The organism is Desulfosarcina widdelii, from assembly GCF_009688965.1.
GTDB classification, from domain to species: Bacteria; Desulfobacterota; Desulfobacteria; order Desulfobacterales; family Desulfosarcinaceae; genus Desulfosarcina; species Desulfosarcina widdelii.
In genome coordinates, this window is the sequence record NZ_AP021875.1 from 4378520 (window position 1) to 4493117 (window position 114598).

Below are 114598 nucleotides of genomic sequence, written 5' to 3' on the forward strand. Positions count from 1 at the left end.
GAAACCGGCGAAGCCCGCGAAATCCACCATATCTGCTGCCTGCTGGGCTATGGGGCCGGGGCCGTGGTGCCCTGGCTGGCACTGGACACCATCGCCGACCTGGCCCACGACAACCGCCTGGACGGCATCGACGCGGCCACGGCCCAATCGCTTTACTTTGCGGCCATCGACAAGGGCATCCTCAAGGTCCTGTCCAAAATGGGGATCTCCACCCTGCAAAGCTACCACGGCGCCCAGATCTTCGAATGCGTCGGCCTCGACCCGTCGGTGACCCGGCGCTGGTTCGGCGACACCGTGTCGCGCATCGGCGGTGCGAACATGGATACCCTGGCCAGGGAAATTGCAGCCCGTTGCGCACCTGCCGACAGGCCAACGGACAACCCGCTGCTTGCAGTCGGGGGCCGCTACAAGTGGCGCCGGGGCGGCGAGGTCCACCAATACAACCCGGAGACCATCCCCTTGATTCAACAGGCCGTGCGCCGGGATGACGCCGATGCCTGGCAGCGCTATTGCCGGGCGGTGCAAGGCCTCAACCGGGAGGAAGGGCTGATCCGTGGCCGCTTCGAATTCACCGACACCGACACGCCCCTGCCCCTGGAAGCAGTGGAACCCTGGACCGAGATCGTCAAGCGCTTCAAAACCGGCGCCATGTCCTACGGCTCCATCAGCAAAGAGGCCCACGAGACCCAGGCCATCGCCATGAACCGCATCGGCGGACGAAGCAACAGCGGCGAGGGCGGTGAGGACGCCGACCGCTTCACCCGCGATCCCAACGGCAACTGGCGCAACAGCGCCATCAAGCAGATCGCCTCGGGCCGCTTCGGTGTTACCATCGCCTACCTGGCCAGCGCCGGGGAGCTGCAGATCAAGATGGCCCAGGGAGCCAAGCCGGGCGAGGGGGGCCAGCTGCCCGGCGAAAAGGTCTATCCCTGGATCGCCAAGACCCGCCACAGCACACCATGGGTGGGCCTGATCTCGCCGCCGCCCCACCACGACATTTACTCCATCGAAGACCTGGCTCAGCTGATCTATGACCTCAAATGCGCCAACCCCCGGGCGCGCATCAACGTCAAACTGGTCTCCGAGGTGGGCGTGGGCACGGTGGCCGCCGGGGTGGCCAAAGCCGGCGCCGACGTCATCCTGATCAGCGGCGAGTCAGGCGGCACCGGCGCGGCCCCTTTAACCGCCATCCGTTACGGGGGCCTGCCCTGGGAACTGGGCCTTTCCGAAACCCAGCAGACCCTGATCCAAAACGGCCTGCGAGACCGGGTGGTGCTCGAATGCGACGGCCAGTTGAAAACCGCCCACGACATCGCCGTGGCTTGCCTGCTGGGCGCCCAGGAATTCGGGTTCGGCACCATTTCCCTGGTGGCCCTGGGCTGCGTCATGATGCGGGTGTGCCATCTGAACACCTGCCCGGTGGGCATCGCCACCCAGGACCCCGAGCTGCGAAAGAAATTCACCGGCAAGCCCGAACACCTGGTCCGGCTGATGCGGTTTATTGCCGAAGACCTGCGCGCCATCATGGCCCGGCTGGGATTTCGCAGCATCGACGAAATGAGCGGCCGGGTGGACCGGCTGCGCATCGCCGCGTCCGACGGCCATTGGAAAAGCGCCGGCCTGGATCTCGGCCCCGTGCTGCACCGGCCTGCCGTCCCGCCCCACATCCAGCGCCTGTGCATCCCCAAGGGGCTGATGCAGGCCGGGGACGACCCGCCTGACGCCGACCTGATCGCCCGGGCCGCGCCGGCCCTGGAGCACAAAACCCCGGTGACCATCGATTTGGCCATTTCCAATGTGCGGCGCACCCTGGGTACCCGGCTCAGCTACGAGGTGGCCCGGCGCCACGGACAAATGGGTCTGCCTGACGACTCCATCGTGATCAACGCCGCCGGCAGCGCCGGCCAGAGCTTCATGGCTTTCGGTGCCGCCGGTATCAGCGTGCACGTGCGCGGGGATGCCAACGACTACTTCGGCAAGGGGCTCTCCGGGGCTGTGCTCTCCATTCGACCGCCTGCACGGTCCTCTTTCATCGCCGAGGAAAACATCATTATCGGCAACGTGGCCCTGTACGGGGCCACTTCCGGCCGGACCTTCATTTGCGGCCGGGCCGGCGAACGCTTCGCCGTGCGCAACAGCGGCGCCGTGGCTGTGGTGGAAGGCGTGGGCGACCACGGCTGTGAGTATATGACCGGTGGCCGGGTGGTGGTCCTGGGCCCCACGGGACGCAATTTCGCCGCCGGCATGAGCGGCGGCATCGCCTATGTGCTGGACGACGAAAACGGCTGGTTCCGGCAGTTCGGCTGTAACCGGGACGCGGTTGAATTAGAGGCCCTATACACCGCCGATGCCGAAGACGTGGCCCGTTACCTTGAAGCCCATCTGAAAATGACCGGCAGCGACGTGGCCCGGCGCCTTCTGGAAAACCGGAACGCTTTAGGTGCGGCGTTCGTCAAGGTGATGCCCATCGAATACAAGCGGGCCCTGGCCCGGACGAGCGCTGAGCCGGACAAGAGCTGAGAAAGGAAATAGCGGCCATGGGAAAACCGACCGGATTCAAGGAATACGACCGGCAACTGCCCGAACGACGAACAGTGGAAGAGCGTGTCGGGGATTTCAAGGAAATTTACCGGCCTTTTTCCGAATCAGCCCTGCGCGACCAGGCGGCCCGCTGCATGGACTGCGGCGTGCCCACCTGCCACGCCGGCTGCCCTTTGGGCAACCGCATCCCGGACTGGAACGACGAGGTTTACCGGGACCGCTGGAAAGCCGCCCTGACGCTGCTTTTGTCCACCAACAACTTTCCCGAATTCACCGGTCGCCTCTGCCCGGCTCCCTGCGAGGAGGCCTGCGTTTTGGCCATCGATGCTCCGGCGGTGACCATCGAACAGATCGAAAAAACCATCATCGAACACGCCTTTGACCAGGGCTGGGTCCAGCCCCAACCGCCGACCCGGCGCACAGGCAAGCGCGTGGCCGTGATCGGCTCGGGGCCGGCCGGCCTGGCCTGCGCCGGCCAGCTCAATCGGGCCGGCCACACGGTCACTGTCATCGAACGGGATGCCCGTCCCGGCGGGCTGCTGCGCTACGGCATTCCCGACTTCAAGCTGGAAAAGACCGTGGTGGACCGGCGCATCGCGCTCATGGAAGCCGAAGGCATCCAATTTCAAAACGGTCTTCAGGCCGGCGTGGATATCAGCGCCGATGATCTGTACGCAGATTACGACGCATTGGTGCTCTGCTGCGGTTCCACCCGCCCTCGCGATCTGCCCCTGCCCGGCCGCGACCTGGCCGGCATCCACAACGCCATGGAGTTTCTCACCGGCCAGAACCGGGTCCTGTCCGGCGAAGCCCGGTCGCTGGACATCAGTGCCAAAGGAAAAAAGGCGATCGTCATCGGCGGCGGGGACACGGGAAGCGACTGCATCGGTACCTGCCACCGCCAGGAGGCGTCATCGGTGGTCAATTTCGAGCTGCTGCCCCAGCCTCCCGAAGACCGCCCCGATGCCCAGCCATGGCCGTACTGGCCCGTGCGCCTGCGCACCAGCAGCAGCCACGAGGAGGGTGGCCAGCGCCACTGGAATATCCTCACCAGACAATTCATCGGCGATCGGGGCAGGGTCGTCGCCCTGGAGACGTTAGAAGTGCGCTGGATCGAGGAAAACGGCCGTCCGGTGCGGTTCGAGGAGATAGATGGAACGCAGCGGCGCTGGCCGGCGGATCTGGTATTGCTGGCCCTGGGGTTCGCCGGTCCGGAAGCGGACACCATCGTGGCCCAGTTGGATCTGGCCCTGGACGACCGGGGCAACATCCGCACCGAAGACAATCACATGACCTCGCGCCCCGGCGTTTTTGCCGCCGGCGATGCCCGCCGGGGACAGTCCCTGGTGGTGTGGGCCATTTCCGAAGGTCGGGAGGCGGCCCGAAACGTGGATCGATTTCTTATGGGCCACAGCGACCTGCCGGCCAAGGCCTGCTGCGATCTTCCCAGGGCCTGATCCAGACGGCCTCAATCCCCTCTGACGTGACCGATCACTGACTGCTTGACAACATTTGGCGATCAGCTTAGCGTGGATTAAAGCCCTGCAAACGCCGTTTCTCCTTTAACCGGAACGAACCGAAGGGCAAACCACCGGCGGCACCCACCATCGAAAGGCGATCGCCATGGATTATTTCGACTACCGCGAAAACGAACTGTGGGCCGAAGAGATCCGCGTGAGTGATCTGGCCAGGCAATTCGGCACCCCGTTGTATGTTTATTCCGCCAGGACCTTAAGGCGCCATGTCAACGTCTTCGACGAAGCACTGGCCGGACTGGACCACCTGACCTGCTTCTCGGTCAAAGCCAACGGCAACATCCATATTTTGCGACTACTGGGCAGTATGGGTTCCGGTGTGGACATCGTTTCCGGCGGAGAGCTGTTCCGGGCCATCATGGCCGGCATTCCCCCTGCCAAGATCGTTTACTCGGGGGTGGGCAAGCAGGACCACGAGATTCGCGAAGCCCTGGCGGCGAACATTCTCATGTTCAACGTCGAGTCCGTGGCGGAACTGGAGCGCATCAGCCAGATCGCGACGGAAATGGGCGCCGTGGCCCGCATCAGTCTGCGCATCAACCCCGACGTGGACCCCAAAACCCATCCCTACATCTCCACTGGGCTGAAAAAAAACAAGTTCGGCCTGGACATGCTGGAGGCCACCGGGGCCTACCTGATGGCCAAAAAGCTGCCCGCGGTCTCGCCCATAGGCATGGACTGCCACATCGGCTCCCAGCTCACGCAGATCGATCCGTTTGTGGAAACCCTGGAAAAACTGCTGGCCTTTATCGACCGGTTGAAAACCTCGGGCATCGACATCCGCTACCTGGACTTGGGCGGCGGGTTGGGCATCACCTACGACGAGGAGACGCCGCCCCAGCCGGCAGACTTGGGCCGCGTCGTGGCCGAAGCGGTGCGCGAAAGAGGCCTGACCGTTATTCTGGAGCCGGGCCGCGCCATTGCAGGCAATGCCGGCATTCTCGTCACAAAGGTCCTTTACACCAAGAAAACGCGCGCCAAGAATTTTATCATCGTGGATGCCGCCATGAACGACCTGGTTCGCCCCTCATTGTATGGCGCCTACCACCACATCGGCGAAGTGGCGCCCAAAAAGCGGAAAAAACTAAAGGTTGATGTGGTGGGCCCCATCTGCGAAAGCTCCGATTTTCTGGCCCAGGACCGCCTGCTGCCCGAGGTGGCTTCCGGAGAGCTGCTGGCGATATTCTCAGCCGGAGCCTACGGCTTTGCCATGTCTTCCCAATACAACGCACGCCCCCGCGCCGCAGAGGTGATCGTGGACGCCGAGCAGATTACCCTGGCCCGCAGGCGGGAGACCTATGGGGACCTGGTGGCTCTGGAGGGCTAAGCGCACCTGCGCCCGTTTCCCATGCTCCGAGTACCGCATCTTGCCAAAATCCCCGAAGACCTGTAGATTGTTGCGCCATATTTCGCTCACCGTTGAACAGGAGACGCCATGCCTCGCCCCAAAGTGATCCTTCATCGCTGTGAATCCTACGACGTGGACCGTATCGCCGACATCATCCGAACCTCCATCGAGGAGTTGAACCTGGACATCCGGGGCAAGGTTTTCGTCAAACCCAACATCGTTACGGCCAACCGGCGCTATATCCACAACTCCTTCACCCATCCGGCCGTCGTCGAGGCCATGGTTCGCGTTTTGGGCGGCAAGCCGGTCGAAGACATCTGTATCGGGGAATCCGGCGGATTCGGTATTCCGTCGCGCCTGTTTTTCCGGGAGTCCGGGTTTACGCAGATGGCCAAAAAAATAGGCGTTCGCCTGGTGGATCTCAACGAACACCCCATGGATACCGTCAGCCTGGCAAAGGGAGTCTGGCACAAAAAAATGCTGCTGTCCCGGTATATCCACAACGCCGATTTCAAGGTATGGATGCCCAAGCTCAAGTACCATATCGTGACCTCCATCACCCAGGCCCTCAAACTCAACATCGGTATTCTGTCCCACAAGGAGCGCATGCTCTTTCACGATTATCGGCTCCACGATAAAATCGTGGACATGCTGGAGCCGGGGTTTCCGGGGCTGGTGGTTTCCGATGCCATCGACATCACCTATGGGTTCGAATCCGCCCCCTATCCGGTGCGGCTGGGTCTGCTGCTGATTGCCGACCACCCCCTGGCCGCCGATGCGGTGGCCGCCACGATCATGGGCTACGCCCCCCATGGAATCAAGCATTTGCAAATCGCCGCGGATCGCGGATACGGGACCCTGGATCTGGAAGATTACGACATCGGCGGAGATGTCACCATCGATGAGCTGCGCCAAGTGCCCAAGGGCCAGACGCGTCTGTTCCAGTTTTTGGACGAACTGGACACGCCCATGCAGTTTTACGCCGGCACGGCGCCGGGAACCGACACCATCTGCGACGGAGGGTGCGAATGTGCGATCAAGGGCTGTTTGGGCACCATCGAAAAGCGTACCCCCGGCGCCTTGAAATCGGCCCGTAAAGGGGCTCTGGTAACGGGGATCTACAAGGGCGACGTGATCATGCCCGACGGCCCCGTGGTGCTGATCGGCGACTGCACGCGGGTAGAGGGCCAGCTGACGGCCGCCAAGGTCCACCACATCAAAGGATGCCCCATGGGCGCCCGCGATCTGTTCCTAAAGATTCCCCGAATTTTCAATATGCCCAACCCCATGCTGGACCATCGGGATGCGGGCCTGTTTCTCTATCACACCGCGGCCAAGGGCCTTTGCATTCTTAAAAATCGGCTGTTGCCGGACCGGCACGCATGGTGATCGACGGATAGGGGCAATCGGGCAAATTGACAGCCCCGATTGCGGGTGCTATGTCCAATCCGGAGTTCGTTTCAATTCAATACCTGCTCGGCAGCAGTAGACCGTCCATTTCAAACTGCAAGCGGATTTGAATCCGCATTTCCCCCGCGCATCTCTCCGATCCGGCCGCTCGAGCATTGATCTCACCCAAAAAGGGAAGCCCGTTCATGACCGTTTTTCTCTGGATCGCAATCGCTGTTTTCCTGCTGGCCGCCGGCTGGGGATTGCATCTTTTGCGCCTTCAGAATCGCAAGATTCGAAAGCTCAAACGCTCCCTGCTGGAAGCCCACCACAAAACCCATCAGCAGCAGGAAACCCATACGGAAAGCCTAACCCATTGGGAACAGACCGAAGAAAAACTGCGCGGTTTCCTCCAACTGATGGACACCCTGTTGAACACCATTCCCAATCCCATCTATTACAAGGATTCTCAAGGCGTATACCAGGGCTGCAACAAGGTGTTCGCCAAGCAGGTGTTGGGCCTCACCCGCGATCGCATCATCGGCAAACGCCCCCAGGAGCTGACCGACGCCATGCCGGCCGATCTGGCCGCCGTGTACCAGCGCGAAGAACACATCATGCTCGAAAAAGCCGATTTCCACACCTTCGAGGCTCCGGTGCAGTGTGCCGACGGTCAGCGCCGCGATTTTCTGTTCAGTCTGGCGCCGGTCCTGGACCGTGAGGGACAGGTAGACGGTAGCGTGGCCGTGCTTGCGGATCTGACCGAAAAAAACCGGGCCGCCCGGCACCGCATCCAGAAGGAAAAGCTGGAAGGCGTGCTGGAAACCGCCGGCGCCGTCTGCCACGAATTGAACCAACCCCTGCAGGCCATTTCCGGCTACACGGAGCTGATGGCCATGAAGCTGGACGGCCACGAAGCCCGACCCTATATCGACAAGCTCACCACCCAGATCGAACGCATGCGCGACATTACCGACAAGCTCCAGGGCGTCACCCGCTATGAGACCAAAGACTATGCCGGCAATACCAAAATCATCGATCTCAACAAAGCGTCCACAACTGAAAAAATCATTCGCTGAATCGCCATGATCGCTATCCTGGCAGCCAACTTCGTGGTGCTGGTTCATCTGGCGTTCATTTTGTTCGTCGTCCTGGGCGGTTTTCTTGCACTGCGGTGGCGCAAAATCGCTCTGGTGCATCTTCCCTGCGTTTTGTGGGGCGTGATGATCGAATGGGTCGGGTGGCTGTGCCCGTTGACGCCTTTGGAGTATCGCCTGCGGAGACTGGCCGGGGAAGCCGGATACAGCGGGGGTTTTGTCGATCACTACATCATGCCGCTGGTCTATCCGGCGGGATTGACGCGAAACATGCAGATCGGACTTGGCGTCTTTGTTCTCGGAATGAATCTGCTCGTGTATGGCCGGGTGCTGATGGTTCAACAACAACGCAAAAAGAGGGCCTCAAACAGATAGCGGCCGAATGATTGGATCCATAGGGGGGGTTGCACCCTCCCGCACTCCTAACTGTTATGGAATGTTTTTTATTTGTCTGTATCTGTTTTTTTCAGCCCGTCCACGTTAAAAACGACCAACTCGCTGAAAACCGGTCTGTTATCCAAAGAGGAATCCTTTCATGAGCAATCACAGCCAACAAATTTCGCTTTCCAAAGTTATGGCCGCCCGGCAGATCATCCGGCCGCACCTGTCGCCGACACCCCTGCGGCGATATCCGAGCCTGGACCGTCACATCGGCGCAACGGTATTCGTCAAACACGAAAACCACAATCCCACGGGCACATTCAAAATTCGCGGCGGAATCAATCTCATGCACCACTTGGCAACGAGCGAGACCTCCGGAGTGATCACCTATTCCACGGGCAACCATGGTACATCGGTGGCCACCAGCGCACGCATGGCCGGGTTGAAAGCTGTTGTCGTGGTTCCCAAGGGATCAAACCCGTTGAAAGTGCAGGCCATCAAAGATGCCGGCGCCGAATTGATCGAACATGGTGAAGATTTTGAAGCGGCCGGCCAGAAAGTGGCGCAACTCGTGGAAGAACGGGGGCTTTATTTCGTGCATCCAGCCAATGAACCCCACCTGATCAACGGGGTGGGAACCGAATTTTTCGAAATTCTGGAACATCTGCCGAACCTGGACGTAATGATCGTGCCCATCGGGGCGGGCAGCGAGGTGGCGGCAGCCATCACCGTACTTAAAGGAATCCGACCGGAAGTGGAAATCATCGCCGTTCAGGCCGAGGCCTCCCCGGCGGCCTATCGATCCTGGAAGGCGGGCAAGATCGTGTCCGACTCCAACACCACCTTTGCCGGCGGCGTGGCCACCGGCGTCGCCTATGAGATTCCGTTTGCCCTGTACAAGGACGCCCTGGCGGATTTTGTTCTGCTGACCGAGGCGGAACTATACGAAGGCATCGCCCTGGCCTCTTACCACACGCGCAACCTCACGGAAGGGGCCGGGTCGGCCTGTCTGCGGGCAGCATTCAAGATCCGGAATCGACTGGCGGGAAAAACCGTTGCCATCCAGATGAGCGGCGGCAACGCGTCGGGTACTGAGCTGCAACAGGCCATGTCGCTGCAGTGCTTGCTGGATGGAGCCTGTTAAAGGCAAACTCGATTATCCGAACACATAACGGAGTTGCTCCATGCGCAGGGGAATCTCCGAGAGGGCGTCTTCTTTGATCCGTTCGTCAATTCCCAGATCTTCCATCGCTTGTGCGATCGCTTCCGGCGTTTGCTGTCCCAGGCCGAAACCGGCGGCCTTGGCAAGCATATCGGCCCGTTGAATGATCTGAAGAGCCCTGGGCGTCGTTTCTGGATCATCCATGCGATGGTGCCGCTTAACCAGACTGGCAAAAATTTCCGGGTAGCCCATTTTTTCCAGAATGGCTGCCCCGAGTCGTTCGTGATGGCTTTTCATGGCCGCGTACAGGTCGCCCATGTCCACCTCCTGGGTTCCCTTTTTGCGTTGAACCATTTCACCGGCCACCTGGATCATCAGCAATTTCCCGATGTCATGCAACAGGCCGATGGAAAAGACGTCTTCCTCCACCTTCCATCCGAGTCGTTCAGCCACCCAGTCCGCTGTGTGGGCACAGGCCAGAGAGTGCCACCATAGTGTTTCGACCATCTCCCTGTACGGACGGTGGTTTGTGACAAAATAGCCCTGGCAGCAGATGGACATGACCACTTCACGGGTCCGGTCAAGCCCCAGGCGGCTGGTGGCCTGGGTCAAGTTCGCACTCTTTTTGACGCCGCGGTAGTAGGCCGAATTGGACGCACGGATCAATTTTGTGGCCACTGCCAGGTCCTGCTGGAGCAGATCCACCACTTCCTTGATCTCCGCGTTGCAGTCGATCATCTGCCTTAATTTCATTGCGATTTTCGGCGCCGGCGGTAGACTCGGATCATCCTTTTCGATTTTCCGGTTGATCGTATCCAGAACCGCGGACATCTCTATGATGGTTACGCCGGGGGTGGTGCCTTCCGCTGATGCCGTCCGGCTTTCCAGAAGGCCGTACTTGTTTATCTTGCCGAACAGCACGGTTTTGTCCAAGGGTTTGCCGAGAAATTCGTCGGCACCCCTCATCAGGCAATCCGTTTTCAGTTGCCGTCCGGACAACGCCGTGGTCACAAAGATGCGAACCTTTTTCTCCGATGGTACCGCTAACTGCTCCTCGATCCCCCGCAACGCCGTAAGGATCGAGGTTTCCTGGCTATCAGTCGATTCGATATCGATCAAAAGCAGCTCATACGGCTTGCCGGCCTCAAGCGCTTCGCGGAAGACGGTCTCCGCGGACAAACCATCCTGGGCCTCGTCACAATGACCCATACTTTGCAAAAGCATGGTTGCGTTGGTCTTGCTGGAAGGGTCGCTGTCGATTACCAATATTCGCACAAGCTGCTCCAACGGCTAAAGTTCAAGTCGTTCCACTCCTGCTGACCGGCCGGTAAACCAGGGGCGTGAATTCCGTCAGCAAGAAATGTTTATAATCACTATTTTACCCTCAATTCAAGGCTGCTGGAGGTTTTTCTTATAATCGGTTAGATTGTCAAGGACGCGAATTGATTCCGGATGGGCAAAGATGCAGCTCGGTACGTAAACCTTGACACCATCCATCCGTTTTTGGCAAATACCCCTTTAAAAAAATAAACAGCTGCCTTTTGCCGTGCCCCCGTGCCCGGAATATGGCAAGCCTAAACCCAATCCTGCAAAACCATTGACAGACGAGCTAATAGGAGAATCAACATGTTGAAATTAGGAGAAAAAGGCGCAATTTTGCAGCGGGACAAACAGACCTATGCCATCGCCCCCCACATCCCCTGCGGCGTGGTCACCCCCCAGTTGTTGCGCACCATCGCCGATGTGGCTGAAAAATTCGAAGCCCAGGCCATAAAGATCACCGGTGCCACCCGGGTGGCAATTGTGGGATTGAAGGAAAAAGACATCGATGCGGCCTGGAACGAATTGCAACTGGAAAAAGGTGCCGCCGTAGGCCTGTGCGTACGCAGTGTGCGGGCCTGTCCGGGAACCACATTCTGCCGGCTGGGCAAACAGGATGCCTTGGGCATTGGCATGCAGTTAGACAAAAAATACCACAGCCTGCTGCTGCCGGGAAAATTCAAAATGGCCGTATCCGGCTGCCACTTGAGCTGCGCCGAATCCTGGGTCCGGGACATCGGCCTGATCGGACAAAAAGAGGGCTGGCAGATGGTGATTGGCGGCAACGTCGGGGCGGCACCTCGAATCGCCCAGGAATTGGCGGTGGAACTGGACGATAAGCAAGTTCTGGAGGCCGTGGAAAAAACCGTGCAATGCTACCGCGAGGTGGCCAACAAGGGCGAACGACTGGGGAAGACCATCGACCGGCTGGGGCTGAAGCCCTTCATCGAAGCCCTGTCCTGAAACACCATAGCGGCAAATACCTGGCGACAAGCGCACAAACAAAAAAGGGGAAATCGCATTTGGTTTGCGATTTCCCCTTTTTGTTGGAGGGTTCTTTATGCCGGCAGATCGATGGCGTTTTCTGCCTTGAATTAAAAATAAGTGCTGTGATGGATCAATTCAAGTCGGCAGGCACAATCTTTTTCAAATTCTTCTCAGACTGCTGCCAAAAACCATGAGTCCGGCACCGAAAAGAATCATGGTCACCGGCTCGGAAAGCACGTTTATCGGCAGTGCTCCGGAACCGATAACCTTTGCTTTCCGCCCAATTGACCGCAGGCCGCCATGATGGCCCCACCTTTTTCGCCCCGCTGCCTGACGAAGACTTTCTCCGCCACCAGCCAGGAACGAAACTGCTCAACCGCATCCGGGGAAGGCGCTTGCAGACCGGAATCGGGCGTCGGATTATAAGCGATCAGGTTTAATTTAACGGGAAGCGGCTTCAGGTAGCGGGCCAGGGCACGGGCGTGCTCCGGCCGGTCGTTGATGCCCTGAATTAATACATATTCAATGAAGCATGCGGATTTTTTTCTCAACGGGTACCTGAGCAGAGATGCCTTCAGGGCGGCCATGGGATTGTTCCGGTTAACCGGCATGATCCGGGAACGGACCTCATCGTTGGGGGCGTTGAGCGATATGGCCAGGTTGACCGGTCCGTCATCCAGCCGGGCAAGCCGGTCGATGCCATCGACCACACCGGCCGTGGAAACGGTGATGTATCGCCGGGCGATGTCCATCCCCCGCTGATCCTCGAGCACCCGGATCGCCTGGACCACATTGTCCAGATTGTCCAGCGGCTCTCCCATGCCCATGAAGACCACATTGCGCACGTCAACGCCGAGCCCATGGCGGGCAGTAAATATCTGCTCCACGATTTCTCCCGCATCCAGGTTGCGGATCAGTCCCATCTTGCCGGTGCGGCAGAAACGGCAGCCCATGCGGCAGCCAACCTGGGAGGAAACGCACAAGGTATGGCGTCGATGCATGGGGATGATCACCGACTCGATGTCCAGACCGTCATCCAGCCGGGTGACGAATTTGGCCACCCCGCCGTCGTCGATCCGTTTCACCACCTTGCCCCGCATCGGCCCAAGATCGGCTTCCGTTTGATCGAGCCATTGAGGAATGCGGTCCGCCGAGTCCAGGGCGGATAGGTCCGTTTGACCATTTTTCATGATCTGACGGTAAACCGGGCTGCTGTAATAGGCCTTTTTACCGTACCGATGAAAAGCGGCATCCACGAACTGATCGTGGGTGAGGGAAAAAATGTCCGACAACGGTCGCTGCCGTTTATCGGTGTTCATGCAAGCCTCTCAATATGTTTTTTCTTTCCTGCGAAAATATGATAGACAACCTGCTTTCGAGAAAAGCACCTATTAAATAACAATCTAAAATAAAAAGAGAAAGCGGTGCAACCGTTTATAATATAGCCGACCCGTTTAAAAGAGACAACGGCATCGACGCCGAACTGGAAGACTCCCTGATCCCCTTGCCATACCTGCATGCAGCATATAAAACCAGCCAAAAATCGGCCATCGCCCTGTCCGTTGTCAGCAATTTCGGACTGACAACCGATTGGGAAGACGACCGGGAGAGGCGGTTCATCGATGTCCACCCGCTGGGACGGCACCTGGACGTACAAACTGGGCGTCGCGTCCGCCCTCAATCCGACATGGAGTTTGTTTTCCGGCATCATCTGCGATCCGAGGCCCACTCCAGACGACACCCCGGACCCGCTGGTTCCCGCGGGAGATCGACTTGATTTTACCTTCGGTCTGGGGTTTGATAGGAGGGCTTGGCACATCGACGCGGCCTATCTTCTGGTTACGAGCGAGAACTGCCGCTTCGACAGCACCAATAGCGAGTTCAGCGATTGGGGCATGTCAACGGTTTCCGGGGAACTTGAGGATTTTGTTACCCATGCCTTGGCTATAAGAGTAAATTACCGATTTTAATCAGCGACCATCCGGCCGTTTCCGAATAGGCGCTAAACAAGGGAAAAGTAATGACGGAAAATACAACCACACCGACCGGCAACTTCATCACCGCCATCATCGAAGCGGATCTCGCTGCCAACAAGAACGACGGCAAGGTAGCTACCCGCTTTCCCCCGGAGCCCAATGGCTACCTGCACCTCGGCCATGCCAAGTCCATCTGCCTGAATTTCGGGGTGGCCAGGACCTACAGCGGCACCTGCAACCTGCGCTTCGACGACACCAATCCCACCAAGGAAGATGTCGAGTATGTGGATGCCATCATGGAGGATGTCCGCTGGCTGGGATTCGACTGGGAAGAACGCCTGCATTATGCCTCGGACTATTTCGAACAGCTTTATGAATTCGCCCTGCAGCTCATCCGATCCGGCAAAGCCTATGTGGATGATTTAAACGCCGACGAAATTCGGGAACACCGGGGCACCCTGACCGAACCGGGAAAAGAGAGCCCCTGGCGCGAACGCAGCATCGAAGAGAATATGGACTTGTTCACGCGCATGCGGGCCGGCGAATTCGAGGACGGCTCCCGGGTTCTGCGGGCCAAGATCGACATGGCCCACCCTAACCTGATCATGCGGGACCCCACGTTGTACCGCATCCGCAAGGCCAGTCACCACCGCACCGGCGACAAGTGGTGCATCTACCCCATGTACGACTTCACCCACTGCCTGTCGGACAGTATCGAGGGCATCACCCACAGCCTCTGCACCCTGGAATTCGAGAACAATCGCGCCCTGTACGATTGGGTGCTGGATAACGTCGAGGCGCCCTGCCATCCCCAGCAGATCGAGTTCGCCCGGCTGAACCTGAGCTACACGGTGCTGAGCAAGCGCAAGCTGATCCAACTGGTGGATGAAGGCCATGTCAGCGGATGGGACGATCCGCGCATGCCCACCATCTGCGGCATACGGCGCCGCGGCTTCACGCCGGAGGCCCTGCGCAACTTCTGCGACCGCATCGGCCTGGCCAAGCGCGACAGCGTGGTGGACGTGGCCCTTTTGGAGTTTAGCGTTCGCGAAGATCTGAACAAGCGGGCGCCAAGGGTTATGGGCGTGCTGCGACCGCTCAAGGTGGTCATCGAAAACTACCCCGAAGGCCAGGTGGACGAGCTGGAAGCGATCAACAACCCCGAAGATCCGGACGCCGGCAAACGCAAGGTCCCCTTTTCCCGGGAGATCTACATCGAACGCGACGACTTCATGGAAAACCCACCCAAGAAATTCTTCCGCCTGGGTCCGGGACGTGAAGTGCGCCTGCGCTACGCTTTTTTCGTTACCTGCACCGATGTAATCAAAGATGAAAAAACCGGGGAAGTGGTCGAGCTGCGCTGCACCTACGATCCTGCCACCCGCGGCGGCGACGCTCCGGACGGCCGCAAGGTCAAGGCCACGTTGCACTGGGTCTCGGCCGCCCACGCCGTGGAGGCCGAGGTGCGACTCTACGACCGTCTTTTCGACAAACCCAACCCGGACGAAAAGGTGGAAGGCAAAACCTACAAGGACTTCATCAACCCCGAGGCCCTGGAAATATTAAAGGGCTGCAAGCTGGAGCCCTGCCTGGCCCATGTGGAGCCGGGCTATTTCTGCCAGTTCGAACGCCTGGGGTACTTCTGCGTGGACAGCAGGGATTCGGCGCCCGGCGCCCTGGTGTTCAACCGGACCGTCACCTTGCGCGACGCCTGGGCCAAGCTGCAGAAGAAAGGCAAATAAGCCGCCTAAAGAAGAAAAGAACAGTCATTCGTCTCTCCGTCCAAATCCTCCCCCACCCGGTGTGAGAATGCGGAACCGGTCCCCGGGCTGCGCCAGAATTTCGTTTTTGGCGCCCAGGTACAGTTGCCGGCCGTCTTTGTGGATGAAGATGTTCTCCCCGCGCTGGCCCGGCTGGCCGCCTTCGAGTCCGTAGGGGGCGAAAACCCGGCGTTCGGAAAGGATGGCCATGTTCAGCGGTTCGAGAAATTCCACCTCGCGCACCAGTCCGTCCCCGCCACGGTGACGGCCGTCCCCGCCGGAGCCCTTGCGAATGGAAAATTCGCGCAGCAGCAAGGGATAGCGCCGCTCGAGGATTTCGGGATCGGTAATTCGGGTATTGGTCATGTGGGTGTGAACCCCGCTCTGGCCATGCCAGGTGGGGCCGGCACCGGCACCGCCGCCGATGGTTTCGTAGTAGCCGAAGCGCTCGTTGCCGAAGGTGAAATTGTTCATGCAGCCCTGGGAGGCTGCCGCCACGCCGAACGCCTTGAGAACCACGTCCACAACGCGCTGAGAGGTGAGTACGTTGCCGCCCACCACGGCGGCCTCGGTAGACGGGTCCAGCAGGCTGCCTTTGGGGATGTGGACGGTGATGGGAATCAGGCAGCCGTCGTTAAGGGGCAGGTCTTTTTCGATCAGGCAGCGCAGGCTGTATAGGATGGCAGAGCGAGTGACCGCCGAGGGCGCGTTGCAGTTGCCCCAGATCTCGGGACCCGTACCGGCAAAATCGAATACCGCGCTGCCGTCGCTGCGGTCGATGGTCAAAGAAAGAACGATGGGACTGCCGTCGTCCAGGTAGTCCACGGCGCGCACGGTGTCTTTCTCTTTCAATCCTTTGGCGCGGGAAAGCTCCGTCAACCGATTGCGCACCGCCCCTTCCGCGGCGTCCTGGACGTGGCCCATGTATGCCTGCACCACATCGAGGCCATAGTGGTCGACCATCTCCAGCACCAGTTCGATGCCTTTCTGGTTGGCGGCCACCTGGGCCTTGAGATCCGAAATGGTATCGGCCAGCAAACGGGTGCCGGAGATGGCCGGGCGCCCCGGCTGCGGCTTCAATTTGCCGGGAGCCAGCAGCAGATCGCCGATGCCCTCTTCCTGAAAGATGCCGTCTTCGACCAGCTTGAACGAGGTGATGCAGGCCCCTTCCTCTTCGATGCGCCGGGAGTTGGGAGGCATGGACCCGGGCGAGATACCGCCGATATCGGCATGATGGCCCCGGCTGGCCACCCAGAAAACGATCTCCTGCCCTTTGAACACCGGCGTAATCACGGTGATGTCGGGCAGGTGGCTGCCGCCGGCCGCCGGGTGGTTGGAAACCAGCACGTCGCCGGGTTTCAGCTTGCCGGACTGGCGCCGGATCTGTTCCCTGACCGCGGCGCTCATGGCACCTAAATGGACGGGCAGGTGGGGCGCGTTGGCCACCAGGGAGCCGTCGGGACCGAACATGGCGCAGGAGAAATCCAGCCGCTCCTTGATGTTGGTGGAAATGGCGGTTTTTTGAAGCATGCGGCCCATCTGTTCGGCGATGGACATGAACAGGTTGCTGAAAATGGACAGCTGTACAGGATCCACCCGCGTGTCCAGCCGGTCGGCGGTGCTGTCGCCAACCTGGATTTCGACATCGCCGTGGGCGCTGACGGAAGCCCGGCAGTCCGGCTCCACGACGATGGTGGCCGTGTCCTGAACGATAATGGCCGGTCCCTCGATGGTGTGACCGGCTTTAAGACCGGCCATCGGGTAGATGGCCGTTTCCCGCCAGCCGTCCTCGAAATAGCAGGGCTTGGTATCCACCGGTTTTGCCGGTGCATCGGCACAAGAGATGGGCACCTTGCTCAGCCCCGAGGCTTCACCCTGGGCGCGGACCCGCAGATCGTCCACAAGGATATCGCGCTGCTTCAGGTCGAAGCCGAACTCCCGGCGGTAGATGGCCTTGAATGCTGCGATAAATTCACCGTCCGCCGGCTCGGGGATCATCAGGGCCGTATCGGTTCCCTGGTAGCGCATGTTCAGGTAGCGGGTGGCCCGGATCCGATCGGGTGCGAACCCCTGATTGGCCAGTTCGCTGCGCGCCTCGGCTTCCAGGTTCTCCAGCCGGGCGACCAGGTTGGCGACACCGTCCTGGTGATAGATTTCGGCGGCCGGTTGCTGGCGTTCGGCCACAACTTCGGCCAGGCCGATGCCGTAGGCCGACAGAATGCCGGAAAAGCGGTGGATGAAGATTCTGGAAATGCCCAGGGCCCTGGCAATGGCGCAGGCATGCTGCGCGCCGGCGCCGCCGAAGGTGGCCAGAATATGTTCTTTGATATCGAAGCCACGCATGACCGAAATCTCGCGGATGGGCCGCACCATGGTTTCGTTGGCCACGCGGATAAACCCCATGGCCACCTCTTCCACGGACATGGGAGGCATGCCGGCCTGGCCGTAGTGCTCGTTGATGGCCGCGGTCAATTCCTCCATGGCCGCACGCGCTGCCTTCAGATCCAGCGGCTGGTCTTCGGTGGGCCCGAAAATATGCGGAAAGCAATCGGGCTGCAGCCGCCCCAAAACCAGGTTGGCATCGGTTACGGCCAGGTGGCCGTTTTTGCGGTAGCAGATCGGCCCGGGATGGGCGCCGGCCGACTCCGGCCCCACCATGAACATGCCGCTGTCGAAAAACAGCCGGCTGCCTCCTCCGGCGGCCACGGTTTTGATGTGCAGCTGGGGGGCCTGAATGCGGACGCCGGCGGTTTCGGTTTCGAAAACCAGCTCGTACTCGCCGCCGAAACGCGAGACGTCGGTGGAGGTGCCGCCCATATCGAATCCGATCACCGGCTGGCGCTCTTTCTGGCTGAAGGTGGTCATGGCGTAGCCCACCACCCCGCCGGCCGGTCCGGATAAAATGGCGCGGCTTCCGGTAAAATCATCGGCCCGGGCCAGCCCGCCGTCGGATTGCATGAAGAGCAGGTCGGTATCGACAAGCCCGCCGTCGAAACCCTGGCGGAAGCTGTTCAGATAGGTCTGGATGTGCGGATTGAGGTAGGCGTCGGTCATGGTCGTGTCGCCGCGGGCCACCAGCTTGACCATGGGCATCACCTGTGAGGAAAGGGAAATCTGGGCAAAGCCCATCGCTTCGGCCAGTCGGCCGACGGCCCGTTCGTGTTCCGGCCAGGCATAGGCGTGCATGAACACGACGGCCAGGCTGCGGATGCCCCGGTCCAGAATTTCCTGCAGGCGCGGCCGCAGCGCCTCGGCATCCAGGGGCTTCAGAACGACCATGCGTTCTCCGGTGATGCCTTGCACCACCGGCTGTTGGGGAGGATTTTCCTCATCTCTGAGCATACGCACCCGCTCGTCCACTTCCACCACGGTTTCGTAGAGCAGATCCGGTTTTTTGATTTCCAGATCGAAGATGTCGGGCCGGTCCTGATTGCCGATCTGCAGAATATCGCGGAACCCGTGGGTCACCAGAAGGGCGCAGCGGGCGCCCTTGCGCTCCAGAAGGGCGTTGGTGGCGACCGTGGTGCCCATGCGGATCCATTCGACCATCTCCGCCGGCACGCTGTTTTTGGGGATGTCGATACCGGTGGTTTCGGACAGGATGCGCCGGATGCCCTCGCGGGGGGCGTCGTCATAATTCTGGGGATCTTCCGACAGCAGCTTGACCACCTTAAAGCCAGGCTGGCCGGGCACTTCGGCGTAGATGTCGGTGAAGGTGCCGCCGCGGTCGATAGAAAAGCGGTATTTTTTGAGGTCGGGCATGAGAAACCGATAAATCCTTTTGTGAAAGAAAAGCCTATTGATGGGTGGTTTTCAACGATATTTCAAGGATATTCTTCTATTGTACACCTAATAAATTGAAAATATATCGGTTCTGTGGAATACAAAACCGGATATCATACGGTTCGGCTAATTATCACGACGGCTCAAAGCTGCTGGGCAATTGAAACACGAGACGCATTGGCGGGTCGTTTCAATTTCACGTATGGAAAAGCATATTGGATTCGAAAGTTTTACTCAGGACCCACCCGGGTGCTGGCAGTCCGCAACTTTCAATAAAAGGTTTTAAACTTCGCATATGACTATTGCTTTGATCGCCAACCCCAGTGCCGGCGGACAAAAAGGGACACGGATCATTCCCCGGGTGGAAGCCCTGCTTCGCCGGCATGGCATCGACTACCGGCTCTTTGTCACCCAGTACCATGAACATGCCCTGACGATTGCCGGTAAGCTCCCCCCGCAGCGGTTCGACGGCATCGTCTCCATGGGCGGCGACGGCACCAATTTCCATGTACTCAACGGTCTGCTAAAAAAATACGGCCCGGAGACGCTGCCGCCGTTGGGCATCATCCCCGTGGGCAGCGGCAACTCCTTTGCCCGGGACCTCGGCATCTGCTCCACCATGGATGGTCTCCAGGCGCTGGTACAAGGCGAGACGCGCTCGGTGGATGTATGTTCGTTCAGCCAGCAGGGAGACCTTTGGTATTTCGTTAACCTGGCAGGATTCGGCTTCGTCACCGATGTGGCCCGGACGGCCCACCAGTTGAAGCGTTGCGGCGATTTCAGTTATGTGCTGGGCGTGTTTTATCGTCTGATGGGCCTGCGCTTTCACCACATGGAACTGACCCTTGACGGCCGACGGATCGAAGCGGGCAACTGTTTCGTTGAATTCTGCAACTCCCGTTACACCGGAGGAAAAATGCTCATGGCCCCGGAGGCGAAGATTGACGACGGCTGGTTCGATGTGGTGGTGGTTGAGCCGCTGAGCCGTCTATCCCTGGTGACCACGTTTCCCAAAATTTTCAAAGGAACCCATGGGGAGAATCCGGCAGTGCGGTTCTTTAAAGTAAAAACGGCCGAAGTCGTTACAAATCCGTCCAAAATCCTGCTACCGGACGGTGAAATCTTCGGATCGACGCCGACCCGGATAGACATTCATCCCAAAATGGTGCGATACTTTTCATGAAATCATTGCGCTCGATACTGTTATGGACAGCGGGAACGCTATTTTTCGGATTCACGTTTCTGGTTCTGTCCGTGGGCCTTTTCGTCATGTCAAGGGAGCGGGTGTTCGCTCTGGCCCGCCGTTTTTTTGCTCTTCAAACCCGAATCATGGGCATCCGTCTGCAAGTGACCGGCCGCGAACATATCGATCCCGCCCGGACCTACCTGATCATGGGCAACCACCAGAGCCTGTTCGACCTGTTTGTCATCCCCTCGGCCCTGCCGGGCATCTATACGGCGGTGGAGGCGGCCTACCACTTCTCCATTCCGTTATGGGGCAGCCTGATCACCCGCTGGGGATGCATCCCCATCCATCGCCGGAATCTGGAAAAGGCCAAGGAGAGCCTTACCATCGCCAGAAAGCGCCTGGGGGGGGGTCTTTCTATCATCATCCTGCCCGAAGGCCACCGCACCCGCACCGGCAGGATGGGAGAATTCAAAAAAGGCCCATTTCATCTGGCGCGCCAGGCTGGCGCCGACATCCTGCCTTTCGCCATTCGGGGCCTGTTCGACTATAACGCCAAAGGCGCATTTCACCTGAATCCCAAACCGGTATCGGTCGCTATCGGCCGGCCGCTTCCCTATGAGACCTTTTACGGAATGACACCGGAAGATTTGCGGGATCATGTCCGCGGAGTGATTGCCGAACTGGCGGGGGAGGCATAAAACCAATCAATTACAGCTGATTTTCCTCACGAACCGAAACCCCGCTGCGTGACGGTGCCTGTGAATAGCTTTCTCGCCGGGATGCGCTGACGGCCTTGTTGGCGATATCCTGCACTTTTTCGTAAGCCTTCTCGCTCTTTTGGGAAAGATCGGCAATCTGGGCCGCCTGGGAAACCGCCATCTTTTCCAGGGCCTCGATTTTGCCGGCCAGCACATTCTTCTCACCGTCGAAGCGGGCCTGAATGAGGGCCTTTTCGCTTTCGAAATCACGGGACAACTGTTTGGTGTTATCGGCCACCGCTTTATCAACGGCGGCATCCAGCTGTTTGGGAAACCCATCCACCTCTTTTTGCAATCCATCGATCTCTTTTTCCCGGGCGGCAAGTGCTTCTTCGCGGGCATCGAGGGCCGCTGTGCGCTCCTGAACACTGGCTTCAAAATCGCTGCGCTTGGCGGCGATCTCCTTTTCCAAGGCTGCGAGTTCGTCTTCCAGTGCATTCTTGCGCTGCGCTTTTTCGCGGGCAAAGACATACTCGTACTCTTCCTTTTCCCGCTGGCGCTCTTTTTTCAAGCTTGCCTTCTCCTCTGCGACCTGACGGTCGTGATCGGTTTTCTCCCGCTGCCATTGATTGCGAAGCTCTTCCATTTCGGTCTCGAAGGCGGCTTTTTCTGCGGCCGTTTCCTGGTCGAATTGCTCTTTTTTGGCCCGCTGGGCTTCGATCAGGGCGGCCAGGTCGGAGGCGGCCGTCTCCACTTCGTAGATGGTGTCCAGTTCCGCCTGCTTGGTTTCGATGGCCGACTGGATTTTGCGGTAGGTCTCGATTTCCTTTTCGAAGCGTTCCGCCAGGTCACCGAGTTCCCGGCTGATTGCGCCGCGCAGGTCGTGGAGGCGTTTGATGGGGTCCTGAGCGGTCTGGGTGTCGGCCGTTGCCGTGGCCACCTCTTTTTCCATGCGTTTGCGCGCTTTTTCGGCGTCCAGCAGATCTTTGCTCTGGCTCTCGAAGCGCTTTTTGGCGATCTCGTATGCTTCCAGCAGCTCTTTCTTGGTATTGGCCATGGAGACGGCGGGCAAATCGGCTTGATCGTTCATGATGTTGTCCTCTGTGTTGATGGTTGTAGGATGGAATACGGAACTTTTTCTGTAATTGTAAAACCGGTCATGGCAGCCTTCTTCGTTGAAGTTGAGGCCATTATATTAACGGCGTGTGACAGATACGGTCACACGGAAACCATTTTTTTGTAACTTTGGTATTGTGCAGGAATCCGCAAAACAAAATGGATTGGAATGGCGCACCATGGGCGTTATACGCAGTCAATCCATTGACACAACCCCACGACGGTCCACCTTATGCATGTGATCTTCAGCTGTTTTATAAGATTTCAGAGGAAATCATGCTGGACCTTCTATCACAACTGATGGCGCTTTATGCCGACATCGACAAGGAAGTGGCGGCGTTTCAATTGAAGAGTGGTCTGCGCTGCTCGGCAGGCTGCGGCGATTGCTGCAGGACCGCTGACCTGCAGGTAACTGCCCTCGAAATGCTTCCCGTGGCCCACGCCATGCTTTGCGATGGAACGGCGGCCCAATGGCTGGAGCGACTTTCCGGACCTCACGGTTCCGGCACCTGTGTCCTATACACGGCCCATCCTGAAAAAGATGCCGCCGGGCACTGCGACTACTACCCGTGGCGACCGGGATTGTGCCGCTTGTTCGGCTTTGCCGCGATTCGGGGACGCACCGGCTCCAAGACCCTGGCGGTTTGCCGGCATATCCGCCAAAACGATCCTCACGGCGCCGCGTCCGCCATGGCCCTGGTTGAAGAAGCGCCTTTATTCGTGCATTACGGCACCCGGATCTGCGGCCTGGATCCGGTTCTGGGATCAAAACCGATGCCCGTCAACCTCGCCCTGCGCCAGGCCATCCAGCGCCTGGGACTCAATGCCGCCTATGCGCATCTGGAAAGCTTCCGGGACAACACAGCGGCTTAGATCGCCGCGTCGGTTTCGCCGCTAATACCCTCGAAGCGTATTGCCAACGGCCACACTGTTCATCCATTAAGGAACTGTCGATTCTCTTTTTTATTTAAAAAAGGAATCGGTATGTCCGAAATCGAACCTTCATCACCCCTGTTCGGTTAACATTTCCTTGCAATAAATCACCTTGCCATCGCCCGGTGCATAAAAATCCTTCAGCACTGTTTCCAGGCGGTAGCCACAGCTTTCGTAGAAGGCGCGGGTGCTGGCGTATTGATCGCGCTGTGAGGTATCCACGTAGATGCGATTGCCGCCGGATTTGCGGATCAGGGCCTCGGTTTCCACGATCAATCTGCGGCCCAGCCCCTTTCTGTGGAAATCGGGATGCACGGCAATCCAATACAGATCGAAACTTTTCTGCGTGCAGGGGATCGGACCATAACAGGTGTAGCCCACCAGCCGGCCGTACTGCTCGGCCATCATGAAATGATAGCCGCTGAGATCTCCTTTGGCCAGGCGCTCTTGCACCAATTCCCTGGCCACTTCGACCTCCTCGGGATGAAAGAATCCGGTCAGATCCACCAGGCGCCCGACACGCTCCGGATCCTGCGACGTTACCTCTCGGCGCCATTTTACACCATGCAGGCGTTCTTTGTCCGGCGGATGTTTCGTCTGTGGATGCGCGCCTGTGGCGGCCAATCCCGTAAAGAAACGAAGGGCGTTGCTGCCCAGGGTCCGTACACGATAACCGCCCTCCTGCACCAGCAAGGTGGGAAGCCCCAGCTCCCCGATGCGACGGCCGTTGGCTTCGAAATCCTTGCCAAGCAACTGCCATGTACCGGTGGGGTCCCCTTTGGCCGTATCCAGCCCAAGGGCCACCACCAGGAACTGTGGATTGAACTGGCGAATGCGACGCAAAGCTTTATCCAGATCCTTTAAGTAACAGGCGCCGTCCAATTTTTCCGGCAGGGGCAGATTCATATTGAAACCCTCCCCCTCGCCCTCGCCGCACTCCTCTTCGAATCCGGTGAAATAGGGGTAGGCAAAGGTCGGATGGCCGTGCAGAGAGATGGTGAGTACGTCGCTGCGCCGGTAAAAAATATCCTGCTGGCCATTGCCGTGGTGGTAGTCGATATCCAGGATAGCGACCTTGCCGTGGGCACTCAGATATTGGGCGGCAATCGCATTGTTGTTGAAATAGCAAAACCCGCCGAAGGCCCGGCGTTCTGCATGGTGGCCGGGCGGGCGCACCAGAGCGTAGGCCATTCTGCGGCCGGCCAGTATTTCGGAGGCAGCGGTCAGGATGCAGTTCACCCCTTGCCGGGCGGCCGGATAGGCATTTTTGTTGATCGGAGTGAAGGTGTCGATACAATAGTAGCCGGATAGCACGGAGGGCTCTTTGGGCGGCCGGGTTTTGTTGCGCAGCGGGAAAATGTAGGGATAGAGCGATTTGCCCTCGGGCATCTCTTTGCAGGCCCGGCGCAGGTAGTTTACCAGATCGCTGTCGTGAACCGCGGTGATATATTTTTCGGCAAAAAGGCGGGGGTTGATTCGGGCAAACAGTCCACTGGGCTCCAGCACCTTCAGAATGCTGCGCACCCGCACGGGCGCTTCCACATAGCCGCGCTCGTGTACATGGTGAATGTCGTGATTGGCGTTGACCACAAGGGCGATCTGCTCCAGGGATCGACTTTCAACGGTGGTACGCACAGCATCGGGTTTGACATAACGAAAAGGCCTCAGATTGACCGGGTCGTCCCGAAACGAGGCGACCACCGTTTCCACATAACGGGGGGGGCAGTAGGCGGCGTACTTTCGCTCCAGCACGGCGCGCACCACTTTGCGGGCAAAACGCAGGCGTAAGGGTTCGGTGCGATCCAGGCCATCGTAAACCAGATGGGGCATGCAGGTGTCGCCGGGCTTTACAGGGTTTTCGTAGGCGGTATCGATGATCGGCCGGGCCCCATAGCGTTCATAGAAACGGAGCCTGTCGCGATTTTGCTTGAGGATCGTCGGATCGTCGCAAGCGTCGCGCTCGTCGGGCAGGCACTCGAAAAAAAGGCCCTTGGCACCCAGTCCCACGGCTTCGGCCCGCACGCTGTCGTACAGGGCGCTTCCCAACCCTCCTCCCGTGGAACCTTTGGCCGTGGCAATCCAGTCAAGGTAGCAAAACCCGATCACCGGTTCGTGCAGCAACATGGTAAACCCCTGCACGCGACGGCGCATGGTTTCGGCGATCAGCAGGATGGTACGGAAGCGCTGTTTGAACGGATTGCGCAGCTTTTCACTGATCTGGTCGATCTCTTCCGGCGGCACATCGGAAAAGCGGGTCCGGAGAATCTGCTTGATCTGCTTCAACGCCTCTTGATCCACAGACAGAATGTCGTCGTAAATCCGGCGAATTTTGAGCATGGCTTATTTTCCCGATGTACTCACAATCCTTGCCACGGCGTCGGTCATGGTCATTCCGGCCCGGTGGACGGCGGCGGCAAAACCGGCGTCCGGGGAAAGGCAGGGGTTGGCGTTGATCTCCAGAATCCAGAGCCGCCTGTAAGCGTCCACGCGAAAATCCACTCGGGCATATCCCCGCAGGCCCATCAGTTCCCAGCATTCCAAGGACAGGGTCTTGAGCTGCTCCAGCAGCTCCTCGTCAACCGGATCGAAATCGAACCGACGCGGGGTGTGCCGATATGCGAAGGAATCTTCGTCCCATTTGGCTTTGTAGTCCACGATGCGGGCCTGCCCGGAGGCGTATCCCTCGAAAACGATCTCGGCTGGAGGCAGCACCTGGGGTCCTTCAAGGCTGTCCAGCAAGGAGAGGTTGAACTCCCGTCCATCGATGAAGGCTTCGGCAAAACAGGTGCCGCCCAGCCGGGGTGCACGCTGGGCCATCAGCGTCTCCAACATCCGATCGGATGCGGCTTCAACAATGGCATCGTCGTCGAGCCCGACGGAAGCGTGCTCCCACACGGATTTGATAAACCAGCGGCATGGGTTTTCCCGAGGCCGCCGGAAGCGCCCCGGGTTCCAGGCGTTGGATGGAACGGTCCAGACCGGTGTTGGCAGACCGGCTCCGTCCAGCATCGTTTTTGCGAAAAGCTTGTTGGAAGTCAGGATCATGGCTTCCGCACATGCCCCGGTATACGGCAGCCCCATGGTATCCAACAGCGAAGGGAACAGGTGGATCAACCGGCCTGTGCCGTCCAGAGACTCCACCAGGTTGAAAACCAGACCGGGATCGATGGCGCCAATCTCGTTGCGGACACGGGAGAGGTTCAAATCGCAGCTCAGGCGAACCGGTTTGTGCCCGAGGGTGTGCAGGGCTTCTGTGACGGCATCAGCCTGAACCAGGACATCCTGTTCATCGGCTGCGCTGTCATTCCGTAATGCATTATGAACCACAGCAATACGCATAAGCTTGAATCCTTTGATCGGTTGTTCCGGTGCGAACGCGTTTTTGAGCGGATTCCACGACCCATCCGATCAACTGTTCATAAGTGATGCCCAGTCGAGTGCATAAAATCGGCAGATCGGAATGTTGGGGGTGGAGCCCGGCCAGCGGGTTGACTTCCATAAACTGGGGCACGCCACGGGCGTCACAGCGCACATCGGCGCGTCCACAGTCCCTGCAGCCCAGCACTTGCCAGGCCTTCAGCACAATGGCCTCGGCCTGCCGTACCACCAGGTCCTGGTCCGCATCCACGATCCGGTAGACGACCAACTCTTCGCAGCGTTCCTTGTTGGTGTAAGAATAAACTTCGGCCTCAGCGTTTTCCAAAAGGAGGACTTCCATGGTGCCCAGTATTCTTGCCTCGCGACCCGTTCCCACCAGGCCAACGGTAAACTCACGGCCCGGTAAAAACGACTCCACCAGCACCGGCTGGCGAAAGGCGGTTATCAACTTCAGGCAGGCAGCGTCCAAATCCTTGCGGTTGCGTACGATGGAGTCAGCCGTCACCCCCTTGCCCGTGCCTTCGGCCACGGGCTTGATGAAGTAGGGCGGTCCAAAGCCGACCGCTTGCAGATCCGAGGGCTCGCGCACCACCACGAAATCGGCGGTGGGCACGCCGGCATCGCGCAGTACATGCTTGGTCATGCCCTTGTGCAGGGTCAAGGCCATCACCAGCGGATCGGAAAAGGTGTAGGCAATCCCGTAAACATCCAAAATTGCCGGCACCTGGGCCTCCCGGCCGATGCCGTGCATCCCCTCGGCGATGTTGAACACCAGGTCCCAATCTCGGCCGACAGCCAGTTGTTGGACCAGGCTGCGGGCATGGCCGATCCGCTCGGTGTCATGGCCCAGTCCGGCCAGGGCCTTTTCCAGAGCGTCGATGGTGTCGTCGCGATCGAATTCGGCGGTTTCCTCCTCGCCATACCCGGCCGCCAAATATTCGGAGCGTAAATCATAGGTCAAACCGATTTTCATGAGCACGACCCTCCTATGTTGGTAGTTATGTCGATCATACCGAATCCGGATAGCGATAGGTTTTGCCTTCGTAGTTTCGCAGCACGAGATCGCATCCGTCGCGTCCCTGGCGGTATTCGGGCATCAACGGAATCTTGCCGCCGCCGCCGGGTGCATCGATGACGTAGGTGGGTACGGCGTAGCCGCTGGTAAACCCTCGCAGGCGCTGGATGATCTCCAGCCCCTTGTCCACCGTTGTTCGGAAATGAGATGAGCCGGAAATGGGGTCGCACTGGTACAGGTAGTATGGCCTGACCCGCATGCGCAGCAGGCGGTGAACAAGGCTGTTCATGGTCTCCACCGAATCGTTGATGTTCTTGAGCAGAACCGTCTGAGACCCTAAGGGGATGCCGGCGTCGGCCAACCGCTGGCAGGCCTGCGAGGCCTCGGGCGTACACTCGTCCGGATGGGTAAAGTGCAGACTCATCCACAACGGGTGATGGCGTTTGAGCATGCGCACCAATTGGGACGTCACCCGCTGCGGCAAAACAGCTGGAATTTTGGTGCCGATGCGAATGATTTCCACATGTTTGATTTGCCGCAGCCGGGTCAGCAGCCAATCCAGCCGTGAATCGCCCAAGGTCAGCGGATCCCCGCCGGAAAGCAGAACATCCCGAACCGTGGGCGTGCGGCGAATATATTCCATCGCCTGTTCCAACCGTTTACGATTGAAATGCAGGCGGCCATGCCCCACCACGCGCGAACGGGTACAGTAACGGCAATAGGTGGAACAGAAATCCAGGAGCAGGAACAGCACTCGGTCCGGGTAGCGATGGACCAAACCCGGCACCGGGCTCTGATGATCTTCGTTCAGGGGGTCGTCAGCCTCTTCCGGCATCTGGACAAACTCGTTGATCGTAGGCACCACGGATTTGCGCAGCGGGTAATCCATATCGTGGCCCACCAGCAGGCTGAGATAATAGGGTGTGATCGCCAAAGGCAGCCTGGTTGCCAATCCGGCCATGGCCGCATTTTCTTCGCTGCTCAGGGTCAAAAACCGTTTCAATTGACTTGGCTTGCACACCCGATTGGCGATCTGCCACTGCCAATTGTTCCACTGCCGATCACTGATATCGGGGTAGTAGATTTTCAGAAACTTGCGTCGAAAAGAAACCGGATAATTGGGAACCGGTTTGATGGAGGGACGGTTTGTGAGCGGCCGGGCGGCCGTCAACGGCAAGGCGATTGTGTAATCGATCGCCTGACTGGGAGGCTCCTCTTCGACCTCTGTGTTGACCTCCATGGCATGGGGCCGGCTTCGGCTCGGATTTGATCGGGTTTGGCCACAGCGGTTGAAAAACATCGTTATATATTCTCCTTTATGTTTGTCCGATTTAATCGATAGGAAAACGCCACTGGTTTTCCGTATCGCGGGAACGACAAGCGTATATCAAAACACGTGCCAGCATGATTTTTTAATTCATTTATTATTGGCGATGTCTACCCGATCCGGATCAGGAGTAATGGTAGAAAAAGGAAGCCTCGATTCCGGTTTTCCATCCTGATCGGAAGATCCCCTGGAAGACATTCCCTCCCGCCTGGAAAGCTTGTTTTCAGACATATTAGACCGCGTCGTTTCGGTGGCCCGGGTTATGCAGTTTAAATATGCGGGACGACCCACCCTTGCAGCGGCCGACAAAAGGGAGTCGATGCTTTGGCAAGCATAATCACCCCCCGATGTCCGAGAAACGTGAAAAACAGGACACGCGGATTCCGATTTGGCGCGTACGCCATTTCTTATCCAGAAAGGAAAACGACCCATGTTGCACCGCAAACCCCATATCGAACACCACCTTAAAGCCACTGAAGAGCGGCTTGCCGAACGTATTGAGAGGCTGACCGTCCATGGCGTGGCCACCGAGTTAATCAAAAAAGATCATTTGGTCAGAAAATTGGAAGCAAATATACGGCAGGGAAAAAGACAGTTGGGCGTCATTGCAGCCCAAGAAACCCAATTGGCCGAAAAGGCCGAAGCCCGTATCCGCAAAGAAACGGCTGCCAAGTCGGAGAAAATGCACGGCGAATCGAAAAAAAAGGATAGAGACGCCCCACGGGTCAAAAAGATAAAAAAGAGACGCATCAATCTTGGGGATGAAGCACAGGCAGAATAGAAAAGGCTGCGACCGGTTCAGGCAAGAACGAGGATTCCCTTTTTCAGTTCAACCCAGCGGTCGGCCACCCGCTCGACCTGGGCCGTGTCGTGGGACACCATGACGATAGTGCAGGCCTGCTTGAGACTGACGATCAACGCCTCGATAATCGCAGTAGCTTTGCCATCAAGAGAGGAGGTGGGTTCGTCCAGCAGCAGCACCTCCGGTTCGACCACCAGTGCCCGGGCGATGCACAGGCGCTGCTGCTGGCCGCCGGATAGCCGGCGGGCGTCCTCCCGAAGGCGGTCTTTGACCTCATCCCACAGGAAAGCCTGTTTCAAGGCGGTTTCCACGGCATCCTTTATCTGTGCTTCATTCGAAATTCCAGCCATCTTCAAGGGAAAGGCCACGTTTTTATAGATGCTCATGGGCAGCGGGTTGGGGATCTGAAACACCATGCCCACCTTGCGCCGCAGATCGGGCAGTGAACAGGATGGGTGGTAGATATCCTGATCCGCCCCGCCCAGACGAATATGGACGCTGCCTTGCATGCGGGCCCCGGGGATGTCTTCCCACAGGCGGTTGAACAGGGTTAACAGCGTGGATTTGCCCTGTCCCGAAGGCCCTGTCACCGCCGTGATGGCGCCCTCGTGGACATCCAGGCTTATATCCTGCAAGACCCGGTTGTCGCCGTAGGAAAAAACCAGGTGACGGGCTTTTATCTTTATCTCGTTGTTTGCGGTCATCCTGTTCGTTTCCTCAGCGGGCTCCGTATAGCAGGTGATCGGCCAGCCGATGCCGGATGAAAGCGGTCAGGGCGAAAAGCAGCGCGCAGACAGCCAGCAGGACAATGGCCGCGCCATATCCGCGCATCAGTTCAGCCTGGTCCGCATACTGGGCGGAAACCGTGTAGATATAAAACGGCAGGGCTTCGTACCCCGAAAGCAGCGAGGCGGGGATGCCGGCCGTGGCCACCACGCCGGTCAGCATGATTACGGCTGTGTCTTCCGCGCAGCGGCCGATGGAAAGAATGATGCCGCTGACAATGCCAGACAGGGACTGGGGCAGCAGTACATAGAAAATGGTCTGCAGCTTAGAGGCGCCCAGCGCCGGGGCCGTCATGCGAACGTGGCGGGGCAGATTTTCCAAGGTGGTCTGGCTGGTGCGGATCAGATAGGGCAGCACCAGAAAGGCCAGCGACAGGGCCGATATCAGCAGGCAGGGGGCGATTTGGCCGGAAAAATGGTGGTGGAGAAAAATCGCCATGCTGAAGCCGAAAAGGCCAACCAGAATCGACGGAATGCCGGCCAGAATGTCGAAAAAAAGCCCGAAAACCGCTTTGGTGCGCGGCGCGGCAAATTCGGCCATATAGATGCCGGTAGCGATGCCCACGGGAACGGCCATGCCCACGGCAAGACCGACCAGAAGCAAGGTGCCGACAGTTGCCGGAAAAATGCCTTCGAAGACTTGGCGTTTCATCAGCAGGGCGTCCAAGGGGGCGGTGTCTCCAAAAAAAAGCGCCGGGGAGAGGGTTCCAGCCCCCTTGATCAACAGGAACCCAAGAAGCATGGCGACACTAGCGGTGAGCACCAGTCCGGAAAGCCAGGCCCAGGCGGTCACCAGTTTGTCGCAGCATCTGGCTTTCATGGCACACCGCCTTTGTCGGCAACCATCCGCCGGGTCAGTAGGACGGTCAGGGTGGTAAAGGCATACAAGATGATTCCGCAGGCAAACAGGGTGCGAAACTCCAGACTGTCAAAATCGGCGGCCACCACCAGGGCGATATGTGCGGGCAGCGTTCGAGCGGAAGCCAGCGGCGAACCGGGAAAGGCGGTGGCGTTGCCGGCGATCATCAGGGCGATCAGCGTGTCGCCCACGGCCCGCCCCAGGGCCAGGAGCACGCCGGTGGTCAGCCCCCGCCAGGAGCAGGGAATGACCACACGAACGAACTTCTGGACAGGGGTGGCGCCCAGGGCGTCGGCCGCCGCCAGGTAGCTCTTGGGCACGCCGGCGAAACTGTCGGTGAAAAAAAGAATCATGGTGGGGGCGATCAGAATGGCCAGCAGCATGGATGCAGAGAGAATGCACATACCCGAGCCGCTGCCCGTCCATTCGCGGACGAAGGGAACCAGCAGAAAAATGCCGGCAAAACCATAGACCACGGTGGGGATGCCGGTCATGAACCGAACCAGCCGGTGCAGCAGGGCCGGCACCCGTCCCTTTGCCAGAACAGCGACCAGAGCGGCGCACCCCAGGCTCAGAGGAAAACTGAAGATCATTGCCAGACCGGCGATGAACAGCGATCCGGCCATCATGGGAACGATGCCGTACAGGCCCTCGTTGGGCAGCCAGGAAGAGGTAAAGAGATTGAAGAACGCACCGCTGGTGACCAGCGGGAGGCCCAGAACGATCATGAACCCGAAGATCAGCACCGTAACGGCCACCGAGCCGGCTGCGGCCACAGCCAGCAAGCCCTGTACCAGACCTTGGCTGCGCATCTTTATTATTTTACAGGGATAAATCCCTTGGCGGCGGCGAGGCCCTGGCCGGTTTCGCTGAACAGAAAATCAATGAAGGTTTTCGTCAGTCCGTTCGGATCGCCTTTGGTGTTGCTGTACAGACCCCGGGCAATTTTGTATTCGCCGCGCTTCACGGTCTCCAGGGTCGGCGTAACGCCGTCCAGCGCCACCGGTTGAACGCTTTCGTCCATGTGTCCCACCGAGACATAACCGATCGCATAGGGATCGTTGGCCACGGCCGCTTTCATGGCGCCGTTGGAGACCACCACATTGGCTTTGGCGCTGATCGCACCTTTTCCCAGGGCTTTTTTCCAGAAGACCGATCTCGTTCCGCTGGCCGTGTCGCGGGTGTAAAGGTTGATCGCCTTGTCCGTGCCCCCAAGGGCCTTCCAGTTGTCGATGGTGCCGGCGAAAATGGCTTTGACTTGCGACGTGGTCAACGATGTGACCGGATTTTCCGGATTGACCACCAGTCCGACGCCATCGATGGCCCATTTGAACATTTTCAAGCCGTATTTTGCGATTTCATCATCGGTCGGTTTGCGGCCGGAGTTGCCGATGTCAACCAACCCTTCGCCCACCTGTTTGATGCCCACGCCGGAGCCTCCGCCGGCAATGGTGATCCGAACGTCGGAAAAGCGCTGCATGATCTGCTTGGCCGCCGCCTTCATCACCGGAATATGTGCTGTGCCGCCGGAAATCTTGATCGTCCCGGCCTGGCCCGCAAACGGAGACAAATCGTCCGCCACGGCCGGCGCAACGCCTTTCAGCAAAAGAGTCAGAATAGAGATTGCAACCATGCCGTACAACGACCGCCCGATCCGCGTCATGCTCGACCTCCTTTTTTAACTTGATGATTATCATGTCCAGTTGGAATCGTCGAAGTGATAACAATTTTGACGCTATCATCGGGCCTGTAAAAAGTCTAATAGACAAAAACGATATCGAAGGCGAGACCAATAGTTATTTTCGATAATGACTTTAAGGCAGGGTTTCTATCTTATGTAAAAGTCGGCGGGCGTTTTCGATGTTCTCACGGGCCTTGGCGTGGTCCGGGTCGCAGTCCAGGGCCATTTCCCATTCGGCGATGGCCTTCTTCAGATCTTCGTTGATAAAATGTTTGACGCCATTGCGGTAATGGACCTGGGCCAGTTCCACCAGCCGGGCATGGACGGCCTTCTTCAGAGCAGTCCCGGCTTCATGGCTTTCTTCCATGTTTTCCAACAGAGTTCGGGCCTCCCGGTAGCGCTGGTGATCGAAATACTCCAAGGCCAGCCGATAGCGCGCCTCGGCCGCCAGCCGGGCCGCTTCGCTATTATCAGGCGCACGTTGCATGAGCATTTCAGCCTGGTCGAGGCATTGGCCATAGCGGCCCTGGTTGAAAAGCTGCCGGGCGTTTTTCAGGTCAAGATCAAATTGCCGCTGCTTCAGGGTGAAGTCCAGTTTTTCCGCAAGGGCGGCTTTGCCCTCGAATCCATCGGGAACCGCCGCCAGGGAGGCTTCGGCATCCGCCAGCCGTCCCGCTTCGACCTGTTGGGCCGCCTGTCCGAGCTGGATGGTGTGAATCAGGGCTTGCGCCTTTGTATCCGACGGGTCGGCCTGCCGGACCAGTGCCATAGCCCCTTGGAGATCGCCGTCCGACAGTCTGTCCCGGGCCACGTCCAAGGGGTCGGGTGCTGGTTGCTCCTTGATTTCCGGAGGTTCTGCATCTTCCCATTTGGGCAGGATCAGCAGACTGCCGGGAGGCAATGCCCGGTCTTCGGGCAGGTGGTTGAACCAGGCAACGAGAAAAGCCTTCTTCTCGTCGCCAAAAAATTTCTCGGCCACCGATGCCGGCCGATCACCCGGTACGGTCTGGTAGACGCGAAAGGGAAAGGGAGAGAAACGGGCTCGGATTTGCCGCAGTGCCGGCTGAAAGGTCGGATCCAAACGCAGTGCGGCCAGAAAGTGGTTGCGGGCGTCCGTTGAGCGGCGATCCCTTAACTTCGCCAGGCCCGCCTGGTAGTGGGATCGGACCGCCGCGTCGATCTTCTCTTCGATGCGTTGGATTTCGCGTTCGGCCTCCTTTGAATCGGCGGCGATATCCTCAACCAGACGCCAGTGATCCAGAGCCATGCCCAGTTCACCATGGGCCTCCAGTTCTCGGGCCCGGACGCTGATGGTCTCGATCTGCTCCGCCCGCCACCAGGGTCCGGAGTGCACCAATGTCGAGAGCGAATCCATGCTGCCGGAACAGGCGGCAAGGGCAGCCCAGGCGATGATGGCAATCACTGGCAGCCAGGCGCGCTTCATTTGAGGTCCACTTTGATTGTCGTGGCCAGCAGATCGCTGAAGCGATCCAGATCTGTACGACGATCGACGACGTTTCGATGGATGCCGTAGCGGTCGGCATAAAAAGGCGTGCCTCCCGGCGAGCGTTTGAACGCCGCCGAAAAGCCCAGATTGGCGGCCATGGCGGCAATCAAGTTGTTGCTGCTGCCCTCTGGATAGGCCAGAAACCGGCACGGTTTGCCCAACGCTTCTTCTATCTTTTTTTTGCCTTGCTGCAGTTCGGATTCAACCCACGAGAAATTCTCTTTAAAAGACTGGCCCCGCTTGCGGCGTGTCAGAGATCGGCCGTAGCAGCCCCGGCAGCCGATGGTGAATCCTTCTTTGCTCAGCGTTCGGATCTGGCCCCAGGTCATGGTGCCCTTTTCGCCCACCCGTCCGGGGGCCACGAAGACGGTTGCCGTCATTCCGAAGGCTTTCAGGATGGGCGCCGCGTCCTGGTAAAAAGCCTGAGATTCGGTGTCCGCAGTAATAAGAACAGATCGTCGGGGAAGCTGGGCTGTAAACGCCATGAATTGGACCAGCCGATCCGGCGAAATGGCGGTAAAACCCGATTCGCTCAGCCACCGCATCTGCTCGTGAAAGGCCGACCGGGAAATTTGGGGAACCCGATTGGTCTGCCCGGTTGGTTCGCCGATATCGCTATAGGTTATCACGGGAACGACCTGGATGCCGCCGGGAAACAGCCCCCCCGGTCGAAAGTCGGCCCCGGGAACAACAACGGCCTCTCCCTCGGAAAAAGTATCTTTGCCATTGTATTCGGCGATCATCCATCCCTTGGATGCCGCCTTCAAGTATCGCTGGGCAATCAGTTGCGGCGTGTCTCCCTGCCGGGCACGCACCAACAGCAAAGGCGGTGGCTTCCTGCCTGAAGGCTCTCCGCCCAGGGCGGCCGGGACGATCAGGACCAGGATCAGCACTGCCGCCAGGGTGCACCTGGCGCAGCCGAAAAACCTACTCCACCGATTTGACATGAGGCCTCTGTTTGATGGAAAGCACCCGGAAGGTTGGAACGGGTGCGGTTTTGCCTTTAACGGTGCGGTCTCCGGCGGATTCCACCTGGATCAGAGACCGCAGGGCACAAACCACGGCATCGGTTACCAGTACCTCGCCCGGACGCGCGAGGCTGCTGAGTCGGGATGCCAGGTTAACCGTATCGCCGATCACCGTGTATTCCATTTTGGCCGGCGAGCCAATGTTGCCGGAGACGACGGGGCCGGTGTGAATGCCGATCCCCACGGACGACAAAAGGGGGTTGCCTTGGTTGTTCCGGCTGCGAAGCTGCTCCATGAGGTCCAGCGCGGCCCGCACCGTTCGTTCGACGTGGTCGTTTCTGTATACTGGCACGCCGAAGACGCCCAAAACGCCGTCGCCGATGAACTTGTCCACATATCCTCCGTAATCCAATATGGCCCGGGTGGCAATATCGAAATAGGTATTGAGCATCTCGACGACCCGCTCCGGATCCCGGGATTCCGCATAGGCGGTAAATCCCCGGATGTCGGCGAAAAGGATCGTGGCGTCGTTCTTATGTCCCTTGAGCCACATTTTTTCCGGGTCGGCGATAATCATCTCCAGCACCTCTTCTCCGACGTATTTCCCGAAGGACTGGCGTGTCAACGTGTGCCGTAAAAGCTCTTCGCCCATCTGGTTGAAGGCCGTGGCCAGATTGCCCAGTTCGTCCTGGCGGTTGAGTTCCACCCGATGGCGGTAGTCGCCCTTGCCGATGGCTTCGGTGGCGGCCACCAACTGCGTGATGGGTCGTGAAAAACGAAGCCCCAGATAGACAGCAATGGCCAAACCGATAGTCATCATCACAAGGGTCACATAGATGATGGATCCTTTCTCCCGCGCCACCAGGTGTTCGATAAAATCCAGGGACACGCCCACATGCACCGTGCCTAATATTTTTTCCTGGAATAAGACATCGCGGTACAGATTCAACATCTGTTCGCCGGTCGGGGTTACAAAGGAGTAATAAGAAACTTTTCCGCGGGTTACCGGCGGCTGCGTCGGCGTCGCTGCAGAAAGAGGCGTGCCGATTCGGTTCACGTCGGTGTGGGCCCGGATCAATCCCCGAGTATCTGTGACCACGGCGTAGCGCAGGCCCTCGGTATCGGTGGCTTCCTTGATCAGGGTGTTCAGGCTGAGAATATCGTCATCGATGAGTGGAATGCGGGCATTGTTGGCGAAATAGTTGAGACTTACGGTCCCTACCATCACCGTCTGGTCGAACAGCCGGGCCTTTTGCTTGTTGATGATGATGGTGCTGAAGGAAACGATGGTGACGGCGACAATGAGCAATGCACCGATGCAGAGTTTGAGCCAGATGGGAATGGCCGGCGGGGGCAATCGTTCGGCCAATGGACCGCGCTGGCGAAGAATCAGTTCACGGATATTGTCCGACAGGGAGGCAACCGAAAGCCGGAAATTCTCGTTGATGGCCTCGACCACTGCCTCTTCGGAGGCCAGCGCAAGATCGGCGATCACGTGGCCCAGACGCACGGCCTGACCGGTTTCGATTAGCCGCTTGCGCTGTTCGGCCAGCGCGATCTCCAGTTGCTCCGCGGTGATGATGCCCCGATCAATCAGCACCTGACCCAATTGAACATCGCCCGGGGACCGTCTCCTGAAAAGATGGCGGATTCCTGGAACCAGGTTTTTCGGGGACCACCGCATGGATAGCACCGTTACCGTGAAAGTCAAAATGCGCCTGCGATGCCGTTAAAAAGGCGCCCGGCAGCGCTGAGCAGAACTATACCGGCGGCCATCGGCCGGTGTCAACAAGGACCGTTTCGCACGGTGTTGCGCTAGACGGTAATCTGCCAGCAGCGATGGATGGTTTTGCGCTTGTGAACGTAGTCTTCGGGGATCGTTCGGGAGGTAATCTCCCTGGCATCGGATACCTTGAGACCACCCAGATTGGGTTCAAAGTTCTGGTGGTTGGTGGAGAAAAACAAGGTGGCGCCGGCTTTCAGGACGGAAACCACGTTTTCCAGCAGCAGGGGGTGGTCCTTGACGACGTCAAATGTCAGGTCGCGGGTTTTGGTGGTGGAGTAGGAGGGTGGATCGACCACCGCCAGGTCGAAGCGCATCCCTTTGTTTCTGGCGTTTTTCAGATAGTCGAACGTGTGGCCCTGAACCAGCCGATTGGCGGCCGGGTCGATGCCGTTGAGGGCCATGTTCTCGCGAGCCCACTGGATGGCGCCTTCCGAGCGGTCCACGGAAACGGTGCTGCGGGCGCCACCCAGGGCTGCATAACAGGAAAAGGCTGCCGTATAGCAATACAGATTGAGAAAATCTTTACCGGCAGCCATTTCCCGCACCATCTGCCGGGTATCGCGATGGTCGGAAAACAGTCCGGTATCGACAAAGTCGTAGGGATTGACCAGAAATTTCAAATCCCTTTCCGACAAAACGATTTTTTTATTCGTATGGTCGATGCGTTCATACCGTTGACCATCCTGTTTCCCCGCCCGCCGCACCTTGAGATGAACCTTTTCCATGGGCACATCCAGAACGCCGGCGACCTCCCGGGCCATGGCAGGCAGCCATTTAGGGACGGACTGGCGGCGCAGATACTCTCCGATCACCAGATGACCGCCGTACCAGTCCACCACGGCACGAATCTCAGGAATATCCCAATCGTAAAGACGGAAGACTTCGATCTTCTGCCGCTTGAAACGCCGATGAAGGTGTTTGAAGCGTTTTCTCACCCGGTTGGCCAGCATCCGGGCCTGATGCTGGAATTGTTCGGGGATGGGTTCGTCCGGTTTTACAGCCATGAACGCCAAACACCTCCGGCTTTTTTATCTTTCAGATTCATGTTGAATGGGTAACCGGAAGAAAAATGGCTCCCTCCGGTACCGAACGTTCAATCGGGATCGCCGCGCAATCAGGCCGAACCGCAGACATCGCAGTTGGTGAGGCATCGTTCGTAGCGTTCATCCCGGTTTTTCACCGGCGGATTCGAGCCGGACCAGAACTTGATGATACACTGCCGGATACATTCTTTTTCGTTGGGTACGATTTCTCTATTTTCCATATTCGCCTCCGCTGGTTAACGGGTGTTTTCATCCGGGCATCGGTGCCGTCGGCAATCGATGCCGTCGTTGCTTCGTGCTTACCTTATATTGATAATCACGATTCTGAAAATTTGAACGCCCCGGCAAGAAATTGTGCTCGCCAAGAAGACATGCAAACGGGTCCATAATGGGCTTGCAAAAGCCGCCGTTTTCTGGTGAAGTTGCTGCACATTTCAATGAATTATGGGAGATCGATCATGAATGAAGAATTTGAAAACGCGGCCCCGGATGCGGAGGAGAGTTTTGCCGACCTGTTGGAATCCTACAGTGCCGGCATGAACGAGAACATCCAGGTGGGGGACCAAATCCGGGGACGAATCATTTCCATCGGCGCCAGCAATGTGTTTGTGGATACCGGCACCAAAGTGGACGGCGTGGTTGAAAAAGCCGAACTGCTGGACGAAGAAGGCCAATTGAACGTTGGCGAGGGCGACGAACTGGACCTTTACGTCATCGCAGCAGACGAAAGCGAAATCCGTCTTTCCAAAGCCGTTTCCGGCATCGGCGGCCTGAACATGCTGCAAGACGCCTGGGAACAGCGCATTCCGGTGGAAGGAAAGGTCGTTGCCTCCATCAAGGGCGGATTTCAGGTGGAAGTCGTCAAACGACGGGCCTTTTGCCCCATCAGCCAGATGGACCTGACCTATGTGGAGGACCCGGAAGCCTACGTAGGCCAAATCTTTTCCTTCCTCATCAAACGGTTCGAAGAGCGGGGCCGCAACATCGTGCTTTCAAGGCGCGATATCCTTCAAAAGGAGATGGAGGCCAGTCGCAAGGCATTTATGGATCAACTGGACAAAGATGCCGTATATGAAGGAACCGTGGTCCGCATTCTGCCATTCGGTGCCTTTGTGACGCTGGCACCGGGCGTGGAGGGGCTGGTGCACATCAGCGAACTCAGCTGGTCGCGTCTGGATACCCCAGAACAGGCGGTCAAGGTGGGAGATCGGCTCCAGGTTAAAGTTTTGGGCGTTAAGGAGGGAGAAAAGCCGGGTACCAAAAAGATTTCTCTTTCCGTTAAACAGGCCATGGGCGACCCCTGGCAGGAGGCACCCAATCGCATCCGGGTGGGGGACAAATTGAAGGGCAAGGTAACCCGTTGCGCCAATTTCGGGGCTTTTGTCGAGTTGTTTCCAGGCATCGAGGGGTTGGTGCATATCAGTGAAATGAGTTATACCCGCCGCGTGATGCGTCCCGAAGAGGTGGTCTCTCCCGGTGACGCAGTCGTGGTGACAGTCAAGGAGTTTGATCTCGACCGCAAACGGATATCGCTGAGCATCAAGGATGCCGAGGGCGATCCCTGGGCGGATATCGAGGAAAACTTCAAACCGGGGCAGACGGTCCAGGGTCGGGTGGAAAAAAAGGAAAGCTTCGGCATCTTCGTGAACCTGGCACCGGGCATTACCGGCCTGCTCCCCAAATCCAAAATCGCCGCATCGGAAAAAGCGGCCACGTTCGACAGCCTCAAGCCCGGCGGCACCGTCAGCGTGACCGTTGACAGGATCGATTCAATTGCCCGCAAAATTTCGCTGGGGACCGGTGATGTTGCAGACAACCAGGGCTGGCAGGAATTTGCCGGGGGTTCCGGCGGGTCTCTGGGCTCTTTGGGGGATCAGCTCCAAAAAGCCCTTTCCCGGAAGAAAAAGGGAGAATGATTATGGCAAAGCACGATTTTTACGATCTGGTCATCATCGGCGGCGGTCCGGGCGGTTTGTCGGCCGCGATCTACGCCATGCGTGCGGCCCTCAAGACCGTGCTGGTGGAAAAGGGAGTGCCGGGCGGCCAGGTGACGATGAGCGACGAAGTGGAGAATTATCCGGGCTTCATCCACATCAGTGGAGCGGAATTGTCCATGAAATTCGCCCAGCACGCTGAATCTTACGACCTGGAGACGATTTCACAGGAAGCGACGGCCCTGGATCCGGGCTTGGAATATCACACGGTGACCCTGGCCAACGGCGAGGTCCTGAAATCCCATGCCGTCATCCTGGCCACCGGCGGCAGCCCCCGCAAGCTCGATGTTCCCGGCGAACGGGAATTTTACGGCAAGGGGGTCTCTTACTGCGCCACCTGTGACGGTTTCTTTTTTCGGGGTAAAACCGTCGTCGTAGTTGGCGGCGGAGACAGCGCCGCCGAGGAGGCTCTTTACCTGGCCAAGCTCTGCAAAAAAGTATATATCGCCCACCGCCGCGATGAACTGCGGGCCAGCAAGATTCTCCAGCAGCGGATTTTCGACGACTGCAACATCGAGATGCTGTGGAACACCGTGCTGACGGACATCAAGGCCGGACCCGACGGCGTGGAAGCGGTCGGTCTCCAGGACACGGTAACCAAAGAGACCCGGGGTTTGAGTGTGGACGGAGTGTTCATTTTCATCGGTTTCAACCCCAATAACGAGCTGGTGCCCGCTGGAACCCGCATGAATGCCGACGGCCTGGTGATCACCGACGAGAAATGCGAAACCAAGTCGCCGGGGATTTACGTCATCGGCGATTTGCGCGATAAATTTGCCCGGCAGATCGTCCTTTCCGCCGCCGACGGATGCACCGCGGCCCTGGCCGCCGCCCATTTTGTCGAAGCTAAAAAATCGGCGGGGCCGGACACCTGCGAGTTGCCCGCGGATCTGGATCAATGATCGCATGCCGTGCAAAGATCCGTATCCTGTCCGTTGCGGTTTGCGCGGCACTTTTCCTTCTGGCGGCCTTCGATGAAGGATGCGCCTTCGAAGATCCACCCAGCCGGGGGTTGATCCGGGAATTTCGCTGCGGTGTCGCGGCCCACGATGTCGATGGATTGTGGAGCGGCTCTTCAAAGGAGAAAGGCCCGGACATTCACGCCGAGGCGATTTTCGACCGCCCGCTGTTCCAACTGTTTGCCGCCACCGCTTATCCCGATGTGGGGGCCGACGTGAATACCCGCGGAGATACCAGCAAGATCTTCGGCGGTCTGCTGCTTCAGTGGGAGCCATCGGGGCCCTTTTTTTTTTCAACGGGCGCGGGACTGGCGCTTCACGATGGCAAACTGGATACGGCCGACACGGACCGCAAATCCCTGGGATCGCAGGTGCTGTTCAGGATTCCCGTGGAAATCGGGTATGCGATCACCAACCATCACCGGATCATGATTTTGTTCGATCATGTCTCCAACGCCTATCTGGCTAGTCCCAACGAGGGAATGGATACCCTGGGGATCGTTTATGGATACCGTTTTTGAGTGGAACAGGCGAATTTGACCATGGAATTTGTCAATATTCTTACAGGTGAACGCGCCCATGTTTGAAGTCTTCAGAGAGTGGAAAGATCGACATTTTTCCGATCCCCAGCGGGTGATCCTGGGTTTCATGCTGCTGGTGGGCGCCGGGCTGATCTATTTTATGGGAAACCTGCTGGCCCCGGTGATGATCAGCATCATTATCGCCTATCTGCTCGACGGCCTTGTCAGCCTGTTGAAGCGGTTCCACCTGCCCCGCATCGCTGCGGTCTCCATCGTTTTTGCCGTTTTCATGATCGGCATGCTGGTCATGATTTTGTGGCTTCTGCCCCTGGCCGTCAAACAGGTCGGCCAGCTGGTTCAGCAACTGCCCGGGATGCTGGCTACGGTTCAAACCCGATTGGGTGAACTGCCCACCCGCTACCCGGAGCTGATCTCCGAAAGCCAGGTCCGCGAAATCATCGACTACCTGAACACCAGTCTCACCGCAATGGGCAGGCAGGCGCTGACCCTGTCCCTGGCTTCGGTGGTGGGCCTGATGCATCTGGTTGTCTACCTCGTACTGGTCCCCTTCATGGTTTTCTTCCTGCTCAAGGACAAGGATATGATCCTGGATTGGGCCCGGCGTTTTCTTCCCGACAACATGGATCTGACCGAGTCCGTCTGGCAGGAGGCCAACATTCAGATTACCAACTACATCCGTGGCAAGGGCTGGGAACTGCTGATCATCTGGGGAATCAGCTATGTGGCTTTCAAGGCGCTGGGGCTGCAATTTTCCCTCCTGATCTCCCTTTTTGTGGGTCTGTCGGTGATCATTCCCTACATCGGCGTCACGGTCATGGGTTTTGTCATGGCCCTGGTCGCCTTTATCCAGTGGGGATGGAGCCACGAATTCGCATCCGCCATGGTGGCGTATCTGGTCATCCAGATTTTCGACGGCAACCTGCTGGCCCCCTTGTTGCTCTCCGGCGTGGTCAACCTCCATCCGGTGGCCATCGTCGTGGCGGTACTCCTGTTCGGCGGCCTGTGGGGGTTGTGGGGGCTCTTTTTCGCAATTCCACTTGCCACTTTAGCCAATGCCGTTATCAAAGCCTGGTTCGTCAAGATAGAGCAACAGTCCGACACACCCATTGGAGCCGACCAAAGAAAATAGGCCGGTGGGTAAAGCCGCTTACCATTCCCCGATTCCTTCCGAAACGTTTCTTCGTTGAAAAAAGCTGTTGCCTTCAGGCCAGGTTGGTATAGAATAAAAGGGAATTTCATCCCATTTAGCCGGCGCCGTTCGTTCCGGGGTCGCAGCATACGACGGCGAAACGAGGTCCGTTATGCAGGAAACCGATTTTTTAAGAGGCAACCAGCGGGTTCTGAAGGACATCCGAAAATTCGAAATTTTCGAACCGTTTCAAGAGGATGAACTTCAGCACTTGATGTCCATGAGCAAAATCAGGAAGTACAATGCAGGAGAAACGATCTTTGAACAGGGCAGCTCGGATACCTGGCTTTACTTTGTGGTCTACGGCAAAGTAAGACTGATGAAAGACGAAAAACCCGTGGCGCTGCTCCAGCGTCGGGGCGATATTTTTGGAGAAATGGGCGCTCTCGAATGCGCTCCCCGCAGTGCCGCGGCGGTGGCCGTCGGTGAAACCGTCTGCCTGGCAACGGACATTTACTACATCGAACAGTTGACCGGCACCGATAAACTGGCCTTTGGCTATGTCATCTTTCGGGTGTTTGCCAGCGTGCTGGCCGATCGTCTCCGGGCAACCACGGAACAGCTGATGGAGTTTAAAGGCAGAAGCATTAAAATCTGGTAACACGAACCAGAAAAATGAATCTATACAAGCGCGGGACTGGGCGGCCATTCCCGCGTTTTACGTCCTATCCCAATCCATTCATCCACAAGCAATCGATGGCATCCAGCGCCATGTGAATCAACAGGCCCAGCCCCACCATACGGGTTTTCGGAATCAGGCTGAGAAGCAGATAAGCCGCAACCGCCGGCCAAGTGTGCAGGGGATGAAAGCCAATGCTGCAGCGGTCGGGATCGTAAATCGGGACGGCCAGCAAATGATCGAGGTCGACGATCATGGTCGCCACCATGATCAGCCAGGCCCGCCTCCATCGTTCGGCGAATCCGAACCGGGCCACCACCCCAGGTGCCGTGAAATGCAGGACCAAGTGAATCCAAGAACGCAGCATCAGACTGAAATTACAACTGAATCAATTCATAGGACCGGCTGCCCAATCCCAATTGCTGGGCGTATTCGAGCTGAATTTCCCAGTCCACTTTAGGGTAGATTCCCTTGAATTTGTCCTGGCCCGGCTCCCTGTTGGTTTCCAACTGGCTGCCGGCAAGGGCCGGCTCAGCATTCACCAGATCCACCGATGCCTGATCAATGGCCACCGGATCGGTCGACGCGAGCACTCCGATATTTTTTACGATGGGGGCATCGTTGGTCGGATAGCAATCGCAGGCAGGGGAAACATCGGTAATAAAATTGAGAAAAAGGCACTTTCCCGTCTTATTGGCCAGCACGCCCATGGTGTATTCCACCATATTTTCAAGGAAAATCGGAATGGACTGGTTCCACTGAACAGCGATGGCTTCGTTGGGGCAGATGAGGATGCATTCTCCGCAGCCGATGCACGCCTCCACATCGATCCGAGCCTTTTCGTCCACGATGGAGATCGCGTTCTGGGAACAATGGTCCTGGCATTCTCCGCAGCCGATGCACTGTTCGCCAATGGCCGGAGAGAGGCTGGAATGCTGGGCCAGCTTGCCTTTGCGGGAAGCGCAGCCCATGCCCAGGTTTTTAATGGTGCCGCCAAAACCGGACAGTTCGTGTCCCTTGAAGTGAGCCACGGATATCAATGCGTCGGCTTCCAAAATATCGGTTCCGATATACACCGCCTCGAAGCGCTTCTGATTGATAGGAACTGCGGTTTCGTTCTTTCCGCGCAGTCCGTCGGCAATGATCAGCGGCGCTTCCACGACCGCATAAGCAAAACCGTTATGTACGGCAGTGGTCAAGTGATTGGGCGCGTCGCTGCGCGTACCGGCGTACAGGGTGTTGGCATCGGTAAGGAAGGGGACACCCCCGGCCCGTTTAACGGTGTCGACCACCTTGCGGAGGTATACCGGCCGAATAAACGCCGCGTTGCCAGCCTCCCCGAAATGAAGCTTGATTGCCGTCAGGTCCCTCTTGTCGATCACGGCACCAACACCGGCCGATTCCATCAACCGCTCGATTTTGGCAATGAAACTCTCTTTCATCGTCGCCCGCATGTCGATAAAATACACTTTTTCGGTCATAGCTCCCTCCAGTATTTTATTTTCAATGATCTAACGGCATATTGGCGATTGTCAAGATATTTGCCACCGGGGTTCTGCTGGAAAAAGGCCGATGATTGGGGTATAAAAAAGCTGATAATCAATAAATTTTTAACGTAGGGAAAGAACGCCCATGGATCTTACTGCCAAACTGACCATTCTGGAACGCATGCTCGATATTTATGATCGCTTTGTCGGTGAATTCGAACTTGCGTGCGAGAAATACTGTGCTCATTGCTGCACGGCCAATGTAACCATGACGACCTTGGAAGGCTGCCGGATTTTTGCGGATCTGGAAACATCCGGAAACCTGAAGCACCTGGAAACCATCACCCGATTATCGCACCCGGATCGATTCAGACCAAGGATCTCCATCAACCGCATGGCTGATATTTGCGCTCGCGGCGAGGACCCACCCGAAGAGCACCTGAATCCTGAAGCCAGCCCCTGCCCAGTTTTGGTGGACAACGCCTGCCCCTTATACGGGGTACGGCCCTTTGGCTGCCGATGCATGGTATCTGCCAGAAATTGCGGCCAAACGGGTTTTGCCGACATGGACCCATTCATTTTAACGGTCAACGACGTCTTTTTACAGCACCTGGAACATATCGACGCCCACGGTTATACGGGCAACTTTGCCGATGTGATGCAGTTTTTGGCGAACAGTGAAAATCGAAGACTATACACCTCCGGTCGCCTGGGCCCGCCACCGGAGAGTCTGGTGTCCAACCAGCCCGTGTTTGTCCTCATGATTCCGCCCGACCATCGGGCGCGGATCCAACCGCTGCTGAAAGAAATACGCGGCATCCAGATATAAAAGGAAATTATCATGCAAACCTACCCCATCCCCATGGTTCCCGGTCCAGTGGTGGTACCGGAAAATGTGCGGCAGGCTTACCTGAAGCCTTATGGCTCCGGCGATCTGGAAACGGAGTTCATCGACCTCTACTCGCGCACCCAGCGCCTGTTGAAGGCCATTTTGGACACCAAGGACGACATCGTGATTCAGTCCGGTGAGGGTATGTTGGCCCTGTGGAGTGCCCTGAAAAGCTGCCTGGTTCCCGGAGACCGGGTGTTGACCGTCGCTACGGGCGTATTCGGCTATGGTATCGGCGAGATGGCGCAGTCCATCGGAGCCGATGTCAAAACGGTCGGCTTCGGCTATGACGAAACCATCAACGACATGGCTCGTATCGAAGCCGCCATCGCCGAATTTAAGCCCCGCATGATCACGGCTGTGCATTGCGAAACGCCCTCGGGAACCCTCAATCCGCTGGAGGAGCTGGGCCGCTTGAAGCACGCCTATCGAGTGCCCCTGTTTTACGTTGATGCCGTGGCCGCAGCCGGCGGGGTACCCGTGCTGACCGACGACTGGAACATCGATTTGTGCCTGGGCGGCGCCCAGAAATGCCTCTCGGCACCGCCGGACACCTGCTTTTTATCGGTAAGTGTCAAAGCCTGGGAAATTATCGAAGCGGTAAATTATGTGGGGTACGACGCCCTCAAACCCTTTCACCGGGCGGTGAAAGACCGGTTTTTCCCCTACACGCCGAACTGGCAGGGAGTGGCGGCCCTGCATGCGGCCGCCGAACTGCTTTTGAACGAAGGGCTGGAAAACAGCTACAACCGTCATGATATCGTTGCCCAGATGTGCCGCCGGCACCTGGTCGATATGGGGATCGACCTGTTCCCAACCGCCGACGCCATCCCCTCGCCGACGGTGACCGCCGCCAATATTCCCGAAGGATTCACATGGAAAGCCTGGGACCGAAGACTCCGGCAGTCTGGACTGGTGGTGGCTGGCAGCTACGGGCCGTTGGCCGAAAAAGTGTTTCGCCTGGGGCACATGGGCGCCCAGGCAGATATGGAATTGATGAAAAAAGCCCTGAATGTCATTGCCGAGGCCCTCCGACACCGGTAATCTTTCCTCGGTCTTGTCCTTGCTGCCAATGCAACACCTCCGCACGGAAAATCAAAAATGATTAAAACATATGACCTGACCCCTCGCCAGAAAAAAATCGCCGTGATCGTTGCTGGAATCGTGTTGCTGTATATTCTGTTCGGTTTCATCGGAGCGCCGTTCATTATACGCAACGTTTTGGAAAACAAGGTGGCCGATGCCATCGATCGCCAGGTAACGGTGGAAAGCGTGCGGGTCAATCCCCTTACCCTGTCGCTGACGTTAAGGAATCTATCCGTCCGCGAGAAGGACGGCGCTCCCTTCGTGAATTCGGATGAGGTATATGCCAATCTGCAGACATCGTCCCTTCTCAAATGGGCCCTGGTGCTCAAATCCGTGAGGCTGGTCAATCCGGATATCCACCTGGTTCGCAGCGGGGAAACGACCTTCAATTTCTCGGATATCGGCGGCGGCAACACGCCGGAGGAAAACCCGGCAGAAGCTTCGTCCGATTCAGGCGGATTTGCCCTGGCCGTCTATGACACCTCCATCAGCGGCGGTGCGCTTTCCATCGACGACCGGGTGGTCGGTGTTTCCCATCGCATTGAAAATTTCAGTCTCAGCATTTCCGACTTCTCCTCCCGTCCGTCCGACACGGATGTCTATACCCTTTTCGATCTGGCGGCCCGCGTCAATGGGGCTTCCTTCGCCCTGGAGGGAAAAACCCGTCCCTTCGACCCGCGAAGGGAAACTCGTGCGGAAATCGAAATCGAAGACCTGGCCGTGCCCCATTACCTTCCCTACGTACCGCTGCCTGACAATTTGGAAATCCAATCCCTTTTCGTGAAAACCGACACGGAGATCGAATTCAGGATGCTGGAAGGCAGTCAGCCGGAGCTGGTGGTGGCTGGCGTTACCGAACTCAACGAGTCGCGTTTGACAGACGGAAACGACGAACCGTTCTTCAATTATCCCAACGTCCGGATCGACCTGCTGCCTTCCCGGGTGCTCACCGGAGAAATTCGCCTGGCCGAACTGGAAGTATCGGAGCCGGAGGTTTTCCTCAGACGGTTGGCATCCGGTGACCTGTATCTGCCCTTTCTGGCCGTCAAGGCCCACGACGCCGCGGCAACCCGGGCCGAAGAAGACCCCACCGGCGAATTTCAACCGGTGGTCACCATCGACCGCATCGACCTGAAAAAGGGCGTTGTGCATGTTAGCGACCTGTCCAACAGAGAGGCTTTTAGCACCAAAATCACCGATCTGGGCATAGAGGTGGACAATTTTGGCCTTAACAGCGACCGCACCGCCCGATACCAATTGTCATTGGAAACCGAGGCCAAAGAAACCGTTGCCCTTTCCGGCACAGCCACGCTGTCGCCCCTTCAGGCAACGGGGGAATTGTCCGTAGAAGATATTCAGGCTTCCCGGTATTTGCCCTATTATCAGGACCTTTTTGCGTTCAAAGTTCTTGCCGGCACCCTCTCGCTTGGCGGCAGCTTCCGAGTTCAGCAGGCAGAGAACACGTTTGGCGTGTCCCTGGCTGGCGTTCATTTCGATGTCGAGGCGCTTGAGGTGGTGGACGCGGACGATGATGATCCTTTGCTGGCCCTTAAGCGGCTGGAGGTAACCGACACGACGGCAGACCTTCGGCAGCGTGAGATCACGGTGGGCCGCCTGGCGCTTGCCGACGCCGATCTTTCCGTCCTGCGGGAAAAGGACGGCAGCCTGAACCTGGCAAAGGCCTTTATTCCACGGGAAACGGCGGCTTCCGTCGCGTCGGAGGAGGAAGCGGCGCAAGCCGAGCCCCGGAACGCGCCCGAATCGTCGCCGGCGCCTTTGGTGGTCAACCTCAAGACTGTTGACATTTCCGATGTCGGGGTTGCCGTGGAAGATCGGATGACAGAAACGCCGTTCAAGGTGCGGCTGGATGAAATCTCCCTGTCGGCGAATGATCTTTCCACCGCTCCCGACACGACCGGTAAGACCGATTTGCGCCTGCGGTGGGAACAGGCTGGGCAGATACAGGCAACTGGCGACGTGACCCTCAACCCGCTTGCCCTGGACATGGCTGTCAGGGTCCAAAAGATGGATGTACGCCCACTTCAGCCTTATCTTTCCGAACAGGCAGGGCTCATCATCACGGAGGGCTTTTTTTCGACTTCCGGCCAAATGAAGTTTACGTCCCGGACCGATAGCGACCCGTCGATCACTTATGCGGGCCGGGCCGGGCTAGACCGGTTCGCCTCCATCGACCGTAAAAACGCCGACGATTTTCTCAAATGGAACGCTCTTACTTTTGAAAACCTCGAAGTGAGCGTCAACCCCAGCCGGCTCTCCATCGACCAGATCTCCCTGGCCGACTTTTTCGCCCGTGTGATTGTGGCTCCGGATGGCAGTGTCAACCTGGCGACCATGTTTGCAAGTCAGGAAGTCGCGCAGGAACCATCCGATGTCAAAGGCGACAGTCCGGCGCCGGAAGCTGCCGATACAGAAAAACCACCCATCCGAATCAGCCGGGTTTTGTTGAGCGGCGGGGATGTGGATTTTTCCGATCATTTCATCAAACCCAATTTCAGGGCCAAATTCCACGATCTGGCCGGAAAAGTCTCCGGACTGGAATCCATCGCCGAGAAACGGGCCGATGTGCTGCTGGAGGGCATGTGGTCCAACCACGCCCCGGTAAAAATTACCGGTCAGATCAACCCGTTGATTGCCGAGCCTTATGTGGATCTGAACCTGAACATTTCCGATATCGAGCTGAGCCCCTTTTCGCCCTACTCCGGCAAATATCTGGGCTATGTCCTCGAGAAGGGCAAGCTGACCTTCAACGTTGCCTATCTTATGGAAAACCACCAGCTTGAAGGAAAGAACAGCATCTATGTCGACCAGCTCACCCTGGGGGACACGGTGGACAGTCCGGAGGCGGTAAGCCTGCCCATCAAGCTGGCCGTAGCCCTGCTCAAAGACCGCGAGGGCAACATCGAACTGGACCTGCCGGTAAGCGGCGACCTGGATGATCCCGAGTTCAAGATCGGCAAGGTGATCCTGACCGTTTTAAAGAATCTCATCGTCAAGCTGGTTACCTCGCCCTTTGCCGCCCTGGGCTCCCTGGCCGGGGGCGGCGAGGAGCTGAGCTACCTGGATTTCGATGCAGGCCAGGCGGAAATCGGTCAGGAGAATGCCCAAAAAATGGACAAACTGGCAAAAATCCTGTTCGAACGACCGGGGCTGAAACTCGATATTCAGGGTTCCCTTGAACCCGAGGCGGACCGTGAGGCTTTGCGCGTTCAATCACTGGAAAACCGACTCAAGGCCGAAAAGTTGGAAGAGATGATCAAGGCGGGCGAAAGCGCCGTGCCGTTGGAAGAGATTGTCATGAGCGATGAGGAGCGGCCTGTTCTACTGGAAGCGGTGTTCACCGCCTCCGCCCTCCCTGCGCCCGTGGACGACAGTGGCAAGCCGGTCGAGCTGACTCCGCAGATCATGGAGTCGTTGCTGCTCGAGAATACCGAGGTCACCCCGGATCAGTACCGCGAACTGGCCAACCAGCGGGCCTTTAATGCCAAAAACTACCTGCTGGAAACGGGGCAGGTGGAACGGGATCGGATGTTCATCGTGGAACCCCAAAAAGGGGCTGCGGAAGGTCGTCAGGAAAGTCCGGAAGCCGGACGGGTGATCTTCAGCCTTAAATAGCGCGCATTTGAAGGGCCTGTTTAGCCGGCCTACCCGGCGATGCCGCGTTTCGGGTTCGGCTCCCTTTTTCCCTGTGCGGGATAGCTTCTATTCCGTTGCCGGCGATACGCTCTTTTCGCGATCCAGGTGATACAAGGTTGCCCCCACCGGCGCGAAGCTGAGAAAAAACAGGTTCAGTACGGGAACGAGAAACGGCAGACCGAATCCCAGGTGGAACAAAAGGGTCTTGCCCAGCGACTTGAAGCGTTGGCCGAAGGGAATCAGGTTGCGGGCGGGGATGAGGTCGGTGTTGTCCCAGGCCAGAAAGATCACCGCCGTCAATGGGCCGATGAAGGTCAAAACAGGCCCCAGGGGAGTGAACCAGCCCAGCACCATGATCAGCAGGGTGAGAACAACCGGAACGATATTGCGGGGAACCTCCTGGCGGACCAGAAACCCCATCTGGGTCAAAAGGGTCGCATCGGGCGCCGCCGCAGCCTGGCCGGTGACCATTCGTTCGGTGATGCGGGACATCCAATCCATGATCAGCACGGCAAACAGCACTTGGGCCAGCAGATAGGCCGCAACCGCTGACACGCCCATAAGCAGCAGGGTCAGCAGCCAGGAGGCCAGGTACCAGATCCAGACGATCCACGGGCTTTCGGGCTGCTGCCACAGCAGGGCCAGAATGTCCGCATGCTTGGCCAGAACCACTCCGGACAGGCCAATCGTCAAAACGGCCACGACGACGAAACGCAAAAGCCCCAGCAGCAGTAGCCGAGGACTCCGGACCCCCATCCACAACCCCTTCAGATTGTACTTGATGCCGGAAAAAAAATTCATAGGATCAGCCTTGTTGAAACGCCACCACCTCGGAGGCATGGGTTAAATAGACCGCTTCTTTGAGTTCCGGCAACATCTCCTTCAACACCTTGAGTGTGACCGGATGCGGGTGGGCGATGCCGATGGCATATCCCTGCTTTCGGGCACGCTTGATCAGCAGCTTGAGCTGCTTTCTCACGAATTTTTCGGTCTGGATATGATCGATGAACACATCCCTTTCGGCAAAAGGCAGGTGCAGCAGTTCGGCCGAGGGTCGGCACAGGGTCTCTGCCGTCGTGCGGCTGTCCACAAAAAAGAGCTGGCGCTTTTTCAAAATGGTGAAAATCTGGCGCATCTGGGCGGCTGAGGCCGTCAGCTTGGAACCCATATGGTTGTTCACCCCTTTCACGCCGGGAATACGGGCCAGGTTCTCGTTGAGCTGGGCGATCAGTTCGTCGGGCGTCATGGAGGTCAGAAGCGCACCAGGTCCGGGATTGACGTCGGGGTAGTTGCCCGGTTCCATGGGCTGGTGCAGCATGATCTCGACGTCCTTTTTCAACGACTTGTCGATGATGCTGTGATTAAAGGTCCCCATGGGAAGGACGGAAAATGTCAGGGGCACATCCAGGTCCAGAAAGCCGTCGGCCATTTTGCGGTCATAGCCGATATCGTCGATAATGATGGCCACGGGAATCCCGTTGGTCACCGGCTTGACCCGCTGAATGGGCGGTGGAGGAGGAACCGTCTCCCGGTGAAAGGCTTCGTAATCCGGAACGCTGTGGTGCACCGGCCCGGCTTTGGGCTCACGGATGGGAATCGGTTTGGGTGCCGGCGCCACACTCGGCGCCGGCCGCATGAGCAAACGGTTGGCCAGCAGACCGGCCGCGATCACCAGGCAAACCAGCAGGGTCAGCCCGGCGATGATTTTCATGAACTGAAGCTTGGGACTGAAAGTGGCCTTTCTCTTTTTTTTCGAAGCCCGGGCTTTGGGTTTGGGGCGGCGCTTTTTAGTCATCACTCAGTTTCTTGAAAATATCGTAACTGATCAAAATGTCCAGCGAACGCAGGACCTGATTGTCGCTGAGAAGTGCTTCCCGGTCCAGAGGGCTGTGCTTGGCGCTGAACCGTTTCAGGCTCGGGGGATCCAGTACCGATTCTTCATCGGACTTGCCCGGTTCGGATTCCGATTCTTCCGGTTCCGCGTCGGGTTCGGCATCCAGGTGGTTTTTCAGGTCTTTCTCCTTGAGCATGCGATGTTCGGTGGTGTCGGTATCGGCCAGAATTCGATGTTCGACCACCACGTCCGGCTCCACCCCCTTGGCCTGGATGGAGCGCCCCGACGGCGTATAGTAGCGAGCGATGGTGAATTTAAGGCCGTAACCGTCCCTCAGGGTTTCCACGGTCTGGACGGAGCCCTTGCCGAAAGAGGTCGTTCCAAGGATCAGGGCGCGCTTCTGGTCTTGCAGGGCGCCGGCCACGATCTCGGAAGCACTGGCGCTTCCACCGTTGATCAGCACGACAATGGGATAGTCCCGCTTGACTTCGTCCGCGTGGGCCTTGAACACCTTGGTATTGCGGCCGTCGCGCCCTTTGATGCTGAGGATTTCACCCTCTTCCAAAAAGAGATCGGACACCTCGATGGCCTGATTGAGAATGCCGCCGGGGTTGTCGCGAAGGTCCAGCACAAGACCCTTCATGGGCACATCAGCGCTTTCCAAAGCCTCGAGGGCTTCAATCAGGTCGTCGGTTGTGTTTTCCCTGAAATTGGTGATCCAGACATATCCGTACCCAGGCTTGAGCAGTTCCGCCTTGACGCTGTATATGGGTATCACATCGCGCACCAGAGAAAACTCCAGGGGCTCGGACGCCCCTTGCCGGAGGATTGTGATTTCCACCGTCGTCCCTTTGGGGCCGCGCATACGCTTGACCGCATCGCGCAGATCCTCGGTGGGCGTGCCGTCCACCTTGACGATTTTGTCCCCGGCCTTGATACCCGCACGGTAGGCTGGCGTTCCTTCAATGGGGGAAATGACCGTCACCAGGTTGTTGCGCATGGTCACATGGATGCCGATGCCGGTGAATTCTCCGTGGGTGTCGATCTGGAGCTCCTTCAGCGCATCGGGAGGCAGCAGGGAAGAGTGGGGGTCCAGGCTGTGGACCATCCCCTGGATGGCCGCCTCGATCATTTTCTGGGTGTCCACCTCGTCCACGTAATTTTTCTGGACGAGTTCGATCACATCGGAAAAGAGTTTCAGCCCTTTGTAAGTCTCTTCGTTGTTGGCGGACAAATCCCGGTAAAAGCCATGGCCCAGTACCAACGCTGCCGTCACGAGCACCATGGCCACCCACAATTTCAGGTGGCGGGTTTTTCTGGTTGTCATATAGCGTTCCTCTAACCTTTCTTGATCCATCCCAATGGATTCATCGGTTTTCCATGGTGGCGAACCTCAAAGTGCAAACCGGCGCCGGTAAAGGAACCGGTGTCGCCCACGGTGGCGATCACCTCTCCTGCTTCGACCGGATCTCCCTTGGACTTGAACTGTTCCTCCAAATGGGCGTAAACGGTGTAGTAGTGGTCGCCATGATCGATGATGATCATGTTGCCGAAGCCCTTGAACCACGATGAAAACAGCGTTTTCCCGCTGTACACGGCCCGGATGGGCTCGCCCCTGTCCGCCTGGATATAAATACCGCTCTGAAATTGAGTCACATTGAAGCGGCGATCTTTATATCGACCGAAAAAAGAAATTATTTTACCTTTCACCGGCATCATAAGCAAGCCCTTAAGCGATTCAAAGGGTTTTTCCGCAACCACCACCGGTGCTGCCGCCGCTTCAGGAGAGGCGTTGGAAAAGGATTCCACCGTCCGGTCAAGGGCACTGGCCGAGGCCTTGAGGGATTCGACGGCCGCCATCTGCAAAGACTTCTTGCTGCGAATTTCCTCCAGCAGCGCCTCGCGCCGGGCCTGCTCTCCGATCATGGTTTCGATCCGTGCGCTCAGGTCCGCTGTCGTGGCCTGTTTGTCGTTCTTCTGCGCGACAAGCTCCTGCAACAGGGCCTGCATCCGTTCCTTGTCCCGGGCCAAATCGGCCAAGACCTTTTCGTCGTGGGCCAGAATCTGTTCCAGGGCGCGTTTGTCGGCAAAAAAATCGAACATGGAGTCCGCCGACGCCAACACATGAAACTTGCCCAGCCAACTGAGCTTGTACAGGGCGGCCAACCGGGCGGCCACATAGGACTCATTGGCCTCGGCGTGCTTTTCGACCTTGCGGTATTCTCCTTCGAGTTCCCGGATGCGCGTCTCGATGGCCTTGAGTTCCTTGGAAAGTCGGGCCACTTTTTTGCGAGCGCCATTCAATGCTTTTTCGGTGTCGTCCAGCGCATTGATCACGGACTCTTCCTCTTTGGCAAAGGAGGCCACTTTCTGCCTAGTGGACGCCAGTTCTCGGCTGACCCTCGAATCCCCCTCACTACCCGCCCTTGAAGCGTCGCCGTTTTCTGGCACCGCAGCATCGGGTGTTTCAATGCGCAGATACCGCTCCCGGTTCATGATGAATCCGGTCTGGTCCTTGTAAAGAATCCGCACCCATTCGCCCTCGTAGGAAAGCACGTAGACCTGGTCCCCTTTTTTCAGGGTGGCGATGGGCGGATTGTGGCGCCCTGGCCCGGAACGCATGTTGAGTTCCCGGACCAGAATGGTTCCCGGTTTGGGGTCGCCGGCAGCCATTGTCGATATTGTGGACAGACCGAACAGCACCGCCAGCAAAAGCGGCAGGGATGTCATGAAAAATCGCCCTGGCCCGATCCGATACGCCATTATTGCCTGGTGAACTGTTTAAGGGAAAAAAAACTGCCGAGCAGACCAGTCAGCATGCCGCAAGCGACGATAGCGACGCAGATGCCCGGGGAGAAAAATCGAATTGCCACCATTTCCGCAGCGAGGGCCTGCTCGAACCGGGAGCCGACAGCTGAAAAAGCGGCAAAGAGTACCCCCACGCCGATTAATCCTCCGGAAAGGCCCTGGATGATCCCTTGCAGATAAAAGGGAATCTTGATGAAACTGTCCGTGGCGCCCACCAGCCGCATGATGTGGATTTCTTCCCGCCGGGAATAGAGCACCAGGCGGATGGTGTTTGCGGCAATAAATACCGTGGCCATGAAAAACAGGGTCCCCATGCCGTAGCCGGCCAGTTTGAACAGATTTAAAAAATTCGCGAAGCGCTCGATCCACTGCTGGCCGTACTCCACACCCGAAACCGAAGGAAGGCTTTCGATGCGCTGGGCCAGGAATTCGATCTTTTCGGGGGAGTTGGCTTCCGTGGCCATGGTGACCTCAAAGGCATCGGGCAGCGGATTTTCCCGCAGGTTGTCGAGCAGCGAGGCCTGGCGCTGCATGCGCGTTTTCATCAGGTTCAGAGCGTCTGCCTTGGAAATAAAGCGGATGTTCTGGATCCCGGAGATAGTCTGGAGACGGTAGCGGGTATCGAGGCGCTGGGCCTCCGTGGTTCCCGGCTCCAGGTAAACCATGATGCGCACCCCTTTTTTCCAGGCATCGAACAGTTCCTGGGCATTGAAAAAAAAGAGGCCGAATGAGCTGACAATCAGGACGGAAAGGGCAATGGTGATAATGGTCACCGCGTTGAGAAACCGGTTTTCCAGAATATCCTTGATCGCTCGCTGGGCGTAAAAGGTCATCGGAATATCTCTGCCCCTCAGATGTCCAACGGACGGTCCAGCCGACCCTGCTGGAGGTGGAGAACACGGCCGGTGGCGCTTTCGATGAGGGCTTTGTCGTGGGTGGCGACCACCACGGTAGCCCCCCGATTGTGAAACATGTTTAGTAGTTGAAAAATGATGGCGGCCGAATCGTCATCCAGGCTGCCGGTGGGTTCGTCGGCCAGGATGATTTTAGGGTCTCCGATCACGGCGCGAGCTACGGCCACCCGCTGCTGTTCGCCGCCGGACAGACTGGGCGGAAACGCCGTCAGGCGGTCTTCCATTCGCACCACCCGCAGCACACTCTTGACTTTTTTTTCGATGAGGCTTCGCTTTTTGCCGCGGGCCTCAAGGACCAAGGCCACATTCTCGTAAACCGTGCGGGTGGGAATGAGCTTATAATCCTGGAAAATAATCCCGAATTTCCTGCGCAACATGGGAATGCGGCGCCGGGGAATCCGAGAGAGATTCATCCCGTCCACCAGAATCTGGCCCTCCGAAACCGGTTCGGCCAGGTAAAGGAGTTTGAGCAGCGTGGATTTACCTGCACCGCTGGGACCGCTGATGTATAGAAACTCGTTCTTGGCGATATCCAGGGTGACATCCACCAGGGCCTGTTTGGCGCCGTAGCGTCTATGCACATGAAACATCCGGATGACGGCACTTTTTTCAGCCATGCGGGTCATATCATTGGGCCTCGGCGATGTCGATGCTGGGTTTTCCCATGGCCCGGTCGAGGGCGGCCAGCGCGATTCGAAAGTCATAAAGGGCGTTGTAGTAGCGGGTCATGGTTTCGGAGAGCTGGGTCCGGGCGTCCAGAACATCGGTGGAGGTGGCCATCTGCTCCTTGAACTGCTCCTCGCTGATGCGAAATCCCTCCCGGGCCTGATCGATGGCGGATTGCACCGTAGCGATGTTCTTCTCCGACTCCTCGGCCTTTTGCCAGGCCTGTTTCACCTCCAACTGGATGTCGTCCATCAGCTGGGTGCGGTTGAGACGGACTTCGGCCAGCCGGCTTTTCTTCTCGGCGACGCCGTGACCGGTACGGCCCCACTGCCAGAAATCCCAAGAGGCCTGGGCCTGAACGTCCCAGTAGTTGCTGTCCGAAACCCCTTCGCCGCCGTCCACCTGCCAGTCCGTGCCCTGCCGGTAGTAATTGCCCTGCACCTGCACGCTGGGAAAATAGTCTTTTCTGGCCATGGCGACCTCTTTCTCTCGCATCTGGATGTCGAGATCGGCCACGGCAACCTCCATGCGATCTTTTTCGGCCGTTTCCAGGCAAGTTTCGAGGGTCGGGCCCAGCCGGGGAACCTCCAGCATGTCGGTCACCGCCACCGGGGTGTCGATGGGCCTTCGCAGCAGCAGGTTGAAGTTGGTCCGGGCGATCTCGAGCCGATTTTCGGCGGCAACCAGGTCCTGGCGGGCATTGGCCAGTTCCACCTTGGTTTTCAGCAGGTCGTTGAGGGGCGTCATGCCCACCTCGTGGTAATTGACGGCCACCTCGGTCTGGGCCTCCAGCATGGTTACGGCGTCTTCGGCCACGGCCTTGAGCTTGAGTGCCTTGAGCAGCAGAAAATAGATCCGCTTGGCCTCGTAAACCACATCCCGTCGGACCAGGGTCTCGTTGAGACGCGCCGCATCCAGCCCCATGCGGGCCAGCTTGTACTGATAGGTCAGGGCAAAACCGGTAAACAGCGGCTGGGTAACGCGGGTCACCCAGGTGTACGTCTCTTCGGGCTGCAGCAGTCCCAAGGCAGGAAGCACGTAATAGCGGGGTTCGTCGTTGCGGGTATAGTTATAATGGGTGCTGAAAGTAGGCAAAAATTCCGTGCGCTTAGATTTGACCACGGCCTCGGCGGCTCGGGTCTGCTCACTCGAAATGCGCGCCGATAGGTTGGCCTCCAGGGCCAGAGCCACGGTCTGCTCCAGGTTCAGGGTAGTCGAACTCGGAGATTCCTGGCACAACGCCGGCAGCGCTGCGGCCAGCAGGCAAAAGAGGCAGACCCGGCAGACAATCGAGAGGTGATTAGAAATGGATGTCTGTGGCTGTGTGGCGGATATCTCACCTGGGTTTGGCATTGACCGGCAACCTCGTAGCTGTTAATACACTCGCCAAGCTCAAGGAGTGCTGTTCCCAGTTTTCCTTGCCGAAGCCTCCACTGAATCCCAATGACGGGCTTCTTCCAGTTCGGTGGAGGCTTTTCTATACGAAAAACCCCTTAAAATCAAGTATTTCTTAGAAATTCGACCCACCGGGAGGATGCGCGGTGAAAAAAGAACTGATCACCCTGCTGTGTAAAAAATCTTTCAAATACACCGAAGAACCGACGTTCAAACTGGTCTCGGGCCGCATGAGCCGCTTTTATGTCAACTGCAAGCCGACGACGTTGAGCGCCCGGGGCATGTTTCTTACCGGCCATTTGATGTTCGAAGCCATCCGAGATTGCGATGCTGCCGCCGTAGGCGGCCTTACCTTTGGTGCCGACCCCATCGCCATGGCCACTGCGTTTGCCTCCGAACTCAACGGCCAGCCGGTCAATGCCTTTTCCATCCGCAAAACACAAAAAGATCACGGCATTGTCAAATGGGTGGAGGGCGATATCCGGCCCGGCGAAAAAGTGGTTGTGATCGACGATGTGGCCACGACCGGCGGCTCGACCGTCAAAGCCATCGAGCGGGCCCGCAGCGAAGGGCTGGAGGTGGTGCGGGCGGTCATCCTGGTGGACCGCCAGGAAGGAGGACTGGACAACATCCGCGCCCACGTCGCGGACACCGTCGCCATTATCACCCGCGATGAGCTGGTGGACCGCTGGAAAAAGATGGGGAAATAAAAAACGGAAACTCCCATCGATCAAACTTTGGGCGAATCCGTTATTCCAGTCGCGAACTCGTGTGCACTCAGAAGTGGTAGATTTTGGTTCCCCGCAGAGCGGGATCTCCGTCACGCCGAGGCCGCAACGATGTTGAAACCGCAGGCGTAGCAACACTACGTTGAGGATTTCAACAGAGTGAGAACAAAGGCCTGGGCCGAAAGATGCCGCTTCTGAATGCACACGTACCATTAAGGGAAATACGTTGCACAAGCATCATCCGACTCCCAAGTCGTCACCTTGCTGACGACCACCCCGGGTTCGTCGATCATCGCCTGCAGGTTTTCGGCAATATAGACGGCCAGGTTCTCCGAGGAGGGGGGGATATTTTCCAAATCGGGCAGTTCGTTGAGGAACCGGTGGTCAAGGCGGTCCATGATCTCCTTTACATAGCTTTTGAGAATTCCGAAATCCACCAGAACCCCGGCATCGTTGAGGCGCTCGCCTTTGACACAGACCTCTACCTTCCAGTTATGCCCGTGAAGGTTTTCGCATTTTTTGGCCACCATGGTCAGCTGGTGGGCGGCAGAAAAGTGACTGAGTATTTTTAGCTCGAACATGGTGGCTTCCTGGCTCCTAACTATGGACTCGTAAAAAGCGCCATGCTCGTCATGCCGGACTTGATAAGCCTGCCCCGGACTCGATCCGGGGCATCCAGAAAACATTGCAATGACTGGATTCCGGCTTTCGCCGGAATGACGAAGACCTTGAAATTTCTGCTTTTTACTAACCCATCAACGATTACTTGAGTTAAGCGGCCTTAATTCGCCGCCCTTGTGGGCCCATTTTTCAGGATGTTCTTCAGCTTGCTGGTAAACTTTCTCTCTTCCAGCGAGGCGAACTCCTTGAGCAGGGCGACCTGTTTCTTGTTCAGGTTGGTGGGTGTCTTGACATTCACCTGAACGATTTGATCGCCGCGGTGGCCGTTTCTTAAAGAGGGGATGCCCTCCCCCCGCAGCCGGAAAATGTCTCCCGGCTGGGTGCCTTTGGGAATCTCCAGCTTGGTCTCCCCCTTAAGCGTGGGAATGGTGAGGTTGTCGCCCAGGGCGGCCTGAACGAATGAAACGGGAATCTGGCAGATCACGTTGGTCTCATCACGCTTGAAAAAATCGTGTGGCTGCGCGTGAATAAACACATAAAGGTCTCCGTGCGGGCCACCGTATGCACCGGCTTCCCCCTCTCCGGTCAGCCGAAGGCGGGAACCGTTGTCCACACCGGCCGGAATCCGTACGGACACTTTTTTGCGGGTCAGCACTTTGCCCTGGCCGCGGCAGGTCTTACAGGGATTCGAGATGATTTTTCCCTGGCCGCGGCATTGATTGCAGGTGGTGCGAACGGTGAAAAAGCCCTGGCTGCGGCCGATCTGCCCGCTGCCGCCGCACTGGGGACAGGTTTCCACGCCAGTACCGGGCTCGGCGCCGCTTCCCTCGCAAGCGCTGCAGGTTTCCGCCTTTTCCACATCGATCTCTTTTTCCGTGCCGAAGGCGGCTTCCATGAAGGTGAGTTGCATGTCATAGCGCAGGTCCGATCCCCGGTGACCACGGCTTCTGGATCGTCGCCCGCCGCCAAAACCGAAGAAATCCTCGAAAATGTCTCCAAAACTGGAAAAAATGTCTTCGAACCCGCCGAATCCGGAAAAGCCTGAGCCTTCGAGACCCTGGTGGCCGTACTGGTCATAAATCTGGCGCTTGTTGGCGTCTCGCAGAACTTCATAGGCCTCGGCGGCTTCCTTGAACTGTTCTTCCGCTTCCCGGTCTCCCGGATTGCGGTCCGGATGAAACTTCAAGGCCAGCTTGCGATAGGCTTTTTTCAGGTCCGAATCGCTGGCGGAGCGTTCAACGCCAAGCACTTCGTAATAGTCACGTTTGGCAGCCATGGGTTATCTCGAAACCATTATCCCTTCATATTGTACGGAAAGGTGTGATGTGTTAGCTTTCGTGCTTTAAACGATGCTCAAATTTAATGCAAGTTGGAAGGATGTCAATGGAAAACCGGGAGCTTCCCTTCGTGCAGGAAATGTTCGACGCCATCGCTCCGCGTTACGACCTGCTGAACCGGCTGCTCAGCCTGCGGCAGGATGTGGGCTGGCGAAAAAAGATGGTGGCGGCCATGACGGTTCCGGAAGACGGCCGTGTATTGGATGTTGCCTGCGGCACCGGGGATGTGATGGTGGAGATTCGCCGGCAGAAGGGACCGCAGGTAAAGGTGACCGGGATCGACTTTTCGCCGGGTATGCTGGGCCTGGCTCGCAAAAAGATCGACCAACAGGGCCTTGCAGGTACTTTTCTGCTGGCGGGCAACGCCCTGGCCATGCCCTTCCATAAAGCGACCTTTAACGCCTTGACCATTGCCTTCGGCATCCGCAACATCCAAGACAAGACCGGCGCCTTAAAGGTATTTTACGACGTTCTGGTACCCGGCGGGAAGGTGCTGGTGCTGGAGTTGGCCACGCCGGGCAGTCCCCGGATGCGGGATGCCTACCTGGCCTATTTTCAGAAGGTGCTGCCGCTGGTGGGAAAACTATTTTCCCGGCACCGATTCGCATATTCCTACCTGCCGGAATCGGTTTCCCGTTTCCCGACCCCCGATGCATTCATCACAATTATGAAATCTGCCGGCTTTTCAAAGGTTTCCTGTCGTCGCCTGACGCTGGGAATCGCCAACCTGTTTGTCGGTGTAAAGTCCACTTGACGGGTTGGTCAAGCCTTTTTGGGTTGAAGATCTTCTTGCGTTGGCTGCCGACCAATAATGGGCCATAATTTGGTTAGCCACCATGTGGCTTTGGCAAAAAAACCCGGATACACATGCAGCTTTTTTCTTTCGATACCCCTGATGGCGGCTCCGATGATTTTTTCCGGAGAATCGATCATCAGCGAGGGCACTCGTTTTGCCCGTTTTTGACCATAGGATGGCGAATTTAAAATATTGGTGTCCGCCCAGAACGGATAGATGTTCGTTACCGAGACCCCCCTTTTGGACAACTCTCCGGATAGGGCCATGCCGAACCCTCTCAATGCGAATTTGGACGTCGAATACGCGGTTTCAAAAGAGGTGGGTGCAAAACCGGCTACGGAAGACATGAACACCAGATGGCCGGAACCCCGACTGAGCATATCGGGAAGGAAAAGCGATGTGAGATGCATGGGCGCCACCGTGTTGACCTGCATCAGTTGGTAAAGACGCTCGACGGGCGCATCGTGATAATATCCGTACGTCAATATCCCTGCATTATGAATGACGATATCGATATCGCCCACTTCTTGGACGACCGTTGAATAAAGCGACTGACACCCTGCGGGAGAGGCCAGATTCGCGCCGATGCATGCGATCGTTCTCCCCTCGGCACCGGATATCGACGACGCTTTGTCGGCCAGCATCTCTTTGTCGATATCCGATAAAATCAAATGGGCGCCTTTGTGCAGAAGCTGCCGAATATATTCGATACCAAAACCTCCCGCAGCACCGGTCAGCAAGATTTTTTTATTCGATAAATATGACATCTATTTGTTCTCACCAAGCAAGTCGTATTGATGTATATAAAACCCCTCTTCCTGTTCGTACCGATACGGCAGTGGCGGCGATTTCCACTCGGCCACCGGCTTTCCGGGGTTCAACCGGGTTTGAAGATAATCGGAACTCATAATGGCAAAGGGCTTTGCCGCTTCCAACCCAAGATCCCTGATGTTCTTTGCCATGCGATGCTCACTGGGACCGGTTTTGACTTCGACGCCTTTGCACAGGCAGTTTTTCATTTTTCCGTTTACTTCCGTTACCACTCGGAAAACCGTGTCTTCATAGTTGTTGAAGGAGACAAGATCGAAGGCGCTAGCGGAAAAGCCCGCGCCCATTTCGCCTTTCACCCGCACAATCGCCTCGTTCGTATCCGGATCATCGACGCCGAATTCAAAATGATTTCCCGCCAGGGAATACGGAATTGTCGTTAAAAATTTCGGGAAGCCCCAGATTTCCCGCCCCGCCGCTCTTGCCGCCGGGATCGTGACCGGCATTTCCAGCACATAGGCGCCCAGATTTCCCCACCAATCCCCCTTTTTGACAAACAGGATGGTGGAAAGCGGGCAAGACGGCGCACCGAGGGATTCCGGATAGACCATGATTGAAATGACCACTTCGTCATACCCGCCGATGGTCACTTGCTGGTAATTAAAAAAGATGAGCGAGACCATGGTCTTGTTTTTGGAAAAGCGGCAGGGTTTCAGGCCGGTGCCTTCCAGCTTTGGCAGCACACGGTCATAATCGATGAAATAGTTGACGATCCGGGCGGCCATTTTAAAGAAAAACATGGGCACCTGGGTCCTCGTATGGGAGGTCGTGTAATAGGTCCGGGGAACATCAAAAAAATTCTTCTTCATTTCTTCTCTCCTTGGTCTTTGAGCCGCAGCACGTCTTCCCTGAATTTTTCCGTTATCGAATCGATGTGTTGTTCTTTAAACGCGATGGGGTCCTTATGCAGGTAATACAGCGTCATGTTGTTGCATCCGGCGATAAATCCATGGATGTGGCTCCAATAATGAATCATCAGAAACACCGTCTCGTCATCGGTAATCGATTTATTCGATGCTTCAGCATAAGCTTTGATTGTAATGGAAAAAATTTCCGGGATTTTTAGCGCGCCTTCAAGTTGCCGGCGCGCTACCGGTTCCAAGGATGTGCCCACGTAGTCGTTGAATTTCGGAACATGCCAGGCGTACATGAGGTTATAGAAATTGGCATCGTTCAATCCGAAGTCGGTATATGCCGAGATCATGGCGCGCAGTTTTTCCGCCGGCGTCGCCTGGCTCCGGTCGGCTTCTTCCAGTCGCGCATAAAGCTCCCGAAATCCACGGATTAAAATATTGAGAAACAAATCGTCCTTGTTTTTGTAATAATTATAAATTGTTGTCGCTGTAATGCCCAGCCTTGCGGCGAGTTTGCGCATGGTGAAGTTGTTATAGCCAACTTCGGCAATTAAAAGCACCGTCTGTTCAAGAATCTCGGTTTTTGTCTGTTCTATTTCTTCCAATGTTCGTTGTGGTTTCGGCATGATAAACTGAATTTCTCCCCTTCAGTTTTTAAATAACAGCGTTATAATAACGTTGTTAATTAAACGTCAACAAAAATCGATACAGTAAGCTGCCCCATGAAAGGGCACTACGGGGAAGGCCTTCGGCTGGCTCGGTTGGATCTATTGGTTTTTGTGCAGATGGGGAAGAAATCAGCTTAACAACCTGGACTTTCCGGTTGCCTGCCGATCAATCTGACGGAATGAAGCGGTGCAACAGCGGACCGTTCCTTTTCGGTTTGCCCACCAATTGCGGTAGATAGCGCTCAAAAAGATAAACAGCAGGAATACACAGCACAAGGCTGCCGGTGGTGACGATGACCCCGGAGGCAATAACTGTGAGGGCCGAACCGGAAAAATGGTTCAGCAACCACTTGGCCACACCGGGGTTGATGTAGTGGTAGAAAACGCCGTTGAGGCACATGAGGATCAGGCAGTTTTGCCCCATCCACTCCAGGATTTTCGAAACAGGGGTCAGGCTTGCCAGGCAAAGGATCAGGGCGCATCCGGCCAGGGCGGTCAGCGGGAAAAGAAGAATATGGCCGTGCGAGGCGAACAGGATGACCACCGCGTCGTAGACATGAAAGGCAAAGGGGCCATTGTTCAGCCGGTAGGTATAAAAAACGACTAAAAAAGCGGCTGCGGCAGCGGACGCCACTATTCTGGTCGAGACCTGCCCTGCCAAAACGCGTTTGCGCCCCAGATAGCGCCCGATCAAATAAAACCCGTACAGCGTGATCGCCTCATGGATAAAAAGATAGTTCCATCCCACGACCCGCCCTTTCAACGGATTGAAGATATCCAGTTTCAGGTTCAACAGGTAACCCGCCAGGTAAAAGAGAAGGGCCGCCCCCAAAATTCTGCCGTTGGATTGTTTCAAAAACCGAAAACTGGCGGTATCGACCAGTTCCAGCCCCACGATAAGCAAAAGGAACCAGGAGGGCACACAAAATGAGGGGATACCGAAAACGGTGTTTTGAAGGCCCTTGAGGTAGCCGGCCACACTGGGTAGCTCCAGACCGTAAAATTTTCCGCTGATAAAAAGCGGTGGAATCATCATCAGCGCAGTAAAAAAAATAAACGGCAGCAGGCGGGAAAAAAATCGATTTTTTACAAAGTCGCCAAAACTTATTTCAACCACACGCTCCTTGGCGACATAGCCGGCCAGGACAACAAACAGGACCATGTGAAACGAGTAGACAAATTTGTACTGGCTGGCTGCCGCGGGATTTTTCAGCAGCATCAGTTCTTCGATGAAGTGGCCGTAAAAGACCAGCGCCATGCCATACAGCCTGGCCACGTCGATGAATTCGATTCTCGATCCGGCGGCGGACGTGTTCATAAGGAGCCGTGTCTCACGGGTTTCGCCACGGATGCTCACCCGATCAGGACTCCACCCAGTCCAGCGTCCGTTGAACCGCCTTTTGCCAGCCGCGGATGCCTTTCCGGCGTGCATCGTCATCCATCCGGGGCTGCCAGGTCTTGTCCACCGACCAGTATTGTTTCAACTCTTCCATGGAGGTCCAGAACCCCACAGCCAGCCCGGCGGCATAGGCCGCTCCAAGAGCCGTAGTTTCCGTGATGGAGGGCCGAATCACCGGAACATCGAGCAGGTCGGCCTGAAACTGCATGAGCAGTTCGTTGGCCACCATGCCTCCATCCACCTTCAGACTGTTCAAATCGACCCCCGAATCCTTTTTCATGGCCTCCATGATGTCCAGGGTCTGGTAGGCGTTGGCCTCCAGTACGGCGCGGGCGATATGGCCTTTGTTGACATAGCGGGTGAGGCCGGCGATGACACCGCGGGCGTCGGACCGCCAATAGGGGGCGAATAAGCCGGAGAAGGCCGGAACGATGTAGGCCCCGCCGTTGTCGTCTACCGTCCGAGCCAGCGCTTCCACCTCCGGCGCCGATGAAATCAGGCCCAGATTGTCCCGCAGCCACTGCACAAGGGCGCCTGCGATGGCAACGGAGCCTTCCAAGCAGTAAACCGGTTTTTCCCCGCTGATCTGGTAGCCCACCGTGGTGAGCAGGCCATGGGCCGACGGGACCGGCTGGGTGCCGGTGTTGAGCAGCATGAAACAGCCGGTGCCGTAAGTGTTTTTGGCCTCACCGACGGCAAAGCAGGTCTGGCCCACCAGGGCGGCCTGCTGATCGCCCAGGGCCCCGCAAACCGGCACATCGGCTCCCAGCGGGCCGTCTTTGAGTGTATGCCCCCAGGTACCTTTATCGATGGAAGGCACGATGCGCGGCAGCATCTCACGGGGAATTCCAAGGATGCCGAGGATCTCGTCATCCCATGCCAAGGTCTTAAGATCCATCAGCAGGGTGCGGGAGGCATTGGTCACATCGGTGACATGGGCGCCGCCAGCTACACCACCGGTCAGTTGCCAGATAATCCAGGATTCGATGGTTCCGAACAGGGCCTGCCCCTTTTTGACCGCTGCTTTTGCCTCGGGAACGTTGTCCAGAATCCACTTGATCTTGGGACCTGCAAAGTAGGTGGCGATGGGCAGCCCGGTTTTTTCACGAAAGCGGTCCTGACCGCCTTCTTGGGCCAGGGTATTGCAGATTCCGTCGGTCCGGGTGCATTGCCAAACGATGGCGTTGTACAGGGGGCGGCCGGTTGTCTTGTCCCAGACCACGGCGGTTTCACGCTGGTTGGTGATGCCGATGGCGGCGATATCCCTGCCGCCGATTCCCGTTTTTCCCAATGCGCCTTTGATGACCCGGCATGAATTTTCCCAGATTTCCAGGGGATCGTGCTCCACCCATCCGGGCCGGGGGAAAATCTGCTCATGTTCCCTCTGGTCCACACCGACGATTTTTCCCTGATGATCGAAAAGCATGAACCGGTTGCTGGTGGTGCCCAAATCCAGAGCGCCGATAACTTTACCCATGGCAGATTCCTTTCATTGCGAAGTCTTCGGGACTGAAAGTTTATGAATTTATCATGGTTGGAGCGAAGGTAAAAGCGCCGATGGCCATGGCCGTTTGTTTCTATCCGTTTTTCCGCTCGGCCTGGCCTCCGGTCAGTGCCTCGATCGCGCCATACGCCGTGGCCACCGCCAGCCCGGTGCCGCTTTTGGTGCGAATCCAGTCCTGGTGGGCCAGAATCGAGCCGGCGGCATACAGATTGTCGAAAACCGGACGGCCGGCTTCGTTCAGCGGTCGGAAAGAGCGGTCCACCTCCAGGCCGGCCAGGTTGATGGCGTGCCCTTGGGGATCCAGAAAGGTTTTTCGATGCCAGCAGCTGCGGTTTTCCGGCTGGCTGACCGGAAGATCGAAAAGTGACTCCCGGATGCCTTCCCGCCGGGCCTCCAGCCCCTTGCCCAAAAACCTTCCGGTGGCCAGCAGCAAGTTGTTGGCAACAAGGGTCTTTTCCGGTTCGCTGCGCCCGATTTCCAAAACGAATCGGCTGCTTTCCTGTCGCACCGCGGTGTGCACCCGATGGTGATAGAAGGTTTTCACCCCCTGTTGGGGCATGTAGGCGTCAAAAGCCTCCTTCAGGCGGGTGCCGGAAATAGCCGGGGGCATGGTGGGGATTTCGAATACGGGCACACCCAGCAGCCGTTCGAGCTCCTTGTGGATGGTGTCGGTGTCGTAAATGCCGAGAATGGCCGGCAGCCCAACGGCTTGAGCGGTTTTCAGGTGGGGCCTGATGACGTCGGCCAGCTCTTTGCGTGGCCCTTCGGCGGCCAGGTTCCGGGCAATGTGTTCGGCGTATTTGGGCCCCAGCCGTTCTTCCCAGGGCACCGCGATGGTTGCGCCCCGAAGTTGCGGCCACGAGGGCTTCAACGAGCCCACGATCTGGGCGGCACTGAACCCGCGCAGCCCCTGAATGTCGACAATCAGGCAGGGCGTTTTTTCTTCCAGGGCCGCAGCGCCGGCCCACATGGTGGCGGGCACGCGAAAGGTCCGTTTGACAGTACCCACCGGTGTGATCAAACGGGCGTTGCGATCCGCGTAACCCTTGTAGGTAAGACCGGCCGTTTTCAAAAATCCGGTGAGGGTTTCCAATCCCTCGCGGATCTGCTCCGGGGCGACTTTGCATAACGGGTGGTCGGGATGGGTTTGCCGCAGGCCCTGCAATCCCTGCCAGGGGTTGTCGATGAATTCACCGCTGCTGCCGTGGATTACACCGTACAGATCGAACAGCCCGCTGGCATAAAGCGTTTCGCCGGTGAGCCCTGCCTGGGCCACGGACAGGCCTTTGCGGGCCGCGAACAGGGCCGCCGCCATACCGGCCATACCGGCACCGACGACCATCAGATCATATGTATGGGTGTTGTTTAATTGCATCATAAAAAACATTGTTTGAGATGCGGGCTCAACGGATTTAAGAAGCGTTACGTTTTAAGTATTTCCTCTGTTTCCAACCCCAGCAACCCACAATGCAGTGCCTCCTGCAATTCGGCCTGGGCGACCGCCGGCCCCCATAACAACGGCTGCATCCCGCGCCAGCGTTCGTTGAGAAAATCCTTGAGTTCGTCGATGCCCTCGCCGTCTTTCAACATGCCCTGATCGTACATGTGGGCGGCCATTCGAAGGCTGCAGAAGGATCCCTGGCAGGGACCCTTTCCGACCCGGCTGCGCTGTCCGATTTCGCGTAGACCCGGTCGATGGCCGTTGTGGGTCAGGCTCCCGGCGATCTCGTTGAAGACGCTGATGGACACCATTTCACACTCGCACAGCAACAGGTCCCCGGGATCGTTTTTCTTGAACCACAGTTTAGGGGTCAGTCCGGGTTCCGTATATTGGGCCTGGCTGGACGCCGGCAATGGGTCTGTAGCTGTCCTGCAAGGCTCGGTATTGCCCAGCCGCCGGCAGACGAGGTCGGCCGTCTTTTCCGCCATGAGCCGGTAGGTGGTCAGCTTTCCGCCGGTAATGGTGATAAAATTGTCCAGACCGTGGTCTTCGTGATCCAAAAGGGAGAAACCGCGGCTCACGGCCCGGTCGTCCGATCCGCCCCCGGTTCGCACCAGGGGCCGAACACCGGCATAGGCGCGGATATAGCGTGTGCTGGAAAGCTGGGGCACCATGGCCATGCCATCGTCGAGCATGGCATCGATTTCAGCCGTGGTGGGGCGGCAGTTGTCCGGTGCGTCGATCCGTTTGGAAGTGGTTCCGAAAATGGAGACGGTCCCCGCCGGCACCAGGATGTCGGCATCCGCGGCCTTGCGCAGCCGGTTGATCACCCGCTGGCCGAGCCGGCTCTGGCTGATCACCAGGCTTCCCTGGGAATAAAGCATGTCGATGTGGGCGCCGGCCATGGCCGCCACCTCGCCGGCCCAGGCTCCGGAGGCGTTGACGATTTGTTCGGCATGAATCCGAACATCCTTGCTGCTGTGCAGGTCCCGCAACCGTACGGATTCGACGCGTCCTTTCCGTTTATCGAACCCTAGCACCTTGTGGTGCAGCAGCACCTTCGTTTCCAGCGAGCGCGCCTGCGCCAGGTTGTCCAAAGACAGCATGAAAGGATCGATGGTGGCATCTTCCACGGCGAAAACGGCAATGGCGTCCGGAGAAAGGCAGGGCTCTTGTTCCAGGGCGTCTTTGGGATCGACGCCTTCGGCCGCGATGCCGCATGCAGCACAGCGATCGGAAAAATCGGCGATGTACGCCTCATCGTCTCCCGGAACGGCCACAAAGAATCCGCCGGTGTCCTCCACGCATTGGGGGGCCAGACGCTTGAGCAGGGCCCCTTCCTCGCGGCACTCCCGGGCGGAGTGCGGGTCCGAGGCGATATACCGCGCACCGCTGTGCAGCAACCCGTGGTTGCCGCCCGATGCTCCGGCGTTGATATCCTGCTTTTCGACCAGGATGCAGGCTACACCCCGCAGGGCCAGATCCCTGGCCAACCCCGTGCCGGTTGCTCCGCCGCCGATAATCAATACCTGGGTGGAAAGAGTCGTTGCCGTCATTCGTCTGTCCGTGGGAGGCCGGTTCGGGCCTCCGTGGTGTCATCGAAGTATTTTCGCTTGAGAAAAAACAGGATGACTGATACACATATCGAAAAAAACATTGGTAATTTTGGGCTCATCTTTAATTGAAAATATCATACCGGCTCTATGTTGTCACCTAATTATTTTCGTTTTACACCACATTTTTTGAAAAACTTTCTTTAACGAAAAACGGAGCCGTCAAGAAAAAGGGGTAGAAACCTGGCAATGCCCTCAACGACTAAGCACAACGGGAAGGTGGAGCCGGTTCGCAAGCGGCACGCAAGAATCCGCAAAATGGTCCAGGCCCAGGGCTTCGTTACCATAGAAGCGCTGGCCAACGCATTCGCGGTCACCCCGCAGACCATTCGCCGGGACATCAATACCCTCAGCGAAAAAGGCCTGCTGTGCCGCCATCACGGCGGCGCCGCGATGCTCACATCGACCGAAAACGTGGCTTACAATGAGCGGAAGGTTCTCTGTTTCAGAGAAAAACAGAAAATCGCCCAGCTGTTGGCCCGCCAAATCCCGGACAACTCCTCTTTATTCATCAATATCGGCACCACCACAGAGGCTATCGCCCATGCCCTTGGCAATCACAAGCGGCTGCGGGTAATCACCAACAACCTCAACGTGGCTTCCATCATGAGCGTAAACGAAAATTTCGAAGTCATCGTTGCCGGCGGCCTGGTCCGTCACCGGGACCAGGGTATTATCGGCGAAGCCACCATCGACTTCATCAACCAGTTCAAGGTGGATTACGGCATTATCGGCATCAGCGGCATCGACATCGACGGCACGCTGCTGGATTTCGACTACCGCGAGGTGCGGGCGGCCCGGGCCATTATCGACAACTCCCGAAGTGTCTTTCTAGCCGCCGATCATACCAAATTCGGCCGCAACGCCATGGTCCGGTTAGGAAATATCGCGGAGATCGACGGGCTGTTCACCGATCGACAACCGCCCGCCGGACTGGCTGAAATTATCGCCGCTACCGAAGTGGACCTGCACGTCGCCTGACAGCTTCTCCGCCGCGATCGAGTTGAGGCGGAAACGAAACAAATTTTCGCTTGCGAAAATATCAGCCCAATGCTAACAATATTGTAGACTGAATCCGTGGAATTTACGAACACAAGTTTTTCGTTTTTCTAACCGATCCGGAGCCATCGCCATGGGTTTGATTCTCCAGGACATCACCAAAATTGTCGGGAGGGAGACATATTTGTCGGAAATCAATCTGGAGTTCGCCCCCGGATCGCTGAATGTCATCCTGGGCCGAACCCTGGCAGGCAAAACCTCCCTTTTGCGCATCATGGCCGGCCTGGACCGGCCCACCAGCGGGAAAATCTCTATAAGCGGGCAGGATGTGACCGGCGTTTCCGTTCGCAAAAGAAGCGTCGCCATGGTTTACCAGCAGTTCATCAATTATCCCTCCCTGACCGTTTACGACAATATCGCTTCCCCATTGAAAATCAGCGGATTGGCCAAAAAAGAGATTGATCGGCGGGTTCGTGAAACCGCCGCCATGCTCCACCTGGAAGAGATGCTGGACCGGGCGCCGGCTGAATTGTCCGGCGGCCAGCAGCAGCGCACCGCCATCGCCCGTGCCCTAGTGAAAGAAGCCCAGCTTCTGTTGCTGGACGAACCGCTGGTCAATCTGGACTACAAACTGCGTGAAGAGCTGCGGGTGGAGCTTCAGGAAATTTTTCGGAAACGCTCGGCCATCGTGGTGTACACCACCACGGAGCCCTCCGAAGCCCTGATGCTGGGCGGCCACAGTGTCGTTCTCGATGAAGGACGCGTATTGCAGACCGGAACCACCGCCCGGGTGTATCAGCGCCCCGAAACCCTGAGGGCCGCGGAAGTATTCAGCGACCCTCCCATCAACGCCCTGGATGCTGAGATTTCTGCCGAGGGAGCGGTCATGGGAGACGGAATACCGATTCCTTTGACCGGGCAACTGGCCGGGTTGGCCGAGGGAAAGTATCGGTTTGCCTTCCGGTCCAACCATCTGTGGCTCTCCCGAAGGCAGGACGCGGACATCGCCATTGCAGGGAAAGTGGAGATGTCCGAAATCAACGGCTCGGAAACCTTTATTTATGTCCATCACGGCAAGCAGGCCTTTGTGGTGCAGCAAGACGGCGTGAATACCTATTCCATAGGAAGCGAGATCACCGTTTTCATCAACCCCGAACACCTGTTTGTATACGACACCGCCGGTTGGCTGAAGGCTGCCCCGCAAGTAGCATAGCCGTTTCGCAGGAGACCGTTATGGCGCGCATAGAATTCGATCATATTGCTCACTCCTATTATCCCAACCCGCGGCAACCATCGGATTATGCCCTCAAGGAGATCGATACCACCTGGGAGGATGGCGGAGCCTACGCCCTTTTGGGGCCGTCCGGCTGCGGGAAAACAACCCTGCTCAACGTGATCTCCGGGTTGCTCAAACCCAGCAAAGGACGGGTGCTCTACGACGGTGTGGATGTCACCGACCTGCCTCCGGAAAAACGCAATATCGCCCAGGTGTTTCAATTTCCGGTGCTTTACGATACCATGAGCGTATTCGAGAATCTGGCCTTTCCCTTGAAAAACCGGCGGTTCAACAAAACCGATACCGACCTGCGGGTACGGGAAGTGGCCGAGATGCTCGACCTGACCGACGTCTTGAATAAAAAAGCCGCCGGCCTTTCCGCCGATGCCAAACAAAAAATTTCGCTGGGCCGCGGCCTGGTGCGAAGCGATGTAGCGGCCGTGCTTTTCGACGAACCGCTCACCGTCATCGACCCCCACCTGAAATGGCACTTGCGCCGCAAGCTCAAAGAAATTCACGAGCAGTTGAAATTGACCCTGATTTACGTCACCCACGACCAGGTGGAGGCGCTGACCTTTGCCGATCAGGTCATTTTGATGAATAACGGTGAAATCTACCAGATCGGGACGCCACAGGAGTTGTTTGAAAATCCCAAACACAAATTCGTAGGGTATTTTATCGGCAGCCCGGGCATGAATTTTTTGACCTGTACCCTCGAGGGGCAAAACGCCCGGGTCGATGGTGCGACCATTGCCCTGGACCCGGCCACGGCAGCCCGCGGGGCCGAGGCCGGCGGCGTGCTGGAACTGGGTATTCGACCCATGCACCTTCAAGTGTATGCCGAAGCCGTCGAAGGCGGAATCCCGGTCGCTTTGAAATCCGTGGACGATCAGGGCTCCTTTAAAATTCTCACGGCCGCCTTCAACGGCCATACCCTGCGCGCCCGGATCCCCGAAGGGCATCCGGTTCCGGAAAACAAAGCCTGGCTGAAATTTCCGCCGGAGCGCACGAAATTGTTCGCCGACGAAAGGCTGGTTAAATAGTGATCGTCCACTTCTCGGATGGACACTTATAAGGAGGGAGGAAGAATCCCATGGATAAATGGGAAGACAATCGCGCCTGGTATTTGGTGCTGCCGGTTTTTGTCGTCGTGGCCTTCAGCGCCATCATCCCCCTGATGACGGTGGTCAATTACTCCATCCAGGACATTTTCGGCCCGGGCAACGCCGTTTTCGTGGGAACCGAATGGTTCAAGGAGATGTTGACAGACCATCGCCTGCACGATGCCCTCGGGCGCCAATTTGTCTTCTCCGGGCTGGTTCTGCTGATCGAAATTCCCCTGGGAATCCTGATTGCCCTGGCCATGCCCAAAAAAGGGTGGGGTGTCTCCGCCAGCCTGGTCACCCTGGCCATCCCCCTGCTGATTCCCTGGAATGTGATCGGCACCATCTGGATCATCTTCACCCGGCCGGACATCGGCCTGTTCGGCGTGGGGATCAACAGCCTGGATCTTCTCAAGGTGCCCTTCGACCATACCGCCCGGCCGTCCTATGCATGGATCACCCTGATGGCCATGGAGGTCTGGCACTGGACCCCGCTGGTAGCGCTGCTCTGCTACGCCGGACTGCGCGCCATCCCCGAAGCCTACTATCAGGCCGCCAAAATCGACGGGGCATCGCCATGGGCGGTTTTTCTCTACATTCAACTTCCCAAAATGCGCGGTGTTCTCACCATCGCAGTTCTTCTGCGCTGGATGGACAGCTTTCTCATTTACGCAGAACCTTTTGCCCTGACCGGCGGCGGACCGGGCAATTCGACCACCTTTCTTTCCATCTACCTGGTCAAGCTGGCCACCGGCCAATTTGACCTCGGGCCGGCGGCGGCATTCTCCCTGATCTATTTTCTCATCGTTCTTCTGTTCAGTTTTATCTTCTACCAGGCTCTTTTGAACGTCGGCAAAGGAGAAAGCGCATCATGAAAATCCGAAAACGATCCTGGGCCCTGATCTTCTATTTTGTGCTGCTGGTGGTTCCCATTTACTGGATGCTCAACATGTCGCTGCGCAGCAACGCCGACATTTTGAGCAATTTTTCCCTCTACCCGGCCAACCTGACCTTTGAGAACTACTTGAAAGTCTTCACCGACCCAACCTGGTATTCGGGCTATATCAATGCCATGATTTATGTCAGCCTGAACACGATCATGTCCCTGGCCTTTGCCCTGCCGGCCGCCTACGCCTTTTCACGCTTCAAGTTCCTCGGCGACGGGCAGATGTTTTTCTGGCTGCTGACCAACCGCATGGCCCCGCCGGCGGTATTTCTGCTTCCCTATTTCCAGCTTTACTCCACGTTCAATCTGATCGATACCCATATTGCCGTCGCCCTGGCTCACTGCCTGTTCAACGTGCCGCTGGCCGTATGGATCCTGGAAGGCTTCATGTCCGGTATTCCCAAGGAACTCGACGAAACGGCCTTTATCGACGGCTACTCCTTCCCCCGTTTCTTTTTCGTCCTGTTTCTGCCGCTGATCCGGGCCGGCGTCGGTGTGACGGCGTTTTTCTGCTTCATGTTCAGTTGGGTCGAACTCCTCTTCGCCCGAACGCTGACGGTCACCGAAGCCAAGCCGATCGTTGCCACCATGACCCGTACCATCAGCGCCACCGGTCTGGACTGGGGCCTTCTGGCCGCCAATGGCATCCTCACCATCGTGCCGGGCGCACTGGTCATCTGGTTCGTGCGCAACCACCTGGCCAAAGGCTTTGCCCTGGGTCGCGTGTAAGGAGGCGTCGCTATGAATTTCGAATGGATGTACTGGACGGTACCCACGGCGATTTTTTTCAGCACGATTTTTTTGATGATTCTCGGCATGTTCGTTTGGGAGCTGGTCTCGCCGACGATCGAACGCAGCGGATTTCTCAAAATCCCGACCACCCGGGGCACGCGGTTTTTTGTCGGCCTGCTGGGCACCGCCTACATTCACCTGGCCTGGCTGGGCTTAACCGACCTGAATCTGTGGCTGGCGATGCCGATTGCGATCGTCTGGATGGTTGTGGTCATGCGCTGGGGATAGCGCAGCCCGAAAACATTATCTTAAACACGATAAGGACGTTTGCCTCTCGCGGGCCGGTTACAGCCTTCACGACCGCGATGGCGTCCTATAGCCCCACCCCCCACTCCATGAAGGCTAAAAGGAGGAGACCTATGAAAGGCGTTTTAAAGAAAACAGGTTTTGTCAGTATGGCTTTGGCGCTGATTTTCGTCATGGCGGCCGGTCCGGCCATGGCGGATATGAACGCGGCCAAGAAATGGGTCGACGAAGAGTTCCAACCCTCGACCCTGTCCAAAAAGCAGCAGCTCGAAGAGATGCAATGGTTCATCGACGCCGCCAAGCCATTTAAAGGCATGAACATCAAGGTGGTCTCCGAGACCATCCCCACCCATGAATATGAAGCCAAAACGCTGGCCAGCGCCTTCGAAGAGATCACCGGCATCAAAGTCTCCTTCGACCTGATCCAGGAGGGCGACGTCATCGAAAAGCTGCAGACCCAGTGGGCCTCGGGTGAGAACATCTACGATGCCTGGATCAACGACTCAGACTTGATCGGCACCCACGCCCGCTACGGCTACGTTGTTCCTCTTTCCGACTTCATGGAAGGCGAGGGCAAGGATGTGACCCTGCCGACCCTGGATGTGGACGACTTCATGGGCAAATCCTTTACCACCGGCCCGGACGGGAAACTCTATCAACTGCCCGACCAGCAGTTCGCCAACCTCTACTGGTTTCGTTACGACTGGTTCAAACGACCGGATTTCAAGAAGCAGTTCAAAGAGATCTATGGCTATGAGCTGGGTGTGCCGGTCAACTGGTCGGCCTACGAGGACATTGCCGAATTTTTCACCGAACATGTCCGGGAAATCGATGGAAAGGCCGTTTTCGGCCACAATGACTACGGCAAGAAAGCACCGGACCTGGGCTGGCGTTTTACCGATGCCTGGCTCTCCATGGCCGGTGCCGGAGACAAGGGCATTCCCAACGGCAAGCCCGTGGACGAATGGGGTATCCGCATGGAGGGCTGCCGGCCGGTGGGCGCCACAGTGGCCCGCGGCGGTGCCGCCAACGGACCGGCAGCCAAATACGCCCTTCGCAAATACATGGATTGGCTGAGAAAATATGCCCCTCCGGGCAGTCTGGGCATGGATTTTTACACCTACCTGCCCTTTCTGGCCAACGGCAGCGTGGCCCAGCAGATTTTCTGGTACACAGCCTTTCTGCCCAGCATGGTCGAACCCGGCCCCACGGTCAACGAAGACGGCACGCCCAAGTGGCGCATGGCTCCCTCGCCCCACGGTCCCTACTGGGAAGAAGGCATGAAGCTGGGTTACCAGGACTGCGGTTCCTGGACCTTCATGAAGAGCACGCCGCTGGAAAGACGCAAAGCGGCGTGGCTGTTTGCCCAGTTCTGCGTATGCAAAACCACCTCCCTCAAAAAAGCCCATGTGGGGCTGACCCCCATCCGGGACAGCGACATCCGGCATGAATCCTTTACGAAACGGGCCCCCAAACTTGGCGGCCTGGTGGAATTCTATCGCAGCCCGGCTCGCGTGGCCTGGACCCCCACCGGCGTCAACGTGCCCGATTATCCCAAACTGGCCCAGTTGTGGTGGCAGAATATCGGTGAGGCCGTTTCAGGCGAGGTTACCGTAGACACCGCCATGGACAACCTGGCCAAAGAGATGGATCGGGTGCTGGAACGCATTGCACGCTCCAAGACGCAAGGCGAGTGCGGCCCGAAACTGAATCCGGAAAAAGACGAATCCTACTGGCTGAACCAACCGGGCTCTCCCAAAGCCAAGCTGGCCAACGAAAAACCCAAAGGGGAGACTGTCGACTACGACAAGCTGATCGAAGCCTGGCGTGCGGGCAAGGTAAAATAGTCTGACGCGCGACCGCAGAAGCAATCAACGGGGCCGGTGTGATTTTCCGCCGGTCCCGTTTGATTTTCCGCAGCGCCGGCACATGGGATTTGCGTTTGACTTTGATCGTGGCCTTGGATAGTGTCCGCCCAACCAACGAACGAAGAGGAAAAGGATACGACAACCATGGAGCAAATGGATAAAACCGCCTGTATTTCCCCGGTGCGTCTGGGTTACAACAGCACCTTCAAATTCAAATGCCACCCCGGCGTGTCGTGCTTTACCCAGTGCTGCCGGGGCATCAATATCATTTTGACGCCGTACGACATCATCCAGTTGAAAAACCGCCTGAACCTCTCCTCAAGGGAGTTTCTCGCCATTTACACCGAGCCGCACATCCTGGAAAAAACCGACCTTCCCATGGTAACCCTCAAGCTGCTGGACGACGAACGCGAATCCTGCCCCTTTGTCAAAGATGAAAAGGGATGCATCCTCTACGAGGACCGTCCGACATCCTGCCGCTATTATCCGTTGGGAACAGCCACCTTGCAGCACAAGGAGGGGGCCGACGACGAGGGGTTTTTCTTTTTTGTCAATGAGCCCCACTGCAAGGGTTTCGAGGAAGACACCGAGTGGACCGTGGCCGAGTGGCGTCAGGACCAGGGTGTCGATCTGCGAGACGAGGTCAACAGCCAGTGGACCGACCTGGTGGTCCGTAAGCGCTCTTTTCCGGCCAGCATCAAGCTGACCGACCAGGCCAAACAGATGTTTTTCCTGGTGAGCTACGACATCGATAAATTTCGGGAGTTTGTTTTCGAAAGCTCTTTTCTGAAGCGCTTCGATGTAGATGACGCCACCGTGGAAAAAATCAAGAACGACGAAATCGAACTGCTCAAATTCGGCTTGGATTGGCTTCAGGGGGTGTTGTTCAAACAGACCGACCCCGAGCAGCAAGCCGGGACGTTGCCCGACCAGCAGCCTCCCGAATAAACAACGACCCATCTCCGAAAAAACAAACCGCCCCTTCCGATGAACCGGGAGGGGCGGTTTTACATTCCACAATCCGCACTGACAAGGGATAACGCAGTTCGCAGATAGCGGGTTTTTACGAAGTCGCCAAACCCTGACCGTCCCGTAAAAAGTCAAAAATCTCATCTTTTCGTCATTCCGGCGTAGGCCGGAATCCATTAATCTCAATGGGTTCTGGATGCCGGATCAAGTCCGGCATGACGAATTTGGTACTTTTTGCAAGTTTATCAAAACCTAGTATGAAGGATAATACAGCCCCTCCCACAGGCTCTCGTCATTCAGGCGCGTATCGATATCCACGTTAAAAAACTCCGCCAGGGGCGTCAAGATTTCTGGATTGTTGGTCTGCACGGTCTTGGCGATGGACACCACCTTTTCCAGTCCGGCACGGCTCATTTTACCCAACGGCGAGCGGCAGGGACCGGAGGGAACGCCCAGCAGCTGCATCAGGGTCTTGATTGCCAGGGGGTTGCGTGCCCGGCAGACCACTTCACCGTAGGGCGTCGGCTCTTTGGTGACCACCGTCACCAACCCGAATAGGGGCGAAATGGCGTCGGCCAGGGTTTTGGCCGCATCGGTCTTTCCGGCCCGCAAAAGATCGACCATCTCGACCATCGCTTTGGGGGCTATGTTGGAAACCACGGAAATCACACCCGCCGCGGCAATGTCCGGATCGGTCATCATTTCATAGGTCAGCCCGTCATCTCCTGAGAGAATGGTGAAATCGGGCCCGCAGCATTGCCGTGTGCGGCGCATGTTGTCCAGATTCCCCGTGGCTTCTTTCACCGTGCTGACATTGGGGTGCGACTTGTACAAAAGGGCCAGGTCTTCGGGAAAAAGCTGGGCGCCGGTCCGGCCGGGAATCACGTAAGGAATGACGGTCAGATCGGGAAAAGCGGCGGCTACCGGCTTTAAATATTCGTTTCTGATTTCCAGGGAGCTGGGCCCGTTGTAATAGGGGTCCACCAGCAAAACCGCGTCCACCCCAGCTTCGGCAGCCTCTCGCGTGGCGGACAGCGCTTCTCTGGTGTTATTGCTTCCCGCTCCTGCGATGCAAAGGCACTTTCCCCGGCTCAGCCGGGCATAGGTCTCAACCACATGGTGGTGTTCCTTCCATGCCAGGGTGGGACTTTCACCGGTGGTGCCCACGGCGAGAATACCGGAAATGCCATTTTGAATCTGAAAATCGGCGAGACGGGCAAGCCCTGTTTCATCAACCGCGTCGCCGACGAAAGGCGTCACGATAGCGGTATAACATCCTGGATTCATGTTACCTCCTGAGAACGTATCGTTGTTTGGAAAAAAAGGTGTCGCCGTTAGGACCGGACGCGGGGCTTGCGAAACGGGGATTTGTCACCAACGGCGCACCATAGGGCGGCGCTTGTTTTGGCAAAGTCCCCAATAATCTCCGGTATCGACATCATACAATCCTGTAGGCTCGGATAGCGACGGTCCGAAGGCGAACCGTCTGGACGGTAGAAGCTGTAATGTCAAAAACAGTAAGGAAGCAGGGATCTTATGTCAAGCAAAAAGCATGCTGGGTGAAATTATTTTCCTTGACACAAAACAGCAGTCGGGCTACGGGTCTTGATTTCACGCAAAAAACATAACGGCAAACCTGCCGGAAAAGGATGTGACCATGCAAAAAGCACCCAATGCGGAAGCCTATATCGAAGAGCAGCGCCGCGCCATTGCCTCGAATCCCGATTGCGGGACGTCCCATTATAACCTCGCCGTGGCCCTTCTGGGTCAGGGAAAAATTGAAGAAGGCGAGAAATCGCTGATGACCGCCATCGAGTGCAGCCCGGGACTGGCCGAGGCCTATGTTCAGATGGGCGGCATCCGCCTCAAGCGCGGCGACCTGGATGGCTGCCTGGACTGGAACCGGCGTGCCGTCAAAATGAAACCCAGTTTTTCGGAAGGATGGGGCAACATCGGTTTTGTTTTGCTCCAGCAGGGCGACCTGGAGGGGGCCATCACAGCCCTGAAGAAGGCCACGGCATTCAATTTTCGGTTCATTCAGGCCTTTGCCACCCTGGCCAATGCCTACCTGATGAACGGCCAGATCAAGGAAAGCATCGAAACCAACCTGAAGGCCATTAAGCTTTCCCCGGAGTTTGCCGTGGCCCACAACAACCTGGCCATCGCCTATCTGGAAGACGGGCAAACAGCCTTGGCGGTGGAGCATGCCGACAAGGCAATGGAATTGGGCTACCAGGTGGCGCCGGAAATCCTCAAAGAGCTGGAGCCGCATCGCTCCTGACCCCAAGGCGGGATTTCGGCCGGCACTCAAGAGCAAGGCCGGATTTCCGCTGCATATTCGTTTTTCCAGGGTCACTGCCCCATGCCCGAAATTGCCTATTTTTTAGCAACGAGTGATCATCCCATCGGCCAAACTCACCCCTGGTGGGATCGACCCTTGCCGAACAGCCGCCTGGGTCAAACCGAACCTCCGGGACCACTCGATGCCACCCCCATCACGTACGGCGGTTATTTTTCGGCAGTCTCGCGTTTTTGCGCGGCTTCCCGCTGGCAGCGGGTCCTTCAGGCCGTGTCTCACAAAATGGAGCACCCGCTGTCCGAGGGAGACCTGGAGCGTGTGGCCATCTTTTTGGAGAAGCACGGCTCCTTTTACCATCCGGCGCGTATCGAGGTAACCGCCTTAAAAAAACGGGTTTCCCTGGTAGTCAACGTGGCGACAAACAAAGTAGGCAGAAAGAACGTTCAACGGGAGACCCGAGCCCTGCAGCAGCTTAAGGAAGAGCGTCCCTTCGGCTGGTTTCCCACCGTTTATGCGATTGAAGAGGATGGACTTCCCATGTTCCTCGGGGACTGGTTCGACGGCTTTCACGAATTTCACCTAACCGCGAAAAGCGGCGACAAGGAACCGGACATCGTGGTCTGGGACGGTGAGTCCACCCCCTGTCTGCTTTCGGAAAAACAAGAAGCGGCCCTGTATCGAAACATGGCCATGATCCTGACCGCATGCTACGACCCGGTCTCCACCCGCCAGATCTTTCCCTGGCATCATGCCGCCGGCGACTTCGTCGTCCGTCTGGAAAAAGAGCGTACAACTGTCAAACTGATTACGGTACGGGACTATCGCCCCATGATACGGTCCGGCGCAGAACCGACGAATGAAAACGAAATGCTGGCTATGTTGCAGGCATTTTTTCTGCACCTGACCCTGCGCATGCGTCTGGACCGCATAGATGGCGTGTCCGAGGTCGCCTGGGCGCCGGATCGCTGCCTGACACCCGTCATCGAAGGCTTTTTTCAAGGCCTGGACCTGACCGCACGGCTGAACGGTTTTCCTGAAGCCTTTCCCCGCTTTTTCGGACAATACCTGGAACAGCAATGCGAAGCCGATTTAAGGGACCGCGCCGGGGAAATAACGAAAAGCGTGTTCGATCGACACAGTGAAGAGCGCCAGAGGATCGAAGCCAACCTGACCCATCACGTCGGGACGGTTTCACGGCTGCTGGCCGGATGGTCGGAATGAACGCACCGGGCGGCAGTCGGCCCCCATGGCATCATCTTGGATTGTTTGGGCGGTTGCCGTCCGTCACGCCCGATCAAACACCACATCATGGGCTCTTATCCATGGGATCACCAATATTTTGTATATACGATAGAGGCACCAGGCCGTTTGTTGGTTAACCGCTGGAAATCCTGCTTTTTTATTGACAAGTTCCATGATTAATTCTATATCTGCCCCTTGCAGATTGAATAATGATAACCACGCAATTTCAACACTCCCGACAATAATTGCAGAAAAAAATTCGAGAGGAGGTGACCACTAAGCCCCCCGGCGGGGCCGGTTCTTGTTTTATTTTTGGCAGGTTGGTTTACTATCAATTCAAATGGAGGTAAAAGATGGCAAAGCATGCAACCCCTTTGTTGGACCAGCTTGAGTCCGGTCCGTGGCCGAGCTTCGTGTCGGATCTGAAGCAGGAAGCCGCGAGCAGGGCCAAGAACGCGAACAACGTGGAATTCCAGGTTGCCCAGGACTGTGTGGAAGATATTCTGGGTGTCTTGGAACTTTCCTATAAAGACGGCGTGACCCACTGGAAACACGGTGGTATCGTGGGCGTCTTTGGTTACGGCGGCGGCGTTATCGGTCGTTACTGCGACCAGCCGGAACAGTTTCCCGGCGTGGCGCACTTTCACACCATGCGCATCAACCAGCCCGGCGGCAAATTCTACACCACCGAATTCCTGAAAAATCTCTGCGACCTTTGGGAGTTCCGCGGCTCCGGCGTCACCAACATGCACGGCTCCACCGGTGATATTATCTTCATCGGCACCTCCACCCCGCAGTTGGAAGAAATTTTCTACGAAATGACCCACAAGCTCGATCAGGACCTGGGCGGATCCGGCTCCAACCTGCGTACCCCGTCCGACTGCATCGGGGCAGCACGTTGCGAATACGCCTGCTACGACACCCAGGCGCTCTGCTACGACCTGACCCAGGAATACCAGGACGAGCTGCATCGCCCGGCCTTTCCCTACAAGTTCAAGTTCAAGTTCGACGGCTGCCCCAACTGCTGCGTGGCCTCTATCGCCCGTTCCGACCTGTCTTTCGTGGGCACCTGGAGAGACGACATCAAGATCGACCAGGAAGCCGTTGCCGGTTATGTCGGCGGCGAATTTCCGCCCAACGCCGGCGCCCACAGTGGCCGCGACTGGGGTGCTTTCGACATCGAAAAAGAGGTCGTCGGGCTGTGCCCCACCAAGTGCATGAAGTACGAAGGCGGCAAACTGACGATCAACAACAAAGAGTGTACCCGCTGCATGCACTGCATCAACGTCATGCCGCGCGCTCTGCATATCGGCGATGACCGTGGCTGCTCCATGCTGGCCGGCGCCAAGGCTCCGATCCTTGACGGCGCCCAGATGGGCTCCCTGCTGGTGCCCTTCATCAAGGTCGAAGAACCCTACGACGAGATCAAGGAAGTCATCGAAAACGTCTGGGATTGGTGGATGGAAGAAGGCAAAAACCGCGAACGTCTCGGTGAGCTGATCAAACGTCAGGGATTCCAGAAGCTGCTCGAAGTAACTAACATCAAGCCGGTTCCCCAGCATGTCCAGGAACCGCGCCATAACCCCTACATCTTCTGGAAAGAAGACGAGGTTGGCGGCTGGGATCGCGACATCAACGAATTCAGAAAGAAACACCAGAGATAGAGGGGAGGAAAACCAATGGCATTTATTTCTTCAGGATACAATCCCGACAAACCGATGGAAAACCGGATCACCGACATCGGTCCGCAAAAATACGACAAGTTTTATCCGCCGGTCATCGCCAAGAACAAAGGTAAGTGGCTGTATCACGAAATTATCAAACCGGGCGTACTGGTGCACGTGGCCGAAAGCGGCGACGAGGTCTACACCGTGCGCGTAGGCGGCGCTCGCCTGATGACCGTGACCCTCATCCGCGAGATCTGCGAAATCGCCGACAAGCACTGCGACGGTCACGTTCGCTGGACCACCCGCAACAACATCGAGTTCATGGTGGACGACAAGGCCAAGCTCGACCCCCTCGTCAAAGACCTGGAAAGCCGCAAGTTCGACGGCGGCAGCTTCAAGTTCCCCGTCGGCGGCACCGGTGCCGGCGTCACCAACATCATCCATACCCAGGGTTGGATCCACTGCCATACCCCGGCCACCGACGCTTCCGGTCCGGTCAAGGCTACCCTGGACGTGCTGTTCGAAGACTTCCAGAATCATCGCCTGCCGGCCCAGCTGCGTGTCTCTCTGGCCTGCTGCCTGAACATGTGCGGTGCGGTACACTGCTCCGATATCGCCATCCTTGGCTATCACCGCAAACCGCCCCTGCTGGATCACGAATACCTGGACAAGATGTGCGAAATTCCTTTGGCCATCGCCGCCTGCCCCACCGCGGCCATCAAACCGGCCAAGGTCAAGGTTGGTGATGCAGAAGTCAAGTCGGTAGCCGTTAATAATGACCGCTGTATGTTCTGCGGTAACTGCTACACCATGTGTCCCTCCATGCCGCTGGCCGACCAGGAAGGCGATGGTATCGTTCTGATGGTGGGCGGCAAGGTCTCCAACCGAATCAGCACACCCAAGTTCTCCAAGGTTGTTGTGGCCTTCATTCCCAATGAACCGCCACGTTGGCCGAGCACCACCGCGACCATCAAGAAAATCGTCGACGCTTACTCCGCCGGCGCTAACAAATACGAGCGCCTGGGCGACTGGGCCGAACGCATCGGCTGGGAGCGGTTCTTCGACAAATGCGAACTTGAATTCACCCATCATCTTATCGATGATTTCCGTGATCCGGCCTACTACACCTGGCGCCAGACCACACAGTTCAAGTTCTAATTTTTTCCATATGAGTAAATCTGTGCAGGGGGAGGCCGCGCGCCCCCCCTGCCTTCTTTAGAAAAGAGGTCACCATGGAATACGAAGAGGCAAAAGAGTTGATCGTCACCAGTCTGACCAAGAAGCTGAAGATGAAATCCAAATTTTACTTCAATGACCTGGCCAAGATTCTGGACATGAAACCTCGCGTGGCCAAGAAAATCGTCAACCAGTTGGTTCAGGACGGAGTTTTGGAGTACTGGTCTTCGGGCAGCACCTCCATGTACGGCCTGCCCGGCACCGGCAAGCAGTCTGGAGCCGAGCACGAAGATTAATTTTGAATTGCGACGGAAGACCCAACTTTTGGTGAACCGCCGCCTTGAAAACGCTTTTGAAACAGGCTCCATTCAACCAGCAGTCCAACGCCACCCCGGGCATCGTGGTTGCCGCCCTTCGCGGAGGATCGGGAAAAACCATTTTCTCCGTCGGCATCATCGCTGCGCTGAAGAGCCTGGGCAAAACGGTTGCACCATTTAAAAAAGGGCCGGATTATATTGACGCCGGCTGGCTGGCACTGGCAGCCGGCCGGCCCTGCTACAACCTGGATTCTTTCCTCATCGACCGGGAAATCCTTCTCGGCTCCTACCATACCCACACCCGCGACGCCGACTTTACCCTCATCGAGGGCAACCGCGGCCTATACGACTGTATCGACACGAAAGGGGAAACCAGCACAGCCGAGCTGGCCAAGCTCTTGGGTCTTCCGGTGATTTTGTGCATTGATGGCACCAAAACCACCCGCACCATGGCAGCGGTGGTAGGGGGCATCGCCGCCTTCGATCCCGACGTACGCATCGGCGGGGTGGTCTTGAACCGGGTGGCCGGAAAGCGCCATCAATCCATTCTGACTCGGAGCATCGAGGAATACACAGGCATCCCGGTTCTGGGTGCGGTTCCCAAACTGAAAAAGCAGCGCTTTCCCGAACGTCACATGGGGCTGGTGCCCACGCCGGAACATAGCTGGGCCGCCCCGGCCATCGATGCCATTCGGGAGGTTGCCGAAAACCATTTGGATATCGACCGCATCCAGCGACTGGCAGCAATGGCCGAACCGGTCGATCGCGTTAGACTGAATGTTTCAACAACCTCCTCAACGGCAACAAAAAATGAAGTGCCCGTCATCGGCATCGTCAGGGACTCGGCCTTCCAGTTCTACTATCCGGAAAACCTGGAGGCGCTGGAGAGTGCCGGCGCCCATTTGGTATTTCTGAGTCCGCTGAAGGACAAGTCCCTTCCCTCGGTGGATGCCCTGTACATCGGCGGCGGTTTTCCGGAAACCCACGGCCGCGAACTGGAGGCCAACGCGACCTTTAGAAGGGAACTCAAGGCCTTGGCCGAGGGCGGCCTGCCTGTTTATGCCGAATGCGGGGGGCTGATGTATCTGGGCGAGGGTTTGATTCTTGAGGACGGCACCTATGAAATGGCCGGCGTCCTTCCTGTGGTGTTCGGCTTTTCCAAACGCCCCCAGGGTCATGGCTACACCATTGTTCGAGTGGAAGGTGAAAACCCCTATTTCGAGAAAGGTGCGACCTTGCTGGGCCATGAATTTCACTATTCCAGCGTAAAGGAGTGGAAAGGCTCGCCTCAGAATTTGGCCTTTTCCATGCAGCGCGGCAGTGGCTTTATTGATGGCCGGGACGGCGTCTGCATCAACAACGTTCTGGCCACCTATACCCACATCCATGCGTTGGGCACACCCGTTTGGGCCAAGGCGCTGGTCGACCAGGCTCGCGCCTATCGACTGCGCTGCTCCCAGCATTAACGCCCCCCTTTAACAAAACGGCTTTTTACAGCGTGCTTCTTGTTTGTCAGTCAAGATGCCAATTGCAGGCAAGAAGAACGATGGATGAGGGAAGATGGATGAAAAAACGGGGTCTCCGCCGCCAGTGGCGGTAGGACCCCGTTTCGTATTGGGACTATAGAAAAGTCGGAACTACTTTTTCTTTTTCGGATGACACTTGGTGCATGCCTGCGGCGCGGCCTTGGTCTTGTTCTTCTTGTTGTAATCCTTATGGCAGCTAATGCAATTTTCGTGAAGGGCCTCGGCGTGGTACTCCAGCTCCTTCGCCTTTATCTCTTTTTTCGAAGCCTTATTCGCTTTCAAATCCTTTTTGACCGAACCAGGCATCTTTCCGGGCGTCTTGTGACACTCAATGCAGTTTTTCACATCGTCGCCCATCTTCAAGTCATTGAGCGGTTTGCCCTTGTCGTCGTGGTGACATTCGCCGCAGCCGACCTTGTACTCCTCGTTGTGTTTCTTGTGGCTGAAGGTCACAATGCCTTTTTCATGTTCCTTGTAGGCCTTGTTCTCCATCTTGATCACGTCGTCCACCGCCGTGGCGGCGTAGATCGGCCCGGCGGCGAACATCAGCGCCACACATACCGCTGCCAGAATAATTGTACGTTTACCCATAACCTCCACTCTCCTTATTTAAATTGGTTAACGCCCCAAATCACTCCGCATAATTTTTCTATCAATCCTGATGGTCTGTGTCAATGGGAATCATGAACCATTTTTATTATATATTTTTAGATAGTTATTAAACAACCGCGAATTGATGCGGCTGGTCCGGTCGAAGTCGGCCATCATCTCGAACCCCGGTATCAGGGCGCGGGTCACCGGTATTTCCAAGTCCTTACGGGTCATGTCCACATAGATGGGGAAAACGTCGTTGGCCATCAGGGTTTGCTCCACCAGGACCAGATCCCGGTCCGGCGAACCGGTGGAAAAATCCGGCAGCGCTTCGAATTGCAGCCAGGGTAGATCGGGAAGCGCAGGAGCCGAGGGGGGACCCACGGGATAAGGGTAGGGCGTTTCGGTAAGGGCCGAGAGCACGGCCTGCCTGCCGTTCAGGTTGGTTCCGCTTCCCCGGACCACGGTCCCGTTCCGGTGGGTCACGAAGCAGCTACAGCAAGGGATGCCGAATGCCGGACTGATATCCTGAAATTGCACGTAAAATCTCCGCGCCCGATAATCCTCCAACAGGGCGCCGACCGGTTCGTCTTCAGCTGAAACCCTAAAGCATCGCGAGGGGTGAAACGGGTTGACCGCCTCGCTGTCCCGTTCGAGTAATTCGTAAAGCGCGCTGAGTCGGGCCTCGGCCATGGTGTTTCCCGATGCCAACCCGGTGGAGCCCAGGCCGGAAAACAGGGCTCGTTCGTCCAGGTTGCAAAACAGGTAGACACATTGCACCGGCACCCAGATCGGCACGGGTCCATTTGAGGTCAACCGCTCGCCTTCCATCCAGTAAAGAGGCTCGTCCCGGTAGGGAACCTCAAGGCAGAGGCAATTGGGGTCCAGCACCGGATAGCCCTCGGCGGCCAGCCGGGAAAGGCTGCCATGGATAAGCGCATGGGGCCGCAGGGTTCCCATGATGCCAGATTCCGCAATCCCGGCAAAAGAGGAGTAGCGCTCGACGACTTCCATGAGGCACGACGCCCGGGCCGCTTCCAGGGAAAGCCCGCGTCCATATGAAGTCTGGACGCCGGAGAGGGTGTAAACCAGCCCGCCGCTGCGTACCTCGTGGGAAAAGCGCCATTTGCGCAACAGGGCAATCGGGCTCAGTGAAGACTGATGGCGCATCTCGCCGCCCTCGAAAAGATCCAGATTTTCAAGAGAGAAGAGTGCACGGTCGATGGTCTGCTGAAGCGGCGGCCGGGGTTGGCCGGGAGATCGCGAATCCCTCATCGAAGCGTCGATGATCGCTTGCAGGTGGGCTCCCTTTGGCGGCTTCTGCTCGCTGCCGTCAACGCCTTCCACGGGAAAAGCAAGGTCCGTCTTTTGCGGCGGAGGCAGGGGGCGGTGGCGCGTCAGATTGGCATGAAACAACTCGACCCACTGCCGGTGAAGGGCCTGATCGGGCAGCCCTTCCGATCGCAGAACCACCAGGGGGCTTGCCTCTGCCAGAGCCTTGATTTCACGCCGTTTGAAAGGTTTGCGCAACCCGGACAGGTGATCGTAGATCAGGACAGCTTCCAGCAGCAGCGCCCGTACAATCGGATCGCCTCCCACTTCGGAGCGCAAAAACACTCCAACGACATCCGAGTCCATCGATGCGATGCATCCCAGCAGGTAATTGTGCATGAAAACGTCGTTGGGGTTTTGTTGCAGGTAGCGCAACCCGTCCACGAAGGTCGGTGGGTCCCGGGGAACCGGGGCGAAAAAACCGGTTCCGGCGGCGGTCTCCTGGAGCGCCAGTCGGTAACGCGGGGGGGCTGCCGAAAGACTCATGAATCCTTTGCGCCCTCGGCTTCGGTGGTGCTTTCGGTGGTGCTTTCGGTGGCGGTTTCGGGCGGCTTTTCCTTGCGGCCGAAAATCCGGGCGCCGATAATACTGATCTCGTAAAGCACCATCAACGGCAGGGCCATCATGACCTGGGTGACCACATCCGGCGGCGTCAGGATGGCGGCGCCCACGAAAAATAGCAGCAGGGCATATTTGCGGTTTTTCTTTAAAAAAGGAACGCTGACGATGCCCAGCTTGGCCAGAAAGGTGATAACCAGGGGCAGTTCGAAAACCAGTCCGAAGGCCAGCAACAGCTTGGCCGAAAAACTCAGATATTCCTTCATGGAAGGCATGGGCCGGATGGTTTCCGTTGCAAATCCCAGGAAAAAATCGAATCCGTAAGGAAAAACGATGAAGTAGCCGAACAGGGCGCCCCCCACAAAGAAGATCGAGGAAAGCAGAACGATGGGCACCAGCAGTTTCTTCTCACGATCATACAGTCCCGGAGCGATAAACATCCAGAACTGGTAGATGATCACCGGGGAGGCCAGCATGAGCCCGGCAAGAAAGGAGACCTTGAGGAAAGTAAAAAACGCCTCGGGCAGTCCGGTATAGATCAGGGTTTCCCCCTGTTTCATCACCGAAATCAGCGGCTGGGTCAAAATTTGAAACAGCTTTTCCTTGAATCCGTAGGAGACGGCAAATCCGAGGCCAACAGCGATGAAACAGGAGATCAGCCGCTTGCGCAACTCCTCGAGATGAACGGTAAAGGGAACCTTGTCTTCCGTATCCAGATTGGCCACGTCGCTTATTCCTTGCCTGTTTTAGACTCCGGCTCGGAATCCGTTTCAGTGGGTTCGTTGTCGACCGGGGCTGCATCCACAGGATCGGCCTGGTCTTGACTGCGGCGGTCGAAGGCCGCTTTGAGCTGCTCCATGGAGTCGCCGGATTTGGCGGCATCGTCTTCCTCCGCCATCTTCATCTCGGCCTCATCGGCAAGTTTTTCATTCTCCGAAGCTTCCTTGTCGCCCGCATCTTCGGCAGGCGCGGTTTTTCCAATGTCGTTAAAGGCACTCTTGACCTCTTTCAGTTCCGTATCGATCTGCATGCTCTCCTTCAGATCGCTGGTCGCCTTTTTGAATTCGCCCATGGCCTTTCCCAACGATCTGGCCAGATCCGGCAGTTTCTTGGGCCCGATGACAATCAGGGCCACCGCCAGGATGAGGATCATTTCCGGCATTCCGATCCCGAACATGAATATCTCCTTTACCGCGATAAAATTGCGTTCATTTCAAAATGAAAAACAGTACTGGTTTTACAGGGGGGTGTCAAGACAAGAGGATGCCGTGAAAACACTGGAACGGCAGACAATATCAGCCGTCTGTACCCGCCGCGCTCGCTCCGCTTTCAGGGTCCAATACCAAAAGGTAAAAATTCCCTTTGTGCTGCATGTGGCCGGCGGCGATCCGGGCATAGGGACCGTTGCCCCAGAAGATGTCAATGCGCCCCGGCCCGCGGATGGCACCGCCGGTATCCTGGTTGAGGGCAAAGGCGGAAATGTCCATCCAACGGTCGATACGGCCGTTGCCGTCCACCACCGGAATCTGAGTCTGCAGAAAAGCCGGGGCGGCCATGGGAAAGACCCGGCGGTCCACGGCCACCGAACGGGCCGGCGTCAGGTCCACACCGATGGCACCGATGGGCCCGGAATTTTCGGTTTTGAAAAAAACATAGCTGGGATTGTAATTGAGGATGGCGTCCATCTCTTCGGGGTGGGCCTTGAGGTAGTCCCTGAGACGCTGCATGGACATCTCTTCGGCGGGGATCTTGCCCTGGTCGATGAGCAGGCGACCGATGCTGCGGTAGGGACGGCCGTTGGCCGCGTGGTAATGGACCCGGATGAAGCCGCCTTCGGCCAGGTAGATCCGGCCCGAGCCCTGGATCTGGAGAAAGAAGAGATCGATGCGGTCGTCCACCCAGGCAATGGGCGGGGCCAGGCGACCAAAGTTCTCCTCCGCCTCGATGGCCTGCCGGTCCGGGTAGGGCACCACGGTATTGCCCTGAACCCGGCCGACGATGCGCTTGCCGGCAAGGTCTTCAGAAAAGGGGGTCAGGTCGATAACCATCAGGTCGCCGGGCCGGGTGTAAACCGGATAACGGTAGCGGGCGTCGGGGGTCCGGCTGCCCTTCAGGTGAGGCTCGTAGTAGCCCGTGAAAAGCACCTGGCCGCTCTCGGGACCGCCGGAGGACCGGTACACCCGAAAATTCTGGGCAATAAAGCGGTTGACCTCTTCCGGGCCGGGTCGCCTGTCCACCAAGGCCTGCAAAACTTCCAGCGATCGCTTCAGGTGGCGGGCGTCGTAGGTGTCTTCGCCGAAACGGAACGTGCGCTCGGCCGGCAACCGCTGAAGATATTCGAGGCTTTTTCCGATGCCGTGGCTCAGGTTGTCCAGAAAAAACCCGTCCGAAAAATCCGGATAATCGTCAACCGCCAGCAGGACCAGCGCCGGCTCGGGGGACGGGGCCGGACCCTGAAACCAACTGCAGCCGGCCAGAAGGGAAAGGGTTGTGATCAGAAGAATCGTCCGAAAAAAGGAGGCGCGTGCAAAAAAAATCATCGGTTATCCACAGGACGGGTGAAGGTGCCGCTCTTGCCCCCGGTTTTTTTCAGCAGGCAGATGTCGGTGATGGTCATGGCCTTGTCCACGGCCTTGCACATGTCGTAGAGGGTCAAAGCCGCTACGGATACGGCGGTCAGGGCCTCCATTTCCACGCCGGTCAGATCGTTGATGCGGGCGGTGCCTTCGATGCGAATGGTGTGGGTGTCTGCGCTGGAAAAAAAATCGACCTGAACATGGGTCAGGTTCAAGGGGTGGCACATAGGGATCAGATCGGCGGTCTTCTTGGCAGCCATGACACCGGCGATCCGGGCGGTTTCCAGCACATTTCCCTTCGTGACCGTGCCTTCCTGAATTTGCGTAAACGCCGCTGCGCTCATGTGGATCACGGCTTGGGCAATAGCCGTCCGCCGGGTCGGGGTTTTGGCCGTTACGTCCACCATGCGCACCCGGCCCTTATCGTCAATGTGGGTCAAATCGGGCATCTCTGTTCCTATGTTTATTGGTCTCGAAAAAAGCTTATCAGACGAAGAACTCGGTCTTAGCCGTCACCGTCGTCTTGATCGCGTCCAGGGTATCGCTCAGTGTTTCGATGACATGCTCCCGGATGTCCCCGGCCACCACCAGCAGCATAACGTCGTCCCCGATGGACAGATCCCTGTCGGCGGCGATTTCCACCTGGATATCGACAATGCCCGGGCGGGATCGCTGCTGGCTGAGCACCTGCTCCAGCCGCTCCCGGTCCACGGCCACGCGCAGGCCCGTCACCTTGCGTCCGTCCCGCGAGGAGCCCCGCACCACGCCGTTATGACATAAAATCATTCCCACTTGGTCGTAATCCGGACGCTGCTTGATTTTGGCAATCAGGCTGTCGGTATTCATGGTCTTTAATGCTCCTTTTCGAATTTTGTTCTCAGGCTTTCCGCCATCTTCAGATCCTCGGGGGTGTTGATATTGAAAAAGGAGATCAACTCCGGATCGGCCTGGCGCAGTTCGGCTTCATCAATGGCTTTTAAACGCACTTTGCGAAACAAGCCCTGGATTTTTAGCCGATCGCGCTCCAATTGGTTGGCCATGGCTGGCAGGCAGCTCTTCCTGTAGACAGCGAAAAGCGGCTCGAACCCGTCTGCCGTGGAAGGGATGACGATGTCGGCTTTGGGCTCGATATGATCCAGCACACAACGAATCAGCGCTTCTCTGGCAAAAGGAGTGTCGCAGGCCACGAAAAACGCTGTCTCGTGGGCGGCGGCGAACAGACCGGCATGCAGGCCGTTGAGTGAACTGCGCTTTGCAAAGTGATCGCTGACAAGAAGGGCATCCACGTCCATGTAAGCCGCCGGGTCGTTGGTCACCAGCACCACCTGATCGAACAGCCGGCTGAAAACGTCCATCAGGCGATCCACGATGCGCTTTTCGCCGATGCGGATAAAGGCCTTGTTTTGCCCGCCAAACCGTTTGTTTTGTCCGCCGGCCAGAATCACGCCGGTGCATGCTGCGGCCATAAAACGCCTCCGGCATGGATGGGTTGAGGAAGCCTTTTTCATTCAGGCGATCCGAGGATGTGCTGTCCCAAACATAAAAAAAACCCGGTGTAAAAGCAAGGTGATTAAGCGATTCCAACTTGCCTCGGCTGCGTTCATGGGGTAGGGTTTCGCATCCCGACGCTGGGAAATAAGCCATCCTGATTTCGGGTGTTGCCGGTAAGCCTGAACAGAAGCGCGGCTCAAGCCAACGGGTAGCCGCGCCTACAATTTTGACGACGTCGTAAAAAGTCATAGACGCGTCATGCCGGACTTGATCCGGCATCCAAAACATATTGAAAATACTGGATTCCAGCCTGTACCGGAATGACGAAAAACAGCAAATTCCCACTTTTTACGGAACCGTCGGCTTTCAAATGAGGAGATGAAAAAATGGGAGTCCACGATCATCGCAAGGCTGCGCCGAAAACCGTCGACCTGGGAATATTGTCGGTTTCCACCACCCGCTCCATCAAAGACGACGAAAGCGGCCAATGGATTGCCAAACGGGCCCGCAAGGAGGGACATGAAGTCCGCCTTCACCAGGTGGTCACCGACGACATCGCCGCCATTCGCGAGGCGGCATTGAAAGGCATCCGGCAAAACGATCTCGAGGCCCTTTTGGTTACCGGCGGCACCGGCATCACGCCCCGGGATGTGACCATCGAAGCCCTCAGGCCACTCTTTGCCAAGGAGATGCCGGCTTTTGCCGCCATCTTCGCCCAGCTCAGCTACGAAGAGATCGATTCCGCCGCCATCCTCTCCCGGGCCGCCGCCGGTGTGATCGGCACCACGGTGGTGTTCTGCATGCCCGGCAGCAAAAAGGCCTGCCAGTTGGCCTGCAAGGCGCTGATTTTTCCAGAACTGGGGCATGTGGTCGCCCACGTCCGGTGAGCAATGACGGAAAACCGTAAAACAAGCCCGATCCATTTCTGGCGCCGGTTTGTGCAAACGACCGCGGCTGTTTTCTTTGTCCTCCTCCCCCTTATCAACGCCAGGGGTTTCCAGTTTGTCTGGGGAAATTTCTTAAACATTCATATTGGCAGCCTGACATTCTCGGACCCTCTTGCCGTTTTACAGGTGGTGGTCGGCAATCGGATCATTCCTCCGAAAATTTTTGTTGGGGCGGGACTGGTTCTCGCCATCGCCTTTTTTCTCGGGACGGTATTCTGCTCCTGGATATGCCCCTTTGGATTATTGTCGGAATTGACTCACGCACTGGCCCGAAAGTTCAAAGCGGGAAAAAAAATCGAAATCAAATTTTCAAAATCTGGTCCAGCCGCCAAGCTGATCCTTTTTTGCTGCGGCGTTGCGGCGGTTTTCCTGTTTTTCAAATCGCCGATTTTAAACCAGGCCTCCCTGCCCTTCCAATATGCGACCGTTTTCCAGTACCTGTTTATGCAGAACCATCTTTTCGGGGCCGCCTGGATATTGATAGCAATTCTATTCGTTGAATTCATTTTCCGCAGACGGCTGTGGTGCCGCTGGGTCTGCCCCCAGTCCGTTCTCATCGCTCTGGCGGGGCGATGCAACCCTTGGGCGCTCAAGGTGCGTTTCAATTCCAAAAAATGTTTTTCCGCCAAGGCGTCGCCGCCATGCCAGAACGCCTGCTCCCTTGACCTGGATCCCAGGCGCCTGAACGGGACAAACCGGTTGCTGTGCACCAATTGCGGGGACTGCATCGACGCCTGCAGAAAAACAGGCCGCGCCCTTGATTTCGGTTTTAAATTGCCCGGCTAAAAACATCGGTTCTTTCAAACGGCAAGGCTTAGAATACAATGGACGCAGTAACGGAAAAAACGGTGGGCATGACTGTCAAAGATCTTCAGGCCATGGTGGATCGCTGGATACAGACCTACGGCGTGCGCTACTTCTCCGAAATGACCAATCTGGCCGTACTCATGGAAGAGGTCGGCGAGCTGGCTCGGCTCATGGCCCGCGAATATGGCGAGCAGAGTTTCAAAGGAGCCAGGCCCCCGTCTGATCTGGGCGATGAAATTGCCGACGTGCTTTTCGTGTTGACCTGCATCGCCAACCAGACCGGCGTGGACTTGGAAAGCGCCATGATCCGGAACCTGAAAAAGAAGACCGACCGGGACCGGGATCGCCACCGCGACAATCCAAAATTGAAGGTATGAGAGAGAATCCGTCTTCTTTCCATCCATTTAACAAAACAGAGGTGCATCGATGAACGAAACCCCGACCTATCCACATTTCAGCCCCGGAAAACTCTTTGTGGGACCGGGTTCATCGGCCGACCTGGCCCGTGAAATACCGGGCAGCTTCGTCTACCTGGTCGTCACGGATCGTGGACTGAGTCAGGCGGGCATGGCAGCGCGCCTGACCCGCATCCTCGAGCAGGCGGGAAAGCGATTTCATGTTTTTGACGCCGTGGCTGCCGACCCACCCATTGAAGTCGTTACGTCGGCGTTGGAAACGGCCAGGCAAAACGGGTGCAACGCAGTGGTGGCCATAGGAGGCGGAAGCTCCCTGGATGCCGCCAAGGCCGTTGCCGTAGGAATGAAACACGACGTATCCTTAAGGGAATATGGCGACGGCCGGCTGGTAAAAGGACCGATTGCCCCGCTGTACGCCATTCCGACAACGGCCGGAACCGGATCGGAGGCGACGCGGGTGGCGGTGATCACCGATGCTGCGAAAAAAGAAAAAATGGCCATCCGCGGCGACCACCTGACGCCCCTGGCCTCCGCCCTGGATCCGGACATGCTGGTGGGCATCCCCGCCAGGATTGCCGCGGAAACCGGCATTGACGCCCTCACCCATGCCGTCGAAGCCTTCGTTTCCCGCAATGCCAATACCATCACCGACGTCCTGGCACTGGGTGCCATCGAGAAAATCGGATTGCATCTGTGCCGCTTCGCCCGTGACACCACGGATAAAGCGGCCGCGCTGGAAATGCTGGTGGCCAGTTGCCTGGCCGGTCAGGCCTTTACCAACGCCGGACTGGGCCTGGTTCACTCCATCGGCGAGGTCCTGGGCTCCCGCTATCACACCAGCCACGGGTTGTCCTGCGCCCTTTACCTGCCGGCGACCATGGCCTTCAACCAGCCCGCCGCTCCGGAACGTTTTGCGAGAATCGCCCGGGCGCTGGGCGAAGACGTGAAGGATCTGGCGCCGGAAGAGGCTGGCCGTCGGGCCGTTGTGGCGGTCGAACACTTGTTTGAAGCGTTGCGCCTGCCCCGGACATACAATGCGGTGGGTATCGATTTTAAACTGACGTCAAAAATGGTGGACGACGTGCTTCCCCAATTTTCCACCCAGTGCAACCCCCGCAAGGCGGATGCCGACGAGGTTGCCGCGCTTTTCAACGCGCCAATGGGATGAAAAATTCTTTTTCCGGGATGCTAAGCGTGGTCCTCGGGCTGGAATAGACCTGCCTGAAGATCTTCGATCAAAGCCGGGTCCACTTGCAAGGGTTGGTTGTCGAGGCTGAGTGCCGGCACAACCCCCATCAGGGCGTTGGTGACCAGCACCGCATCGGCAGAAAGCAGGTCTTGCGGCCGAATGGGTTCGTCCAGAATGGAAAAGCCCTGCTCTGTCAGGCGCCGACAGAGTTCTGCCTGCATCACCCCCGGCAGTACATGGGCCGACGCCGGCCGAGTCGCCGTTCGGCCGGAAAGCACTATGAGGTTGGCGGTGTTGGTTTCCGATACCGTGCCGTCGGGATTGAGGACGACCGCCTCGTCTGCCCCCTGTTGCCGGGACCAGGCACCGGCCCGATGGTAGTACAGATAGTTCATGCTCTTGTGGTCGGCCAGGGGCGTCATGCGGGGGTAGGGAAAGGTGGCCAGGTGCAGGCCTTCTGCACCAAGGACCTCCAAACGATGAATATAGGGCCGGGCGGAGACCAGAAGGGTGTTGTTGAAGCCGTGAGAACTCTCTTCGCCGCGGGTGGCCAGGATTTTAACCGCCGCGACGCCATCCGCCAGACCATTTGCCTCCACCACTTGCGCAATGATGTCTTCCCAGGTGACATCGGGAGGCACCAGCCCGAACAGCGCCTCCCATGAACGGTTAAAACGCTCCACATGGGCCTGGAGGCGGCAGGCGCAGCCCTTTTCCACCCGTACAGTTTCGAAAATCCCATATCCGTATTGCAAGCCCAAATCGGTCACCGGCACGTTCGCTTTGCTTTGGGGAAGGATGCGTCCGTTTAACCAAACAAGGGATGCACCTTCGGAGCGATCCCTGGAAGGATCCTCGGCCGCCTGAATGACCGACATCAGCGTTCGGCCCTTGTGAAGGGTTTCCTCGTATTCGTCGGCCGGATCGGAGTCGTATACGATCCCCCCGCCTACGGAGAAGAGAAGGCGGTCGTCGACGACCGTGGCCGTCCTGATGGCGATGGACAGGTCCATGGTGTCGTGAAAACCGATGTAGCCGATGGAACCGGTGTATATGTGGCGGCGGCAGGCTTCCAGTTCATCGATGATCTCCATGGATCGGATCTTGGGGCACCCGGTAATGGAGCCGCCGGGAAAGGCGGCCCGGATCAGGTCCACCGAATCCTTGCCCCCGGCCAGTTCACCCTCGACCACGGAAACCAGGTGGTAGACATTTTGATAGGCCTCCAGGCGCTTGTGCTGGGCCACCTTCACCGATCCGCCGGCACACACCCGGCCGATGTCGTTGCGAAGCAAATCAACGATCATGGACAGCTCGGCGTCGTCCTTGGGGCTTTGGACCAGCTCGGATTTCATCTGCCGATCCTCTTCCGGTGTCTTTCCCCGGGGACGTGTGCCCTTGATGGGCCGGGTCTCGACCGAAGCGCCTTTTCGAAGCAGAAACCGCTCCGGCGAGGTGGAGACGATCTGGTGATCGCCGGCATTGACGTAAGCAAAAAAAGGGGCCGGGTTCATGTCATACAGGGTCTGAAACAGGCTGTAGCCATCGCCTGTAAACCCCATTTCGAACCGTTGGGACAGGTTCACCTGGTAGACATCGCCGGCCGCGATATACTCGCGGATGCGTCGAACCGCGGCCTCGTATTCGGAACGGGAAATGTTGGAATGCAGCTTTTCGCCGATTGCCTTAAAACCGCCGGGCACAGGCGGCGGGGCGCTGAGCGCCTGCCGAAAGGTGTCCAAAGCGGCATCGGCAGCCTCCGAACCCCGGTCTTCGAAAACCGGTGCGTGCACCCGGTTGGTTGCGTCGGTTTTGTCATGAACCACAACCAGAGAAGGCGCGGCCAGATAAAGATGGGGCAACCCCAGATCGTCGACGGTGGTGCGCGGCAAATCCTCCAGCTCGTCTTTCAGGTCGTAGGCCAGGTAGCCGAACAGGCCGGCGGCAACCGGTTGGGGAAAGTCCTCCGGATTCAGGTGAAAGTTTATCAGCGTTTGTTGGAGCACGTCCAGGGGCGCCTGGTCAATCTCGCAGGAATCGCCCTCGATCGCCAGCTTCGTTTTGCTCCCCCTGCCGGAAAGGGTCAACCAGGGACGAAGGGCCATGATGTGGTAGCGGGCGCAATCCAGGTCGCCGCCGCTGAGAAGTACTACCGTTCCCGCTTCCCTGGCGAACCGGGCCGCCATGGCGGCAAAGGGCTCTTCAAGATCCAAAGATTCGGTCTTGACCCCCGAAATGCCGGGCAGATGGTCGGCCAGCGGTTTCAACAGGCCCTCGCTGCGGTGACGCCCTCTCCGGCCGATCCAGGCACAGCCCAGGAGGTGGTCCGGATCTTATTCTCCATCACGGCCTTCAACGGTCCCATCGCTAAAAAGGCCTCGACCAGGGAAAAACCATCCTGGGTGAGAAAGCTTTCCGGGTGGAACTGGACCCCATGGAGGGGAAAGCGCCTGTGCGAAAGCCCCATGACAAGTTTCTCCTCGGTCTGCCCGGTGATCAGAAGATCCCGCTTCAGGGCCGTGGACGCGGGCTCAACCGCAAGCGAGTGATAGCGGGCAGCGGTAAACGGGGAGGGCATCCGGGCAAACAGTGCCTCGTTGCGATGATAAACAAGGCTGGTTTTGCCGTGCGTCGGTAACGGGGCCCGAACCGTCCGCCCTCCGAAAACCTCGTTGATGCACTGCATGCCCAGGCAGACACCCAAAATGGGAACGGTTCGATAAAAGGCCCGGATCACCTCTTTGGATATGCCGGCGTGGGCCGGATCTTTGGGGCCCGGGCTGATGAGCAGATAGTCCGGCTTCGTCCGGGCGACCTGGTCCAGGGAGATCCGATCACTCCGGTGTACCCGGATGGCCAGATCGTAGCACATGAACATCTGTACCAGGTTGTAGGTAAACGAATCGTAGTTGTCGATCACCAGCAGGGTCGCCACGAGGCCTCCTTTACAAAGACTTGCGAATCCCGAGCGATGGGGTGTAATGTAATTGTATTCCCCCAAAGACAAATGATGAAGCGATTCGCAACGATCATCCATAAATAAAACAGCCACCCAGTTTGAGCCTGGGTGGCTGAAGCCTATTGCATAACTCAACGCCGCTCATCCCCGTGGATGAGCGTTAGATCCTGATTTTTTCTGTTTAACTTTAGTAGCGCATTGTCCAGTAAGGGTCAAGAGTAATAAGACAGGAGTAAAAGGCTGTACCTCCGGCAAATTAACCTTGACTTAATTGCTGCAGTATTTCAACAATATGAGATTAAGCTCATAACCAACAATAGAGGAGGGCGACAAGATGGCTTTCAGCGACAAGATTCTGCAAAAGAGTATTGATCCGACGGTCCATCAGATGCTCGACCGGGCCGAACAAGCCGGTATCGAAACCGTCTGGGACCGTTATGAAAAAATGCTTCCCGAGTGCGGTTTCGGGGAATTGGGGGTGTGCTGCCGAAACTGCAACATGGGGCCCTGCCGCATCAGTCCCTTCGAGGATGAAGGTCCCCAGAAAGGCATCTGCGGGGCCACGGCCGACATCATCGTGGCCCGCAACCTGATCCGCATGATCGCCGGCGGTGCGGCGGCCCACTCCGACCACGGCCGCGACCTGGCCCATACCCTGTTGCTGACCGCCGAGGGGAAAAGCGGCGGCTACGAAATCAAGGACGAGGCAAAGCTGGCCGCCCTGGCCAAGGAGTACGGCATCACCGCCGACGGCCGCACCAAGGAGGAAATCGCCCTGGATCTGGCCAAGGCCGTCTATGCCGAATTCGGCAAGCAGGAAGGCCCGCTCCAGTTCACGCGCCGGGCTCCCCAGAAGCGGGTGGACCAGTGGCAGAAGATGGGCATTGATCCCCGCGGCATCGACCGCGAAATCGTGGAGATCATGCACCGCACCCACATTGGCGTGGACAACGATCCGGTCAACCTGATCCTGCAGGGCCTCAAGGCCTCCATCGCCGACGGCTGGGGCGGCTCCATGGTGGCCACGGAAATCTCCGACGTTCTCTTCGGCACACCGGAGCCGGTGCGCTCCGAGGCCAACCTGGGCGTGCTCAAGGCCGACCATGTCAATATCGTGGCCCACGGCCACGAGCCGGTGCTGTCGGAGATGATCCTGGCGGCCTGCAGCGATCCGGCCCTGGTGGCCAAGGCCAAGGGCCTCGGCGCCAAAGGCATCAACCTGGTGGGCATGTGCTGCACGGGCAACGAGCTCAATATGCGCCACGGCATTCCTCTGGCCGGCAATTTCATGCAGCAGGAACTGGCCGTGATCACCGGCGCCGTGGACGCCATGATCGTGGATGTGCAGTGCATCATGCCGGCCCTGGGCGATCTTTGCGAATGCTTCCACACGCAGTTCATCTCGACCTCATACAAGGCCAAGTTCCCGGGAGCCGTACACATGCAGTTCAACGAGGAAAACGCCCTGTCCATCGCCAAAGAGATCGTTGGCTCGGCCGTGGACAACTACGCCAACCGGGTGCCCGAAAAAGTCTTCATCCCGGAAGAGAAATCCGATTGCATGGTGGGGTTTTCCGCCGAAGCCATCATCAAGGCCCTGGGGGGCACCCTGGATCCCCTGCTGGACGCCATCAAGTCCGGCGCGATCAAGGGCATTGCCGGCGTGGTGGGCTGCAACAACCCCAAGATCAAGCACGACCTGGGGCATGTGGGCCTGGTGAAAGAATTGATCAAAAACAACGTTCTGGTGGTGACCACCGGCTGCAACGCCATCGCCACGGCCAAGGTTGGACTGATGCTCCCCGAAGCAGCCGACCAAGCGGGCGACGGACTCAAAGGCGTCTGCCAGTCCCTGGGGATTCCACCGGTGCTGCACATGGGGTCCTGCGTGGACATCAGCCGCATCCTGAATGTCTGCGCCGCCGCGGCCAATGCCCTGGGCGTGGATATCAGCGACCTGCCTGTGGCCGGCGCGGCACCCGAATGGATGAGTGAAAAGGCGGTAAGTATCGGCGCCTATGTCGTTTCTTCGGGAATTTTCACCGTGCTGGGTACGGTGCCGCCGGTGTTAGGCGGTCCGCTGGTAACCGAGGTGTTGACCCAGGGGGCCAACGACGTGGTGGGTGCGGCCTTTGCCGTGGAAACCGACCCGGTCAAGGGCGCCGGCCTGATGATCGCCCATATGGATGCCAAGCGCAAAGCGCTGGGAATATGATATAAAAAGGAGGAGGCTATGTCTCAGCCAAAGGAAATATTCGTCAAAACCGACCGCTGCGTGGGATGCCGCTCCTGCATCATGGCCTGTGCGGTGGAGCACTCGGCCAGCAAAACCCTGTTCGGCGCCATCGCCGAAAGCCCGCGGCCCAAAAGCCGCGTTTACGTGGAATGGGTATCCCCGGACCGCAAGGTTCCCCTGGTCTGCCGCCAGTGCGAAGACGCCCCCTGCATGCATGCATGCATCGCCGGCGCCATCAGCCGGGATGCCGACGGCGTCGTGCGCACCGACACGGATAAATGCATCGGCTGCTGGACCTGCGTGATGGTCTGTCCCTATGGGGTCATCGGCCGTCACCTGGAAACGCACAAAGCCTACCGCTGCGACCGCTGCCCGGACCGCGAAATGCCCGCCTGTGTCAGCGCGTGCCCCACCGGCGCACTGGTTTATCAGACCGTTCCCGACTATTCCGGGGCCGTTCGCAAACACGCCTCCCGGGAGCTGCTCAACGCGGAAGGAGGTTGATGTGAGCCTAGAACGAAGCCAATACGTGATCGTGGGCGGCAGTGCCGCCGGCATGGCGGCCGCCCACGCGATTCGCGAAAAGGACGCCCGGGGAACGATTACGGTGTTCTCTGCAGAGGCCGACACGCCTTACTTTCGACCCCTGATTCCCTTCCTGGTTTCGGGCCGGAAACAGCCGGCCGAGATGGCCCTGGCCGGCTGCGGGCCATACACCGGTGGGAATATTGAAATTCGAACCGGCGCGCACGTATCCGAACTGGACGCCGACGCCCGCTGCGTTGTCCTGGAAGACGGCTCCAGCCACGGCTATGAAACGGTGCTGCTGGCCACGGGCAGCAGGCCCTACATTCCTCCCGACATCGAAGGCACCGACGCCGAAGGGGTATTTGCCCTGCGCACCCTGGAGGACGCCCGCCGCATGGCCGCAAGGCTCGACCGCACCCGCCATGCCGTCATGCTCGGCGGCGGCCTGCTGAACCTCAAGGCCGCCTTTGCCCTGCTGGAACGGGGGGTAAAGGTGACCCTGGCGGTCTATTCCCCGGAAGTACTCAGCCAGCTGATGGAACCCCGGGACGCCGCCCTGATCCGCCAGGCCCTGGACGATGCCGGCCTGGAAATCATCACGGGTGTGGCCGCCACCGGGATTGTCGCCGATTCGTCCGGCGTGACCGGGGTGGCGCTGAACGACGGCCGTGAACTTTCCTGCGAGATGGTCTGCATCGGCAAAGGGGTGCGTCCCAACGTGGAATTTCTGGAGAAAAGCGGCATTCGGGTGGAGGAGGGGATTGTGGCCGACCGCTATACCGCCGCCAGCCTGCCGGGAGCCTTTGCGGCCGGAGATGTCGCCGTCACCTACGAGCCGGTGACCGGCCAGCCCATCATGACGGCCCTGTGGACCAACGCCGTGGAGATGGGCCGCTGTGCCGGACTGAACATGGCCGGCCACCGAACCGCTTACGGAGGCACCTTCGGTATTTTAAACGCCACCCAGGTCGCGGAGCGCCCCTTCGTTTCCATGGGGGTGGTTCATACCGGCAACGGCCCGTACGAGGTCCATAAAAAAGCCACGGCGACCACCTCGCGAAAACTGGTTTTCAACGCAGACGGAAACCGGCTGGTCGGGGCTGTTTTTGTCGGCGACATCACCCAGGCGGGGCTTTACCGGTACATCATCCGGGAAAAAATGGACGTCACCCCGTTCAAACGTCAGATCATCGATCACCGCCTGCATTACGGGCATCTGCTGCACTGACGAATTGTCGAGCTTGGATAACGGAAACCCCGTTTCGGATCCTATACTGCCAGAAGATTGTCTAGTGGTTGGTTGCCGTTTCAATGTTTTTCTGCATGACGTGAGTGTAGATTTCCGTTGTCTTTACATCCGCGAGGCCCATAATTGCCTGCCTAATTTTTATGTTGACGCCTTGCTCCAATAGGTGGGAGGCATAGGAGTGGACATCGGTCTGTTCCGTCGAAATGCATAATGGTGGTAGCGCAGCACTTGCCGAACCTGTTCCGTCAGTTTAAACTTTGGATCTGCTGTAAATTTGGATGTGATTTCTATTTTGGGCATATCCTGAAAACAAAAGTGGAAAATGTTTTGGCCTTTTTTCCACATTCAGCACGTAATATGCCGATAGGTGGAAAAATTTCTATTCTATAAACGTGATACGTGGAAGTGTTTCTACTTATCGCCACTGCTATACACCTGAAATATCATGAATATATTTATTCAAAATACCTTGGCTTTGTTGATAGCAAATATGGCCGCAGTATTGATCCTTTCAATAATTTGGAGGAACAAAAAAACAACTTTATCAAAATTTTTTCTTGCTGGTAGTGCAATTTATCATGATTTGCCGATGTTTAAAAAAGGACAAAAAAAAGCATATTTGGTTTTGAGATACACGGTAAGAATTCTATTCTTATTGCTGATTGTGGAATTGCTTTTTTCAAGACGAAGGAGATTAATATTATTAAGAACTTATAACCTGTCACTTAAGAGAGGCTGGGAAAAGCGTTAGCATTTTGAAAGTTCCTATTTTCTTTAAAGTTTTCATTTATAAAAAACTGCAAGGGCTTATTTCCCGACCCCTTAGTTCGGCGTTGGCAAAACAAAAACGACAATTATTGGAAGCGTAATTTATGGAAGAATCAGAATACTCAAAATTAGCAATTGAGGCTGTGAAGCGTGACCAACCACAGGCACAAAATTTATGGGTCCCATATGTTTTTAAGGATGACTTTTATGGTGGCACACTCGTAATCGTTCGCTTTCAGTCTGATGATGGACGAGACATGCAAAACAATGTGTTCTTTGATCGGGATGATAGACCAGGAGTCTACTATCGTACCGAGGATTTAGCTAAGGCCTTATCAGGGCGGAAATCCATCAGTCCAGTATCACGTTTTCTTCAGGATACAGGAATTACAGGTTTCATAGCGGTTCTCATCACATTGACCATCATTTATCTGGTCATCAATGATCCTGCTGCGAAAGTACCTGATATTATGGCGAATGCGCTTGGTGTAATTCTTGGGTTTTATTTTGGAACTAAAGTGAAGAAATGACTACGTTGCCCAAGAATGCCATCACCCCGGACAGCAAAAAGCTCCGCTCCTTTTAGAATACGTGCCGCGCCCGGCACGCAGCAAGAGAATTGACAGAGGACCGCAAAAGGCAAACGGCCTTGGTTTTGGCGAATTCATCAATCAACTTACTTTTTCGAAGTCCGCATCCTTTTGCGACCTGTAATGTGTAGCGTTATGTCTACAAGGAAACGATAAGATGATAAACGTAATTGCATCAATACAAATTAAAGAAGGTCGGCGATCAGAGTTCATCGATATTTTTAAATCAAATGTTCCGCATGTTCTTGAGGAGAGGGGTTGTATAGAGTACGTGCCCACGTTAGATGTTCCAACAGGATTGCCACCTCAAGAGTTGAATAGTAACGTCGTCACGATCATCGAGAAATGGGAAAGCCTGAAAGACTTGCGGGCTCATCTATCAGCACCGCATATGCTTACATATAAGGAAAAAGTTAAAGATCTTGTTGAAAAAATGTCACTCAAAATATTGGAGGAAGCATAACCCGTCACTTCAATGAGAAGCCCACAATGACTATAAAAGCACAAGAGGCCTTTCATAAAGGAATTGCCTTGGAAAAAGAGGCGCAATTCGACAAGGCCAAGGTGATTTATGAGGATCTTTTCAGCCATCTCATCGACGAAACGGTTCTGGAAAAAGTACGATGTCGGCTGGAAGACATCGACGACCTGATCGCAGAAAAGGCTGTTTACCGGCGCATTGACGAAAACGCAAAACGGGTGCTTACGGAAATCGGTGTAAATATCACCGGAAATCAAATTCTTTTGGATCTCCTTATGGAAGCGGATGCAGTGGACTTCGACAACGAAACGGCGCTGTTCATCCCCTTGAAGCGGGATTATATCGATCGCTGCCTGGAAAAAGTGCCCGATGAAATGCCTGGAGACCCGGGAATGAACACGTTTGGCACTGGTGCGACATCACCCTTTCTTAAACGGGCTGGCGACGACGAACTTCGCCCGGCCAACCGTGAAGAGTACGAAAACATCATCCGCACGGTGAGTGAACAACAGGATGTTGTAGGAATTTTCAGTCTGCCGGTGGCCTGCGACAAGAGCACCTCTCTCTTCGAGATCGCCCAATTGATGGAGAAAAGCTATCAAGGGCTCAAGATGATACCAACCAATACGATGAGTGATGACGAAGTTGTGTTTCTTAAAGGAAAGGAGCACTGGGTCGATGGCACCAGCCTGATGACCTCCTTGTCGCCAATGAACAACATGGTTGGTTCCTTTTTGCGCAGCGCCCGCACAGGCAACAATCTTTTGCTGGTAGACCAGAGCCTGGCCGGAATTTCCGGCCCCGGCAGCCCTGAATCGTTCCTGACGTTTGTGCATGCCCAGGTTATTTTCATGATTGTTGTCGCACAGATCGTCAATCCGGGTATATTTTGCATACACTGCGGCATTCCCAGTATTGTCGATGCAGGAGGCAATCTTTCTTACAGTTCTCCCCACCAGACTTTTATCAACGCAGCCCTGGCGCGGGTCAACACCTGGATTACAGGTTTGCCTTCATCTCAGACCGGAGGCAGTACCAGTCTGTCTGAAGTAACGGACCAGGCGCTGACCGATTCGGAATTAAGCCGAAACACGATGCTTAAATATGGCGTTCATATCCTGCGGCATGCCATGGGGGCGTTGGGCAGCCTCAACTTTTTCAGCCTGGAAAAATTTATGGAAGACTGCGAGCGAGAAAGACGTTCGAGGATTATTTTTGAATCGCTTCCAAAGGATATCGGAGTGATACCACTGTACTTCCCCGCTGACGACCAGGCTCTTGCCGGCATCCGGGAAATTGCCGAGAAGGGCAACCCAAAAAATGCCGATCACACCCTGAAGAACGTGGATTCTTTTCGCCTGTGGGAGGAAAGTATCAACCAGGCTGCCAGAAGGAAACTTTATTACCCGCAACTCAACGATATTGTCATCGATTCGATCACATAGGCCATTCAATCCACCGGCAGCAACACAGTAAACGTCGTACCCTTGTCCGGCTCGCTCTCGACGCTGATGCGGCCCTTTAGGGCCTCGACCAACCCTTTTACGATGGGCAGCCCCAGTCCTGTGCCGGTGATAAACCGGGTCTTGTCGTTCTTCACCCGGAAAAATCGATCGAAAATCTTGTCCAGATAGCGCTCCTCGATGCCGAAGCCGTTGTCCGCTACCCGGACGCGCAGGTGGATGCCGGTGGTGTCGACCTGGACCGTAACAGCTCCTCCCTCCTGGGTATAGTTGATGGCGTTGGTGATCAGGTTGCCGAAAATGCTTTCCAGGGCCAGGGGATCGGCCTTGATGGTGGGCAGCGGTTCGTCCGGCGCTTCCAGCGCGAGCTTCTGGTTTTTGTTTTTTGCGCGGGTCCCTAAAAAATCGACAATATTGCCCAACAGCTCTTCCAGTTGAACCGGTTTGGGCTCCTGTTGGGTAGATCCCGATTCGATGCGCGACAGATCCAGAAGGTCGCCGATGGTGGATATCAGACCCTGGGTCTTTTCCTTGGCCCGGGAAAGCAGGTGTTCCTCGGATTCGCTGAGTTGTCCCATCAGATCGTTGATCACCAGGGCCAACTGCTCGTGGATGGTGGAAAGTGGGCTGCGAAGCTCGTGGGAAACCTTGGCCACGAATTCGGATTTGAGCCGGTCCAGCACCTTCATGTTGGTGATGTCAACGATGGTGACCACCGCACCCAGGCATTGCTTGCGTTCACCAAGCACCGGTCTGCCGCGTGCCATGAGAAACCGGTCCTCCCCCACGGAAAATTCCACCGAAGGGATGTCGTCGAAGTCCACGTGACAGCCGCTGGAGATTTCCCCGATCAGCCGGCATAGCTCCCCGTCGGAAATGTAAGCGGAAATTTCCGCGCCGATTTCAACGCCGGTTTCAAGATTCAACTGCCTGCGAAACACAGGGTTCATCAACACCACCCGTGCTTCGGCGTCGGTCACCACAATGCCGGTGGGAAGCGAATCGATGATGGTGCGGATTCGGCTTTGTTCCATTCCCAGGTCTGCCAGGGTCTGGCGCCGCTGGCGTTCCAGGTTCTGCGCCTCTTTCTTAAGTTGTATCTTTTCCCGGGCCCTATTGACCACGATTCTCAATTGATCCGGCTCGAACGGTTTGGGGATGAAATCGTAGGCGCCCCGTTTCATGGCCTCGATGGCGGTTTCGATAGTGGCAAAACCGGTGATGACAATCACCAGGATATCCCGCTCCATGCCCTGAATTTTTTTGAGCACCTCCATCCCGTCGATGCCGGGCATCTTCAAGTCCAGCAGAACAATCGCCACATCGTTTTTCGCAATTCGGTCCAGTCCCTCTTCACCGTTTTTTGCCGTCAGCACATGGCAGTCCATGCGGCTGATGATGCGCTCCGATCCATCCCGGATTCCCTTTTCATCATCTACCACCAAAACGGTTAAGGGGTCAGGCGTGCTCTGCATGTTCAACTCCTTTTTCAGTGTCGTTGACGACGGGAAGTTCGATGGTAAATGTGCTGCCGCGGCCAGTAACGCTTCTGGCGACGATGGTGCCGCCATGGTTTTCGATGATGCCGTACACGACGCTCAGGCCCAGCCCGGTTCCCTTGCCCTCTTCTTTAGTGGTATAAAACGGCTCGAAGATATGCTCCAGGTTCTCCTCGGGAATTCCCGGACCGGTATCGGAAATTTCAATGGTCACCCGATCTTTGGCGGCGGACTCACGGGTGACAATGGTAATGGTGCCGCTGCCCTCCATGGCCTGAGCGGCATTGATGATGATATTCATGAACACGTGACCAAGCTGCTGAGCGTCGGCCATCACCATGGGAATGAAAGGCGCCATCTTTTTCCGGATGGTGATGTTATGGAAAAGCGTCTGATTCTTGATGAGGTAGAGGGTGCGGTCAATGGCCATGTTGATGTTCTGCGGCTTCATGAATTGACGGGTCTGCCGGGCGAACTCGAGCAGTTCCTTGACGGTGTCCCGGCACCGCTGGGCGTCCTTGAGAATCCGGTATAGATCCTCCTGGGCATTTTCCTCGAGGTCGTAATCCTCCAGCATCAGTTGGGAATACAGAATGATGCCGCCTAAGGGGTTGTTTAACTGGTGGGCGACCCCGGCCGACAGCTTGCCCAGAGAAGCCATTTTTTCGGATTGAATGAGCTGAAGCTGGGTTTTTTCCAGTTTTTTCTGGATGTGAATCCGCTCGCGAAGATCGTGAAAAAAACCGATAGAGCCGGCTTCCTGCCCATCCTCGTCGTAAATAATGGATGCGTAAAGGCTGATGGGAATTCGCTGACCCTCTTTCCCGACGGCATTAATATGGTATTTTTTCAGCTTGCCTGCGCCGCCATGATCTTCGCTGCGAAGATGACGCATGACCTCCCTGGCCCCGTCGCCTTCGTATATCGCTGTGATGTTGAGGTGGTCCAGCGCCGCCTGCACGGTATGGCCGGTGACCTTGGCGGCCTCGTCGTTAAAAATGATGATCTTCCCCTTTCTGTCGGAGGCAATCACAGGATCGCAGGCGCTTTGGAGCAGATTGTACAGAAAGCTGTTGGCCCGCCGCAGCTCTTCTTCGAGGCCCTCCAAGGCAGGCAGCTCGAAATTGAAGATCGTAAACACGTCCTGCCCATCGTCATCCTTGAGGGGATAGGCATACAGGCAGGCTCTTTTCTGTTTGCTCAACGTCCCGGTTGAAAGGTCGCGAAGAGAGGGTTTGCCAGAGGCCAGGACTTTTTTGGCCGGACAGTTTTCGCAGGGTTCGGGGCGATGGTAGAACAACTGGTGGCATTGCTTGCCCGAAGAGGATCTGGCGCCGACGAGTTCATCTACGCCGGCGGAAGCCAATATACGGAAATCCTTTGAGATAACGACGATTTTACGATTGAATGTATCCAGGGCTTTGAGCAGCAGATTCCGCTCTTTATCCGTGCGCATCAGACCTCCCGGGGTTGAGGTTGCTGAAACACTCGTGGTCGAGAGATTAAAAGACAGATTGGCGATGTTGTCAACAACTAGGATTTGAAGCCCCAAGAATGTTGCTACTTGATTTGAAGGGAAAGCAGGTACTCCTGCCACTCCATGGGAAGAAGCTGCTTCTTCTTGTTGTTGCAGTCTTTGCAGGCCGGTACCACATTGCCCTTGGTGGTCTTACCCCCCCTGGCCACGGGAACGATATGATCCATGGTCAACTCTGCCGGAGGGGTCTCTTTCCCGCAGTAATGGCAGCGGCCCTTGGCGCAGCGCCGTTTCCACCACTGGGACTGCCTCAGTTCGCGGGCTTTTTGCCGTTCCCGCTTGATATCGCGTTCGTCCAGATCGAAAGCATAGGGTTTCATGGCTTGTCCCCGCTACAGGTTGCCGCAGAGGTTAGGCTGACGGCCAGGCCCAGGTCCGCCAGCCAACGGTCGATGGCAGCTTGCAGGATTTCGTAGAAGCGATCGGAGCCTCCCAGACCGGTCCGGCCGAAGAAGTAGTTGATCTCCAGAAACAGCGGACGCGGATTGTCATCGCCCCGGGCGGTCTCTTCAAAGATCAAGTCGAATCCGGCCAAATCGATACCGGATAGTTGGCAGAAATCGTCTACCAGCCCCTGGCCCATTTGAATAAGATGGGAATCCGAGGTGGTGTCGATGAGGGCCCCCTTGGCCACGCTGGTGCCGAAGGGCCGGGAGGGTTCCTGGACCCGCCAGTAGGCCGTCCGGGTCTGTCCGATCACGACAACCCTCAGGCTGCGATGGCCATGGGGCACGAACCGTTGAATCACAAATCCTGCCTGGCCGGTTCGCTCGTAGTCCGCCGCCGTGGCAACGGCATCCTTCAGATCCTCAGGGGCCCGCAGCAGGAAAACGGTTTCTCCCTCGCCCCCCCAATCCAGCTTGAGCACCAGGGGAAAACCGGCATCCTGAACCGCGATGCCTTGGCGCCGGAATTGCTCCGTGTCTTCAAAAATCCAGGTGTGGGGCCGGACGACATCCAGCTTTTTAAAGAGCCTGGCCTGGCCGGTCTTTCCGGGGTATTCAAAGCGCGCATCGTAGTTCGGAAAGACATGGGGGTTGTTCTGCCATGCCATGCGATAAAGCGACTGTCTGCACCCCTGAGGAAGAACGACGGCGTCGGCCGACCGGATGGCGGCCAGGTCCGCTTCATCCGGATCCCTTCCGGCGCACAGACGATTGACGTCCGCCACATAGCAGGGATGGAAGGAAAGAATCATCTTAATAGCCAAACTTGCGTAGCGCTTTGGTATCTTTCGTCCAATTCTTCTGAACCCGCACAAAAAGCTTCAGAAAGACCCGGGTTTCCAGCATCGCTTCGATCTCCTTGCGGGCCGCTTCCCCGATCTGCTTGAGCTTGGCGCCCTGTTTGCCGATGACGATCCCCTTTTGCGACGCCCGCTCCACGTGTATAGTGGCATGGATACGAATCAGGGCACCCTGTTTTTCTTCTTTGAAGGCGTCGATGGTGACGGCCACGGCATAGGGAATCTCCTGGCCGGTCAACCGGATGACCTTTTCCCGGATCATTTCGGCGGCGATAAAGCGCATGGGAAGATCCGTCACGCTTTCAGGCGGAAAGAAGGGGGGACCGGAAGGAAGGCTGGCTTCCATGGCCTGCTGCAGACGCTCCACCTGCTCGCCGCTCTTGGCGCTTATGGGCACCACGGCCGAGAAGGGAAACCGGGCCGACCAATGCTCGATCTCCCTCAAAAGTTCTGGCCGCCGAACCTGATCGATCTTGTTGAGGGCCAGCACAACCGGTGTGTTCTGCTGGGCCAGTTTGTCGAGCAAAAGTTTTTCGGACCCTTTGTCGGGCGTCTGAACATCGACCACCAGGAGAACCAGATCGGCTTCCGAAAGAGTTGCCAGGGCTGCATCAACGATGCGAACGTTGAGCGGCGTTTTCGCCCGGTGAATGCCCGGGGTGTCCAGAAAAACCATCTGGGCCGTCGGGCCGTGCACCACCCCCAGGATGCGGTTGCGGGTGGTCTGGGGCTTTTTCGAAGTAATCGAGATCTTCTGGCCCAGCACCCGGTTGAGCAGCGTGGATTTTCCCGCGTTGGGGGCACCGAGAATGGCCACAAAGCCGGACCGGAATCCAGTCTCGTTATCGGTAGTGTTCATGATTCTCACCAAAAGCGGCCCGCTCGACAGCCGACCAGACGGCCGGTTTGCCCAGCCGGGTCTTGGCGGAAAACTGAATCAAAGCGGATTCGTCCACGCTTAGGGCGGCACTGATGGCCCGGGCCTGTTTTTGCCGTTTTATTTTGGAAAGCTTGTCCGCTTTGGTCAGGACTAGGATGGGCGTGCGCCGATAAAGATTCAGCCAATCGATAAAGTTCTGCTCCTCGATTCCCGGAAGCCTGCGAATATCCAAAATCAGAACGACTGCGGCAAGGCTGTCTCTGCCTTTCAGGTAAGTCTCGATCATGGGTCCCCACTTGCGTTTCACCGCGGCGGGAACCTTTGCGTAGCCGTATCCGGGAAGGTCCACCAAAAAAAGGCTGTCGTTGACCGAAAAAAAATTGATCAGTTGGGTGCGGCCCGGGGTGGAGCTGGTTTTGACCAGCCGTTTGCGGTTGACCAGGGTGTTGATCAGCGATGATTTACCCACGTTGGAGCGGCCGGCAAAGGCCACCTCCGGGTACAGATCTTCGGGATACTGGTCCGGTTTGACCGCGCTGGTAATGAACGCTGCCGATTTTACAATCATTTATATGCTGCCGATCATTTGCGGGTCGCCAGATAGGCTTCAAGACGATCCAGGCCTTCGGCAATGTTCTCCATGGAGTTGGCATAGGAAAAGCGCAGGTAACCTTCCCCGTGTTTGCCGAAGTCGATGCCCGGCGTAACGCCCACGCAGGCCTTTTCCAGGATATCGAACGCCAGGGCGTAGGAGTCTTCGGAAAGGTGCCGGGCGTTGGCAAATACGTAGAAAGCCCCGGTGGGTTCCACTGTGATACCCAGGCCCATCTCCCGGAGACGCCGGATCATGAACACCCGCCGTTCGTTGTAAATGCGCTTCATGCGCGCCACGTCTTCGGCGCTCTCTTTCAGAGCGACGATGCCGGCCCGCTGACACATGGCGTTGGCCGAGATAAAAAAATTCTGGTGCACCTTCTGGATGGGGCGCACGAATTCTTTGGGTGCGATCAGGTAGCCCAGGCGCAGGCCGGTCATGGCAAACAGCTTGGAAAAACCGTTAAGAACGAAGGCCCGGTCGGTGAATTCGAGAATGGAGTGCTCTTTACCCTCGTAAACAAGGCCATGATAGATCTCGTCGGAGACAATCCAGGGAGGCATGTCGGCGATGGCCTGCATCCGCTCTTTTGAAAGCAGGTTGCCGGTGGGATTGGAGGGCGAATTGATAAACACGGCCCGGGTGCGCTCCGACAACTTTTCCCGCATGGATTCCGGTCGGAACTGAAACCCGTCTTCTTCGTAAACCGGAACCATTACCGGCTCGCCGCCCACAAATTTGATGAAATTGGGATAGCAGGCGTAATGGGGATCGGAGAGGATCACCTGGTCGCCGGCTTCCAGCAGAGCGGCGAAGGTCATGAAAATGGCCGGCGATGTTCCTGAAGTCACCACCACCTGGTCCGGATCGACGGCAACGCCGTACGTGCCATGGTAATACTCGCAGATCGCCTCGCGTAGCTCCAGGATGCCCAGGCTGTGGGTGTAGTGGGTGAATCCGTCTCTCAGCGCCTTGCAGGCCGCATCCTTGACGCACTCCGGCGTGTCGAAGTCCGGCTCGCCCACCTCCAGGTGGACGATGTCCTTGCCTTCGCACTCCAATTCGCAGGCCCGTTCCAGCACATCCATGACGATAAACGATGTCATCTCTTCCGTGCGTTTCGAAGCCATGCTGTCCCCCTTTTTTGATAGGTTCGTAAAAAATCATAAATTACATTTTTCGTCATTCCGGCGAAGGCCGGAATCCAGTCTTGTCAATATATTCTGAATGCCGGACCGGGTCCGGCATGACGCCTCTGCGACTTTTTACGAGACCACCTTTCTTGGATCACTAAATGATTTTGTTCAGCGGATACTCGATAATCCCCTCGGCGCCCTCCTTGAGCAACTCGGGGATCAGATCCCGCACCACCCCCGTGTCAACCACTGTCTCCACGGAGAACCAGTCGGACTGGTACAAAGACGCGATAGTGGGCGCATTTAGGCTGGGAAGCCGTCCCACAACCTGCTCCAGCTTATCCTGGGGCACATTCATCTTGATGCCCACCATTTTTTCCCCCAGCAGCGCGCCTTGCAGCAACAAGGCGATCTGTTCGATTTTATCCCGACGGTGCGGATCTTCCCAGGCTTTCCGATTGGCGATCAACTGGGTGTTGGTCTGCATGAGTTCGTGAATGATGCGCAGGCCGTGGGCCTTGATCGTGCTGCCGGTTTCGGTGACCTCAACGATGGCGTCCGCCAGGCCGGACACCACCTTGGCTTCGGTGGCGCCCCAGGAAAATTCCACATCCACGGAAATTCCGCGGTCCTGGAAATAACGCTCGGTAAAGGCCAACAGTTCGGTGGCGATTTTTTTGCCTTTCAGATCCTCAAGGGTTCGGATGGGAGAATCGTAGGGAACCGCAAGAACCCAACGGGCGGGACGCGCGCTGACCTTGGAGTAGATCAGGTCGGCCACCACATGGACATCGGAGCTGTTTTCGGCAATCCAGTCCTTGCCGGTGAGGCCGGCATCCAGGGTACCATCTTCCACATAGCGGGACATCTCCTGGGCCCTACAGATAGCGCACTGGATCGTGTCGTC

Annotated in this window: 104 protein-coding genes (2 of these 104 cut by a window edge); 48 read left to right on the plus strand and 56 right to left on the minus strand. The window is 57.1% G+C overall.

Annotated elements, in window-relative coordinates; translation table 11 throughout:
* From gltB to GN111_RS20135, 7 genes are all read left to right on the plus strand, one after another.
* On the plus strand, positions 1-2520 hold the 3' portion of the coding sequence (gltB, locus tag GN111_RS20105; protein WP_155305465.1) for a glutamate synthase large subunit. It extends 2010 nt beyond the left edge of the window; only the last 2520 of its 4530 coding nucleotides appear in the window; its start codon lies beyond the left edge, outside the window; the stop codon is at positions 2518-2520.
* A gap of 17 nt (positions 2521-2537) precedes the next feature.
* A complete protein-coding gene (locus tag GN111_RS20110; RefSeq protein ID WP_155305466.1) occupies positions 2538-3998 on the plus strand; it encodes a glutamate synthase subunit beta in 1461 nt (486 codons plus the stop codon).
* A 166-nt stretch (positions 3999-4164) separates the two neighbouring features.
* On the plus strand, positions 4165-5403 hold the full coding sequence (gene lysA / locus GN111_RS20115) for a diaminopimelate decarboxylase (RefSeq protein WP_155305467.1): 1239 nt from the start codon (positions 4165-4167) through the stop codon (positions 5401-5403).
* Between the two features lie 108 nt (positions 5404-5511).
* Positions 5512-6813 (plus strand): DUF362 domain-containing protein, encoded by a 1302-nt coding sequence (locus tag GN111_RS20120; protein WP_155305468.1) that lies wholly within the window; start codon positions 5512-5514, stop codon positions 6811-6813.
* Positions 6814-7019: 206 nt separating this feature from the next.
* The gene (locus GN111_RS20125) at positions 7020-7892 is read left to right on the plus strand and encodes a PAS domain-containing protein (protein ID WP_155305469.1); all 873 of its coding nucleotides are present in this window, start codon (positions 7020-7022) and stop codon (positions 7890-7892) included.
* Positions 7893-7898: 6 nt separating this feature from the next.
* Entirely contained in the window at positions 7899-8285 is a 387-nt protein-coding gene (locus tag GN111_RS20130) for a DUF2784 domain-containing protein (protein WP_155305470.1), read from the plus strand.
* Between the two features lie 160 nt (positions 8286-8445).
* Positions 8446-9435 carry a threonine ammonia-lyase gene (locus GN111_RS20135; RefSeq protein WP_155305471.1) on the plus strand — a complete coding sequence of 330 codons (990 nt, stop codon included), beginning with the start codon at positions 8446-8448 and terminating at the stop codon, positions 9433-9435.
* A gap of 12 nt (positions 9436-9447) precedes the next feature.
* On the opposite strand, the gene GN111_RS20140 is transcribed toward GN111_RS20135, so the two are convergent.
* Entirely contained in the window at positions 9448-10728 is a 1281-nt protein-coding gene (locus GN111_RS20140) for an HDOD domain-containing protein (RefSeq protein WP_155305472.1), read from the minus strand.
* 351 nt (positions 10729-11079) lie between these two features.
* Between GN111_RS20140 and GN111_RS20145 the strand changes: the two genes are divergently transcribed.
* The gene (locus GN111_RS20145; protein WP_155305473.1) at positions 11080-11736 is read left to right on the plus strand and encodes a ferredoxin-like domain-containing protein; all 657 of its coding nucleotides are present in this window, start codon (positions 11080-11082) and stop codon (positions 11734-11736) included.
* 263 nt (positions 11737-11999) lie between these two features.
* On the opposite strand, the gene rlmN is transcribed toward GN111_RS20145, so the two are convergent.
* Positions 12000-13079, minus strand: a complete 1080-nt coding sequence (gene rlmN, locus GN111_RS20150) for a dual-specificity RNA methyltransferase RlmN (RefSeq protein WP_155305474.1) — start codon at positions 13077-13079, stop codon at positions 12000-12002.
* Positions 13076-13390, minus strand: coding sequence for a hypothetical protein (locus GN111_RS20155; RefSeq protein ID WP_155305475.1), 315 nt, complete (start codon positions 13388-13390; stop codon positions 13076-13078). Before GN111_RS20155 ends, rlmN begins: the two co-directional genes overlap by 4 nt.
* On the opposite strand from GN111_RS20155, the gene GN111_RS20160 reads away from it, so the two are divergent.
* Together GN111_RS20160 and GN111_RS20165 are read left to right on the plus strand one after the other, a co-directional pair.
* Positions 13383-13730 (plus strand): outer membrane protein transport protein, encoded by a 348-nt coding sequence (locus tag GN111_RS20160; RefSeq protein WP_155305476.1) that lies wholly within the window; start codon positions 13383-13385, stop codon positions 13728-13730. The genes GN111_RS20155 and GN111_RS20160 overlap by 8 nt on opposite strands.
* 50 nt (positions 13731-13780) lie before the next feature.
* A complete protein-coding gene (locus tag GN111_RS20165) occupies positions 13781-15478 on the plus strand; it encodes a glutamine--tRNA ligase/YqeY domain fusion protein (protein ID WP_155305477.1) in 1698 nt (565 codons plus the stop codon).
* A gap of 24 nt (positions 15479-15502) precedes the next feature.
* Here the strand turns inward: GN111_RS20165 and GN111_RS20170 are convergent, their stop codons facing one another.
* Positions 15503-19258, minus strand: a complete 3756-nt coding sequence (locus GN111_RS20170; RefSeq protein WP_155305478.1) for a hydantoinase B/oxoprolinase family protein — start codon at positions 19256-19258, stop codon at positions 15503-15505.
* A 316-nt stretch (positions 19259-19574) separates the two neighbouring features.
* Here GN111_RS20170 and GN111_RS20175 point away from each other — a divergent pair, with 316 nt between their 5' ends.
* Both GN111_RS20175 and GN111_RS20180 read left to right on the plus strand, forming a co-directional pair.
* Entirely contained in the window at positions 19575-20462 is an 888-nt protein-coding gene (locus GN111_RS20175; RefSeq protein WP_155305479.1) for a diacylglycerol/lipid kinase family protein, read from the plus strand.
* Positions 20459-21166 carry a lysophospholipid acyltransferase family protein gene (locus GN111_RS20180; protein WP_155305480.1) on the plus strand — a complete coding sequence of 236 codons (708 nt, stop codon included), beginning with the start codon at positions 20459-20461 and terminating at the stop codon, positions 21164-21166. Before GN111_RS20175 ends, GN111_RS20180 begins: the two co-directional genes overlap by 4 nt.
* A gap of 10 nt (positions 21167-21176) precedes the next feature.
* Here the strand turns inward: GN111_RS20180 and GN111_RS20185 are convergent, their stop codons facing one another.
* The gene (locus GN111_RS20185; protein ID WP_155305481.1) at positions 21177-22256 is read right to left on the minus strand and encodes a coiled-coil domain-containing protein; all 1080 of its coding nucleotides are present in this window, start codon (positions 22254-22256) and stop codon (positions 21177-21179) included.
* Between the two features lie 302 nt (positions 22257-22558).
* Here GN111_RS20185 and GN111_RS20190 point away from each other — a divergent pair, with 302 nt between their 5' ends.
* Complete coding sequence (locus tag GN111_RS20190) at positions 22559-23155, plus strand: YkgJ family cysteine cluster protein (RefSeq protein ID WP_170302381.1); 597 nt, start codon at positions 22559-22561, stop codon at positions 23153-23155.
* Positions 23156-23287: 132 nt separating this feature from the next.
* On the opposite strand, the gene GN111_RS20195 is transcribed toward GN111_RS20190, so the two are convergent.
* Genes GN111_RS20195 through GN111_RS20210 form a run of 4 tightly spaced genes read right to left on the minus strand, consistent with a single transcriptional unit; the run spans position 23288 to position 28908 of the window.
* Positions 23288-25552, minus strand: a complete 2265-nt coding sequence (locus tag GN111_RS20195; RefSeq protein WP_155305483.1) for a GNAT family N-acetyltransferase — start codon at positions 25550-25552, stop codon at positions 23288-23290.
* A 3-nt stretch (positions 25553-25555) separates the two neighbouring features.
* Positions 25556-26554, minus strand: coding sequence for a D-alanine--D-alanine ligase family protein (locus tag GN111_RS20200; protein WP_155305484.1), 999 nt, complete (start codon positions 26552-26554; stop codon positions 25556-25558).
* The gene (locus GN111_RS20205; protein WP_155305485.1) at positions 26532-27566 is read right to left on the minus strand and encodes a D-alanine--D-alanine ligase family protein; all 1035 of its coding nucleotides are present in this window, start codon (positions 27564-27566) and stop codon (positions 26532-26534) included. The genes GN111_RS20200 and GN111_RS20205 overlap by 23 nt, the downstream gene beginning before the upstream one ends.
* A 34-nt stretch (positions 27567-27600) precedes the next feature.
* The gene (locus GN111_RS20210) at positions 27601-28908 is read right to left on the minus strand and encodes a KamA family radical SAM protein (protein WP_231715502.1); all 1308 of its coding nucleotides are present in this window, start codon (positions 28906-28908) and stop codon (positions 27601-27603) included.
* Positions 28909-29365: 457 nt separating this feature from the next.
* Between GN111_RS20210 and GN111_RS20215 the strand changes: the two genes are divergently transcribed.
* Positions 29366-29716 carry a hypothetical protein gene (locus GN111_RS20215; RefSeq protein ID WP_155305486.1) on the plus strand — a complete coding sequence of 117 codons (351 nt, stop codon included), beginning with the start codon at positions 29366-29368 and terminating at the stop codon, positions 29714-29716.
* A gap of 17 nt (positions 29717-29733) precedes the next feature.
* On the opposite strand, the gene GN111_RS20220 is transcribed toward GN111_RS20215, so the two are convergent.
* The 9 genes from GN111_RS20220 to GN111_RS20260 form a co-directional block, all read right to left on the minus strand.
* The gene (locus GN111_RS20220) at positions 29734-30441 is read right to left on the minus strand and encodes a phosphate ABC transporter ATP-binding protein (RefSeq protein ID WP_155305487.1); all 708 of its coding nucleotides are present in this window, start codon (positions 30439-30441) and stop codon (positions 29734-29736) included.
* Positions 30442-30454: 13 nt separating this feature from the next.
* Positions 30455-31342: a PstA family ABC transporter permease gene (locus GN111_RS20225; protein ID WP_155305488.1), complete on the minus strand. Its 888-nt coding sequence runs from the start codon at positions 31340-31342 to the stop codon at positions 30455-30457.
* On the minus strand, positions 31339-32193 hold the full coding sequence (locus GN111_RS20230; RefSeq protein WP_155305489.1) for a PstC family ABC transporter permease: 855 nt from the start codon (positions 32191-32193) through the stop codon (positions 31339-31341). The genes GN111_RS20225 and GN111_RS20230 overlap by 4 nt, the downstream gene beginning before the upstream one ends.
* A gap of 5 nt (positions 32194-32198) precedes the next feature.
* Positions 32199-33044, minus strand: a complete 846-nt coding sequence (locus tag GN111_RS20235) for a phosphate ABC transporter substrate-binding protein (protein ID WP_231715503.1) — start codon at positions 33042-33044, stop codon at positions 32199-32201.
* Positions 33045-33195: 151 nt separating this feature from the next.
* Positions 33196-34506 (minus strand): tetratricopeptide repeat protein, encoded by a 1311-nt coding sequence (locus GN111_RS20240; protein ID WP_155305490.1) that lies wholly within the window; start codon positions 34504-34506, stop codon positions 33196-33198.
* Complete coding sequence (locus tag GN111_RS20245) at positions 34503-35516, minus strand: polysaccharide deacetylase family protein (RefSeq protein WP_155305491.1); 1014 nt, start codon at positions 35514-35516, stop codon at positions 34503-34505. Before GN111_RS20245 ends, GN111_RS20240 begins: the two co-directional genes overlap by 4 nt.
* Positions 35497-37221 (minus strand): adenylate/guanylate cyclase domain-containing protein, encoded by a 1725-nt coding sequence (locus tag GN111_RS20250; protein WP_155305492.1) that lies wholly within the window; start codon positions 37219-37221, stop codon positions 35497-35499. The genes GN111_RS20245 and GN111_RS20250 overlap by 20 nt, the downstream gene beginning before the upstream one ends.
* 131 nt (positions 37222-37352) lie before the next feature.
* Entirely contained in the window at positions 37353-38327 is a 975-nt protein-coding gene (locus tag GN111_RS20255) for a class I SAM-dependent methyltransferase (RefSeq protein WP_155305493.1), read from the minus strand.
* 110 nt (positions 38328-38437) lie between these two features.
* Positions 38438-38587 (minus strand): hypothetical protein, encoded by a 150-nt coding sequence (locus GN111_RS20260; RefSeq protein WP_155305494.1) that lies wholly within the window; start codon positions 38585-38587, stop codon positions 38438-38440.
* A gap of 237 nt (positions 38588-38824) precedes the next feature.
* Between GN111_RS20260 and GN111_RS20265 the strand changes: the two genes are divergently transcribed.
* From GN111_RS20265 to GN111_RS20285, 5 genes are all read left to right on the plus strand, one after another.
* Entirely contained in the window at positions 38825-40282 is a 1458-nt protein-coding gene (locus tag GN111_RS20265) for a 30S ribosomal protein S1 (RefSeq protein ID WP_155305495.1), read from the plus strand.
* A 2-nt stretch (positions 40283-40284) separates the two neighbouring features.
* Positions 40285-41262 carry a thioredoxin-disulfide reductase gene (gene trxB / locus GN111_RS20270; protein WP_155305496.1) on the plus strand — a complete coding sequence of 326 codons (978 nt, stop codon included), beginning with the start codon at positions 40285-40287 and terminating at the stop codon, positions 41260-41262.
* Entirely contained in the window at positions 41259-41840 is a 582-nt protein-coding gene (locus GN111_RS20275; RefSeq protein ID WP_155305497.1) for an acyloxyacyl hydrolase, read from the plus strand. Before trxB ends, GN111_RS20275 begins: the two co-directional genes overlap by 4 nt.
* A 58-nt stretch (positions 41841-41898) precedes the next feature.
* On the plus strand, positions 41899-42990 hold the full coding sequence (locus tag GN111_RS20280) for an AI-2E family transporter (protein WP_155305498.1): 1092 nt from the start codon (positions 41899-41901) through the stop codon (positions 42988-42990).
* Between the two features lie 172 nt (positions 42991-43162).
* Positions 43163-43651 carry a cyclic nucleotide-binding domain-containing protein gene (locus tag GN111_RS20285; RefSeq protein ID WP_155305499.1) on the plus strand — a complete coding sequence of 163 codons (489 nt, stop codon included), beginning with the start codon at positions 43163-43165 and terminating at the stop codon, positions 43649-43651.
* A 64-nt stretch (positions 43652-43715) separates the two neighbouring features.
* On the opposite strand, the gene GN111_RS20290 is transcribed toward GN111_RS20285, so the two are convergent.
* Both GN111_RS20290 and GN111_RS20295 read right to left on the minus strand, forming a co-directional pair.
* On the minus strand, positions 43716-44036 hold the full coding sequence (locus tag GN111_RS20290) for a DUF6122 family protein (RefSeq protein WP_155305500.1): 321 nt from the start codon (positions 44034-44036) through the stop codon (positions 43716-43718).
* Between the two features lie 10 nt (positions 44037-44046).
* A complete protein-coding gene (locus GN111_RS20295) occupies positions 44047-45150 on the minus strand; it encodes a DUF362 domain-containing protein (protein WP_155305501.1) in 1104 nt (367 codons plus the stop codon).
* 151 nt (positions 45151-45301) lie between these two features.
* On the opposite strand from GN111_RS20295, the gene GN111_RS20300 reads away from it, so the two are divergent.
* From GN111_RS20300 to GN111_RS20310, 3 genes are read left to right on the plus strand one after another with little or no spacing between them, the layout of a single operon-like run.
* Positions 45302-45985: a hypothetical protein gene (locus GN111_RS20300; RefSeq protein WP_155305502.1), complete on the plus strand. Its 684-nt coding sequence runs from the start codon at positions 45302-45304 to the stop codon at positions 45983-45985.
* A gap of 12 nt (positions 45986-45997) precedes the next feature.
* Positions 45998-47089: a pyridoxal-phosphate-dependent aminotransferase family protein gene (locus tag GN111_RS20305; RefSeq protein WP_176603298.1), complete on the plus strand. Its 1092-nt coding sequence runs from the start codon at positions 45998-46000 to the stop codon at positions 47087-47089.
* Between the two features lie 57 nt (positions 47090-47146).
* Complete coding sequence (locus GN111_RS20310; RefSeq protein ID WP_155305504.1) at positions 47147-50764, plus strand: DUF748 domain-containing protein; 3618 nt, start codon at positions 47147-47149, stop codon at positions 50762-50764.
* A gap of 87 nt (positions 50765-50851) precedes the next feature.
* Here the strand turns inward: GN111_RS20310 and GN111_RS20315 are convergent, their stop codons facing one another.
* Genes GN111_RS20315 through GN111_RS20345 form a run of 7 tightly spaced genes read right to left on the minus strand, consistent with a single transcriptional unit; the run spans position 50852 to position 58360 of the window.
* Positions 50852-51586, minus strand: a complete 735-nt coding sequence (locus tag GN111_RS20315; protein ID WP_155305505.1) for an EI24 domain-containing protein — start codon at positions 51584-51586, stop codon at positions 50852-50854.
* Positions 51587-51590: 4 nt separating this feature from the next.
* On the minus strand, positions 51591-52580 hold the full coding sequence (locus GN111_RS20320) for a divergent polysaccharide deacetylase family protein (protein ID WP_155305506.1): 990 nt from the start codon (positions 52578-52580) through the stop codon (positions 51591-51593).
* Positions 52573-53946 carry a S41 family peptidase gene (locus GN111_RS20325; RefSeq protein WP_155305507.1) on the minus strand — a complete coding sequence of 458 codons (1374 nt, stop codon included), beginning with the start codon at positions 53944-53946 and terminating at the stop codon, positions 52573-52575. The genes GN111_RS20320 and GN111_RS20325 overlap by 8 nt, the downstream gene beginning before the upstream one ends.
* An 11-nt stretch (positions 53947-53957) precedes the next feature.
* Complete coding sequence (locus tag GN111_RS20330; protein ID WP_170302382.1) at positions 53958-55349, minus strand: peptidoglycan DD-metalloendopeptidase family protein; 1392 nt, start codon at positions 55347-55349, stop codon at positions 53958-53960.
* Between the two features lie 32 nt (positions 55350-55381).
* Entirely contained in the window at positions 55382-56260 is an 879-nt protein-coding gene (gene ftsX / locus GN111_RS20335) for a permease-like cell division protein FtsX (protein WP_155305509.1), read from the minus strand.
* Positions 56261-56277: 17 nt separating this feature from the next.
* Positions 56278-56958 carry a cell division ATP-binding protein FtsE gene (gene ftsE / locus GN111_RS20340; protein WP_331457668.1) on the minus strand — a complete coding sequence of 227 codons (681 nt, stop codon included), beginning with the start codon at positions 56956-56958 and terminating at the stop codon, positions 56278-56280.
* Positions 56959-56968: 10 nt separating this feature from the next.
* Positions 56969-58360, minus strand: a complete 1392-nt coding sequence (locus GN111_RS20345; RefSeq protein ID WP_155305511.1) for a TolC family protein — start codon at positions 58358-58360, stop codon at positions 56969-56971.
* A gap of 188 nt (positions 58361-58548) precedes the next feature.
* Between GN111_RS20345 and pyrE the strand changes: the two genes are divergently transcribed.
* The gene (gene pyrE, locus GN111_RS20350) at positions 58549-59112 is read left to right on the plus strand and encodes an orotate phosphoribosyltransferase (RefSeq protein WP_155305512.1); all 564 of its coding nucleotides are present in this window, start codon (positions 58549-58551) and stop codon (positions 59110-59112) included.
* 230 nt (positions 59113-59342) lie between these two features.
* On the opposite strand, the gene queD is transcribed toward pyrE, so the two are convergent.
* Together queD and dnaJ are read right to left on the minus strand one after the other, a co-directional pair.
* Complete coding sequence (gene queD, locus GN111_RS20355) at positions 59343-59711, minus strand: 6-carboxytetrahydropterin synthase QueD (RefSeq protein WP_155305513.1); 369 nt, start codon at positions 59709-59711, stop codon at positions 59343-59345.
* Between the two features lie 200 nt (positions 59712-59911).
* On the minus strand, positions 59912-61027 hold the full coding sequence (dnaJ, locus tag GN111_RS20360) for a molecular chaperone DnaJ (protein ID WP_155305514.1): 1116 nt from the start codon (positions 61025-61027) through the stop codon (positions 59912-59914).
* Between the two features lie 107 nt (positions 61028-61134).
* On the opposite strand from dnaJ, the gene ubiE reads away from it, so the two are divergent.
* A complete protein-coding gene (gene ubiE, locus GN111_RS20365; RefSeq protein WP_155305515.1) occupies positions 61135-61842 on the plus strand; it encodes a bifunctional demethylmenaquinone methyltransferase/2-methoxy-6-polyprenyl-1,4-benzoquinol methylase UbiE in 708 nt (235 codons plus the stop codon).
* Between the two features lie 8 nt (positions 61843-61850).
* On the opposite strand, the gene GN111_RS20370 is transcribed toward ubiE, so the two are convergent.
* The 7 genes from GN111_RS20370 to glpA all read right to left on the minus strand — a co-directional run bounded on the left by GN111_RS20370 (position 61851) and on the right by glpA (position 70134).
* Entirely contained in the window at positions 61851-62651 is an 801-nt protein-coding gene (locus GN111_RS20370) for an SDR family NAD(P)-dependent oxidoreductase (protein WP_155305516.1), read from the minus strand.
* A complete protein-coding gene (locus GN111_RS20375; RefSeq protein WP_155305517.1) occupies positions 62652-63521 on the minus strand; it encodes an acetoacetate decarboxylase family protein in 870 nt (289 codons plus the stop codon).
* Positions 63518-64192, minus strand: coding sequence for a TetR/AcrR family transcriptional regulator (locus tag GN111_RS20380; RefSeq protein WP_155305518.1), 675 nt, complete (start codon positions 64190-64192; stop codon positions 63518-63520). Before GN111_RS20380 ends, GN111_RS20375 begins: the two co-directional genes overlap by 4 nt.
* Positions 64193-64400: 208 nt before the next feature.
* Positions 64401-65552, minus strand: a complete 1152-nt coding sequence (locus GN111_RS20385) for an acyltransferase family protein (RefSeq protein ID WP_170302383.1) — start codon at positions 65550-65552, stop codon at positions 64401-64403.
* 43 nt (positions 65553-65595) lie between these two features.
* The gene (gene glpK / locus GN111_RS20390; protein WP_155305520.1) at positions 65596-67110 is read right to left on the minus strand and encodes a glycerol kinase GlpK; all 1515 of its coding nucleotides are present in this window, start codon (positions 67108-67110) and stop codon (positions 65596-65598) included.
* Between the two features lie 100 nt (positions 67111-67210).
* Complete coding sequence (gene glpB, locus GN111_RS20395) at positions 67211-68515, minus strand: glycerol-3-phosphate dehydrogenase subunit GlpB (RefSeq protein ID WP_170302384.1); 1305 nt, start codon at positions 68513-68515, stop codon at positions 67211-67213.
* 44 nt (positions 68516-68559) lie between these two features.
* Positions 68560-70134: an anaerobic glycerol-3-phosphate dehydrogenase subunit GlpA gene (glpA, locus tag GN111_RS20400; protein WP_155305522.1), complete on the minus strand. Its 1575-nt coding sequence runs from the start codon at positions 70132-70134 to the stop codon at positions 68560-68562.
* A gap of 246 nt (positions 70135-70380) precedes the next feature.
* Between glpA and GN111_RS20405 the strand changes: the two genes are divergently transcribed.
* The 8 genes from GN111_RS20405 (at position 70381) to GN111_RS20440 (ending at position 78369) form a co-directional block, all read left to right on the plus strand.
* Entirely contained in the window at positions 70381-71172 is a 792-nt protein-coding gene (locus tag GN111_RS20405) for a DeoR/GlpR family transcriptional regulator (RefSeq protein ID WP_155305523.1), read from the plus strand.
* Positions 71173-71323: 151 nt separating this feature from the next.
* Positions 71324-72403 carry an ABC transporter ATP-binding protein gene (locus GN111_RS20410; protein ID WP_155305524.1) on the plus strand — a complete coding sequence of 360 codons (1080 nt, stop codon included), beginning with the start codon at positions 71324-71326 and terminating at the stop codon, positions 72401-72403.
* 20 nt (positions 72404-72423) lie between these two features.
* A complete protein-coding gene (locus GN111_RS20415; RefSeq protein WP_155305525.1) occupies positions 72424-73509 on the plus strand; it encodes an ABC transporter ATP-binding protein in 1086 nt (361 codons plus the stop codon).
* Between the two features lie 50 nt (positions 73510-73559).
* Positions 73560-74444, plus strand: a complete 885-nt coding sequence (locus GN111_RS20420; protein WP_155305526.1) for a carbohydrate ABC transporter permease — start codon at positions 73560-73562, stop codon at positions 74442-74444.
* Positions 74441-75244 (plus strand): carbohydrate ABC transporter permease, encoded by an 804-nt coding sequence (locus tag GN111_RS20425; RefSeq protein ID WP_155305527.1) that lies wholly within the window; start codon positions 74441-74443, stop codon positions 75242-75244. Before GN111_RS20420 ends, GN111_RS20425 begins: the two co-directional genes overlap by 4 nt.
* Positions 75245-75256: 12 nt before the next feature.
* Positions 75257-75535 carry a DUF2160 domain-containing protein gene (locus tag GN111_RS20430; protein ID WP_155305528.1) on the plus strand — a complete coding sequence of 93 codons (279 nt, stop codon included), beginning with the start codon at positions 75257-75259 and terminating at the stop codon, positions 75533-75535.
* Between the two features lie 131 nt (positions 75536-75666).
* Complete coding sequence (locus GN111_RS20435; RefSeq protein ID WP_176603299.1) at positions 75667-77400, plus strand: ABC transporter substrate-binding protein; 1734 nt, start codon at positions 75667-75669, stop codon at positions 77398-77400.
* Between the two features lie 165 nt (positions 77401-77565).
* Complete coding sequence (locus GN111_RS20440; RefSeq protein WP_155305529.1) at positions 77566-78369, plus strand: YkgJ family cysteine cluster protein; 804 nt, start codon at positions 77566-77568, stop codon at positions 78367-78369.
* Positions 78370-78642: 273 nt separating this feature from the next.
* On the opposite strand, the gene dapA is transcribed toward GN111_RS20440, so the two are convergent.
* Positions 78643-79677, minus strand: coding sequence for a 4-hydroxy-tetrahydrodipicolinate synthase (gene dapA / locus GN111_RS20445; protein WP_155305530.1), 1035 nt, complete (start codon positions 79675-79677; stop codon positions 78643-78645).
* Between the two features lie 370 nt (positions 79678-80047).
* On the opposite strand from dapA, the gene GN111_RS20450 reads away from it, so the two are divergent.
* The 6 genes from GN111_RS20450 (at position 80048) to GN111_RS20475 (ending at position 86557) form a co-directional block, all read left to right on the plus strand.
* Entirely contained in the window at positions 80048-80671 is a 624-nt protein-coding gene (locus tag GN111_RS20450; protein ID WP_155305531.1) for a tetratricopeptide repeat protein, read from the plus strand.
* An 81-nt stretch (positions 80672-80752) separates the two neighbouring features.
* Positions 80753-81910: a hypothetical protein gene (locus tag GN111_RS20455; RefSeq protein WP_155305532.1), complete on the plus strand. Its 1158-nt coding sequence runs from the start codon at positions 80753-80755 to the stop codon at positions 81908-81910.
* A 374-nt stretch (positions 81911-82284) separates the two neighbouring features.
* Entirely contained in the window at positions 82285-83595 is a 1311-nt protein-coding gene (gene dsrA, locus GN111_RS20460) for a dissimilatory-type sulfite reductase subunit alpha (protein ID WP_155305533.1), read from the plus strand.
* 15 nt (positions 83596-83610) lie between these two features.
* A complete protein-coding gene (gene dsrB, locus GN111_RS20465) occupies positions 83611-84756 on the plus strand; it encodes a dissimilatory-type sulfite reductase subunit beta (protein ID WP_155305534.1) in 1146 nt (381 codons plus the stop codon).
* 74 nt (positions 84757-84830) lie between these two features.
* Entirely contained in the window at positions 84831-85070 is a 240-nt protein-coding gene (locus GN111_RS20470) for a dissimilatory sulfite reductase D family protein (RefSeq protein ID WP_155305535.1), read from the plus strand.
* A 44-nt stretch (positions 85071-85114) separates the two neighbouring features.
* The gene (locus GN111_RS20475; protein ID WP_231715505.1) at positions 85115-86557 is read left to right on the plus strand and encodes a cobyrinic acid a,c-diamide synthase CobB; all 1443 of its coding nucleotides are present in this window, start codon (positions 85115-85117) and stop codon (positions 86555-86557) included.
* A gap of 171 nt (positions 86558-86728) precedes the next feature.
* Here the strand turns inward: GN111_RS20475 and GN111_RS20480 are convergent, their stop codons facing one another.
* The 8 genes from GN111_RS20480 to mobA all read right to left on the minus strand — a co-directional run bounded on the left by GN111_RS20480 (position 86729) and on the right by mobA (position 93140).
* Positions 86729-87208 carry a cytochrome c3 family protein gene (locus GN111_RS20480; protein ID WP_155305536.1) on the minus strand — a complete coding sequence of 160 codons (480 nt, stop codon included), beginning with the start codon at positions 87206-87208 and terminating at the stop codon, positions 86729-86731.
* A gap of 90 nt (positions 87209-87298) precedes the next feature.
* Entirely contained in the window at positions 87299-89026 is a 1728-nt protein-coding gene (locus GN111_RS20485) for a YcaO-like family protein (RefSeq protein ID WP_155305537.1), read from the minus strand.
* Entirely contained in the window at positions 89023-89814 is a 792-nt protein-coding gene (gene tatC, locus GN111_RS20490) for a twin-arginine translocase subunit TatC (RefSeq protein ID WP_155308085.1), read from the minus strand. Before tatC ends, GN111_RS20485 begins: the two co-directional genes overlap by 4 nt.
* A 14-nt stretch (positions 89815-89828) precedes the next feature.
* A complete protein-coding gene (gene tatB / locus GN111_RS20495) occupies positions 89829-90275 on the minus strand; it encodes a Sec-independent protein translocase protein TatB (protein ID WP_155305538.1) in 447 nt (148 codons plus the stop codon).
* Between the two features lie 118 nt (positions 90276-90393).
* Complete coding sequence (mltA, locus tag GN111_RS20500; RefSeq protein WP_155305539.1) at positions 90394-91638, minus strand: murein transglycosylase A; 1245 nt, start codon at positions 91636-91638, stop codon at positions 90394-90396.
* Positions 91635-92123, minus strand: coding sequence for a cyclic pyranopterin monophosphate synthase MoaC (moaC, locus tag GN111_RS20505; protein ID WP_155305540.1), 489 nt, complete (start codon positions 92121-92123; stop codon positions 91635-91637). Before moaC ends, mltA begins: the two co-directional genes overlap by 4 nt.
* Before the next feature lie 37 nt (positions 92124-92160).
* Entirely contained in the window at positions 92161-92520 is a 360-nt protein-coding gene (locus tag GN111_RS20510) for a molybdenum cofactor biosynthesis protein MoaE (RefSeq protein ID WP_155305541.1), read from the minus strand.
* A gap of 5 nt (positions 92521-92525) precedes the next feature.
* Positions 92526-93140, minus strand: coding sequence for a molybdenum cofactor guanylyltransferase (mobA, locus tag GN111_RS20515; RefSeq protein ID WP_170302385.1), 615 nt, complete (start codon positions 93138-93140; stop codon positions 92526-92528).
* Between the two features lie 411 nt (positions 93141-93551).
* Here mobA and GN111_RS20520 point away from each other — a divergent pair, with 411 nt between their 5' ends.
* The 4 genes from GN111_RS20520 to GN111_RS20535 are packed head-to-tail and all read left to right on the plus strand — an operon-like array spanning position 93552 to position 96503.
* Positions 93552-94052, plus strand: a complete 501-nt coding sequence (locus tag GN111_RS20520; protein ID WP_155305543.1) for a MogA/MoaB family molybdenum cofactor biosynthesis protein — start codon at positions 93552-93554, stop codon at positions 94050-94052.
* Between the two features lie 51 nt (positions 94053-94103).
* The gene (locus tag GN111_RS20525; RefSeq protein ID WP_170302386.1) at positions 94104-94898 is read left to right on the plus strand and encodes a 4Fe-4S binding protein; all 795 of its coding nucleotides are present in this window, start codon (positions 94104-94106) and stop codon (positions 94896-94898) included.
* A 38-nt stretch (positions 94899-94936) separates the two neighbouring features.
* Positions 94937-95296 (plus strand): nucleotide pyrophosphohydrolase, encoded by a 360-nt coding sequence (locus GN111_RS20530; RefSeq protein WP_231715506.1) that lies wholly within the window; start codon positions 94937-94939, stop codon positions 95294-95296.
* Positions 95297-95345: 49 nt separating this feature from the next.
* On the plus strand, positions 95346-96503 hold the full coding sequence (locus tag GN111_RS20535) for an iron-containing alcohol dehydrogenase family protein (RefSeq protein WP_155305545.1): 1158 nt from the start codon (positions 95346-95348) through the stop codon (positions 96501-96503).
* 20 nt (positions 96504-96523) lie between these two features.
* Here GN111_RS20535 and pabB read toward each other — a convergent pair whose 3' ends face one another.
* Entirely contained in the window at positions 96524-98791 is a 2268-nt protein-coding gene (pabB, locus tag GN111_RS20540; RefSeq protein WP_231715507.1) for an aminodeoxychorismate synthase component I, read from the minus strand.
* A complete protein-coding gene (locus tag GN111_RS20545) occupies positions 98788-99459 on the minus strand; it encodes an anthranilate synthase component II (protein WP_231715508.1) in 672 nt (223 codons plus the stop codon). Before GN111_RS20545 ends, pabB begins: the two co-directional genes overlap by 4 nt.
* Before the next feature lie 358 nt (positions 99460-99817).
* Here GN111_RS20545 and cooS point away from each other — a divergent pair, with 358 nt between their 5' ends.
* From cooS to GN111_RS20560, 3 genes are read left to right on the plus strand one after another with little or no spacing between them, the layout of a single operon-like run.
* Positions 99818-101698: an anaerobic carbon-monoxide dehydrogenase catalytic subunit gene (gene cooS / locus GN111_RS20550; RefSeq protein WP_155305547.1), complete on the plus strand. Its 1881-nt coding sequence runs from the start codon at positions 99818-99820 to the stop codon at positions 101696-101698.
* Between the two features lie 18 nt (positions 101699-101716).
* Complete coding sequence (locus GN111_RS20555) at positions 101717-102223, plus strand: 4Fe-4S dicluster domain-containing protein (protein WP_155305548.1); 507 nt, start codon at positions 101717-101719, stop codon at positions 102221-102223.
* 1 nt (position 102224) lies between these two features.
* Entirely contained in the window at positions 102225-103475 is a 1251-nt protein-coding gene (locus GN111_RS20560; RefSeq protein ID WP_231715509.1) for an NAD(P)/FAD-dependent oxidoreductase, read from the plus strand.
* 61 nt (positions 103476-103536) lie between these two features.
* Here GN111_RS20560 and GN111_RS20565 read toward each other — a convergent pair whose 3' ends face one another.
* A complete protein-coding gene (locus GN111_RS20565; RefSeq protein ID WP_155308089.1) occupies positions 103537-103701 on the minus strand; it encodes a tyrosine-type recombinase/integrase in 165 nt (54 codons plus the stop codon).
* A 667-nt stretch (positions 103702-104368) separates the two neighbouring features.
* Here GN111_RS20565 and GN111_RS20570 point away from each other — a divergent pair.
* The 3 genes from GN111_RS20570 (at position 104369) to GN111_RS20580 (ending at position 106780) form a co-directional block, all read left to right on the plus strand.
* Positions 104369-104794, plus strand: coding sequence for a hypothetical protein (locus GN111_RS20570; RefSeq protein ID WP_155305549.1), 426 nt, complete (start codon positions 104369-104371; stop codon positions 104792-104794).
* Between the two features lie 217 nt (positions 104795-105011).
* Positions 105012-105317 (plus strand): putative quinol monooxygenase, encoded by a 306-nt coding sequence (locus GN111_RS20575; RefSeq protein WP_155305550.1) that lies wholly within the window; start codon positions 105012-105014, stop codon positions 105315-105317.
* 26 nt (positions 105318-105343) lie between these two features.
* Complete coding sequence (locus tag GN111_RS20580; RefSeq protein ID WP_155305551.1) at positions 105344-106780, plus strand: trimethylamine methyltransferase family protein; 1437 nt, start codon at positions 105344-105346, stop codon at positions 106778-106780.
* A 5-nt stretch (positions 106781-106785) separates the two neighbouring features.
* Here GN111_RS20580 and GN111_RS20585 read toward each other — a convergent pair whose 3' ends face one another.
* The 8 genes from GN111_RS20585 to hisG all read right to left on the minus strand — a co-directional run.
* Positions 106786-108273: an ATP-binding response regulator gene (locus tag GN111_RS20585; RefSeq protein ID WP_155305552.1), complete on the minus strand. Its 1488-nt coding sequence runs from the start codon at positions 108271-108273 to the stop codon at positions 106786-106788.
* Positions 108257-109753 carry a sensor histidine kinase gene (locus GN111_RS20590; RefSeq protein ID WP_155305553.1) on the minus strand — a complete coding sequence of 499 codons (1497 nt, stop codon included), beginning with the start codon at positions 109751-109753 and terminating at the stop codon, positions 108257-108259. Before GN111_RS20590 ends, GN111_RS20585 begins: the two co-directional genes overlap by 17 nt.
* Before the next feature lie 104 nt (positions 109754-109857).
* Entirely contained in the window at positions 109858-110154 is a 297-nt protein-coding gene (locus GN111_RS20595) for an HNH endonuclease (protein WP_155305554.1), read from the minus strand.
* Entirely contained in the window at positions 110151-111032 is an 882-nt protein-coding gene (locus GN111_RS20600; protein WP_155305555.1) for an ATP-grasp domain-containing protein, read from the minus strand. Before GN111_RS20600 ends, GN111_RS20595 begins: the two co-directional genes overlap by 4 nt.
* 1 nt (position 111033) lies before the next feature.
* Positions 111034-111939 (minus strand): GTPase Era, encoded by a 906-nt coding sequence (gene era / locus GN111_RS20605; RefSeq protein WP_155305556.1) that lies wholly within the window; start codon positions 111937-111939, stop codon positions 111034-111036.
* Entirely contained in the window at positions 111923-112528 is a 606-nt protein-coding gene (gene yihA / locus GN111_RS20610; RefSeq protein WP_155305557.1) for a ribosome biogenesis GTP-binding protein YihA/YsxC, read from the minus strand. Before yihA ends, era begins: the two co-directional genes overlap by 17 nt.
* 14 nt (positions 112529-112542) lie before the next feature.
* Positions 112543-113685, minus strand: coding sequence for a pyridoxal phosphate-dependent aminotransferase (locus tag GN111_RS20615; protein ID WP_155305558.1), 1143 nt, complete (start codon positions 113683-113685; stop codon positions 112543-112545).
* A gap of 160 nt (positions 113686-113845) precedes the next feature.
* Positions 113846-114598: the 3' portion of an ATP phosphoribosyltransferase gene (gene hisG, locus GN111_RS20620; protein ID WP_155305559.1), read on the minus strand. Its footprint extends 123 nt past the window's final position; 753 of the gene's 876 nt are visible here — the last part of the coding sequence; its start codon lies off the right edge, out of view — the gene reads right to left on this strand; the stop codon is at positions 113846-113848.

Bases quoted from the DNA above. Each gene is read 5' to 3' on its own strand.
- GN111_RS20110 (WP_155305466.1), top strand. From the start codon at position 2,538: ATGGGAAAACCGACCGGATTCAAGGAATACGACCGGCAACTGCCCGAA.
- lysA (WP_155305467.1), top strand. From the start codon at position 4,165: ATGGATTATTTCGACTACCGCGAAAACGAACTGTGGGCCGAAGAGATC.
- GN111_RS20120 (WP_155305468.1), top strand. From the start codon at position 5,512: ATGCCTCGCCCCAAAGTGATCCTTCATCGCTGTGAATCCTACGACGTG.
- GN111_RS20125 (WP_155305469.1), top strand. From the start codon at position 7,020: ATGACCGTTTTTCTCTGGATCGCAATCGCTGTTTTCCTGCTGGCCGCC.
- GN111_RS20130 (WP_155305470.1), top strand. From the start codon at position 7,899: ATGATCGCTATCCTGGCAGCCAACTTCGTGGTGCTGGTTCATCTGGCG.
- GN111_RS20135 (WP_155305471.1), top strand. From the start codon at position 8,446: ATGAGCAATCACAGCCAACAAATTTCGCTTTCCAAAGTTATGGCCGCC.
- GN111_RS20145 (WP_155305473.1), top strand. From the start codon at position 11,080: ATGTTGAAATTAGGAGAAAAAGGCGCAATTTTGCAGCGGGACAAACAG.
- rlmN (WP_155305474.1), bottom strand. From the start codon at position 13,079: ATGAACACCGATAAACGGCAGCGACCGTTGTCGGACATTTTTTCCCTC.
- GN111_RS20160 (WP_155305476.1), top strand. From the start codon at position 13,383: ATGTCCACCCGCTGGGACGGCACCTGGACGTACAAACTGGGCGTCGCG.
- GN111_RS20165 (WP_155305477.1), top strand. From the start codon at position 13,781: ATGACGGAAAATACAACCACACCGACCGGCAACTTCATCACCGCCATC.
- GN111_RS20170 (WP_155305478.1), bottom strand. From the start codon at position 19,258: ATGCCCGACCTCAAAAAATACCGCTTTTCTATCGACCGCGGCGGCACC.
- GN111_RS20175 (WP_155305479.1), top strand. From the start codon at position 19,575: ATGACTATTGCTTTGATCGCCAACCCCAGTGCCGGCGGACAAAAAGGG.
- GN111_RS20180 (WP_155305480.1), top strand. From the start codon at position 20,459: ATGAAATCATTGCGCTCGATACTGTTATGGACAGCGGGAACGCTATTT.
- GN111_RS20185 (WP_155305481.1), bottom strand. From the start codon at position 22,256: ATGAACGATCAAGCCGATTTGCCCGCCGTCTCCATGGCCAATACCAAG.
- GN111_RS20190 (WP_170302381.1), top strand. From the start codon at position 22,559: ATGCTGGACCTTCTATCACAACTGATGGCGCTTTATGCCGACATCGAC.
- GN111_RS20195 (WP_155305483.1), bottom strand. From the start codon at position 25,552: ATGCTCAAAATTCGCCGGATTTACGACGACATTCTGTCTGTGGATCAA.
- GN111_RS20200 (WP_155305484.1), bottom strand. From the start codon at position 26,554: ATGCGTATTGCTGTGGTTCATAATGCATTACGGAATGACAGCGCAGCC.
- GN111_RS20205 (WP_155305485.1), bottom strand. From the start codon at position 27,566: ATGAAAATCGGTTTGACCTATGATTTACGCTCCGAATATTTGGCGGCC.
- GN111_RS20210 (WP_231715502.1), bottom strand. From the start codon at position 28,908: ATGTTTTTCAACCGCTGTGGCCAAACCCGATCAAATCCGAGCCGAAGC.
- GN111_RS20215 (WP_155305486.1), top strand. From the start codon at position 29,366: ATGTTGCACCGCAAACCCCATATCGAACACCACCTTAAAGCCACTGAA.
- GN111_RS20220 (WP_155305487.1), bottom strand. From the start codon at position 30,441: ATGACCGCAAACAACGAGATAAAGATAAAAGCCCGTCACCTGGTTTTT.
- GN111_RS20225 (WP_155305488.1), bottom strand. From the start codon at position 31,342: ATGAAAGCCAGATGCTGCGACAAACTGGTGACCGCCTGGGCCTGGCTT.
- GN111_RS20230 (WP_155305489.1), bottom strand. From the start codon at position 32,193: ATGCGCAGCCAAGGTCTGGTACAGGGCTTGCTGGCTGTGGCCGCAGCC.
- GN111_RS20235 (WP_231715503.1), bottom strand. From the start codon at position 33,044: ATGACGCGGATCGGGCGGTCGTTGTACGGCATGGTTGCAATCTCTATT.
- GN111_RS20240 (WP_155305490.1), bottom strand. From the start codon at position 34,506: ATGAAGCGCGCCTGGCTGCCAGTGATTGCCATCATCGCCTGGGCTGCC.
- GN111_RS20245 (WP_155305491.1), bottom strand. From the start codon at position 35,516: ATGTCAAATCGGTGGAGTAGGTTTTTCGGCTGCGCCAGGTGCACCCTG.
- GN111_RS20250 (WP_155305492.1), bottom strand. From the start codon at position 37,221: ATGCGGTGGTCCCCGAAAAACCTGGTTCCAGGAATCCGCCATCTTTTC.
- GN111_RS20255 (WP_155305493.1), bottom strand. From the start codon at position 38,327: ATGGCTGTAAAACCGGACGAACCCATCCCCGAACAATTCCAGCATCAG.
- GN111_RS20260 (WP_155305494.1), bottom strand. From the start codon at position 38,587: ATGGAAAATAGAGAAATCGTACCCAACGAAAAAGAATGTATCCGGCAG.
- GN111_RS20265 (WP_155305495.1), top strand. From the start codon at position 38,825: ATGAATGAAGAATTTGAAAACGCGGCCCCGGATGCGGAGGAGAGTTTT.
- trxB (WP_155305496.1), top strand. From the start codon at position 40,285: ATGGCAAAGCACGATTTTTACGATCTGGTCATCATCGGCGGCGGTCCG.
- GN111_RS20275 (WP_155305497.1), top strand. From the start codon at position 41,259: ATGATCGCATGCCGTGCAAAGATCCGTATCCTGTCCGTTGCGGTTTGC.
- GN111_RS20280 (WP_155305498.1), top strand. From the start codon at position 41,899: ATGTTTGAAGTCTTCAGAGAGTGGAAAGATCGACATTTTTCCGATCCC.
- GN111_RS20285 (WP_155305499.1), top strand. From the start codon at position 43,163: ATGCAGGAAACCGATTTTTTAAGAGGCAACCAGCGGGTTCTGAAGGAC.
- GN111_RS20290 (WP_155305500.1), bottom strand. From the start codon at position 44,036: ATGCTGCGTTCTTGGATTCACTTGGTCCTGCATTTCACGGCACCTGGG.
- GN111_RS20295 (WP_155305501.1), bottom strand. From the start codon at position 45,150: ATGACCGAAAAAGTGTATTTTATCGACATGCGGGCGACGATGAAAGAG.
- GN111_RS20300 (WP_155305502.1), top strand. From the start codon at position 45,302: ATGGATCTTACTGCCAAACTGACCATTCTGGAACGCATGCTCGATATT.
- GN111_RS20305 (WP_176603298.1), top strand. From the start codon at position 45,998: ATGCAAACCTACCCCATCCCCATGGTTCCCGGTCCAGTGGTGGTACCG.
- GN111_RS20310 (WP_155305504.1), top strand. From the start codon at position 47,147: ATGATTAAAACATATGACCTGACCCCTCGCCAGAAAAAAATCGCCGTG.
- GN111_RS20315 (WP_155305505.1), bottom strand. From the start codon at position 51,586: ATGAATTTTTTTTCCGGCATCAAGTACAATCTGAAGGGGTTGTGGATG.
- GN111_RS20320 (WP_155305506.1), bottom strand. From the start codon at position 52,580: ATGACTAAAAAGCGCCGCCCCAAACCCAAAGCCCGGGCTTCGAAAAAA.
- GN111_RS20325 (WP_155305507.1), bottom strand. From the start codon at position 53,946: ATGACAACCAGAAAAACCCGCCACCTGAAATTGTGGGTGGCCATGGTG.
- GN111_RS20330 (WP_170302382.1), bottom strand. From the start codon at position 55,349: ATGACATCCCTGCCGCTTTTGCTGGCGGTGCTGTTCGGTCTGTCCACA.
- ftsX (WP_155305509.1), bottom strand. From the start codon at position 56,260: ATGACCTTTTACGCCCAGCGAGCGATCAAGGATATTCTGGAAAACCGG.
- ftsE (WP_331457668.1), bottom strand. From the start codon at position 56,958: ATGGCTGAAAAAAGTGCCGTCATCCGGATGTTTCATGTGCATAGACGC.
- GN111_RS20345 (WP_155305511.1), bottom strand. From the start codon at position 58,360: ATGCCAAACCCAGGTGAGATATCCGCCACACAGCCACAGACATCCATT.
- queD (WP_155305513.1), bottom strand. From the start codon at position 59,711: ATGTTCGAGCTAAAAATACTCAGTCACTTTTCTGCCGCCCACCAGCTG.
- dnaJ (WP_155305514.1), bottom strand. From the start codon at position 61,027: ATGGCTGCCAAACGTGACTATTACGAAGTGCTTGGCGTTGAACGCTCC.
- ubiE (WP_155305515.1), top strand. From the start codon at position 61,135: ATGGAAAACCGGGAGCTTCCCTTCGTGCAGGAAATGTTCGACGCCATC.
- GN111_RS20370 (WP_155305516.1), bottom strand. From the start codon at position 62,651: ATGTCATATTTATCGAATAAAAAAATCTTGCTGACCGGTGCTGCGGGA.
- GN111_RS20375 (WP_155305517.1), bottom strand. From the start codon at position 63,521: ATGAAGAAGAATTTTTTTGATGTTCCCCGGACCTATTACACGACCTCC.
- GN111_RS20380 (WP_155305518.1), bottom strand. From the start codon at position 64,192: ATGCCGAAACCACAACGAACATTGGAAGAAATAGAACAGACAAAAACC.
- GN111_RS20385 (WP_170302383.1), bottom strand. From the start codon at position 65,552: ATGAACACGTCCGCCGCCGGATCGAGAATCGAATTCATCGACGTGGCC.
- glpK (WP_155305520.1), bottom strand. From the start codon at position 67,110: ATGGGTAAAGTTATCGGCGCTCTGGATTTGGGCACCACCAGCAACCGG.
- glpB (WP_170302384.1), bottom strand. From the start codon at position 68,515: ATGATGCAATTAAACAACACCCATACATATGATCTGATGGTCGTCGGT.
- glpA (WP_155305522.1), bottom strand. From the start codon at position 70,134: ATGACGGCAACGACTCTTTCCACCCAGGTATTGATTATCGGCGGCGGA.
- GN111_RS20405 (WP_155305523.1), top strand. From the start codon at position 70,381: ATGCCCTCAACGACTAAGCACAACGGGAAGGTGGAGCCGGTTCGCAAG.
- GN111_RS20410 (WP_155305524.1), top strand. From the start codon at position 71,324: ATGGGTTTGATTCTCCAGGACATCACCAAAATTGTCGGGAGGGAGACA.
- GN111_RS20415 (WP_155305525.1), top strand. From the start codon at position 72,424: ATGGCGCGCATAGAATTCGATCATATTGCTCACTCCTATTATCCCAAC.
- GN111_RS20420 (WP_155305526.1), top strand. From the start codon at position 73,560: ATGGATAAATGGGAAGACAATCGCGCCTGGTATTTGGTGCTGCCGGTT.
- GN111_RS20425 (WP_155305527.1), top strand. From the start codon at position 74,441: ATGAAAATCCGAAAACGATCCTGGGCCCTGATCTTCTATTTTGTGCTG.
- GN111_RS20430 (WP_155305528.1), top strand. From the start codon at position 75,257: ATGAATTTCGAATGGATGTACTGGACGGTACCCACGGCGATTTTTTTC.
- GN111_RS20435 (WP_176603299.1), top strand. From the start codon at position 75,667: ATGAAAGGCGTTTTAAAGAAAACAGGTTTTGTCAGTATGGCTTTGGCG.
- GN111_RS20440 (WP_155305529.1), top strand. From the start codon at position 77,566: ATGGAGCAAATGGATAAAACCGCCTGTATTTCCCCGGTGCGTCTGGGT.
- dapA (WP_155305530.1), bottom strand. From the start codon at position 79,677: ATGAATCCAGGATGTTATACCGCTATCGTGACGCCTTTCGTCGGCGAC.
- GN111_RS20450 (WP_155305531.1), top strand. From the start codon at position 80,048: ATGCAAAAAGCACCCAATGCGGAAGCCTATATCGAAGAGCAGCGCCGC.
- GN111_RS20455 (WP_155305532.1), top strand. From the start codon at position 80,753: ATGCCCGAAATTGCCTATTTTTTAGCAACGAGTGATCATCCCATCGGC.
- dsrA (WP_155305533.1), top strand. From the start codon at position 82,285: ATGGCAAAGCATGCAACCCCTTTGTTGGACCAGCTTGAGTCCGGTCCG.
- dsrB (WP_155305534.1), top strand. From the start codon at position 83,611: ATGGCATTTATTTCTTCAGGATACAATCCCGACAAACCGATGGAAAAC.
- GN111_RS20470 (WP_155305535.1), top strand. From the start codon at position 84,831: ATGGAATACGAAGAGGCAAAAGAGTTGATCGTCACCAGTCTGACCAAG.
- GN111_RS20480 (WP_155305536.1), bottom strand. From the start codon at position 87,208: ATGGGTAAACGTACAATTATTCTGGCAGCGGTATGTGTGGCGCTGATG.
- GN111_RS20485 (WP_155305537.1), bottom strand. From the start codon at position 89,026: ATGAGTCTTTCGGCAGCCCCCCCGCGTTACCGACTGGCGCTCCAGGAG.
- tatB (WP_155305538.1), bottom strand. From the start codon at position 90,275: ATGTTCGGGATCGGAATGCCGGAAATGATCCTCATCCTGGCGGTGGCC.
- mltA (WP_155305539.1), bottom strand. From the start codon at position 91,638: ATGATTTTTTTTGCACGCGCCTCCTTTTTTCGGACGATTCTTCTGATC.
- moaC (WP_155305540.1), bottom strand. From the start codon at position 92,123: ATGCCCGATTTGACCCACATTGACGATAAGGGCCGGGTGCGCATGGTG.
- GN111_RS20510 (WP_155305541.1), bottom strand. From the start codon at position 92,520: ATGAATACCGACAGCCTGATTGCCAAAATCAAGCAGCGTCCGGATTAC.
- mobA (WP_170302385.1), bottom strand. From the start codon at position 93,140: ATGGCCGCAGCATGCACCGGCGTGATTCTGGCCGGCGGACAAAACAAA.
- GN111_RS20520 (WP_155305543.1), top strand. From the start codon at position 93,552: ATGGGAGTCCACGATCATCGCAAGGCTGCGCCGAAAACCGTCGACCTG.
- GN111_RS20530 (WP_231715506.1), top strand. From the start codon at position 94,937: ATGGACGCAGTAACGGAAAAAACGGTGGGCATGACTGTCAAAGATCTT.
- GN111_RS20535 (WP_155305545.1), top strand. From the start codon at position 95,346: ATGAACGAAACCCCGACCTATCCACATTTCAGCCCCGGAAAACTCTTT.
- cooS (WP_155305547.1), top strand. From the start codon at position 99,818: ATGGCTTTCAGCGACAAGATTCTGCAAAAGAGTATTGATCCGACGGTC.
- GN111_RS20555 (WP_155305548.1), top strand. From the start codon at position 101,717: ATGTCTCAGCCAAAGGAAATATTCGTCAAAACCGACCGCTGCGTGGGA.
- GN111_RS20570 (WP_155305549.1), top strand. From the start codon at position 104,369: ATGGAAGAATCAGAATACTCAAAATTAGCAATTGAGGCTGTGAAGCGT.
- GN111_RS20575 (WP_155305550.1), top strand. From the start codon at position 105,012: ATGATAAACGTAATTGCATCAATACAAATTAAAGAAGGTCGGCGATCA.
- GN111_RS20580 (WP_155305551.1), top strand. From the start codon at position 105,344: ATGACTATAAAAGCACAAGAGGCCTTTCATAAAGGAATTGCCTTGGAA.
- GN111_RS20585 (WP_155305552.1), bottom strand. From the start codon at position 108,273: ATGCAGAGCACGCCTGACCCCTTAACCGTTTTGGTGGTAGATGATGAA.
- GN111_RS20590 (WP_155305553.1), bottom strand. From the start codon at position 109,753: ATGCGCACGGATAAAGAGCGGAATCTGCTGCTCAAAGCCCTGGATACA.
- GN111_RS20595 (WP_155305554.1), bottom strand. From the start codon at position 110,154: ATGAAACCCTATGCTTTCGATCTGGACGAACGCGATATCAAGCGGGAA.
- GN111_RS20600 (WP_155305555.1), bottom strand. From the start codon at position 111,032: ATGATTCTTTCCTTCCATCCCTGCTATGTGGCGGACGTCAATCGTCTG.
- era (WP_155305556.1), bottom strand. From the start codon at position 111,939: ATGAACACTACCGATAACGAGACTGGATTCCGGTCCGGCTTTGTGGCC.
- yihA (WP_155305557.1), bottom strand. From the start codon at position 112,528: ATGATTGTAAAATCGGCAGCGTTCATTACCAGCGCGGTCAAACCGGAC.
- GN111_RS20615 (WP_155305558.1), bottom strand. From the start codon at position 113,685: ATGGCTTCGAAACGCACGGAAGAGATGACATCGTTTATCGTCATGGAT.